The 115,343-nt window shown below is 68.2% G+C and carries 109 protein-coding genes and 1 riboswitch (2 of these 110 only partly in view); of the genes, 53 read left to right on the forward strand and 56 right to left on the reverse strand.

From position 1 onward, the window contains the following. Positions 1-129, reverse strand: partial view of a DUF4345 domain-containing protein gene (locus IU452_RS05035; RefSeq protein WP_195107711.1) — the beginning only. Its footprint begins 282 nt before the window's first position; the window shows 129 of its 411 coding nt (coding positions 1-129); its start codon is at positions 127-129; the stop codon falls past the left edge of the window. Between the two features lie 120 nt (positions 130-249). Here IU452_RS05035 and IU452_RS05040 point away from each other — a divergent pair, with 120 nt between their 5' ends. Then, a complete protein-coding gene (locus IU452_RS05040) occupies positions 250-858 on the forward strand; it encodes a TetR/AcrR family transcriptional regulator (protein ID WP_195107712.1) in 609 nt (202 codons plus the stop codon). Between the two features lie 500 nt (positions 859-1,358). Beyond that, entirely contained in the window at positions 1,359-2,282 is a 924-nt protein-coding gene (locus tag IU452_RS05045; RefSeq protein ID WP_195107713.1) for an RHS repeat-associated core domain-containing protein, read from the forward strand. Positions 2,283-2,765: 483 nt separating this feature from the next. Here IU452_RS05045 and IU452_RS05050 read toward each other — a convergent pair whose 3' ends face one another. Beyond that, complete coding sequence (locus IU452_RS05050; protein ID WP_195107714.1) at positions 2,766-2,930, reverse strand: hypothetical protein; 165 nt, start codon at positions 2,928-2,930, stop codon at positions 2,766-2,768. Positions 2,931-3,463: 533 nt separating this feature from the next. Between IU452_RS05050 and IU452_RS05055 the strand changes: the two genes are divergently transcribed. The 6 genes from IU452_RS05055 (at position 3,464) to IU452_RS05080 (ending at position 9,448) form a co-directional block, all read left to right on the forward strand. Continuing rightward, on the forward strand, positions 3,464-4,240 hold the full coding sequence (locus tag IU452_RS05055) for a class I SAM-dependent methyltransferase (RefSeq protein WP_195107715.1): 777 nt from the start codon (positions 3,464-3,466) through the stop codon (positions 4,238-4,240). Between the two features lie 42 nt (positions 4,241-4,282). After that, a complete protein-coding gene (locus IU452_RS05060; protein ID WP_228816658.1) occupies positions 4,283-5,443 on the forward strand; it encodes a DUF5925 domain-containing protein in 1,161 nt (386 codons plus the stop codon). 217 nt (positions 5,444-5,660) lie between these two features. Then, complete coding sequence (locus IU452_RS05065) at positions 5,661-6,035, forward strand: hypothetical protein (RefSeq protein WP_195107716.1); 375 nt, start codon at positions 5,661-5,663, stop codon at positions 6,033-6,035. Next, positions 6,032-7,156, forward strand: a complete 1,125-nt coding sequence (gene dnaN, locus IU452_RS05070; RefSeq protein WP_195107717.1) for a DNA polymerase III subunit beta — start codon at positions 6,032-6,034, stop codon at positions 7,154-7,156. Before IU452_RS05065 ends, dnaN begins: the two co-directional genes overlap by 4 nt. Positions 7,157-7,226: 70 nt before the next feature. Further along, on the forward strand, positions 7,227-8,615 hold the full coding sequence (locus IU452_RS05075) for a polysaccharide pyruvyl transferase family protein (protein ID WP_195107718.1): 1,389 nt from the start codon (positions 7,227-7,229) through the stop codon (positions 8,613-8,615). Further along, a complete protein-coding gene (locus tag IU452_RS05080; RefSeq protein ID WP_195107719.1) occupies positions 8,612-9,448 on the forward strand; it encodes a glycosyltransferase family 2 protein in 837 nt (278 codons plus the stop codon). Before IU452_RS05075 ends, IU452_RS05080 begins: the two co-directional genes overlap by 4 nt. 4 nt (positions 9,449-9,452) lie before the next feature. On the opposite strand, the gene IU452_RS05085 is transcribed toward IU452_RS05080, so the two are convergent. Together IU452_RS05085 and IU452_RS05090 are read right to left on the reverse strand one after the other, a co-directional pair. Continuing rightward, positions 9,453-10,076 carry an MspA family porin gene (locus IU452_RS05085; RefSeq protein WP_195107720.1) on the reverse strand — a complete coding sequence of 208 codons (624 nt, stop codon included), beginning with the start codon at positions 10,074-10,076 and terminating at the stop codon, positions 9,453-9,455. Positions 10,077-10,208: 132 nt separating this feature from the next. Further along, positions 10,209-11,333, reverse strand: coding sequence for a class I SAM-dependent methyltransferase (locus tag IU452_RS05090; protein WP_195107721.1), 1,125 nt, complete (start codon positions 11,331-11,333; stop codon positions 10,209-10,211). Positions 11,334-11,347: 14 nt separating this feature from the next. Here IU452_RS05090 and rfbC point away from each other — a divergent pair, with 14 nt between their 5' ends. Beyond that, positions 11,348-11,917 (forward strand): dTDP-4-dehydrorhamnose 3,5-epimerase, encoded by a 570-nt coding sequence (rfbC, locus tag IU452_RS05095; RefSeq protein WP_195107722.1) that lies wholly within the window; start codon positions 11,348-11,350, stop codon positions 11,915-11,917. On the opposite strand, the gene IU452_RS05100 is transcribed toward rfbC, so the two are convergent. Genes IU452_RS05100 through IU452_RS05115 form a run of 4 tightly spaced genes read right to left on the reverse strand, consistent with a single transcriptional unit; the run spans position 11,901 to position 15,594 of the window. Then, the gene (locus tag IU452_RS05100) at positions 11,901-12,929 is read right to left on the reverse strand and encodes an NAD-dependent epimerase/dehydratase family protein (RefSeq protein ID WP_195108259.1); all 1,029 of its coding nucleotides are present in this window, start codon (positions 12,927-12,929) and stop codon (positions 11,901-11,903) included. The two genes, rfbC and IU452_RS05100, sit on opposite strands and share 17 nt — an antisense overlap. Before the next feature lie 2 nt (positions 12,930-12,931). Beyond that, a complete protein-coding gene (locus IU452_RS05105; protein WP_195107723.1) occupies positions 12,932-13,579 on the reverse strand; it encodes a PIG-L deacetylase family protein in 648 nt (215 codons plus the stop codon). Beyond that, positions 13,573-14,358 (reverse strand): glucose-1-phosphate cytidylyltransferase, encoded by a 786-nt coding sequence (locus IU452_RS05110; RefSeq protein ID WP_195107724.1) that lies wholly within the window; start codon positions 14,356-14,358, stop codon positions 13,573-13,575. Before IU452_RS05110 ends, IU452_RS05105 begins: the two co-directional genes overlap by 7 nt. A gap of 3 nt (positions 14,359-14,361) precedes the next feature. After that, positions 14,362-15,594, reverse strand: a complete 1,233-nt coding sequence (locus tag IU452_RS05115) for a methyltransferase domain-containing protein (protein ID WP_195107725.1) — start codon at positions 15,592-15,594, stop codon at positions 14,362-14,364. Positions 15,595-16,098: 504 nt separating this feature from the next. Here IU452_RS05115 and IU452_RS05120 point away from each other — a divergent pair. The 3 genes from IU452_RS05120 (at position 16,099) to IU452_RS05130 (ending at position 19,818) form a co-directional block, all read left to right on the forward strand. Next, positions 16,099-17,586 (forward strand): sugar transferase, encoded by a 1,488-nt coding sequence (locus IU452_RS05120; protein WP_195107726.1) that lies wholly within the window; start codon positions 16,099-16,101, stop codon positions 17,584-17,586. A 109-nt stretch (positions 17,587-17,695) separates the two neighbouring features. Further along, positions 17,696-18,922, forward strand: coding sequence for a cytochrome P450 (locus IU452_RS05125; RefSeq protein ID WP_195107727.1), 1,227 nt, complete (start codon positions 17,696-17,698; stop codon positions 18,920-18,922). 170 nt (positions 18,923-19,092) lie between these two features. Continuing rightward, positions 19,093-19,818, forward strand: a complete 726-nt coding sequence (locus IU452_RS05130; protein ID WP_195107728.1) for a TetR/AcrR family transcriptional regulator — start codon at positions 19,093-19,095, stop codon at positions 19,816-19,818. 3 nt (positions 19,819-19,821) lie between these two features. On the opposite strand, the gene IU452_RS05135 is transcribed toward IU452_RS05130, so the two are convergent. Then, positions 19,822-21,213, reverse strand: coding sequence for a threonine/serine ThrE exporter family protein (locus IU452_RS05135; RefSeq protein WP_195108260.1), 1,392 nt, complete (start codon positions 21,211-21,213; stop codon positions 19,822-19,824). A gap of 264 nt (positions 21,214-21,477) precedes the next feature. Here IU452_RS05135 and IU452_RS05140 point away from each other — a divergent pair, with 264 nt between their 5' ends. After that, entirely contained in the window at positions 21,478-23,430 is a 1,953-nt protein-coding gene (locus IU452_RS05140; protein WP_195107729.1) for an acyl-CoA dehydrogenase, read from the forward strand. A gap of 137 nt (positions 23,431-23,567) precedes the next feature. Next, the gene (locus IU452_RS39125) at positions 23,568-24,227 is read left to right on the forward strand and encodes a phosphatase PAP2 family protein (RefSeq protein WP_195107730.1); all 660 of its coding nucleotides are present in this window, start codon (positions 23,568-23,570) and stop codon (positions 24,225-24,227) included. Here the strand turns inward: IU452_RS39125 and IU452_RS05150 are convergent. Further along, positions 24,166-25,047, reverse strand: coding sequence for a nuclease-related domain-containing protein (locus IU452_RS05150; RefSeq protein ID WP_324192445.1), 882 nt, complete (start codon positions 25,045-25,047; stop codon positions 24,166-24,168). The genes IU452_RS39125 and IU452_RS05150 overlap by 62 nt on opposite strands. A gap of 194 nt (positions 25,048-25,241) precedes the next feature. Beyond that, positions 25,242-26,936: a GMC oxidoreductase gene (locus IU452_RS05155; protein ID WP_195108261.1), complete on the reverse strand. Its 1,695-nt coding sequence runs from the start codon at positions 26,934-26,936 to the stop codon at positions 25,242-25,244. Between the two features lie 150 nt (positions 26,937-27,086). Here IU452_RS05155 and IU452_RS05160 point away from each other — a divergent pair, with 150 nt between their 5' ends. From IU452_RS05160 to IU452_RS05185, 6 genes are all read left to right on the forward strand, one after another. Continuing rightward, positions 27,087-27,716 carry a CDP-alcohol phosphatidyltransferase family protein gene (locus IU452_RS05160; protein WP_195107732.1) on the forward strand — a complete coding sequence of 210 codons (630 nt, stop codon included), beginning with the start codon at positions 27,087-27,089 and terminating at the stop codon, positions 27,714-27,716. A gap of 43 nt (positions 27,717-27,759) precedes the next feature. After that, complete coding sequence (gene gcvH / locus IU452_RS05165) at positions 27,760-28,158, forward strand: glycine cleavage system protein GcvH (RefSeq protein ID WP_195107733.1); 399 nt, start codon at positions 27,760-27,762, stop codon at positions 28,156-28,158. Between the two features lie 169 nt (positions 28,159-28,327). Then, complete coding sequence (gene garA, locus IU452_RS05170; protein ID WP_195107734.1) at positions 28,328-28,804, forward strand: glycogen accumulation regulator GarA; 477 nt, start codon at positions 28,328-28,330, stop codon at positions 28,802-28,804. A gap of 47 nt (positions 28,805-28,851) precedes the next feature. Further along, a complete protein-coding gene (locus IU452_RS05175; protein WP_195107735.1) occupies positions 28,852-29,625 on the forward strand; it encodes a MerR family transcriptional regulator in 774 nt (257 codons plus the stop codon). 53 nt (positions 29,626-29,678) lie between these two features. Then, the gene (locus IU452_RS05180) at positions 29,679-30,152 is read left to right on the forward strand and encodes a bifunctional nuclease family protein (protein ID WP_195107736.1); all 474 of its coding nucleotides are present in this window, start codon (positions 29,679-29,681) and stop codon (positions 30,150-30,152) included. Between the two features lie 142 nt (positions 30,153-30,294). Continuing rightward, positions 30,295-30,885, forward strand: a complete 591-nt coding sequence (locus IU452_RS05185; RefSeq protein WP_324192446.1) for a MerR family transcriptional regulator — start codon at positions 30,295-30,297, stop codon at positions 30,883-30,885. Positions 30,886-30,891: 6 nt separating this feature from the next. Here IU452_RS05185 and IU452_RS05190 read toward each other — a convergent pair whose 3' ends face one another. Next, positions 30,892-31,500, reverse strand: a complete 609-nt coding sequence (locus IU452_RS05190; protein WP_195107738.1) for a TetR/AcrR family transcriptional regulator — start codon at positions 31,498-31,500, stop codon at positions 30,892-30,894. A gap of 58 nt (positions 31,501-31,558) precedes the next feature. Here IU452_RS05190 and IU452_RS05195 point away from each other — a divergent pair, with 58 nt between their 5' ends. The 3 genes from IU452_RS05195 to IU452_RS05205 all read left to right on the forward strand — a co-directional run bounded on the left by IU452_RS05195 (position 31,559) and on the right by IU452_RS05205 (position 37,096). Continuing rightward, positions 31,559-32,920 carry a M14 family zinc carboxypeptidase gene (locus tag IU452_RS05195; RefSeq protein WP_195107739.1) on the forward strand — a complete coding sequence of 454 codons (1,362 nt, stop codon included), beginning with the start codon at positions 31,559-31,561 and terminating at the stop codon, positions 32,918-32,920. Between the two features lie 88 nt (positions 32,921-33,008). Then, positions 33,009-33,104: riboswitch (glycine riboswitch) on the forward strand. A gap of 173 nt (positions 33,105-33,277) precedes the next feature. Further along, complete coding sequence (gene gcvP, locus IU452_RS05200; RefSeq protein ID WP_195107740.1) at positions 33,278-36,091, forward strand: aminomethyl-transferring glycine dehydrogenase; 2,814 nt, start codon at positions 33,278-33,280, stop codon at positions 36,089-36,091. A gap of 39 nt (positions 36,092-36,130) precedes the next feature. Beyond that, positions 36,131-37,096, forward strand: coding sequence for an FAD-dependent oxidoreductase (locus tag IU452_RS05205; RefSeq protein WP_195107741.1), 966 nt, complete (start codon positions 36,131-36,133; stop codon positions 37,094-37,096). Positions 37,097-37,120: 24 nt separating this feature from the next. On the opposite strand, the gene IU452_RS05210 is transcribed toward IU452_RS05205, so the two are convergent. After that, positions 37,121-37,903, reverse strand: coding sequence for a DUF899 domain-containing protein (locus IU452_RS05210; RefSeq protein ID WP_195107742.1), 783 nt, complete (start codon positions 37,901-37,903; stop codon positions 37,121-37,123). A gap of 153 nt (positions 37,904-38,056) precedes the next feature. On the opposite strand from IU452_RS05210, the gene IU452_RS05215 reads away from it, so the two are divergent. Further along, positions 38,057-38,707 (forward strand): class I SAM-dependent methyltransferase, encoded by a 651-nt coding sequence (locus IU452_RS05215; protein WP_324192447.1) that lies wholly within the window; start codon positions 38,057-38,059, stop codon positions 38,705-38,707. Between the two features lie 89 nt (positions 38,708-38,796). Here IU452_RS05215 and IU452_RS05220 read toward each other — a convergent pair whose 3' ends face one another. After that, a complete protein-coding gene (locus tag IU452_RS05220) occupies positions 38,797-39,384 on the reverse strand; it encodes a TetR family transcriptional regulator (protein ID WP_195107743.1) in 588 nt (195 codons plus the stop codon). Between the two features lie 134 nt (positions 39,385-39,518). Here IU452_RS05220 and IU452_RS05225 point away from each other — a divergent pair, with 134 nt between their 5' ends. Then, complete coding sequence (locus IU452_RS05225; protein ID WP_195107744.1) at positions 39,519-39,896, forward strand: hypothetical protein; 378 nt, start codon at positions 39,519-39,521, stop codon at positions 39,894-39,896. Here the strand turns inward: IU452_RS05225 and IU452_RS05230 are convergent. The 8 genes from IU452_RS05230 to IU452_RS05265 all read right to left on the reverse strand — a co-directional run bounded on the left by IU452_RS05230 (position 39,893) and on the right by IU452_RS05265 (position 46,438). Next, a complete protein-coding gene (locus IU452_RS05230; protein WP_195107745.1) occupies positions 39,893-40,204 on the reverse strand; it encodes an antibiotic biosynthesis monooxygenase family protein in 312 nt (103 codons plus the stop codon). The genes IU452_RS05225 and IU452_RS05230 overlap by 4 nt on opposite strands. A gap of 33 nt (positions 40,205-40,237) precedes the next feature. Beyond that, the gene (locus IU452_RS05235; protein WP_195107746.1) at positions 40,238-40,882 is read right to left on the reverse strand and encodes an HD domain-containing protein; all 645 of its coding nucleotides are present in this window, start codon (positions 40,880-40,882) and stop codon (positions 40,238-40,240) included. 88 nt (positions 40,883-40,970) lie between these two features. Then, positions 40,971-41,933: a GlxA family transcriptional regulator gene (locus IU452_RS05240; RefSeq protein WP_195107747.1), complete on the reverse strand. Its 963-nt coding sequence runs from the start codon at positions 41,931-41,933 to the stop codon at positions 40,971-40,973. 116 nt (positions 41,934-42,049) lie between these two features. Then, on the reverse strand, positions 42,050-42,355 hold the full coding sequence (locus tag IU452_RS05245) for a GIY-YIG nuclease family protein (RefSeq protein WP_195107748.1): 306 nt from the start codon (positions 42,353-42,355) through the stop codon (positions 42,050-42,052). A gap of 30 nt (positions 42,356-42,385) precedes the next feature. Further along, a complete protein-coding gene (locus tag IU452_RS05250; RefSeq protein WP_195107749.1) occupies positions 42,386-44,059 on the reverse strand; it encodes a VWA domain-containing protein in 1,674 nt (557 codons plus the stop codon). A 155-nt stretch (positions 44,060-44,214) separates the two neighbouring features. Next, entirely contained in the window at positions 44,215-44,475 is a 261-nt protein-coding gene (locus IU452_RS05255) for a WhiB family transcriptional regulator (RefSeq protein WP_195107750.1), read from the reverse strand. 26 nt (positions 44,476-44,501) lie between these two features. Beyond that, positions 44,502-45,047, reverse strand: a complete 546-nt coding sequence (locus tag IU452_RS05260; RefSeq protein WP_195107751.1) for an HNH endonuclease — start codon at positions 45,045-45,047, stop codon at positions 44,502-44,504. Between the two features lie 410 nt (positions 45,048-45,457). Continuing rightward, positions 45,458-46,438, reverse strand: coding sequence for an alpha/beta hydrolase family esterase (locus tag IU452_RS05265; RefSeq protein ID WP_195107752.1), 981 nt, complete (start codon positions 46,436-46,438; stop codon positions 45,458-45,460). 209 nt (positions 46,439-46,647) lie between these two features. Here IU452_RS05265 and IU452_RS05270 point away from each other — a divergent pair, with 209 nt between their 5' ends. After that, complete coding sequence (locus tag IU452_RS05270; protein WP_195107753.1) at positions 46,648-46,959, forward strand: DUF3349 domain-containing protein; 312 nt, start codon at positions 46,648-46,650, stop codon at positions 46,957-46,959. 100 nt (positions 46,960-47,059) lie between these two features. Then, positions 47,060-48,394, forward strand: coding sequence for an MFS transporter (locus tag IU452_RS05275; RefSeq protein WP_195107754.1), 1,335 nt, complete (start codon positions 47,060-47,062; stop codon positions 48,392-48,394). 11 nt (positions 48,395-48,405) lie between these two features. Here the strand turns inward: IU452_RS05275 and IU452_RS05280 are convergent, their stop codons facing one another. Beyond that, complete coding sequence (locus IU452_RS05280; protein WP_195107755.1) at positions 48,406-49,473, reverse strand: alpha/beta hydrolase family esterase; 1,068 nt, start codon at positions 49,471-49,473, stop codon at positions 48,406-48,408. Between the two features lie 175 nt (positions 49,474-49,648). After that, positions 49,649-51,832, reverse strand: a complete 2,184-nt coding sequence (locus IU452_RS05285) for a malate synthase G (RefSeq protein ID WP_195107756.1) — start codon at positions 51,830-51,832, stop codon at positions 49,649-49,651. Between the two features lie 169 nt (positions 51,833-52,001). Between IU452_RS05285 and IU452_RS05290 the strand changes: the two genes are divergently transcribed. From IU452_RS05290 to IU452_RS05300, 3 genes are read left to right on the forward strand one after another with little or no spacing between them, the layout of a single operon-like run. After that, positions 52,002-52,745, forward strand: a complete 744-nt coding sequence (locus IU452_RS05290) for an SDR family NAD(P)-dependent oxidoreductase (RefSeq protein ID WP_195107757.1) — start codon at positions 52,002-52,004, stop codon at positions 52,743-52,745. Beyond that, positions 52,742-53,365 (forward strand): TetR/AcrR family transcriptional regulator, encoded by a 624-nt coding sequence (locus IU452_RS05295; protein WP_195107758.1) that lies wholly within the window; start codon positions 52,742-52,744, stop codon positions 53,363-53,365. Before IU452_RS05290 ends, IU452_RS05295 begins: the two co-directional genes overlap by 4 nt. Positions 53,366-53,367: 2 nt before the next feature. Beyond that, positions 53,368-54,657 carry an acyl-CoA dehydrogenase family protein gene (locus IU452_RS05300; RefSeq protein ID WP_195107759.1) on the forward strand — a complete coding sequence of 430 codons (1,290 nt, stop codon included), beginning with the start codon at positions 53,368-53,370 and terminating at the stop codon, positions 54,655-54,657. 282 nt (positions 54,658-54,939) lie between these two features. Here IU452_RS05300 and IU452_RS05305 read toward each other — a convergent pair whose 3' ends face one another. After that, complete coding sequence (locus IU452_RS05305) at positions 54,940-55,650, reverse strand: PaaI family thioesterase (protein ID WP_195107760.1); 711 nt, start codon at positions 55,648-55,650, stop codon at positions 54,940-54,942. 51 nt (positions 55,651-55,701) lie between these two features. Beyond that, positions 55,702-57,303, reverse strand: coding sequence for a glucose 1-dehydrogenase (locus IU452_RS05310; protein WP_195107761.1), 1,602 nt, complete (start codon positions 57,301-57,303; stop codon positions 55,702-55,704). 231 nt (positions 57,304-57,534) lie between these two features. Between IU452_RS05310 and IU452_RS05315 the strand changes: the two genes are divergently transcribed. Beyond that, a complete protein-coding gene (locus tag IU452_RS05315) occupies positions 57,535-58,722 on the forward strand; it encodes a cytochrome P450 (protein ID WP_195107762.1) in 1,188 nt (395 codons plus the stop codon). Between the two features lies 1 nt (position 58,723). Here the strand turns inward: IU452_RS05315 and IU452_RS05320 are convergent, their stop codons facing one another. From IU452_RS05320 to IU452_RS05380, 13 genes are all read right to left on the reverse strand, one after another. Continuing rightward, positions 58,724-59,395 (reverse strand): DUF305 domain-containing protein, encoded by a 672-nt coding sequence (locus IU452_RS05320; protein ID WP_324192448.1) that lies wholly within the window; start codon positions 59,393-59,395, stop codon positions 58,724-58,726. Beyond that, on the reverse strand, positions 59,395-60,972 hold the full coding sequence (locus IU452_RS05325; RefSeq protein ID WP_195107763.1) for an LVIVD repeat-containing protein: 1,578 nt from the start codon (positions 60,970-60,972) through the stop codon (positions 59,395-59,397). Before IU452_RS05325 ends, IU452_RS05320 begins: the two co-directional genes overlap by 1 nt. Before the next feature lie 348 nt (positions 60,973-61,320). Further along, positions 61,321-62,256 carry a 3-methyladenine DNA glycosylase gene (locus tag IU452_RS05330; protein ID WP_228816666.1) on the reverse strand — a complete coding sequence of 312 codons (936 nt, stop codon included), beginning with the start codon at positions 62,254-62,256 and terminating at the stop codon, positions 61,321-61,323. Beyond that, positions 62,253-63,317 (reverse strand): hemolysin family protein, encoded by a 1,065-nt coding sequence (locus tag IU452_RS05335; protein ID WP_195107764.1) that lies wholly within the window; start codon positions 63,315-63,317, stop codon positions 62,253-62,255. Before IU452_RS05335 ends, IU452_RS05330 begins: the two co-directional genes overlap by 4 nt. Then, positions 63,310-64,692, reverse strand: coding sequence for a hemolysin family protein (locus IU452_RS05340; RefSeq protein WP_195108265.1), 1,383 nt, complete (start codon positions 64,690-64,692; stop codon positions 63,310-63,312). The genes IU452_RS05335 and IU452_RS05340 overlap by 8 nt, the downstream gene beginning before the upstream one ends. 275 nt (positions 64,693-64,967) lie before the next feature. Beyond that, positions 64,968-66,404, reverse strand: a complete 1,437-nt coding sequence (locus IU452_RS05345) for a GuaB1 family IMP dehydrogenase-related protein (protein ID WP_195107765.1) — start codon at positions 66,402-66,404, stop codon at positions 64,968-64,970. 87 nt (positions 66,405-66,491) lie between these two features. Then, positions 66,492-66,989, reverse strand: a complete 498-nt coding sequence (locus IU452_RS05350) for a DUF1992 domain-containing protein (RefSeq protein WP_195107766.1) — start codon at positions 66,987-66,989, stop codon at positions 66,492-66,494. Between the two features lie 51 nt (positions 66,990-67,040). Beyond that, a complete protein-coding gene (locus tag IU452_RS05355) occupies positions 67,041-68,393 on the reverse strand; it encodes a DEAD/DEAH box helicase (protein ID WP_195107767.1) in 1,353 nt (450 codons plus the stop codon). Then, positions 68,386-69,336, reverse strand: coding sequence for a M56 family metallopeptidase (locus IU452_RS05360; protein WP_195107768.1), 951 nt, complete (start codon positions 69,334-69,336; stop codon positions 68,386-68,388). Before IU452_RS05360 ends, IU452_RS05355 begins: the two co-directional genes overlap by 8 nt. Positions 69,337-69,418: 82 nt before the next feature. Next, the gene (locus IU452_RS05365) at positions 69,419-69,835 is read right to left on the reverse strand and encodes a BlaI/MecI/CopY family transcriptional regulator (RefSeq protein WP_195107769.1); all 417 of its coding nucleotides are present in this window, start codon (positions 69,833-69,835) and stop codon (positions 69,419-69,421) included. Between the two features lie 134 nt (positions 69,836-69,969). After that, the gene (locus IU452_RS05370) at positions 69,970-70,812 is read right to left on the reverse strand and encodes an ABC transporter ATP-binding protein (RefSeq protein WP_195107770.1); all 843 of its coding nucleotides are present in this window, start codon (positions 70,810-70,812) and stop codon (positions 69,970-69,972) included. Next, positions 70,809-71,924, reverse strand: coding sequence for a FecCD family ABC transporter permease (locus IU452_RS05375; RefSeq protein WP_416382277.1), 1,116 nt, complete (start codon positions 71,922-71,924; stop codon positions 70,809-70,811). The genes IU452_RS05370 and IU452_RS05375 overlap by 4 nt, the downstream gene beginning before the upstream one ends. Before the next feature lie 76 nt (positions 71,925-72,000). Continuing rightward, complete coding sequence (locus tag IU452_RS05380) at positions 72,001-73,038, reverse strand: FecCD family ABC transporter permease (protein WP_195107771.1); 1,038 nt, start codon at positions 73,036-73,038, stop codon at positions 72,001-72,003. Positions 73,039-73,143: 105 nt separating this feature from the next. Between IU452_RS05380 and IU452_RS05385 the strand changes: the two genes are divergently transcribed. The 7 genes from IU452_RS05385 to IU452_RS05415 all read left to right on the forward strand — a co-directional run bounded on the left by IU452_RS05385 (position 73,144) and on the right by IU452_RS05415 (position 78,344). Beyond that, the gene (locus IU452_RS05385; protein WP_195107772.1) at positions 73,144-73,851 is read left to right on the forward strand and encodes a hypothetical protein; all 708 of its coding nucleotides are present in this window, start codon (positions 73,144-73,146) and stop codon (positions 73,849-73,851) included. Between the two features lie 146 nt (positions 73,852-73,997). Continuing rightward, on the forward strand, positions 73,998-74,444 hold the full coding sequence (locus IU452_RS05390) for a PaaI family thioesterase (protein ID WP_195107773.1): 447 nt from the start codon (positions 73,998-74,000) through the stop codon (positions 74,442-74,444). Between the two features lie 59 nt (positions 74,445-74,503). Further along, positions 74,504-74,806, forward strand: a complete 303-nt coding sequence (locus tag IU452_RS05395; RefSeq protein WP_195107774.1) for an urease subunit gamma — start codon at positions 74,504-74,506, stop codon at positions 74,804-74,806. A gap of 51 nt (positions 74,807-74,857) precedes the next feature. Further along, a complete protein-coding gene (locus IU452_RS05400; RefSeq protein WP_195108267.1) occupies positions 74,858-75,226 on the forward strand; it encodes an urease subunit beta in 369 nt (122 codons plus the stop codon). Further along, positions 75,223-76,944, forward strand: a complete 1,722-nt coding sequence (locus IU452_RS05405; protein ID WP_195107775.1) for an urease subunit alpha — start codon at positions 75,223-75,225, stop codon at positions 76,942-76,944. The genes IU452_RS05400 and IU452_RS05405 overlap by 4 nt, the downstream gene beginning before the upstream one ends. A 44-nt stretch (positions 76,945-76,988) precedes the next feature. Further along, positions 76,989-77,618, forward strand: coding sequence for a LysE family translocator (locus IU452_RS05410; RefSeq protein WP_195107776.1), 630 nt, complete (start codon positions 76,989-76,991; stop codon positions 77,616-77,618). 63 nt (positions 77,619-77,681) lie between these two features. Continuing rightward, the gene (locus IU452_RS05415; protein WP_195107777.1) at positions 77,682-78,344 is read left to right on the forward strand and encodes an O-methyltransferase; all 663 of its coding nucleotides are present in this window, start codon (positions 77,682-77,684) and stop codon (positions 78,342-78,344) included. Here IU452_RS05415 and IU452_RS05420 read toward each other — a convergent pair. Next, positions 78,323-78,895 (reverse strand): PadR family transcriptional regulator, encoded by a 573-nt coding sequence (locus IU452_RS05420; protein ID WP_195107778.1) that lies wholly within the window; start codon positions 78,893-78,895, stop codon positions 78,323-78,325. The genes IU452_RS05415 and IU452_RS05420 overlap by 22 nt on opposite strands. Before the next feature lie 92 nt (positions 78,896-78,987). Between IU452_RS05420 and IU452_RS05425 the strand changes: the two genes are divergently transcribed. Beyond that, on the forward strand, positions 78,988-79,398 hold the full coding sequence (locus IU452_RS05425) for a nuclear transport factor 2 family protein (RefSeq protein ID WP_195107779.1): 411 nt from the start codon (positions 78,988-78,990) through the stop codon (positions 79,396-79,398). Positions 79,399-79,408: 10 nt separating this feature from the next. Here IU452_RS05425 and IU452_RS05430 read toward each other — a convergent pair whose 3' ends face one another. Together IU452_RS05430 and IU452_RS05435 are read right to left on the reverse strand one after the other, a co-directional pair. Then, positions 79,409-80,182: a VOC family protein gene (locus IU452_RS05430; RefSeq protein ID WP_195107780.1), complete on the reverse strand. Its 774-nt coding sequence runs from the start codon at positions 80,180-80,182 to the stop codon at positions 79,409-79,411. Positions 80,183-80,272: 90 nt separating this feature from the next. Then, on the reverse strand, positions 80,273-80,929 hold the full coding sequence (locus tag IU452_RS05435) for a TetR/AcrR family transcriptional regulator (protein ID WP_195107781.1): 657 nt from the start codon (positions 80,927-80,929) through the stop codon (positions 80,273-80,275). A gap of 94 nt (positions 80,930-81,023) precedes the next feature. Between IU452_RS05435 and IU452_RS05440 the strand changes: the two genes are divergently transcribed. Further along, positions 81,024-82,535, forward strand: a complete 1,512-nt coding sequence (locus tag IU452_RS05440; RefSeq protein WP_195107782.1) for an MFS transporter — start codon at positions 81,024-81,026, stop codon at positions 82,533-82,535. A gap of 47 nt (positions 82,536-82,582) precedes the next feature. Then, complete coding sequence (locus IU452_RS05445) at positions 82,583-83,446, forward strand: SDR family NAD(P)-dependent oxidoreductase (protein WP_324192449.1); 864 nt, start codon at positions 82,583-82,585, stop codon at positions 83,444-83,446. On the opposite strand, the gene IU452_RS05450 is transcribed toward IU452_RS05445, so the two are convergent. Then, positions 83,421-84,329: an alpha/beta fold hydrolase gene (locus tag IU452_RS05450; RefSeq protein WP_195107783.1), complete on the reverse strand. Its 909-nt coding sequence runs from the start codon at positions 84,327-84,329 to the stop codon at positions 83,421-83,423. The two genes, IU452_RS05445 and IU452_RS05450, sit on opposite strands and share 26 nt — an antisense overlap. A 324-nt stretch (positions 84,330-84,653) precedes the next feature. Here IU452_RS05450 and IU452_RS05455 point away from each other — a divergent pair, with 324 nt between their 5' ends. The 3 genes from IU452_RS05455 to IU452_RS05465 are packed head-to-tail and all read left to right on the forward strand — an operon-like array spanning position 84,654 to position 86,638. Then, positions 84,654-85,286: an urease accessory protein UreF gene (locus IU452_RS05455; RefSeq protein WP_195107784.1), complete on the forward strand. Its 633-nt coding sequence runs from the start codon at positions 84,654-84,656 to the stop codon at positions 85,284-85,286. A 13-nt stretch (positions 85,287-85,299) separates the two neighbouring features. Then, entirely contained in the window at positions 85,300-86,001 is a 702-nt protein-coding gene (gene ureG / locus IU452_RS05460; RefSeq protein ID WP_195107785.1) for an urease accessory protein UreG, read from the forward strand. Beyond that, positions 85,991-86,638 carry an urease accessory protein UreD gene (locus tag IU452_RS05465; RefSeq protein WP_195107786.1) on the forward strand — a complete coding sequence of 216 codons (648 nt, stop codon included), beginning with the start codon at positions 85,991-85,993 and terminating at the stop codon, positions 86,636-86,638. Before ureG ends, IU452_RS05465 begins: the two co-directional genes overlap by 11 nt. Before the next feature lie 263 nt (positions 86,639-86,901). On the opposite strand, the gene IU452_RS05470 is transcribed toward IU452_RS05465, so the two are convergent. The 4 genes from IU452_RS05470 to IU452_RS05485 all read right to left on the reverse strand — a co-directional run bounded on the left by IU452_RS05470 (position 86,902) and on the right by IU452_RS05485 (position 91,307). After that, entirely contained in the window at positions 86,902-87,879 is a 978-nt protein-coding gene (locus IU452_RS05470) for an alpha/beta fold hydrolase (RefSeq protein ID WP_228816672.1), read from the reverse strand. Positions 87,880-88,100: 221 nt separating this feature from the next. Then, positions 88,101-88,871, reverse strand: coding sequence for a hypothetical protein (locus IU452_RS05475; protein WP_195107788.1), 771 nt, complete (start codon positions 88,869-88,871; stop codon positions 88,101-88,103). Between the two features lie 251 nt (positions 88,872-89,122). Further along, positions 89,123-90,571, reverse strand: coding sequence for an NAD(P)/FAD-dependent oxidoreductase (locus tag IU452_RS05480; RefSeq protein ID WP_195107789.1), 1,449 nt, complete (start codon positions 90,569-90,571; stop codon positions 89,123-89,125). A 58-nt stretch (positions 90,572-90,629) separates the two neighbouring features. Further along, the gene (locus IU452_RS05485; protein WP_195107790.1) at positions 90,630-91,307 is read right to left on the reverse strand and encodes a TetR/AcrR family transcriptional regulator; all 678 of its coding nucleotides are present in this window, start codon (positions 91,305-91,307) and stop codon (positions 90,630-90,632) included. 54 nt (positions 91,308-91,361) lie between these two features. Between IU452_RS05485 and IU452_RS05490 the strand changes: the two genes are divergently transcribed. After that, positions 91,362-92,807 (forward strand): cytochrome P450, encoded by a 1,446-nt coding sequence (locus IU452_RS05490; protein WP_195107791.1) that lies wholly within the window; start codon positions 91,362-91,364, stop codon positions 92,805-92,807. 1 nt (position 92,808) lies between these two features. Here the strand turns inward: IU452_RS05490 and IU452_RS05495 are convergent, their stop codons facing one another. Beyond that, positions 92,809-93,654, reverse strand: a complete 846-nt coding sequence (locus IU452_RS05495) for a tat pathway signal sequence (protein WP_195108269.1) — start codon at positions 93,652-93,654, stop codon at positions 92,809-92,811. A 148-nt stretch (positions 93,655-93,802) separates the two neighbouring features. After that, positions 93,803-94,009, reverse strand: coding sequence for a hypothetical protein (locus tag IU452_RS05500; RefSeq protein WP_195107792.1), 207 nt, complete (start codon positions 94,007-94,009; stop codon positions 93,803-93,805). A gap of 369 nt (positions 94,010-94,378) precedes the next feature. On the opposite strand from IU452_RS05500, the gene recC reads away from it, so the two are divergent. From recC to IU452_RS05525, 5 genes are all read left to right on the forward strand, one after another. After that, complete coding sequence (recC, locus tag IU452_RS05505; RefSeq protein WP_195107793.1) at positions 94,379-97,903, forward strand: exodeoxyribonuclease V subunit gamma; 3,525 nt, start codon at positions 94,379-94,381, stop codon at positions 97,901-97,903. A 671-nt stretch (positions 97,904-98,574) separates the two neighbouring features. After that, positions 98,575-101,907, forward strand: a complete 3,333-nt coding sequence (locus tag IU452_RS05510) for a UvrD-helicase domain-containing protein (RefSeq protein ID WP_416382286.1) — start codon at positions 98,575-98,577, stop codon at positions 101,905-101,907. Beyond that, positions 101,904-102,041 (forward strand): hypothetical protein, encoded by a 138-nt coding sequence (locus tag IU452_RS05515; protein ID WP_195107795.1) that lies wholly within the window; start codon positions 101,904-101,906, stop codon positions 102,039-102,041. Before IU452_RS05510 ends, IU452_RS05515 begins: the two co-directional genes overlap by 4 nt. Further along, positions 102,038-103,918, forward strand: a complete 1,881-nt coding sequence (gene recD / locus IU452_RS05520) for an exodeoxyribonuclease V subunit alpha (protein WP_195107796.1) — start codon at positions 102,038-102,040, stop codon at positions 103,916-103,918. Before IU452_RS05515 ends, recD begins: the two co-directional genes overlap by 4 nt. A 38-nt stretch (positions 103,919-103,956) precedes the next feature. Beyond that, positions 103,957-105,450: a flavin-containing monooxygenase gene (locus IU452_RS05525; protein ID WP_228816677.1), complete on the forward strand. Its 1,494-nt coding sequence runs from the start codon at positions 103,957-103,959 to the stop codon at positions 105,448-105,450. Between the two features lie 18 nt (positions 105,451-105,468). Here the strand turns inward: IU452_RS05525 and IU452_RS05530 are convergent, their stop codons facing one another. Further along, on the reverse strand, positions 105,469-106,170 hold the full coding sequence (locus IU452_RS05530) for a TetR/AcrR family transcriptional regulator (RefSeq protein ID WP_195107797.1): 702 nt from the start codon (positions 106,168-106,170) through the stop codon (positions 105,469-105,471). Between the two features lie 134 nt (positions 106,171-106,304). On the opposite strand from IU452_RS05530, the gene IU452_RS05535 reads away from it, so the two are divergent. Both IU452_RS05535 and IU452_RS05540 read left to right on the forward strand, forming a co-directional pair. Next, positions 106,305-107,876, forward strand: coding sequence for a succinic semialdehyde dehydrogenase (locus IU452_RS05535; protein ID WP_195107798.1), 1,572 nt, complete (start codon positions 106,305-106,307; stop codon positions 107,874-107,876). Positions 107,877-107,902: 26 nt separating this feature from the next. After that, a complete protein-coding gene (locus IU452_RS05540) occupies positions 107,903-108,730 on the forward strand; it encodes an SDR family NAD(P)-dependent oxidoreductase (protein WP_195107799.1) in 828 nt (275 codons plus the stop codon). Between the two features lie 4 nt (positions 108,731-108,734). On the opposite strand, the gene ligD is transcribed toward IU452_RS05540, so the two are convergent. The 6 genes from ligD to IU452_RS05570 all read right to left on the reverse strand — a co-directional run bounded on the left by ligD (position 108,735) and on the right by IU452_RS05570 (position 114,332). After that, positions 108,735-109,790, reverse strand: a complete 1,056-nt coding sequence (ligD, locus tag IU452_RS05545) for a non-homologous end-joining DNA ligase (RefSeq protein WP_195107800.1) — start codon at positions 109,788-109,790, stop codon at positions 108,735-108,737. Further along, on the reverse strand, positions 109,787-110,878 hold the full coding sequence (locus IU452_RS05550; protein ID WP_195107801.1) for an ATP-dependent DNA ligase: 1,092 nt from the start codon (positions 110,876-110,878) through the stop codon (positions 109,787-109,789). Before IU452_RS05550 ends, ligD begins: the two co-directional genes overlap by 4 nt. 96 nt (positions 110,879-110,974) lie before the next feature. Next, positions 110,975-111,358: a cold shock domain-containing protein gene (locus tag IU452_RS05555; RefSeq protein ID WP_324192451.1), complete on the reverse strand. Its 384-nt coding sequence runs from the start codon at positions 111,356-111,358 to the stop codon at positions 110,975-110,977. Between the two features lie 25 nt (positions 111,359-111,383). Then, complete coding sequence (locus IU452_RS05560; RefSeq protein ID WP_195107802.1) at positions 111,384-112,505, reverse strand: flotillin family protein; 1,122 nt, start codon at positions 112,503-112,505, stop codon at positions 111,384-111,386. A 14-nt stretch (positions 112,506-112,519) separates the two neighbouring features. Further along, positions 112,520-112,759 carry a hypothetical protein gene (locus tag IU452_RS05565; protein ID WP_195107803.1) on the reverse strand — a complete coding sequence of 80 codons (240 nt, stop codon included), beginning with the start codon at positions 112,757-112,759 and terminating at the stop codon, positions 112,520-112,522. 61 nt (positions 112,760-112,820) lie between these two features. Next, complete coding sequence (locus IU452_RS05570; RefSeq protein WP_195107804.1) at positions 112,821-114,332, reverse strand: alpha/beta hydrolase; 1,512 nt, start codon at positions 114,330-114,332, stop codon at positions 112,821-112,823. A gap of 204 nt (positions 114,333-114,536) precedes the next feature. Here IU452_RS05570 and IU452_RS05575 point away from each other — a divergent pair, with 204 nt between their 5' ends. After that, positions 114,537-115,343, forward strand: partial view of a DHA2 family efflux MFS transporter permease subunit gene (locus IU452_RS05575; protein ID WP_195108272.1) — the 5' portion only. The gene runs 711 nt beyond the window's last position; only the first 807 of its 1,518 coding nucleotides appear in the window; its start codon is at positions 114,537-114,539; the stop codon falls past the right edge of the window.

The raw sequence follows: 115,343 nt of genomic DNA on the forward strand, positions 1-115,343 counted from the left end.
GCCGTCGAGGCTGGGGTTGGGGGTGTTGGCGCCGGGAATGGTCTGCGGGCCGATGAAGATATGCGACAGCGCGATGACGCTGCAGCCGATTCCGAAGACGATCAGGATCCATCGCACTGCGGTGCGCATGAGCGCTCCTTCCTCCCGAAAGATGATTCCCCGTGGGGAATCGGCTAAGTAAACGCGTGTCTACTACCGTGCCCGTACCCTACGGCCGGTAGTAGACACGCGTCAACTAAGATCTCGGGCATGCCGCCTCGTCGTCGACTGTCGCCCGATCAGCGCCGCGCCGAACTGCTCGACGTCGGCACGCGCATGTTCGCCGAACGCCCGTACGACGAGGTGCAGATGGACGAGATCGCCGAGCGGGCCGGAATCTCGCGGGCCCTGCTGTATCGGCACTTCCCGAGTAAGCGGGCCCTGTTCGCGGCGATCTATCAGCGGGCGGCCGACGACTTGGTCGCCGAGGTCGAATTGGCTCCCGGCACGCCGCTTCCGGAGCAGGTCGCGGCCGGGCTCGAGGCGCACTTCGACTACTTCGCCGCCAACCGCAACACCGTGCTCGCCGCCAACCGGGCCCTCGCGGGCGATCCGACCATCCAGGCGATCATCTCCGGCGAACTCGCCTCGCTGCGCCTGCGCATGCTCGACACAGCCGGTTTGACCGGCGAGTCACGCGAGGTCACCGCCGCGATCCTGATGGCCTGGCTGCGCTTCGTACATTCGCTGTCGCTGGACTGGCTCGAACACGAAACTCCCACGCGAGAACAATTGCGCAACACCTGCATCGGCGCATTGTCCGGTGCGTTGTCGGCAGTTCAGGGTGCGCGGACCTATCAGCACGGTCGGTCCCCGTAGCGGCGAGAACCGAGTCTCTCAACTTGAAAATGACTCTGGAAGAATGGATCTCGACACAGCGCTCACGACACCTGTTGCCGACGTTCAGCCCGTATCTCATGTCGTTGATTTCGCCAGCTCCCGTGGGTTCGGAAGCTTCGTGGCCGTCAAATGTCCACTGTTGCAAACGCGTTCGTTCGGAATCCGCGACTCTATCCGTTCATGTCTCCCGGCCGTTGGTGGCCACAGATCGCACTCGTCGCATCCAGCGAGACTGTTCCATGGGTGTCGTTGTTACGCAAGCAACATGGTGCTCGAGCAGGGTCTCGATGATCGCGGAGCTGTGGGTTGTTCAGGTAGGGGGGCGAATCTGTTCGCTTGAATCGTCACGATCCGATCGAGTGTTCCCGTACTCTGAGAATGAAGCGTGAGTTCCCTTGTGCCAGAGCGTATTAAAAGCACAGGCGGTGATCATGCGCTGATGGGGTGAAGAGGGAGGGGACCACGTCATCCAATCATCGATGCCCGATCTGTCATTGGTGCCTTCGCTCTCGCGAGGTCCGAGGCACTTCGGTGTCGTGCTCACCAAAAACTACACCCAGAACAACACCACCAACTGGTCCTACCCCAACATCCACGGCGACATCCTGTTCACCGCCGACGCCACCGCCACCCGCACCGGCACGATCCACCTCTACGACCCCTACGGCCAGAACATCGACCCGGCCACCGGCGAATTCGCCGACATCCCCATCCCCGCCACCGCCGAAGGCGGCATGGACTTCGGATACCTCGGCCAACACACCGTCCCCGTCGAACACCTCGCCAGCCAACAAGCCCTCGAGATGGGAGCCCGCACCTACCTGCCCATCCTGGGCCGATTCCTGCAAGTCGACCCCATCCTCGGCGGATCCGCCAACAATTACGACTACGTCAACGGTGACCCCATCAACACCCTGGACCTCACCGGCAAAAGCCCCGCTGCCCTTGCCTTGGGCGCGGGCGCGGGCTTGGGCCCGGTCGGGGTGGGCCTCATGGTCGGCGGAGCCGCCGTACTGGGCGGGATCTGGGTCATCAACAAAATCACCGAAGACGACCCGGAACCATCCAAAACACCAACACCCGGCCAGTCGAGTACCGAATCGACAACAAAAGTCCATCCCAAATTCGCAGGCGAAGGAGCGGATGCCCCGCCATCTAAAGGTTCGACGGGTCGGACTACGACAGATGACAAATACGTACAAGCAGCGATGGACTGGATCAAGGAACACCCTGATCGAGGACAAGAATTAACCGCCGTGAAGATGTCGGATACGCAGCACGGATGGGTAGAGGAGGAAGGATGGGTCAAAATGGAATATGCGGAGGGCGGATACGTTATCCACTGCGTACACAACAAGGATACTGGCGTGTACGACGACTTCAAGTACGTGGACCACGAGTAGTGTAGCGTTCCTCCCCTTGGGGGACTTGTTCGCCTACTCCAATCCCAGGGCGATGTTAGAACCATGGGATAACTGAATGGTGGCGTGTACTGTGTCCTAGAATCGGGACTGGCATCGGAGTGGGAGGTGAGAGCGCTGATGAGGGTTCGGTGCGTCGGGTCATTCGGAAGCGACCTGCCGGAAGAAAGACTTCGGAACTCTGGGAATACGCCGAACACTATATTCCCGGTGGTCGTGGGTAATGAGAAAACGGTCAGGGCGATGGCGCTGTGGACCAGTGGCTTGGACGTAATGCTCGTGAGTAGATGGGGATGGCCCACATGGTTTCCGATAGAACTTTTCGTTGTTGTGGACGGCGAAATTCCTTCGGGATGGGAATTTACAATAATCGACGGGAAGGGAAGTTTGGTACGTGCGCTGTGGGGGTATCCCGCGCTCATTCGCGATCCCCATCATAATGAGGATCTCGCCAATCGGAAGAAGTCAGCTCGCGAGGCTTTCCTTCGGGAGTCCGGTGTGAAGGGATTCGACGAGGAAACCAAGAGATTTATCGAGTAATTGGGTATGATCCCGCAACTCGAGGCGAACGTCGATCTCCTGCGGAATCAGGCGGCGTGTCGACAGCCCGACCGAGTAGCTGCGGTTCATCGGAGGTTCCCTGTCGCTTGATCATGGAAGGCAGGAGGGCCATGAAGGTCCTTTGTATCGGTCCACTCGTTCCGGAAGGAGTCGGGTTTGAACCGAAATTCACGTACCCAGCGGTGGTCGGCACTGTATATCCCGTCCGGGCAATGGCGCTGATGAACAACAGCCTGACTGTGATGGTCGTGAGCAAAGACGGATGGCCGATATGGTTTCCGATAGAAATATTTACGGTTGTGGACGGTGAAATCCCTTCAGGTTGGGAATTCACAGTACGAACCGGCGCTCTCAGTGCGTTGTGGGGATATCCTACGCTCCTCCGCGACCCTAATCATATCTGTGACATTCGCCTTCGGGGCCAGGTGGCACGCGAAGCTTTCCTTCGAGAGTCCGGAGTCGGCGGGTTCGACGAGGAAACCGAAAGGTTTATCGAGTAATTCACACGAAACTGCCTGGTCGCGCGCCTGACCGGCCGTGGCGAACCGGTTCGAACTCGAAAAGAACTGTCCGAAGTTCGATCTCCTTGGTTGACTTGGCGCATGGATTGGGTGCGAGAGTTCTACTCCAAGAGCGGTGCCTGGTGGGGTGCGGCCGACGCGCGGGTCACCGATCGGGATCTGCGTCGCGTGCGGCTGTTGCGGGAGCATGGTGGCTGCGCGGGGCGGGTCCTCGAACTCGGGTCTGGTTACGGCACGACCGCGGTGGCCATGGCGCAACAGGGGTATTCGGTGACGGCGGTCGAAATCAGCGACCGCGCCGACTATACGGCGGATCTGGGCCGGGATCTGGCGCCGGAATCGCTGACCGTCCACAAAGCCGACTTCTACGAGGTCGATCTGCCCGGGCAGTTCGAGATCGTCTGCTATTGGAACGGATTCGGTGTCGGCTCGGATGCCGATCAGCGTCGGCTGCTCACCCGAATTTCGTCGCAGTGGCTGCGGCCGGGCGGGACGGCGCTGATCGACGTCTTCAACCCGTTCGTGTGGGCGAGCTGGGACGGCGACGAGGAACATCTGCTGCCCGACCCCGCCGCCGGATACGAGCACGAACTGCGCGAGCGGACCCGCTTCGACCCGATCACCTGTACCGCGATCGACACCTGGTGGGAGACCGGCCGTCCCGAGCAGAAGATCACCCAATTCCTGCGCTGCTACACGCCCGCCGATCTCATGCTGCTGCTTGCCGGAACGGGCCTGACGCTGGCCGGGCTCGTCGTGGGAGACGAAAAGTTCGCTCCGGCTCCGCATCCCGGGCTGGATACGCTGCTGCGGCAGCAGCACGAGTATGTGGCGATCCTGCACCGGTCGACCCGCTGAAAATGGTTGGACCGGCGCCGGAAATATCCGGATTATCGTCGAATGACTTCAACACAGGAACGTCTCAGGCTGGTCGGCCGCGAGGACCCCGCGGCGGCGTCGGCCGGGGCGCTCTCGTGGGTCATGAATATCGACGACGCCGATTCCGCGCGCGACGTCATCGACGCGCTCGGAATCGCGCCCTATGTCAGCGGTGAGCAGCCGCACGCGGTACAGGTGGATCTCGAGCATGTGAAACCCGATGCGCCGCTGTGCCCCGACACGGCGCGGGTACTGCGCACCAGCGACGAGGACGGCACCCGGGCCACATTGGCCGTCGGCGACGGCTGGACGCTGCGCGTGGTGCGCCGCAGTAACGGCCGGGCGGCGCTGTTCATCTGCGCCGTGACCGAGGCGCTGGCCCGGGAGGTCGCCGAGGTGTGCTCCGCCGATGCCACGGCGCCCCCCGAATCCGACGACAACCAGGTATCGATGGGCTTCTGGCACAACAGCTCGTGCGGTCCCCAGCGGAACGAGCGCACCATCACCGCCGCCGGCTGGGCGCAGATCGAGGGGAACTACGGCGCGGACGTCCGCGCGGCGATGCGGCAGCTGATGGCCGTGCGAGCCGGTGACGTCAGCGGCAGACTGCTGTTGCTGCACGGCCCGCCGGGCACCGGCAAGACGTCGGCGCTGCGGGCGCTGGCCCGCGAATGGGCCGACTGGTGCCAGGTCGACTGCGTCCTCGATCCCGAGATGCTGTTCGCCAACCCCGGCTACCTCATGGAGGTCGCCATGGGTGTGGACACCTACGACGAAACCAAACGCCGCTGGCGGCTGCTGGTGCTCGAGGACTGCGACGAACTCATTCGCGGATCGGCCAAGGAATCCACCGGCCAGGGCCTTTCGCGCCTGCTGAACCTCACCGACGGCATGCTCGGCCAGGGCCGCGACGTCCTGGTCGCGATCACGACCAACGAAAATCTGTCCCGCCTGCACCCGGCGGTGATCCGCCCCGGCCGCTGCCTGGCCCAGATGCAGGTGGGCCCCCTCTCGCCCGCCGAGGCAACCGCCTGGCTCGACCGCGAACTCGGCACCCGCCCCAAGCCCCCCGTCGGCCCCGACGGCATGACCCTCGCCGAACTGATCGAATCCCGCGACAACCACTCCCGCATCCACGCCACCCCCGCGGCCCCACCCCCGGGCACCGGCGGCTACCTGTAGCCCCGCCACCTACTGGTCGGCAGAGCCCCCGCAGCCGCACCCCTTCCCTGCAAACGCACCCCCTCCAGCACCTGCAAAGGGTGCGTTTGCACGTAAAGGGTGCGGCTGCGCTTCGGGCGTGCCGCCGGAGTGGGTGCTGTCGCAACGGATTCGCCGTCCGTGCGTCGCCTTGAGACTGCCGTCAAATATTTTTTGACGGGCCGTGTAGGGTGCAGGGGTGAGTGATGGGCGGGCGTTCGATCGTGAGGTTGTGCGGGAGTGGCTGGCGGGGACGACAGAGCCGGTGCAGGCGGGCGAGGATGAGCCCAGAGAGCTTGTGCGGGCGGTGCTTTCGCGGCTGGCCGAGGACGATCAGGCCGCGCCCACGAGTGGGTTGCTCACGGCGTGTTCGCTCCTGTTGGTGGCTGCGCGGACCGAGTTGGATCGGATGGAACTCGAGCTGATGAGCACGGCGAGCGAGCGCGGGCTGGGGTGGTCGGCGATCGCGGAGTCGTTCGGATATCGCTCGAAGCAGGCCGCGCACGCGCGGGCCAGCGCGCTGTATCACCGGCTGAAATATCGGACGGGGGAGAGCGAGGGAGAGCGGCGATGAAGCTGCGAATGGAGCGAGAAGCATTGGTGCGGGCGGTATCTGCCGTGGGGCCCTGCGTGCCGAGCAGGCCACCGGTCCCGACGCTGGCGGGCGTGCTCCTCGCCGCCGACGCGGATTCGGTGACGGTCTCGGGATTCGACTACGAGGTCTCCGCCCGCGCGATCGTCCCCGGCGCGGTGATCCACGAGCCGGGCGCGGTCCTGGTGTCGGGGCGGCTGCTCGCCGAGATCGCCAAGGCGCTACCGGCCCAGCCGGTCGAACTCGCCGACGACGGCACGCATCTGCAGATCCGCTGCGGCCAGGCGCGGTTCACGCTGCCGGTGATGAATACCGAGGACTATCCGCAGCTGCCCGAGCTCCCGGCGCTGTGTGGATCGGTCGTCCGCACCGAATTCGCCGATGCCACAGCGCAGGTGGCCGTGGCGGCCGGACGCGACGACACCATTCCGATGCTGACCGGAGTGAATATCGAATTCCACCGGACGTTCCTGCGGCTGGTCTGCACCGACCGCTTCCGCATCGCCGTCCACGAACTTGGCTGGACCCCGGACGAGGCGCATGCGACCGACGGTTCGCTGCTCGTCCCGGCCCGTGCGCTCACCGACGCCATGAAGACGGCGACGGGCGCTCGCCTCGACATCGCCGCAGGCACAGGGCAATCGATCCTGGGCCTGCGTACCGGCGGCGAGCACCACACCCTGCGCCTGCTGGACATGCCCTACGCCCCGTACCAGCGCTACCTGACCGCGCAGCCCACCACGGTCGTTCGCCTCGAGACCGCCCCCTTCGTCGACGCGATCAAACGTGTGTCGCTGCTGTCCGCGCGCGGGGCGCAGATCCGGCTGACCTTCACCGATTCGACGATCCGGCTGGCCGCGGGCGACGACAGCGGCGGCCGCGCCGACGAAGCACTCGCCGCCGATATCGACGGCGACGCACTGACCACCGCCTTCAACCCCCGCTACCTGCTCGACGGTCTCCTCGCCGCCCGTTCACCGAGAATCGAAATCGCCATGACCGACCCCACCCGTGCCGCGACCCTCCGGCCCGCCGACTCCGACTCCGCCAGTGCGGGACACCGCCGCCTGTACATCCTCATGCCGGTCCGCCTGCCCGGGTGACGAGCGGAAACCGACTGGAAGTATGTTGCTAGGGAAGGACTTTCGCGATCTTGCGTAACGGTGGACCGGCATGGTGCGATGGAATCGCAGGTGGCAGTGCTGCTTCTCCGAACCGATCAGCCGGGCGGGCCCGGACGTGCGGAAGGACGACAGAGTGGGGAAGTTCGGCGCGGCGTCGCGGGGCGGCGAAATCCGGGTGCTGATCGAAAACGGCGAATACTGGCTGCGCAATCGGGGCGATATCGCCATGATGGCGGTGACCGTGCAGCGGTTGCGCGAGCACTGGCCGGCCGCCCGGGTCGGCATCCTCACCGATCAGCCCAGGATCCTGCCCGCGCTGCTGCCGCAGGCCGAACCGGTCTGCCTCGCCGACGGCGGTCGCTGGCACCGCCCGGGTGCACCGGCCCGGCTGGCCTCCCCGGTCGCGCTGCGGTGGCGGGCCGCGACGGACGGGCCCAAAGCCGCCCTGCGCGCACTTCGCCGACGCGGCCGGGACGCGGAATACGATCTGCCGGAGCCGCCCCTGCCGGAGGCGGTCGCCGACGCCACACTCGTGCTGGCCCAGGGCGGCGGCTACCTGACCGATGTCGACCGCTACCAGGCCCACCGCGTCCTGAATCTGCTGGAGCACGCCCGCTCGCTGGGCATCCCCACGGCCATGATCGGCCAGGGCGTCGGACCCATCGAGGATCCGCGGCTGCTGGAACGGGCCGCGCAGGTGCTGCCCCGCGTGGGCTTCATCGCCCTGCGGGAGGGCCGCCGCGGTCCCAGGCTGCTCACCGGCCTGGGCGTACCGGCCGACCGCATCATGGTGACCGGCGACGACGCCGTGGAGCTGGCGTACCGCCTGCGGCGGGAAACGCTGGGCACCGACCTCGGAATCTGTTTGCGGGTCGCCGATTACGCCCGGGTCAGCGCCTCCGCCCGCACCACGCTCGGCACGATCGTGCGCACCTTCGCCGCCGAGGCCGACGCAGCCCTGGCGCCGCTGATCATCTCCGAATACGACTCCGAGGACCGCCGCTGCACGCTGCCGCTGCTGACCGGTGCGGCCCGCACCCGCCGCGCGGCAGGCCGCGGCGCCACCGCCGCCGACGTGGCCCGGCAGGTGTCACGGTGCCGAGTCGTGGTGACCAGCGCCTACCACCTGGCCGTTTTCGCGCTGTCGCAGGGCATCCCGGCCGTCGGCATCACCGTCTCCCGCTACTACGACGACAAATTCCACGGCCTGGCCGAGATGTTCGGCACCGGCCTGCACGTGGTCGACCTCGACGACCCGAAACTCGCCCACACACTCACGGCCGCGATCCGGCACCTGTGGGCCGAGGCACCCGCCTTGCGAGACCCCTTGCAGGCCAGGGCCGTCGCACAGATCGACGCCGCACGCACCGGCCTGGACCGGGTATTCCGGCTGGTCGAGGGGGAAACCACCACCGTGCCCGCCCAGGGGGACCGATGACGACTCTGTCGATATGCGTACCGGCCTACAACGCCGCCCGCACACTCGAGACCACCCTGCGCTCGATCCTCGACCAGGACGTCGACTTCGAGCTCGCCGTGCTCGACAACGCCAGCACCGACGACACCGCCGACATCGCGGCCTCGGTCGACGATCCGCGAATGCGGGTGCACCACAACGACCGCGTGCTGCCCATCGGGGAGAACTGGAACAAGACGGTCGCGGTGTCGTCCGGCGAGCTGGTGAAGGTCGTGTGCGCCGACGACATCCTGCTGCCGGGCGCGCTGAAGGCGCAGCTGGAACTCATGGGCGACACCGAGATCGCCTGCAGTTCCTCGAAATTCGAGGTGATCGACGAGTCCGGAGAGGTGGAGGAGTCCGATCTGGGGCTGCCCGGGCTGCTGGGTCCGCAGCCCGCGCAGGCGCTGATGCGCACCATCGTGCGGCGCGGCCCGGCCGATTTCGGTCCTACCGCGGCGGCGATGTTCCGGCGCGCGGACTTCGACCGCACGGGCGGCTTCCGCGGCGATCTGGTGTTTCCGATGGATGTCGACCTGTTCGCCCGCGTCTGCGAATTCGGCGTGTTCTACGGCATGCCGAATATCCTTGCCGCGTGGCGCAATTCGTCGTTCAACCTGTGCAGCCGCAGCTCCACGGTGTCCAAGCTCACCGAGATGGCGCGCTTCCACCACCGGCTCGGCCGTGAATATCCCGAACTGATACGCACGGCCGACGTGCTCGCCGGGGACCTGCGCCTGGTGCGGCAGGCGTTCGAACGCGCGCGGGTCCGGGCGGTGGCCACGGTGCGCCGTCGCCCGGATCTGCTGCGCTGACCCGTCAGAGAGTCGACAGGGGACCGTAGGTGACCACGGTGTCGCCGCCGGCGCTGACCACCTTCACATACGGCCGGATCGTGGTGGGTCCGAGCACCCCGGTCACCGTGCCGTGGAATCCCGACATCCGGATGGAGCCCTCCCGGCCGGAGACGTCCCCGCCCGCGCAGTCGACCGTCTGGATGCCGGGCCCGAACCCGACCTCCACCTCCACCCCGAGCCGCGGAATCAGGTCGAACACAGTGAGTTTCGGTTCGCTGCCGAGTTCCAGTCCGAGTCCGGGGGTGTCGTATTTGAATCTGATCTTGCCGTTGAGCGTGGCCGGATAGCCGACCATGTAGCCGATGGTGATGTGCCCGCGCCAGTCGTCCGCGCCGGGCCCGGACACCCTGAAGCTGGCCTTACCGTGGTGGAACCACTCACGGGTGAGCGGATTGCCGTCCAGCGGCGGCACGAAGTCGATCCGGGTGTCCTCCGAAATGGCTTCGACGGTGCGCTGCTGCTGGTCGACGATGCTGCTGACGCTGTCGACATCGGCGGCGGCGGTGCCGGTGCCCAGCGTGACACCGATGGTGACGGCCGCGGCGGTGGCGGCGCGCGCGACGGCGCGCCGGGTCCTGTCCCTCATATTTCCCCAACTCCTCATCAGGCGAGTCATAGTGCTGCGATGGCCGCACTCGGACGCCACCGCGGAATCTCCCCCTTTCCCGGGCGGCGAGGCGGCCCGAGGTATCGACTACTCACCCGTTCGGTATTCGTTTCAGGGCGGCTGCGGGATCTGCACCACCCATCGGCCGCGCAGCGACGGCAGCGCCGTACGGACCTCCGGAAGGAGATCGGGCAGCGTGAGCAGCACCCGGTCCGGGTGTGCGGCAACAAGATCGGCGGGTGCGATGATCGGGATGTCGGTGCCGGGCATGCGGCGGCCGCGCTTGGCCGGGGAGGCGTCGGCGACCGCGGCGAGACGGCCGCGATGCAGTCCGGCGCGGGCGAACAGGGCGACCGCGCGGGAGGCCGCACCGTAGGCGTAGATCCGATGACCGCGGGCGGCCTCGGCGTCGAGCCAGGCGCGAAGGTCGCTCGCCTGCCGGTCGGCGGCGCTCTGCAGCGCACCGAACCGGGTGGGGTCGGTGAGGCCAGTCTCGTCGGCGAGGATGCGCCGCACCCGCTCGTCGGGTGCGACCGGGCGCCGCAGCGCGGCGACCAGGACGGTGCCGCCGTAGAGATCGAACTCCCAGGCCGTGGCCGGATACAGCCCTGCGCGACCCAGCAGCCGGTGCAGGGCGGTCATCGAGTAGTAGGCGAAATGCCCGTGCCGCACCGCATTCCACTGCTCGTGCCGCAGAATGGCGCGCAGCGAATGGAATTGCAGCAGAACCGTGCCGCCGGGCCGGGCGGCCGCCGCCCGTGCCGCCACGGCGGCGCGCTGGTCGGGCTCGTGCATCAAGCCGAAGCTGTCGACCACGACATCGGCGGGCCGAGAGGGCGTCTCGGTGAAGCCGTGCGCGGTGAGCAACGGCAGCCAGGTGCCGCCGTGTGGACTGCCGAATTCCCAGGCGGTAGCGCCCCGCAGCAGCCCGGCGGCGGCCACCCGGGACACCGCCTCGGCGGCCTGATCCCGCAGCGCCTGCGGCTCCACCCCGCGCGGCTCGTCGGCGACGGTGTCGTCCTCGCCCAGCTGCGCCAGCCCGCACCGGCCGCACAGATACATGGCCAGGGCATGCACCGGGTCGGCCTCGACCGCGACGCCCATTCTCGGAAAGTAGTCCGCCGCAGGCAGTTTCCCGAGATCGAGGACGCGGGCGAGTGTGGGGTGACCACAAGCGCGGCAGGCGCGCGCTCCGGATGCCGTTTCCGGTTCCGGTGCCTGCGCGCGCCCACTCATGCCACCATGTCCTGGTGCGTATCGAACAGGCCGGACTGGCCGATGTGCTCGTGCTGACACCCCGCCCGCTGCGCGATGAGCGGGGCCTGTTCACCCGCACCTTCGACGGCGAGATATTCGATGCCCATCTCGGGGTGTCGGGGGCGGCCGCGGCCTTCGTGCAGGACTCGCAGTCGCGGTCGGTGCGCGGGGTGGTGCGGGGTATGCACGGCCGGTCCGGGCGCGGCGAGGCGAAACTGGTGCGCTGCGCGCACGGTGCGATCCACGACGTGCTGGTCGATATCCGCCCCGAGTCGCCCACCTTCGGCCGGCAACAGGCATTTCTGTTGGACGACACGGACTTTCGGCACCTGTACGTGCCGCCGGGCTTCCTGCACGGCTTCCAGGCGCTCACCGACACCGCCGACGTGTGCTACCGCATCGACCGCCCCCACGATCCCGCCGAGGATATTGCGGTGGCCTACGACGACCCCGAGCTGGCCATCGCCTGGCCGCAGCCGGTCACGATCATCTCGGTGCGTGACCGCGCGGCCGGGAGCTGGGCCGAGCTGCTGGCCGCGCTGCACGCTACGCCTCGATCCTGACCCGGCGCAGCGAATCATCCAGGGCGCCGGTCTGTTTGAGCTCCTGTAGGCGGGCCAGCCGGGTGAAGCGGTGGGCGAACGCCTCGGCGGTGAGCCCGCGCGTGACGTATTCGCGGGCCAATTCCGCCGCACCCGCGGCGATGCTCCACCGCGCCCGGAACCCCAAGTCCGCACGCGCCCTGGCGAAATCGACCCGGTAGGAGCGCGGGTCGGGGCCCGTCTCGCCGGTGATCACCAGCCGCGACCCCGGCACCGCCTCGACGACGGCCTGCGCGATCTGGGCGACCGTCTGATTGTTGGACTCGTCGCCGATGTTGTAGGCGCGCCCCGAAATCCGCTCGGCCGGTGCGGTCAGGCACGCCGCGAATGCCTGCGCGATATCGGCCGCGTGCACCAGCGGCCGCCACGGCGTGCCGTCCGACAGTACCCGCACCTCGCCGGTGAGCACCGCGAACCCGACCAGGTTGTTGAGCACGATATCGGCGCGCAACCGCGGCGAGAAGCCGAAGGCGGTGGCGTTGCGCAGGAATACCGGACAGAAATCCGGACCGGCCAGCGCCGCCACCTCGTCCTCGACGCGCACCTTGCTCTCGGCATAGGGAGTCAGCGGCCGCAGCGGCGCATCCTCACCGACGAGGCCGTCGCCCGCGGCACCGTAGACCGAGCAGGTGGAGGCGTACAGAAACCGCCGCACCCCGGCTTGTTTCGCCATCCGGGCCAGCCGCACCGAGGCGTGATAGTTGATGTCGTAGGTGATCTGCGGCGCCAGGGCGCCGACCGGATCGTTCGACAGCGCCGCCAGGTGGATCACCGCATCGAATCCGGCGAGCTGGTCGACGCGCAGGTCGCGCAGGTCGGCGGCGGGCCCGGGCGGATCCACCGGTGGGTCGCCCAGCACGCAATCGGCGAAATAGCCGATGTCCACGCCGACCACGTCGTGGCCCTCGGCCCGCAGCACCGGCGCCATGACCGTGCCGAGATATCCCTGATGCCCGGTGAGCAGTACCCGCACGGTCACACACCTCCGAAATCGACGACGGTCTTCTCGGGGACGAACGCCTCGGCATAGTCCGCGCGGCACTGCACCCCGCGCAGCCGCGCCAGGCCCAGGAAGGTGGCCTCGTCGAACCAGGTCCGATCCTTCTGGGACGGATAGTGTTTGAGCAGCAGCTCCGCCTTGCGCCGAGCGGTCTCGGTGCGCAGCGGATGAAACAGCGTCGGGTGCGGGGTGTCGGTCTCCCACTTCACGATCTCGTAGCCCAGCACCAGGTGGTCGCGGAACTCGGTCGGGACCAACTCCGCCAGCAGGCGATGATCCTGGTGCGCGTCGCCGCGGTGCGGCGCGAACACCAGATCCGGATCGCTCTCGCGGCGCAACCGCGCCACCGCCTCCTTCGCCGACTGCCAGTGCGCGGGTACGTGCCCGTCGGGCAGGTCCAGCACGGTCAGCTCCAGATCGGCTCCGGGGCAGAACGATTCGAGCGCGGCACGCTCCTCGGTGGCGCGAACGCTGCCACCCCCGCACAGCACCAGTGCCCGCACCCGCAACGCCGCGGATGCCGCGAGGGTGAGCAGCGTGCCGCCCGCGCCGATGGCCAGATCGTCACAGTGGGCGCCGAGCAGGGCGATCTCGCGTACCCCGCCGCCGCGCAGGCTCAGCATGCCCGGCTCCGCTCCCACACCATCCACGGCCGCCGCCCGGAGTGATAGGCCGCGTCGAGTTCGGCGCGCTCCTTGAAGGTGTCGGCGGGTTTCCAGAACCCCAGATGCTGATAGCCGATCAGGCGGCCCTGGGCGGCGAGGGCGCCGCACGCGTCGGCCACCAGGTCCCCGCCCGGCGGCAGCAGATCGAACACCTCGTCGGTGAGCACGAAGTAGCCGCCGTTCTCCCAGATCGGCAGGTGCGACACCGGCGTGATGCGCTCGACCTCGCCCGCGGAATTGACATCCACGCAGTGGAACGACGACTGCGGCGGCACGATCATCATGGAGGCCGCGGCGCCCGCGGCCATGCACTTGCCGATCATCTCGTCCAGCGGCGCGTCGGTGAGCACGTCGGCGTAGTTGGCCAGGAAATGCCGTTCCCCCGCCAGATGTCCGCGCACCCGGCGCAGGCGTTCGCCGATCGCCGACTCCAGACCGGTGTCGACGAAGGTGATCGTCCACTCGCTGATATCGGACGCCAGCAGTTCCACCTGCCCGCCGCGGATGACGAAGTCGTTGGACACCGACTCCTGGTAGGTGAGGAAGAAGTTCTTGATGTGGGCCGCGCCGTAGCCCAGGCACAGGATGAAATCGGTGTGCCCGAAATGCGCGTAATAGCGCATCACATGCCAGATCAACGGCCGTGGACCGACCATCTGCATCGGCTTGGGCACCGGATCATCGGCGCCGCCTCGCATGCGCATGCCGTAACCACCGCAGAACAGAACGACTTTCACAAATTACCCCTCGGAAGGATCCACCTGATGCAGAGCGGGCAGCGGGTACACCAGCTGCGCCCCCCAGTCGCCGAGATAACGCAGCTGTGCGGTGATCTCGGTCTCGAGATTCCACGGCAGCACCACCACCACATCCGGCCGGTCGGCGTCGAGCCGTTCGGGCGCGTGGATGGGGATGCGGGTGCCCGGCGTGAACCGGCCGTGCTTGTAGGGATTGCGATCCACGGTGTAGGGCAACAGATCCGGGCGGATACCGCAGTAGTTCAGCAGCGTGTTGCCCTTGCCCGGGGCGCCGTAACCGGCCGTGCGCCGACCGCTGGCCCGGCAGTCGAGCAGGAACCGCAACAGCTCGTGGCGCACCCGTTCCGCGCGCAGGCGCAGCCCGGAATATCCGCTCGGACTGTGCAATCCGGCCTCGGCCTCCTGCCGCAACACCTGTCCGACCCGTGGCCGCGGACAGGCCACCGCCTGCGGTCGCGCCCACAATCGCAGCGAGCCGCCGTGGGTGGGCAGCAGCTGCACATCGACCACGCGCAATCCCGCGGTCGCCAGGGCGTGCTGCGCCGACAGCACGGTGTAGTACTGGAAATGCTCGTGGTAGATGGTGTCGAACTGGCCCAGCCGCACCAGGTTCAGGGCGTGGTGCACCTCGATCGAGACCCAGCCGTCGTCGGCGACCAGTTCCCGCAGCGCACGGGTGAACCCGAGCAGATCGGGCACGTGGGCGTAGACGTTGTTGGCGATCACCAGATCGGCCGGGCCGTGGTCGCGCCGGATCGTGTGCGCCAGCTCCTCGGTGAGGAAGGCGGTGAGCGTCGGAACGCCTTTCTCCCGCGCGGCCGCGCCCACATTCACCGACGGTTCGATGCCGAGACAGTCGATACCGGCTGCGGTGACATGCTGTAGCAGATATCCGTCGTTGCTGGCGACCTCGACCACGAATGCGTCCGAATCCAACGACAACTCGATGATCGCCTGATCGACGAAAGTTTTCGCATGCTGCACCCAGCTATCGGAATAGGACGAGAAGTAGGCGTACTCGGTGAACGTCTCCGCCGGGGTGATCAACGCCGGAAGCTGCAGCAGTAGACACTCCGCGCATATCCGCAGATGTAGCGGATAGGTCGGTTCCGGAAGATCGAGTTCCGCTGCGGTAAGAAATTTCTCACACGGCGGAGTGGCACCCAGATCGACGACACTCACCATTCGATCGGAGTCACACAAACGGCAACGCACGGATGAATTCCCCACCTTTCGCCGGGCCGGGGTCGGCGGCGGAAGCGCCGCTACGACCTGCACGTCGGCGTCGACGGTATTTACGTTACAACACGATTCGGGGTTGCCGTGGCAAGAACGCGGACCAGGGTTGCCCTGAATTTCGGTCGGTTTCACTCCCTACCCGACCGTCAGTATTCGGGGAGCTACCCGGGAATCCTTCGGGGCAGAAGTATTATTCGGCCCCGTCCGCGCTGGGTGGGATGAGCCGGGTGCGCCGGGCAGCGATAGGGGTGGCGGGGGGAATGCAAAAGAGGACCGGTTGCTTTGTTACCGGCTAATTCGGGGAGACGCCCTCGCCGCCCGCATTCGACGGACATGATCATGATATCGGAAGTAACATTCGCCTTCTGGTCGGCGAAACATCGTCGAACCCATCGGTTGTCACGGTGTAAGCCCTTGGGGGACCGGTCAGCGGGGATCGGAGCGGAACCGAGTTCTCCCACGGGGGAGGTGCGTTCATTCATGAGTTTCGAACTCCGTGCGAGCTCCACCGCACGGATTGCGGGTGAACCGCGGTCCGAGCGCGAACGCTGGCAATCCGAGTATGTGCGGCGACTGTGGATCGGCGATCTGGCGGTGGTCGCGCTGGCCGTCGCCGCCGCCCAGGTGATCCGCTTCGGCGGGCCCGTCGATCCGCCGTTGGCGACGCGGCTGCCGCTGGCGGTCGGCTACACCGTGGTTTCGGCGTCGATCGTGGTGGCCTGGTCGGCCTTCCTGGCCGGCGCGGGCGCCCGGTCGCCGCGCGTAATCGGCAGTGGCACAGAGGAATACCGGCGGCTGGTGACGGCGACGCTGAAGCTGTTCGGTGTGATCGCGATCGGATCGCTGATCTTCCGATTCGATATCGCTCGCGGCTATCTGGCGATCGCGCTGCCCCTCGGCGTGGCCGGTCTGATCGTGCAGCGGCGGATGTGGCGGCAGTGGGTGTCCAAACGCCGTGTGTCAGGCGAGTATTCGACCCGCGTGCTGGTGGTGGGCAGTCGCGGGGCGGCCGCGGCCATGGTGGCGGCCTTCTCCCGCGATCTCGCCTCCGGATACCACGTGGTCGGGGTCTGCACGCCCGACGGCGCGGCACCGGATCTGTGCGTGGACGGACGGGCCATTCCCATTGTGGGAGATGATCGTTCGGTGCTGGATGCGGTCCGGGTCAGCGGTGCCGACACCGTGGCGGTGACCGCCACCGACAATCTGGGTCCGGCCGACTTCCGGCGCATGGCCTGGGAACTCGATCCGCTCGGCGTGGAACTCATCGTGACACCCGGCCTCGTCGACATCTCCGGCACCCGCCTCACCCACCGGCTGGTCGCCGACATGCCGATGCTGCACGTGGGCAAGCCGCGGTACGGTCGCGCCGCCTCGATGAGGAAGGCGATGTTCGACTGCTGTTTCGCGCTCGCGGCGCTGCTGGCCGTCGCGCCGGTGCTGATTGCGATCTCCGTCGCGATCAAGGCCACCAGCCCCGGGCCGGTGTTCTATCTATCGGAGCGAATCGGGCGCGACGGCAAGCCGTTTCGCATGATCAAGTTCCGCAGTATGTACGTCGACGCCGAGGCGCACGTCGGCGCGCTGATCGAGGCCCAGGGCAGCAGTCCGCTGTACTTCAAGATGAAGGACGACCCGCGGGTCACGGCCGTGGGCCGGGTGATCCGTAAGTACTCCCTCGACGAGTTGCCGCAGTTCTTCAACGTGCTGCGTGGCGAGATGAGCGTGGTCGGACCCCGCCCGCAGGTGCGCCGGGAGGTCGAGTCCTATGACGGCACGATGCGGCGGCGTCTGCTGGTCAAGCCCGGCGTGACCGGGCTGTGGCAGGTCAGCGGGCGGTCGGATCTGTCGGTCGAGGACGCCGTGCGGCTGGATCTGTCCTACGTGGAGAACTGGTCGATGGTGCTGGATCTGCTGCTCATCGCCAAGACCATCGGGGCGGTGACGCGCGGGGACGGGGCCTACTGACCGGCGTCAACGGGCCTGACAGCTTGAGTGAACAACATTTACTAATAGGTGTTCACAAAATAGCTGTGATGTGGTTCACTCCTGTGGAACGTGTTCCAAAGGAGGTACCGTGTCCGCTCCGTCCATCTCGCACGACTTCGACTTCACCGATCCCGACCTGCTGGCCACCCGACTGCCGATCGAGGAGTGGGCCGAGCTCCGCCGCACCGCGCCGGTCTGGTGGGTGGATCAGCCGGACGGGGTGAGCGGTTTCGACGACGGCGGCTACTGGGTGGTGAGCAAGCTCGACGACGTCAAGGAGATCTCCAAGAACTCCGAGGTGTTCTCCACCAACGCCAATACGGCGGTGATCCGGTTCAACGGCGAGATCACCCGCGACGAGATCGACATTCAGCGGGCGATGCTGGTCAACACCGATCCGCCCGCGCACGACAAGTTGCGCCGGATCATCTCGCGGGGTTTCACCCCGCGTGCGGTGGAGAGCCTGCGTGCCGCGCTGCACGACCGGGCCGAGCGAATCGTCCACGAGGCCAAGAAGTCCGGCAGCGGTGATTTCGTCAAGCAGGTGGCGTGTGAGCTGCCGCTGCAGGCGATAGCCGAACTGCTGGGTGTGCCGCAGTCCGATCGCGGCAAGCTGTTCGAGTGGTCGAACCAGATGATGGGATACAACGATCCCGAATACGACGGCAGCCACAAGGTCGCCACGGCCGAGATCATGGGCTACTCCTGGAATCTCGCCGAACAGCGGCGCCAGTGTCCGGCCGACGACATCGTCAGCAAGCTGGTCACCGCGGATATCGACGGTGAGTCGCTGGGGTCCGACGAATTCGCCTGGTTCGTCATCCTTTTGGCGGTCGCGGGGAACGAGACCACCCGCAATGCCACCACGCACGGGATGAAGGCGTTCGTCGACTCTCCCGAGCAGTGGGAGCTGTACAAGGCCGAGCGGCCGCGCACCGCGCCGGACGAGATCGTGCGGTGGGCCACCCCGGTGATCGCCTTCCAGCGGACCGCGCTGTCGGACACCGAACTCGGCGGGCAGCCGATCGAGAAGGGGCAGCGGGTGGGCCTGTTCTACGCCTCGGCCAACTTCGACGAGGACCATTTCGACGAGCCGTTCAAGTTCAACATCCTGCGAGATCCCAACCCGCACGTTGGTTTCGGCGGCACCGGCACCCACTACTGCGTCGGCGCCAACCTCGCCCGGCTGCAACTGGACCTGATCTTCAACGCCATCGCCGATGTCATGCCCAACCTGCGCCAGCTCTCCGAACCCGCCCGCCTGCGCTCGGGCTGGCTGAACGGCATCAAGTCCTGGCAGGTCGCCTACGAGTAATCCGCCGCACGTTCCGGTGTGCTGCTCACCCATGTCCCGGCGTGCCGCCCCCTCCTATTCCCGGCGTGCTTTTCGCCGGGATCTTGCCGGGCCTGCAACGGAATCGTATGTGATTGCCGTTAGGCTCAGGGGGGTCGGATGGATACGAGAACTGGCAGGTCGCACACGTTATGACACAAACCGCGCGTCGGGGTCGGATGCCCGCGGTGCACGATGCGGATATTCGCCGGGTGGCCAGGGCGTTGCTGGTGCAGCAGGGGCCCGAGGCGGTCACCCTGCGTGCCATCGCGCGGGAACTGGGGATCACCGCGCCCGCGCTGTACCGCTACTACGCCTCCCGCGACGATCTGGTGGGGGCGCTGCGGCACGACATCTGCGTGGATCTGGCCAAGGAGCTGGCCGCGCAGGTGGCCGAGCTGCCCGACGACGGCGTGGTGCAGCTGTTCGCCATCTGCAAGGGTTTTCGGCGGTGGGCGCTGGACCATGCCCGCGAGTTCACCCTGGTGTTCGCCTCACCGGCGGGCACGGGCACCAGCGCCATGCGGCAGTTCGACGAGCCGTTCGGCCGCATCTTCCTGGAGGCGGCGGGCCGGCTGCTGGCCACCTACGACATCGTCACCCCGCCGACGGAGGCGATTCCGGAGGCGCTGCGCGAGGATCTGGTCGGCTTCCGGGCCGAACTGCTTGCCGCCCTTGCCGACACGGAACAGAAGTTCCCGGTCGAAAAGCTGGATCTGGGCGTCACGTATCTGATGATCCAGTTCTGGGCCCGCCTGTACGGCCACGTCACCCTCGAGGTCTTCGGCAATTACCCGATGCCCGTGAGCGACCCCGACGCCCTGTTCGACGCCACCCTCGCCGAGCTGGCCGGCTCCATAGGCCTGTCGCCCGCCTGACCCTCACTGTCCCGGGCCCAGCGTCGGCCGTCGAATTCCCTGGAATCGCTGCAGGATTCGCGGGCGGCGCAGGAAGCGGGCGATCCATTCGCCGAGGGTCACACCGGCGGCCAGGGCGCAGCCGATGGCGAAGGCGGCCAGCAGCTGATTGAGGCCGAGCAGCTGCTGGTCGTTGAGCAGGGCCGTCAGGCCGCGGTACAGCTTCAGACCCGGGAGCAGCGGGGTGATTCCGGCCATCGCGACGACCAGCGGCGGGGTGAGCGAACGCCGCGCCATCAGACCACCGGCCAGGCCCACCACCGTCGCGGCCACACCCGAGGACACCACCGGCCCGAATCCGGAATGCTGTACCAGCAGATAGCAGGCGGTCGCGGCGGCACCGCTGAGCGCGGCCGCGGCCAGCGCCCGGCGTTCGGCATAGCAGGCCAGGGCGAACGCCAGCGATGCCACGGCACCGGCGGCCAACTGCACGGGCAGGTCGGTGATGCTGGTCGAGGAGGACATGTCGATCGGCGGTGACACCGCGTGCAGCATGTCGGCCAGCCGCAGCGACAGCGCCACACCGGCGATGATGCCGCCGGTCATCATGAGCAACTCGAGCATGCGCGCCGCCGCGGTGATGGGTGCGCCCGTGATCGCGTCCTCGACCGCGCCGACCAACTGCAATCCACTGAGCAGCACCGTAATTCCCGCCGCGACGATCAACGACGGATTGGCCTCGAGGCGTCCGGCGAAGGTGGCCAGCACGATCGCGGGCGCGGTCGCGATGGCACCGCCGGCCATGGCCTGGAAGAAGAACGGCAGACCGCGGCGGTTGAGCGCCCGGTTGGTGCGGTCGATGAGCGCGGTGGCGATGAAACTGACGGCGGCCACGAGAATCCCGCCGCCGAGCAGCATCCCGATGGCGGCGGCCAGCAGCGACCAGCCGAAGGTGGCCACCCACCGGTTGTAGGGGTGGGGTGCGGTGGTGATGGCGTCCAGCGCGGCGTGCGCGTCCTCCGGCGGCACCAGCTCGCGGCGGATGCGGCGCGTGAGGCGGTCGACGGCGGCCAGCCGGGTGAAGTCCAGCGACCGGTAGTTCACCACCCGCATGGTGCTGGCCGGGGGCAGCGACGGCCCACGGTCGGCGGAGATACGAATCGCGTTGTAGGTGACGTCGATATCGCACTGCGACAACCCGTAGGTGGAGGCGATGAATTCGACCTGGGTGGTGGTGTCGGTGACCGCGGTCCCCGACGCCAGCACCACCTCACCGACCCGCTCGGCCAGCTCCAGCACCTGGGTGACGCGGGCATCGTCGGTCAGGTCGATCGGCTGCAGCGGGGCCGGGGCCTCCACGACGGCGTCGACGGTCGCCTTGCGCTCGGCGACGAGCCGGTCGACGAATCGCCCCATCAGCTGGCGGACCCGCGACGCCCGGCCCGGCGGCGCCAGCACCTGGATCGGCTGCGTCTGCACCTCATCGCTCATGCGGAGCCCTCGCCGGCGCTCGATGCCGTCACGAGCGATGGCTCTACTGTCTGTCTTGTTCGCTCGCTGCGCTCCCTCATACCTCGCCAAGGTAGTGGCGATTTCGGTGATCCGTCAGCCGCGGCGCGCACGCGACACGTGAGGGTGATCACGAGGGCGTGCGGGGGTGCCGCCGTTAGGGTCGGGGTTATGGCGACCGGAGACACTTCCCCCGCGGATCATCTGCGTGCGGCACTGGACGGCCCCTGGCGCGAGGTGCGCGAGCAGGCCCGTCGGCAACTGTGTGACGACCGGTTGTTCGGCGACCCGTATCTGGACTACAAGGCCGCCCGGGCGCGGGTGCTCGAGCAGATGCGGCTGGTTTCCGAATTCGGGCTGGCCGAGCGGGGATTCCGGCTCGAGAACGGCGGCACCGGCGATCCGGGCGGCGCGGTCACGGGGCTGGAGATGCTCGCCTATGCCGATCTGTCGCTGTGGGTGAAATGCGGCGTGCAGTGGGGGTTGTTCGGGGGAGCGGTGGAGAATCTGGGCTCCGAACGGCACCGCGATGTCGTCAAGCGGCTGCTGTCGTTGGATCTGCTCGGGTGCTTCGCGATGACCGAGTCCGGGCACGGGTCCGATGTGGCCCATCTGGAGACCACCGCCACCTACGATCCGGCCACCCAGGAATTCGTGGTGCACAGCCCGACCGAATCCGCGCGCAAGGACTACATCGGCGGCGCGGCCGAGCACGCCCGGATGGCGGCGGTGTTCGCGCAGTTGATCACCGGCGGCGAGGGCCAGGGCGTGCACTGTTTCCTGGTGCCGATCCGCGACGACCACGGTAACGATTTGCCGGGGGTAACCACCTCCGACTGCGGTCTCAAGGGCGGACTGCCCGGGGTCGACAACGGCCGCATCAGTTTCGACCAGGTGCGTATCCCGCGCGAGAATCTGCTCAACCGCTACGCCGATGTCGCGCCCGACGGCACCTACAGCTCCGAGATCGAGAACCCGAGCCGCCGCTTCTTCACCACCCTCGGCACCCTGGTGCGCGGGCGTGTCAGTGTCGGCGGCGCGGCCGCGGCGGGGGCGCGGGTCGCGTTGAGCATCGCGCTGCGCTACGCCGAGAAGCGGCGTCAGTTCGCCGATCCCGACACCGGCACCGAGACGGTGCTGCTGGACTATCGCAGCCATCAGCGCCGGTTGCTGCCGCTGGTGGCGCGCTCGTTCGCGCTGTCGTTCGCGCAGAACGACCTGGTGCGCCGCATGCATCTGGTGCAGACCGGGCAGGATCTGGACCCGAGTGCGCAGCGGGCGCTCGAGAAGCGGGCCGCAGGGTTGAAGGTCGCCCAGACCCGCCACGCCACCCGCGCGATTCAGGAGTGTCGCGAATGTTGCGGTGGCGCCGGGTATCTCACGGAGAATCGTCTGGTCACGTTGAAGGCCGACACCGATGTGTTCACCACCTTCGAGGGCGACAATCTGGTGCTCACCCAGCTGGTCGCCAAGGAACTGCTGACGGCCTACTCCGATGAGGTGCGCGATCTGGACGCCATGGGCTGGGTGCGGTTCGCCGCCACCATGGCGCGCGATGTGGTGCGCGAGAGTTCCGGTGTGCGGCAGCTGATTCAGCGGCTGCGCGACCGCGGCGACGACGGTGTCGACGACGGCGATCTGTCGCGGCGCTCGGTGCAGCTGCAGTTGTTCGCCGACCGGGAGGACTATCTGGTTCGCACGGCGGCGCATCGGTTGCGCGCCCGGGCCGAGGAGACCGGCCCGTTCGAGGCGTTCAACAACGCGCAGGACCACATCCTGATCGCCGGCGAGGCGCATATCGAACGGTTGATCCTGGAGGCCTTCATCGAGGGCATCGCCGATATCGAGGACCCGCAGGCCCGCGAGCTCGCCGACACCGTCTGCGATCTGTTCGTCTACTCCACCATCGAACAGAACCAGGCCTGGTACATCATGCACCGCTTCATGTCCGTCGACCGGGCCAAGGCCGTCCGCCGTGGCGTCAACGAACTCGTCGACCGCCTCCGCCCTCGAGCCTCCGTCCTCGTCGAGGCCCTGGGCGTCCCCGAATCCATGCTCCACGCCACCATGCTCGACGACCCCAGCGTCCACCAGGGCATCGAGCCCTCGGCGTCCCCGGCCTGATACGACAGCCGCACCCCTCCTTGCGCTTCGCACCCCTTGTGACCGTCTGCAGGGGGTGCGAAGCGCAACAAAGGGTGCGGTAAAGAGCGCGCGCCGCCGGGGCACCGGTTGGTAGGCCGGGTGGTTAGGGTCGAGGGGTGGAGAGAGTGGTCGATGGTGGGGTTGGGCGGCGGGTCGCGTTCGTGGTGGCGGTGGTTGCCGGGGTGTTGGTGACGGTGTTGGTGCCGTTGGGGTTTCCGGGGGATGGCGGGGCGACGGGGTTCGATCGGGTGGTGGGGGAGTGGGTGCACGGGGCGTTGGATGCGCATCCGGGGGTGTATCGGGCGTTGGTGGTGCCCAGTAATGGCTATGTGCTGTTGCCGCTGTTGGTGGTGGGGGCGGTGTGGTATGCCGGGCGGCGGCAGTGGTGGGTTGTCGGGTTTCTGCTCGTGGCACCGGAATTCGTGGTCGCGGTCAACACGTGGGGACTGAAGCCGTTGTGGCATCGGCATTTACACGACTATCTGGCCTATCCCAGTGGGCATACCGTGCATTTCGTCGCCATCGCAACGGCTTTCGTGCTGGTGGCCGCCGAGACACGGACGCGGGTGATCGAGGTGAGCGTCGCGGTTGTCGTGCTGGCCGGGGTCGCGGTGGGCATGGTCGGGCTCGGGTACCACTATCCGACCGATGTCATGGGCGGGAGCGCGGCGGCCGTCGCCCTGATCGTGGCGATCTACGCGGTGCTGGGGGAGATCAAGGGGCGTAGGTCAGCAGCACCGCCAGCACGAACCACAGCACCCACGCGCACGCGATGAGCATGCCCAGCGCGAGGGTGATGCGCATGAACGCCCGCCCCATATCGATGCCGTCGGACTGTTTCGGATACAGCTGCCACGGGCTGTACCACGGCATGCGGATGGCGCCCAGCGGCCCGCGGCCGGACTGCTCGGCCTGCGCCAATTCCTCCATATAGGCCTCGGCTTGGGCCTGCTGCGGACCGCCGTACCAGAGCGTGGTGTCCACCGGGCCGCCGAAACCCTCGCGCACCAGATCCTGCGGAGCGGGAAGATACGGCAGGATGCCCAGCCCGCGGAACGACATCGCCACGTCGTTGACCGTCCACTGGGCGCGCCCCTGCGAGGCGAGGGTGTTCAGATAGTCGGCGAGTCGCTTCTGATCGTCGCCGATCAACACCTGGAAGCTGGGGTCGTTCCACAGCTGCCGGACCTTCAGGGTGACCCCGTGTGGCGGCACCACCAGTACCGCCCCGTGCACCACGCGCTGCCCGAGCCCACGCTCGGCCAGCCAGCTCTGCAGGGCGAAGGTGTGTTCGCGCGACTTGTCCAGCGGCGTGCGGCGGTCGCCGCCCTCGAGCGTCACCACCTGGCTGCCCACCCGCCAGGGACCGTTGAGCGGCACCTCGAGTTCCCCGCTCACCCGCTCCACCAGCGCCTCGGCCTCGAGCACCACGCAGCTGCTCGGCGTCCAGATCACCGCATCGAACTGATGCAGCCGATCGGCATAGAACAGGCTGCAGTTCACCGTGGCCACGCCGCGCGGGTCCCCCGCCCCTTTCCAGGTGCGCAACCAGTCGATCAGCACCCGCTCGGCCAGGCTGCCGGCGGCGTTCTGCACCCGCACCAGCATTGCGCACCCGCCCTTCCCATCGACACTCGCTACCCGAAAGCATAAGCGGGCGCACCGGTTCGAGCGGGTATCCGCCACCCCGGCGTGCCCGCCAAGCCTCGGCGTGACCTCGTTCCTGGTCCTGCCGGGTGCCGCTGTCACCTCATTTCCTGGTCCCGGCACGCTTTTCGCCGGGACCAGGATCATGCGGTGGGCACTGCCGGGTCGGCCGGGGTGATCGGTAGCCGGAGCGCGCCCGGGGCGTAGTCCGGGACGGTCGGGTGGTTCGGGGCGACCGGGTGGATTCGGCGGTAGGGGTGGCCGAGTTCGGGGCGGGGGTCGGGCTCGCCCTTGTTGGGCCAGAAGGCCATGGCGCGTTCGGCTTGGGCGGTGATGGTGAGGGAGGGGTTCACGCCCAGGTTGGCGGTGACCGCCGAGCCGTCGGCGATATGCAGGCCGGGGTGGCCGAATACGCGCTGATACGGGTCGACCACGCCGCTTTCCGGGCCCTCACCGATCACACAGCCACCGATGTAGTGCGCGGTCGCGGGGATATTGAACACCTCCATGATCAGGCCGTGCACATCGCCGTTGACCTTCTGCCCGAAGCGGCGCCCGACGTCGTGCGCGAGCGGAATCCACGTCGGGTTGGGCTGTCCGGTGCCCTGCCGTGTCTTCAGCTGCCCCCAGCGGCGGAACGAGGTCAGCGAGTTGTCCAGCGACTGCATCACCAGCAGGATCACCGACTTCTCCGAGGCGCGGCGGGCATTGAGGCTGCGCAGGAACACCAGCGGATGCAGCACGATGCCCAGCAGGAACCGCAGGAACCGGAACGCGCCGCCGTCCACGATCGGCGCCGACAGCGGGAACAGCGCATTCTGCCCCTTGCCGTAATGGCACACCTCGATATGGGTATCGGGCTCGGGATGAATGGAGGAGGTGATGGCGATCCCCTCGGCGAAATCGGTCCGCTCCCGGCTCATCACATTGAGAATCGCCTCGGAATTGCTGCGGGTGAGTTCCCCGAGCCGCGGCGACAGATGTGGCAGCACCTGCTCGTCGCGCATCTTGTGCAGCAGTTTCTGCGTGCCCAGCGCGGCCGCTGCGAACACCACCTGCTCGGCGGTAAAAGTCTTGCGCTGCTTGCGAACCCAGCGATCGGAGCGAACCGTCTCGATGGCGTAGCCGCCCTTGACCATGGGCCGCACCTTGGTCGCGGTGGTCAGCTCGAACACCTTCGCCCCGGCCTGTTCGGCCAGATAGAGATAGTTGGTCGGCGTGGTGTTCTTGGCATTGTGCGGGCAGCCGGTGAAGCAGCGCGCGCAGTGGATACAGCCGCTGCGCCGCGGACCCGCCCCGCCGAAGTAGGGATCGTCCACTTCCGCACCCGGATTGTCCTCATTGAAGAACACGCCCACATTGGTCGGATGGAAGGTGTCGCCGACACCCATATCGTCGGCGATGGATCGGATCACCTCGTCGGCCGGGGTCATCCGCGGATTCGGCGCCACTCCGAGCATGCGCTTGGCCTGGTCGTAATAGGGCGCCAGCTCGCTGCGCCAGTCCGTGATGTGCGCCCACTGCCGATCCCGATAGAAGTTCGGCAGCGGCTCATAGAGAGTATTGCCATAGATCAGCGAGCCCCCGCCCACCCCGGAGGCCGAGAACACCGCGCACTTGCCGAGCACGCTGATCCGCTGCGGCCCGGTCAGCCCCAGTCGCGGCGCCCAAATCGACTTGCGCACATTCCAATTCGTCTTCGGAATGGCCTCGGCGGGCCAGCGGCGGCCGGATTCGAGCACGGCCACCCGGTAGCCCTTCTCGGTCAGCCGCAGCGCGCTCACGCTCCCGCCGAATCCGGAGCCGATCACCACCACGTCGTAGTCGAAGTCGGGCATGGCCTTCCTCTCCTCCACCGCACAACACTGAAACGATTTCTGACTCATTGTGTCATCCGGGAGTGACGGCGCCCACCCCGGTGCTGAACATATCCTGCCGTCTGCGGCAGCTACGGCGTGCCCGAATGGCGGTGTCCGGTCGATTCGGGTATGCAACAGGCTGTGACCACCGAACCGGCCGACAGCCGCACCGATCGCATCCTCACCGTGCCGAATGCGCTGAGCGTGCTGCGGTTGATCGGCGTGCCGGTCTTCCTGTGGTTGCTGCTGATCGAGCGGGCCGACGGCTGGGCGTTCGCGCTGTTGATCGCCAGCGGCGTCTCCGACTTCCTGGACGGCAAACTGGCCCGCCTGCTGGACCAGTCCTCCCGGCTGGGTGCGTTGCTGGATCCGTTCGTGGACCGGCTCTACGTGATCACCACCCTGCTGGGATTCCTGGTGCGCGGCATCCTGCCGTGGCCGGTCGTCGTGATCTTGATCGCTCGTGACGCCGTCCTGACCGCCGTCCTGCCGATCTACCGCCGCCGCAACCTGCCCCCGCCGGAGGTGATCTACCTCGGCAAGGCCGCCACCTTCGCGCTGATGTCGGCGCTGCCGTGGCTGCTGGCTGGGCAGATGGACTGGGCGGCGGCAGGTTTCGGCCGGGCCTTCGGCTGGGCACTGTTGATCTGGGGTGCGACGGTCTACGTCTGGACCGGGGTGCTGTACCTCGGGAAGGCCCTGGCCGTCGCCCGCGCCATACCGGCTGTCCCGCACAACAGCAGGCAGCCGATACAGTGAGCACGTTGCGAGAGAGAAATAGCCCTGTGAAAGGACTGCGCCTGTGACCGACCTTCCGGAGGATCTGCGGTACACCGAGGAGCACGAGTGGGTGCGCCGGGTCGGTCCGACCCGCGTGCAGGTCGGCATCACCGACTATGCCCAGTCACAGCTCGGTGACGTCGTCTTTGTGCAGCTGCCCGCGGTCGATACCGAGGTCGCGGCCGGAGACGGCATCGCGGAGGTCGAATCCACCAAGAGCGTCTCCGATATCTATGCGCCGCTGAGCGCGAAAGTCGTTGCGGTGAACGAGAATCTGGATTCCGCACCGGAGACTCTCAACAGCGACCCATATGGTGAGGGCTGGATGTTCGAGCTGGAGGTCGACGACGCCGCCGCGCTGGACTCGACACTCGGTGAACTGCTCGATGCCGCAGGTTATCAAGGAGTTATCGGGGGCTGAACCCGCCTTCACAGTTCTACCTGCACGGGATCGCCCTGGCAGGGTACGGTCAATGCCAACAGATGTGCCGGCGGCCGGTGCCGGAATCTCCAAGGGCGCGACAGCCGGTCGCGTTGGGTGACGGCTTCGGATGCTTGTACGGATAATCGGTTCGAGGAGGAGAGCAAGGGTGAGCGAGAACAAAGACCCGGGTTACGGGGAGAGCGCGGCCGAGACCACATCGGTATTCCGCGCTGACTTCCTCAACGAGGTCGACGCGTCGCGCACCGGTGAGCAGACCGGCGAGCAGCCGGTGCAAGGGGTCGAGGGCCTGCCTCCAGGGGCCGCCCTGTTGGTGGTCAAGCGTGGCCCGAATGCGGGCTCGCGGTTTTTGCTGGATCAGCCCACCACCTCTGCGGGGCGCCACCCCGACAGCGACATCTTTCTCGACGATGTCACCGTCTCCCGTCGCCACGCGGAGTTCCGGCAGGACGACGACACCTTCCAGGTCGTGGACGTGGGCAGTCTGAACGGCACCTACGTCAATCGCGAGCCGGTGGATTCCTCGGAGCTGCAGAACGGTGACGAGGTGCAGATCGGCAAGTTCCGGCTGGTGTTCCTGACCGGCCCGCGACCCGCCCAGAACGACGCGGCGGGCGCTCTATAGCAGGCCGGGGCGAGATGACAGGCGCAGCGCAGTGGACCCGCGGAGGAATGTCGATCGGCTCCGTGCTGGACCTGCTGCGTCCGGACTTCCCGGACATCACCATCTCCAAGATCCGCTTCCTCGAATCGGAGGGGCTGATCAGCCCGGAGCGCACGCCCTCGGGTTATCGCCGGTTCTCGGTCGCCGACGTGGAACGGCTGCGGTTCATCCTGACCGCGCAGCGCGACCAGTACCTGCCGCTGAAGGTGATCAAGGAACAACTCGAGGCGATCGACAGTGGTGCCGCGACGCTCGGAGTGCGCGAGGCGCGCGCCCGGGCCGACGGCTCCGGTGCGGACGGATCGGGGCGTGCGCCCGAGTCCGGCCGCACCGGCAATGGGCTCACTCCGCCCCGGAGGCTCGGCGTGGTTCCCGGTGAGATCTCGCCGGACGAGCTGCGCTTCGATCACGAAATCCGTATCACCCGAACGGATCTGCTCGAGCAAGCCGGGATAGATGAGAAGTTCCTCACCGAACTGATCCGCGCCAATCTGATCACCCCTGGCGCGGCGGGGTTTTTCGATGCCGAGGCGGTCACGCTGGCGCGTACCGCCAAGGCGCTCAGTGAATTCGGTTTGGAGGCACGGCATCTACGCGCCTTCAAACTGGCCGCCGATCGTGAGGCCGCGATGGTCGCCCAGATTGCCGCCCCGATCGCCAAGGGGCGCGACGCCGACGCGCGCGCCCGGGCCGAGGAGACGGTGCGCGAGCTCGCCGCGCTGTCGTTGACGCTGCATACCAGTCTGGTGAAGACGTCGGTGCGCGCTGCCCTCGGCGGCTGAAATCATCGCCTAGACTCGGTGATACGGCCAGCGAGCGCCAGCGAGGTGGAGTCATGAGTGAGATGCGTGTGATCGGCATCCGTGTCGAGCAGCCCCAGAACCAGCCTGTGCTGCTGCTCCGCGAGGTGTCCGGGGATCGGTACCTGCCCATCTGGATAGGGCAGGCCGAGGCGACTGCGATCGTCCTGGAGCAGGAGGGTGTCACGCCCATCCGCCCGCTGACGCACGACCTGATCAAGATCCTGATCCACGAGCTCGGGCACACCCTCAAGGAGGTCCGGATCGTGGATCTGCAGGAGGGCACCTTCTACGCCGACCTGGTGTTCGAGAACGATCTGCGGATCTCGGCCCGGCCGTCGGACTCGGTAGCCATCGCCTTGCGGGTGGGTTGCCCCATCTATGCCGAGGAGCCGGTGCTCGAGGAGGCCGGGCTGGTCATGCCCGACGAGCGCGAGGACGAGGTCGAGAAGTTCAAGGAATTCCTCGAGTCGGTGTCGCCGGACGACTTCAAGGCGACGGATAGTTAGGTATTCAACCTCACGTAGAGGTCGAGAAACACGCCGCTCACGGAGTTTGGTCGCAGGGCTGTGCTGCCGAGACAATCGAGGGAGTAACCTCGATAGTTAGGCCGTTGTTGTACTTCGGCGAAGCAGTGAGGGGAGTTGTCAGGTGGGAGACCAACCACGGCAGACAGAATCTGGTGCGCGGCCCCCCGCGGTGGTGCAGCCAGGGCTGTTCCCCGATGACACCGTCCCCGACGATCTGGTGGGTTATCGGGTTCCGAGTGCGTGCCAGGTGGCGGGGATCACCTATCGCCAGCTCGACTACTGGGCCCGGACCGGCCTGGTCGTCCCGTCGATCCGCAGCGCCTCCGGATCGGGCAGCCAGCGGCTGTACTCCTTCAAGGACATCTTGGTTCTCAAGATCGTCAAGCGCCTGCTCGACGCGGGCATCTCGCTGCAGAACATCCGGATCGCCGTCGACCATCTGCGCAGCCGCGGGGTCGAGGATCTGGCGGGCATCACCCTGTTCTCCGACGGCACCACCGTCTACGAGTGCACCTCACCGGAAGAGGTCGTCGATTTACTGCAGGGCGGACAGGGCGTGTTCGGCATCGCCGTCAGCGGCGCCATGCGCGAGCTGACCGGCGCCATCGCCAACTTTCCCGCCGAGCGCGCCGAGGCCCACTCGGCCAGCGACCGCCCGGAGGACGAGCTGGCCTATCGCCGCAAGGCGCGGATGAGCCGCAAGACCGGCTGACCGACGTCAGTCGATGAGCGCGGTCAACGCGATCACGCAGTCGACCACATAGTCCCGGTCGACATTCGTGCCACCGAGGATCGCATGCTGTGCGAAGCCCTTGACGAGGGTGTCGACGGCCGGTGCCAGGCGGGCGGCCTGGTCTTTCGTCGTTCGTCGGTGCCCCGCTCCCGAACCGATGCGGTGGTCGGTGAGTAATTCGATCAGGACCGGAAGTCCTTGGGGGACTTCCGAGTCGATGTGCGCCAGCAGTTTCGGGTCGCGGATGGCGGCAGCCATCGCCGCCAGCTCGAAGGCGAACAGTTCGTGCGCACGCCCCTCGGCCGCCGAACCGAGCACCGTCGAGGTGTAGCGGCGCAGCACCTCGGTCAGGTCGAGCTGCGGATCGGACAGCGGCGTCAGCGTTTCGCGGAACTGCTCGATCAGTTGTTTCCACGCCGCGACGAGCAGATCCTTCTTTCCGCCGAAGTTGGAGTAGACCGCGCCGGTCGTCAGTCCCGCACGTTCGGCGATATCGCCCAGCTTGGCGGCCTGATAGCCGCGCTCGCCGATCTCGGCGATCGCCGCCGCGATGAGGGCTTGCCGGTTGCTCTCCCGAATCTGCGCGCGTCGCATGCCACTGATGATAATCTCGTTACGCGAATAATTTGATTATCTGAAATGAGGCAGGGCGATGAACCGCGTGGACGAGATCGACGAGATCATCGGGTCGGTAGGGCGAGTGGACGGGTTCCCGACGGTGGATGAACTCGACCACTTCGTCGACGAACTCGCCGCGGCGCATCCGGCACGGGTGATGGTCACCGAGATCGGCCGGTCCCGGGCGGGCGCCCCGATCCGCGAGGTGTGCATCGGATCGGGCGAGCGGCACATCGTGGTGCTCGGCAATCCCCATCCGAACGAACCCATCGGCATGGCCACGATCCGCCATCTCCTCGGCCGGTTCGCCGAGGACGAAACGCGAACCCTCGGTGCCGCATGGCATTTCGTGCCCTGCGTCGACCCGGACGGCACCCGGCTCAACGAAGGGTGGTTCGCCGGACCGCTGACCCGGACCGGCGTCGCGCGCGCGTTCTATCGTCCGCCGAAGGACGAGCAGCCGGAGTGGTGTTTCCCGACCACCTGGCGTGGTCTCGAGGTGGGGACCCCCATGCCGGAAACCCGGGCGCTGATGACGCTGATCGATCGCACCCGCCCCGCCCTGATCGCCTCGCTGCACAATGGCGATTTCGGCGGTGGCTTCTTCTACTGCTCCGGTGGGGATCCCGATTACTGGTCGGCCTTGATCGAGCGCCTCACCGACGCGGACGTGCCCATCCACCGCGGCGAGCCCGACGCGCCGGGCGCCCGATTGCTGACCCCGGGGGTGTTCGAACTCCCGAGTTTCGCCCAACTCGCGGACGCCATGGCCGCGGCTGGTGCGCATGATCCGGTGACGGCGGCGGTCAGCGGGGGAGGCAGCCTGGACTACGCGGCACCGTACGGCAGTGCGGGGCTGGTCTGTGAGCTGCCGCTGTGGGTCGATGCGCGAGTGCACGACGACTCGATCGGGGAACGCTCGATCGGTGAGGTCATGCGCGCGGCGGCCGCGGCGCACCGGGAACTCGCCGAGGTGATCGAGGAGGTCTTGGGGCGGATTGCCGGTCGTTCGAGTGGACGCAGCCCGTTCGAGCGCGCGGTACGGGACATGCGGGTGGGCCTCGAGGACATCGCGGCGGGCAAGGCTGCGTGGGATGTCACCGACCGTCCGGCGACCCGGGGCGAGATCTTCACCGAGGAGTACGTCTGGACCAGCATCATCCGGCTGCGGGCCGGTGGCATGCTGATACGCCTTCTCGACGACGAGATCGGCCGCGATGCGTCGCCGGAGCTGGTGGCCGAGCGGAATCGATTCGGTGCGATCTTCGATCGATGGTGTGCCGAGGTGGAACGGGACGCGCCGGGGGAGTGCGTTCCGCTGGACCGCCTGGTGTCGATCCAGGCGGCGGCCATAGCCATCGCGGCCCGCCGGCTCCGCGACGGGCTGCCCGTCTGACGGTGAGGGCCCGTGATGTGCGCGACACGGGAACCGTCGGGTCGGTAACACGCCGTTCATCGGGTACGCCTTAGACTGGCGATTGCGTCGCCGCCGTGCGGGAGAGTTCCGGGTTCCGGCCCGGGCGCCGAAGGAGCAGCACCTCCCCGTCAATCTCTCAGGCACCAGGGACCGTACGGACTTTCGGCGCCTCTGGAAAGAGGTGGCCGCACACAGTGCGGACCACCCGCCCATGGGGAAAGGGATCCCGCCCGTGCGGGACCTGAATCTCTCAGGCGCCACGACAGAGGGGGAGGGCCCGACGTCGTCGATCGTGCCGTGCGTGCGGTCGACCCGCCCGAACCCCAGGGAGCTGCCGTGACCCGTTCCTTCGCCGACCGCCACATCGGACCCGACTCCGCCGCCCTCGAGCGGATCCTCGACACCGTCGGCGTCGCGACACTGGACGATCTGGCCGAGCGTGCCGTCCCGGCGAGCATCCTCGACGATTCCGCCGTCAACGGCCTGTGCGCGCTGCCCGCGCCCGCCTCCGAGCACGAGGTGCTCAACGAGCTTGCCGCGCTGGCTCATTCGAATACCGTCGCCACCTCGATGATCGGCCTGGGCTACTACGACACGCTGACCCCGCCGGTGCTGGTGCGCAATCTGCTGGAGAATCCGGCCTGGTACACCGCCTACACCCCGTATCAGCCCGAGATCAGCCAGGGCCGCCTCGAGGCGCTGCTCAACTTCCAGACCATGGTGTCGGATCTGACCGGAATGGAGGTCGCCAACGCGTCCATGCTGGACGAGGCGACCGCGGCCGCCGAGGCGATGACGCTGCTGCAGCGCGCCAATCGGGCCTCGAAGTCGAACCGGCTGCTGATCGACACCGATCTGTTCCCGCAGACGCGCACCGTGCTGTTCACCCGGGCCGAGCCGCTGGGCATCGAGATCGTGGAGGCCGACCTCGGCTCCGGCGCCCTGCCCGCCGGTGATTTCTTCGGTGTGCTGGTGCAGGTGCCCGGCGCCTCGGGCCGGATCGTGGACTGGACCGAGCTGATTGCCGCCGCCCACGAGCGGGGCGCCCTGGTTGCCGCGGGTGCCGACCTGCTGGCGGCCACGCTCATCACGCCGCCGGGGGAGCAGGGTGCCGACGTCTGTTTCGGAACCACCCAGCGCTTCGGCGTGCCGCTCGGTTTCGGCGGCCCGCACGCCGGTTATCTGGCGGTGCGCACCGCCCATGCCCGTCAGCTGCCCGGCCGCCTGGTCGGCGTGTCGGTCGACGCCGACGGCCAGCGCGCCTACCGGCTGGCGCTGCAGACCCGCGAGCAGCACATCCGCCGCGAGAAGGCGACCTCCAACATCTGCACCGCGCAGGTGCTGCTGGCCATCGTGGCCGCCATGTACGCCAGCTATCACGGTGCCGACGGTCTGCGCGCGATCGCCCGCCGGGTGCATCGCCACGCCGAGAAGCTGGCGGCCGGGCTCGGGGAAGCTGTTGTGCACGAACGGTTCTTCGACACCGTGCTGGTGCATGTGCCCGGTGGCGCGGAGGCCGTGGTGGCCAAGGCGAAGGGCCGGGGGATCAACCTGCGGCTGGTCGACTCCGACCATGTGGCGGTGGCGTGCGACGAGGCGACCACCGACGCCCATGTGGCGATCGTGCTGGACAGCTTCGGCGCCGATGGAATTCCGGATGAGGCGAAGCTGCCTTCGATCGAGACGCGGACCTCGGAGTACCTGACCCATCCCGCCTTCACCCGCTACCACACCGAGACCGCCATGCTGCGGTATCTGCGGCAGCTGTCCGACAAGGACATCGCCTTGGACCGCAGCATGATTCCGCTCGGGTCGTGCACCATGAAGCTGAATGCGACGGCGGAGATGGAGCCCATCACCTGGCCGGGCTTCTCGCGCCTGCACCCGTACGCGCCGATCGAGGACGTGCCCGGCCTGCTGCAGGTGATCGAGGATCTCGAGGCGTGGCTGTCGGCCATCACCGGATACGACCGCGTGAGCCTGCAGCCCAATGCAGGCAGCCAGGGCGAGTACGCGGGACTGCTGGCCATCCGGCGCTATCACCTGGATCGTGGTGACACGCACCGGGATACGTGCCTGATCCCGTCCAGCGCGCACGGCACCAATGCGGCGTCGGCGGCGATGGCGGGGCTGCGGGTCGAGGTGGTCAAGTGCCGGGAGAACGGCGACGTCGACCTCGACGACCTGCGGGCCAAGATCGCCGACCACGCCGACCGGCTGGCCTGCATCATGATCACCTATCCGTCCACCCACGGTGTGTACGAGCACGAGGTCGCCGAGCTGTGCGCGCTGGTGCACGATGCCGGCGGGCAGGTGTACGTGGACGGTGCGAATCTGAATGCGCTTGTCGGACTTGCCCGTCCGGGCCGGTTCGGCGGTGACGTCTCGCATCTGAACCTGCACAAGACGTTCTGCATTCCGCACGGCGGAGGCGGTCCGGGTGTCGGGCCGGTCGCGGTGCGCGAGCATCTGGCGAAGTACCTGCCCGGCGATCCGCTGGAATCCGGCTCGCACGCGGTGTCGGCGGCGAAGTACGGTTCGGCCTCGATCCTGCCGATCACCTGGGCCTACATCCGCATGATGGGCGCCGAGGGGCTGCGCCACGCCACGCTGACGGCCATCGCATCGGCCAACTACATTGCGCGGCGGCTGGATCCGCATTTCCCGGTGCTCTACACCGGAGAGAACGCCATGGTCGCCCACGAGTGCATCCTGGATCTGCGCGAGATCACCAAGCGCACCGGCGTCACCGTCGACGATGTGGCGAAGCGGCTGGCCGACTACGGTTTCCACGCGCCGACCATGAGCTTCCCGGTCGCGGGCACCCTCATGGTGGAGCCGACCGAAAGCGAAAACCTCGAAGAGCTCGATGCTTTCATCGACGCCATGATCGCCATCAAGGCCGAGATCGACGAGGTGGCCGCGGGCACGTGGCCCGTCGAGAACAGTCCGCTGCGCGGCGCTCCCCACACCGCCGCCAGCCTCGTCGGTGAGTGGTCGCATCCCTACACGCGCGAAACCGCCGTCTACCCCTTGGGTCTCACCTCCGCGCGGCCGAAGGTCTGGCCCGCCGTGCGCCGCATCGACGGCGCATACGGCGACCGCAACCTGGTCTGCTCCTGCCCGCCGCTGGAGGCCTACGCCGACTGAGCCGTACCTGTTGGGCCGGATGACGAGGAGGGGATCACCGTGACGGATGGGTCGTCGGTTTCGGATGTTCTGGTGCTCGGTGCGGGCGTGATCGGTTTGACCACCGCGATCGCCCTCGCCGAGTCCGGTCGCAGCGTCCTCGTCTGGACCGAGAGCGATCCGGCGGAGACGACTTCGGCTGTGGCGGGGGCGATTTGGGGCCGCGGCAGTGGAGCACTCGGTCCGGTGGAGAAGGTCGGCGCATGGGCCGCGCACACCCGGACCGAACTGCTCGCCCACGCCGAGGATCCCGATACCGGCGTCCGAGTGGTGACCGGGTTGGAGGCCACTCGCGCGAGCGAGTGGACGGCGGAGACGCACCTCGGCTCGGTGCGGCGCTGCGCCGCGGCGGACCTCCCTCCCGGCTACCGCGACGGCCGGTGGCTGACCGCGCCGATAGTGGATATGCCGCGCTATCTGGCCTATCTCACCCGGCGGTGCGCTGCGGCGGGCGTTCGGTTCGAACGCCGTCGCGTCGCCGCCCTGGCCGAGACCACCGCAGTGGCCCCGATCGTGGTGAACTGCACCGGATCGGCCGCGCGCTTCCTCGTCCCGGACCCGGACCTGTCTCCGGTACGAGGACAGCACGTGGTCGTGGCCAACCCCGGCATAGACGGCTTCTTCCTCGAACAACACACCGAATCGACGTGGACGGCGTTCTTCCCCCACGGCGACCGTGTCGTCCTGGGCGGCACCGCCGAACCCGGCGTATGGGATCGGCGCCCGGACCCCACCACCGCCACCGCGATCATCACCCGATGCGCCCACATCGATCCTCGTCTGGCCGAGGCCCCCGTCCTCGCCCACCTCGTCGGCCTACGCCCCCAACGCCCTTCCGTCCGAGTAGAACTCGACCACATCAACAACCACACCATCGTCCACAACTACGGCCACGGCGGCCTGGGAGTAACCCTGTCCTGGGGCTGTGCCCGCGAGGTCACCACTCTGCTCGACAGCCGAACCTGATCCGACAGGGAAGGTTCTGGTGCGTCAGCGGTGGTGACCGTGGCGGCCCAGGGTCTGCACGGGGGGTGCGCCGGGGCGGGTCCATTGCGGGACCGGGCGGCTGGTTGGGCCCCAGGTGGCGTTGCCGTCCGCGTCCGAGCGCCAGGACCAGCATGAGCTGCCTCCCTCGGGCCAGCCCTCGGGGTTGTCCTCCCACGCCTCGCCGCGGCCGTAGGGTGTCATGTCGAGCAGGCCCAAGGAACCGTTGACGCGCTCGTTGCCACGGCTGGTCGTGGAGTAGGTGAGGAACACGCGGTCGCCGTCGCGCAGGTAGCAGGTGATGTAACCCATGTCGCCGCCGGCCGGTCCGTCCACGTCGCGCACGGAGTACCAGGGCTGGGTGTAGCCCATGAACTCGACGTAGGAGGCCACCTCGTCCCGACGACCCGTGGTCAGGATGGCGAACGAGACGCCGCGGGCGTTGAGGTAGACGGCGTCTTTCAGGTGCCAGGCCGTGGTGGTGCAGCCCTCGCACTGCCCCTGGTGCGGCGCGCCGTCGTACCACATGTGCTTGTAGACCACGAGCTCGTCGCGGCCCTGGAACAGGTCCAGGAACGGGACCCGGCCGTCGGGTCCGACGACCTCGACCGTCCCGTCGAACTCCACCATCGGCAGCCGGCGCCGCGCCGCGGCAAGGGCGTCGCCCTCGCGGGTGTGGGCCTTCTCGCGGACCAGGAGCTCGTCACGGGCGGTCTGCCAGGTGGCCAGGTCGACGATGGGTGGGCGGCCGGGCAGCACAGTGGTCGGGTCGTTCGGCGTGGTAGTCATGGTGTCCTCCGCGGTATCTCGTGCCGGGCAGCGTCCTACGACGCCCTACAACGGTCACCAGTACAGACTCCCGACCCGACCGAAACTCATCGCGGCAGGTGCGCCTCGGCCGAGCCTGTACCGAAACATCGTGCCTTGCTGCAGGATGTCGATGTGACAGTGTTCCTGGACGACGCGCGCCTGGAGCAGACCGCAGTGGTGGCGAACTCCGCAATGAACCGCGAGCGCGGATTGGCCGCCTATCGGCGCGAACTCGGCTTCGATCCGGTGGCCTGGCTGGCGGCACGCTCGACACCGCAGCGGTGGCTGGATGTCGGATGTGGTAGCGGCCGTGCGCTTTTCGAAGCGTCCGGAGTCCTGGCCGGGCAGGTCCAGATCATCGGCTTGGATCTCGTGGGCTACTTCGGCGGGCCTGCTACCGCCGGCGTCGACCTGGTCACCGGGTCGGTGTTGACGTGGGCCCCGGATGTGCCTGTGGATCTCATCACCTCCGTTCACGTCTTGCATTACGTCGGCGACAAACTCGCCGCGCTGACACGGATGGCATCCTGGCTCACCGGGGACGGGCAGTTCGTAGCCAACTTCGACGCCGCTTCGGTACGGTGGGCCGACGGCGCGCCGATCGGTAGGCGATTGACTAGCGCGCTACGCCACAATGGATTCCGCTACGACGCCAGGAACCATCGGATCACCCGTACCGGACCGGGGCTTCCCCGCTGGGAATTCCGGTATCTCGGTGCTGACGACCACGCTGGACCGAACTACACCGGACAAGACGCTGTCACCGCACATTACGACCGCTGACAACCGCGGGAACGGTCGACATTCTGTGAGATCGCCAGGGCCGAATGGGATTACAGCTGGGAGTGGCCGGCTCGGGCGGTGGCCGTCTGTCAGGAGGTGGGGCCGGAGAGGATGCGGCGGGCGGCTTCGACGGCGATGATGCGGTGATGTGCCAGGGCGGCAGCGGGATTCCGATCCTTGTCAGCGAGTTCGTGCAGTACCGGTGAGGCGTCGCGCCAGGCGTCGGCGAGGGCGTAGAGCAATGCGAGCAGATCAACAGCGGGGATGCTGTCATCCACTGTGCCCGCCCGCTGCGCGGTTTCGATGGAGGCGACGTTGCGCTGGTGTATTTCCGTGTGGACGATCGCGGCCACCCGTGCCGAGCGCTCCAACCGGTCCCACCGCAGCAGTCGCCCGTGCTCGGGGTGTGCCACATTGTGGTCGAACAGCCGGCCGACGCTGCCGGGCAGATCGTCGACATCGAGCTCGACGGCCTGCACGGTCTGGGTCAGCAGCCGATGCAGCACGGTTTCGAACAGTTTCTCCTTGTCACCGAAGTATCGGTAGATCAGCTGCTTGTTCGCACCGGCCGCCGCCGCGATCCGCTCCACGCGGGCGCCCGCGATGCCGTGGGCGGCGAACTCGGCGGTGGCGGCATCCAGCAAACGGGTGCGGGTGGCCGTCGAATCGGGTGGCATAGCTGCGAGTTTACCGTCTGTAACCAACTGGTTGTTGACAGACGCGGCGATACGGAGAAGCATCGTTAGCAACAGGTTGGCTATCCAATCCTGGTCATCCTGTTCCGGCCACTTCACCGCAGGAGGAGGACGCCATGCCGAAGGTATCCAAGAAGAGCGCGGCCGAGGTCGACGACGGCGGCGTGCTGGTCGATCGACACGAGGAGATCGAGGGCTACACGGTCGACTTCTTCCACTACCGGCAGGGAGTGGACGAATCACCCTTAATGCAGGGATTACCGGGCGATAGCTGCCCCTGTCCGCACTGGGGATACGTCCTCAAGGGCAGGATGCGCTACCGGTTTGCCGATCACGAGGAGATCTGCGAGCAAGGCGACGCGTTCTATGTGGGACCGGGCCATGTTCCCGTCTCCGATGACGACACCGAAATCCTCGTCTTCAGCCCGACCGAGGAGTTCCTGCGGGTCAAAGAGCACGCGACGAAAAAGCTGCAGCAAATGAGCGGCGCCTAACGGGCGACTTGCGCGACGATGCGGTAGAGGGCGGGATTAGCGCTCGCTGTTTTCCGGGCTTCCGCGACGGAGGCGGTGACCGTCGGGTGTCCGCCGGCGGCTTCGCAGGCCTCGGCGCTGTCCCAGTGCGCGACGTTGACGAGTTGGAACCGTGCGTTCGGCAGCAGCGCGCGGTGTAGCCGTGCGTCGCGGAAACCGGGCGCCGTGGCCATGATGGCCACCCGTGCGTGCCATTGCTCGATGAAGCCGTCGACTTCTTCGGCGGGTAGTTCGATGGCGTTGATGAAAGTGACACCGTGGTCGGTCATGAGGACTCCTGTCCGTGGTGGGGAGAGGTCGGTTCAGTCGTTCCAGCCGCTCGCGGCGATGATGTCTGCCCAGGTGGGGACCAGTTCCGGGTGACTGAGCCGCACGACCTCGCCGGTCAGCGATCCCGGCAGGGCCTTGCGTGGATTCGCCACGGCCTGTTCCTCGACGCGGCGGGTCAACGCGCGGATACCGCCCAGCCGCGGGTACGCCGCGTGCACCCGGTCGGCGTAACCGCCGGGGAGCATCTGCGCGCTGCCGCCGATATCGATGCCGATTCCGTCCACGGCGATCCAGATGGCGGCCGGACGCCGCCGCCGGTAGACAGGTGAACTGCTGAGGCCGGTCGTGTGGGCGGCGATGGCATCCCAGACGATGTCCACGCGTTCGTCGGTGATTCCCTGCGATTCCAGGAATTCCGCGGCGTAGTCGGCTCCGTCGACCTCGAACCGCTGATCGCCGTCGGCGGCGTCGGCCAGGCCGATGTCGTGTAGGGCGCAGATGAGAAACATGACCTCTTCGTCGTAGTCCGCACCGGCGTGCAGGCCCTGGGAATCCGCGAGGGCACGCGCGAACAGGAACGAGCGCAGGCTGTGATTGCGCAGCGGCGCATCCAGTTCGCTGTCGATCAGCGCGCCGGCCGCTCGTGCCAGCGGGGTGTCGGGCAGGTCCGGTGACATCGTGAATCTCCTTGTGGCGAGGGTGAACAGGCGCGTCGCTCGTTGCGGCGCGGACGGATAGGAACCGCTCAGGATCGCGAGTTGCGGACTACGCCGAAGCGGCGGTGGAGGTGGACCGGAACCGGTCCCGGTAATCGGAGGGTGCGAGTCCGAGTCGGCGGTGGAATGCGCGGCGCAGCGATTCGGCGGATCCGAAACCACACCGGCGCGCGATCGTGTCGATCGAGTCTCCCTCGGCCAGCGCGCGTTGAGCCGCTTCGACGCGGACCTGCTCGATGTAGGCGCCGGGCGGAGTGCCGAGTTCGGCGGTGAAACGGCGCTGCAGATGGCGCGGGCTCAGCCCCGACCGGGCGGCGAGATCACCGATGCTGTGCCGGGCGCCCGGGTCGGCGTGGATCGCCGCGACCGCGACACGAATCGGATCGGTGGACGGCTGCACCCGCCACAGTGCGGTGCTGAACTGCGACTGCCCGCCCGGCCGGCGCAGGAACATCACGAGGTAACGCGCGCAGGTGAGGGCGGTCTCGCGTCCCTGGTCCTCCTCGACCAGCGCCAGTGCCAGGTCGATGCCGGCGGTCACGCCGGCGGAGGACCAGACGTGGCCGTCGCGGAGGAAGATCGGTTCACGATCCACGGTGACAGCGGGGTACTCGCGCGCCAATTGGTCGGCATACGCCCAATGGGTGGCGACCCGGCGTCCATCCAATACGCCCGCCGCGGCCAGGAGAAATGCGCCGGTGCACACCGAGGCGGTCCGCCGGGCGTGCCCCGCCGCGGCGGTGAGCCAGTCCATCAGCCGCTCATCCGTCCTCGCGTCGTCGATGCCGGGGCCGCCGACGATCACCAGGGTGTCCACGGTGGCCGGGTCGACTGCGTCCACGCCGGATTCGGCCCCGATCACCAGGCCGCTGTCGCAGCGCACGACGCCCGCCCGCGTCGCCACGACCTGGCACTGATAGCCCCCGGTCCCCTGAAAGACCTCGTGTGGTCCGAGGAGGTCGAGGGCCTGGAAGCCGTCGAAGATCACGAACACGACGCGTCGCTGCTGCACGAGTCAACCCTCCAGCAGCACACCGAGCGGCGTCAACGACATACATCCCACAGATCACGCCATGCGCACCGTCGATTCCACTGCGGCCCACGGCGATCCGCTGTCGCTGGAATGTCCTACAGCAACGTCGGATAGAGGTCTTCCCACGTGGGGTTGGTGGCCTCTATCAGGTGGATCTTTCGTTCGCGGCGCCATGTTTTGAGGCGCTTCTCGTGGAGGTAGGCGGCTTCCAGCGTTCCGGCAGTCTGGTACCAGACGAGGGTGTGGACGCGGAAGCACTTGGTGAAGCTCTCCACGACGTCGTTCTTGTGCTGCCACACCCGGCCGAGGAGATTGCTCGTCGCGCCTATGTAGAGCACGCCGTGCGGGTGACTGGCCAGGATGTACACGCACGGTGGTGGCTGCCACGGTCTCCTCCCCATGCAGGCATGGTGGCACAGGGGGCCGACAGGTCAGGGTGTGGTGAGGGCCTTGTTCATGGCGGTGCCGAAGGTGAGGTTGTCGGAGCTGGCGACTCGGGTGTAGGTGCCGCCGGTCTTCTGGGCCAGGGTTTGGAGGCTGGTAGTGCCTTGGCCGCCTATGACGATGATGTCGATGCGGACGGGGTGGGCGGGGTCGGTGGCGGCGGTGATATCGGAGATGAGCTGGTCGCCGGTGATGTCGGAGTCGTCGTTGGGGCCCGCGGTGACCAAGAGGACGGAATTGGTTCGGCCCGCGGCGTATTCGTCGACCGCGCTGCGGTAGGCGGCCTCGAGGGCGGGGTAGGTGCGGTCGGTGCGGGAGCTGGTGGGGGTGACGCCGGACAGGGACTTGACCACGTCGGTGCGGTGCTGCTGGGTGAGCGCCGCGGTGGGGGCGAGGATCTTGTAGGGCTTGGTGCCGTCGAGATCGCGCGAGTAGGTCCAGACACCGAGGCCGAAATCCGGGGGCATCGTATCCATCGTGGACTGCAGCGCGCCGAGGGTGTTGCCCAGGCGGGTGAGCGGACCGTCGGTGGTGCCCATCGCCGCGGAGGTGTCGATCAGCACGGTCGCCTGCACGCCGAGCACCGGATTGGCCAGCACCGAACGCACCTGGTCGAGAACCGATTTGCTCGGCACCGCGGCCGCGGTCCCGGGTGCCGGGCCGAAACCGTTGTCGGCGAACAACTTCTGCTGATCGGGGGCGCGCAGATAGTCGGTGAACACGCCCGCGAGCAGGTTCTGGGTCTTGTCCACCCACGAGCCGGTCAGCATCGCCGCGGGGTGGTCGGCCACCGGAGCCGAACCGGCGGGGCGGTATTCGGCCACGCCGCCCTTGGCCTTCAATTGCTGTTCGGTTACCGCCACGGCGTGAATGGGCGCCTTGGCCGGATCGCCCGCGCCCGCGAGGGCATCGAGCGCCGCGGCCGTATCGCCGGCCTGCGGTGCGTCGGCGGCAAGCCGGGAAATCGCCGAGACCACCTGGCCGGAGCGGGCGGCCTCGTCGGTGAGCGGATCCGCGCTGGACAGGGATGCGCCGACGGCGGCGGCCGCGGCGAGGGTGTTGTCGCCGGTCGGCACCGCCAGGCGCAGCCCACCCCAGCCGTCCACGCCGATCTCGCTCAGCGAACCCTGTTGCAGCCGAGGCAGATCCGACCAGCCGACCTTCGCCTTCTCCAGGGCCTGGCGCAGTTGATCCGGCACCCCCAGCACGATCGGGCTGACCGCGACCGGAGCCGGGGTGCCCTCCACCAATCCGGGTACGCGCATCGCCTCGATCGATCGCGAGGAATCCGCAATCCACAGCGCCGGTTGCGGTCCCAGCTCGGGACCCCAGGAGCCGGAGGTGAATCCGGCCACCACCGCCGCCGAAGGCTGCACGGTCACCGCGACATTCGCGCAGTGATCGCGCACCTTCGGCTTCGTGGCGTTGTAGCGCTCGGCGGCGGCCCGCACGGGCGCCGCGATATCGGGATCGACGGTGACGGCGAGGGTGGCGGGCCCCTCGACGCATTCGGCGGCCGCGCTGCGGTTCTCGCTGGCGGCATGCCGACTCAGCCAGAACCAGCCGCCCACCGCCGCAACCACCAGCAGCACCGCCACCACGGATATAACCAGACCTTTGCTAACGCCCCGTGACCCGGCCGCGCTGCGATGTGTACCCACGATCTTCCAGTGTAGGTTCACGCGGGATTTGCCGCGTCGTCCAGGTCCCGGCCAAAAGCACGCCGGGACCTGGAGGGTGAGTAAGCCGGGACCTACGGGGTGGGCACGCCGGGACCTACGGGGTGGGCCCGCCGGGACGGCGAGCAGGCGCCCTGTTACTCCCGGATCATCCGGCCGCGGTCGTACTCGTGGCCGCCCCAGACGCCGGACTGGCCGGTGTTGGCGGCGAACTCGCCGCACTGGCGGCGGATCGGGCAGCCCGCGCAGACGCTGCGCGCGTACGCGAAGTCCTGCGACGGGTACGGGAACCACGCGTCGTGGTTCGGGTCGCCCTTGCAGGCGGCCTGCTCCCAGCTCTGCGAGTCCGAGAGCGGGAGCAGATCCACCAGGGTGAGCTCCTGCACTGCGTTCGTCATTCGGATCCCCTCCTTTCTCGGGTCTCTCAGGGGATGGCGGTCAGGTCCTTCCAGATCCGCCGTTGTCGCTCGGCCATGTCGTCGGGCGCCTTGGGCTCCCACAGCAGCCGCATCCCGGCCTCCTCGGGCGTGCGGTCGGCCTTGCGCGTATTGCACGGCCCGCAGGCGGCGATGAGGTTGCTCCACGTGTTCGGCCCGCCCCGGCTGCGCGGGCGGATGTGGTCGACGGTGCGTGCCCAGCCGGCGCAGTATCCGCAGCGGTGGTCGTCGCGGCGAAGCACACCCGCGAGGGTCGCCCGGCTCTCGTCGTGCACCAGCACCCTGTGTTCGAGATAGACGTATCGCCGCAGTCGAATCGTTTCCGGAAGAGCTATTTCCAGATGCTTGGACCGAATCGGGAAATGCGGCTCGCGCACGGCGACGGTTTCGGCCGCGTCGGTGATGAGCAGCACCACCGCCCGGTCCGCATCGATCTCGGTGAGCACCTCGTAGGAGGCGTTGAGCACGAGCACCGCGGTGTGTATCCAGTTGTCGGGAGTGAGGGCCGCGTCGGCGGCACGACGGGACAGCATGGGAGTCACCATGTTTCGTGAAACGGGAAAGAAGACAGGTTGCGGTCGGGTCAGACCCGGCCGAGGAGGCGGCCGGATTCCGAATTGCGGTGCTCGTCGCACGCCGCGGTCCGCATTCGCCGCCCCCGACTCGTAAGTCGCTGGCTCCCAACGTCGTTCATCGACGGGGTGAATATCGGATGCATCGGCCACCTCCTTCCTGGTGCTCGCCGTAGTGCCAGATCCCGGGTGGGATCGGACTGATCATCGCGTTCATGGTGACACAGCGTTACGCCGCTGTCGGGTCATTTTTTCGCCCCGGAAACGACGTGACATTCACAGACGAATCGGAGTATCGGTAGCTTCAACGAGGGTGGGCCGGGATTTGTTCCGGCTCAGTCGATGCCCTGATCGGTGCGGATGAGCACCGATCAGGGCATGGGGTGTGCGGTGAGGTAGTTCCAGATGTGGTTGCGCAGATCCTCGGCGCGCGGGTTGTCGGGGGAGCCGCCCGGCCATTGGTGGGCGACGCCGACCATCACCCGCCACACCTCGGTGATTCCGGCCCTGCAGGGGACGTATTCCCTCGTGGTTCCGAACTGGTCGGTGGACGTGCTGGTCGGTGCTGTCGGGCAGCCGTTGCGCGCCGTCCAGGCCCTGATGTTGTCCGGCCCGATCCCCTCGTCGGTGGAATAGGGGTCGTCCTGGCCTTGGAAGATGCCCACCGCAATGGGACGGCTCGGGGTGCAGGGCGTGGGTACCGTGCTGCCGAAGGCGGTCGGGAAGGTGGGGTCCGCACCCGCCCACGAGCCCACCGCCGCGAAGATATCGGCCGCGTCGCAGGCCATCCGCTGGGCCATGATCGAGCCTTGGGAATGGCCGGTGTTGTACACCCGCTTCGGATCGATGCAGTACTTGCCCGAGATGTCGGCGACGACGTTCTTCAGGTATGCCACGTCGATGGAGTTCTGCTCGACGTACCAGACATTGCCCAGATACGCGAGCCCCGGGACGAGCGGGCCGTCCACCAGGGTCTGGCTGTAGGCGACGATGAAATGGTGTTCGCGCGCGTACGCCGACCACCCCGATCCCCGCTCCATATTCTCGGCATTGGCCAGGAATCCGTGGTTGGCGATCAGCAGCGGAACATCGCCGGACAGTCCGGGCGGAACGTAGAGGTTGTAGGTCCGCGTGGTGGGCACCGCGATCGACCCTGTGAGCGGGCTGCTGATCGTGACGGTGACGGTGCCATCGGTCGGAGCCAACGTGCATCCGGGCTGGGCCTGCGCGGTCATGGTTCCGGCCGCACCGACCACGCCGAAGGTGAGCGCTATCGAGGCGATGGCAGCGCAGAGCCGGGCCACTGCGGCGCGACGCCCTCGTCGATGTGCGTACATGATCACGCTATTCATCTAGCCACACCGATCGGTTTGTTATCTGGATCACCGATAATGGAAATGGGTTCAGAGGTGCGACGTGCGGATATCCGTAGCTACGGCGTGTCGGTCCCGTTCGCTGGCCGGGCGCGGCCGGGTTTGCATGTGAACCGCCCAGCCGGGACGATGACACAGAACTTGGACAACGCTCGAAACCCCGCCGCCGCGAACAGAACTGGAGATCGATGCCGCTATCCGAACTCCTCACCAGGATCGTCGATTGGCTGCGTGCCGGTTATCCGCAGGGCGTGCCCGAGGCGGACTACGTGCCCCTGCTGGCGCTGCTGTCGCGGCGATTGACCCAGGAGGAGGTGCGGCAGGTGGCGTCGGCGCTCGTCGAACAGGGCGCTATTCCGGCCGAACGGGTGGATGCCGGGGTGGTCATCACCAAACTCACCGACGAGATGCCGCGGGAATCGGATCTGGCGCGGGTGCGGGAGCATCTGATCGCGGGCGGGTGGCCGGTCGAGGATGCCTGGCCGAATTCCCGGCCGTGACTTGCCGACGAGCAGGTAGTAGGTCTCCGGCGACAGCACCGTGAGCGGGATATCGGCGGCTCGGGCGCGGCGCGTGGCGTCCTCGCCTACGCTGCGCTGCATGACCGAAGCTCCTGGGCGCGCCACGATCGGGCAGGCCGCCGGTCGGGGACACGTGGTGGCGTGGGGATTGTGGGATTGGGGTTCGGCCGCATTCCATGCCGTGATCCTCACGTTCGTGTTCTCGGTGTATCTCACCGACAAGGTGGGTGACGACCTGCCCGGCGATACGTCGGCGAGCGTGTGGCTCGGCTGGGCGCTGGGTCTGTCGGGGCTCGTGGTCGCGCTCACCGCGCCGATCAGCGGCCAGTGGTTCGACGCCACCGCCCGGCGCAAACTCTCGCTGGGGATGCTGACCGGATTCACCGTCCTGGCGATGGCCGCGATGTTCTTCGTGCACGACGACCACCGCGATCTGTGGCTGGGCCTGCTGCTGCTCGGACTCGGTTCGGCGGCTTTCGAATTGGCGAACGTCCCGTACAACGCGATGCTGCGGCAAGTCTCCACTCCCGCGACGATCGGCCGGGTGTCCGGATTCGGTTGGGCGCTGGGATATTTCGGCGGCATTCTGCTGCTGTTGCTCTGCTATGTCGGATTCATCGTCGGCGACGGCGACGTGCGCGGAGTGCTGGATGTGCCGACCGAGGACGGGCTCAATATCCGGCTCGTCGCGGTGCTCGCGGCGGTCTGGTTCGCCGCCTTCGCCCTACCGGTGCTGATGGTCGTGCCCGAAATACCCCGCACCGATGCCGATCCGGGCGCGGCGCGCGCCGGATTCTTCGCGTCGTACGGGGTCCTGTGGCGCGATCTGCGCGAGCTGTGGGCCGCGGATCGGCGGACCGTCGGATTCCTGGTGGCCAGCGCCGTATTTCGGGATGGCTTGGCCGGGGTGTTCACCTTCGGCGCGGTACTCGCCGTGCGGGTGTACGGAATCGACGACGATGACGTGCTGCTGTTCGGCATTGCGGCGAATGTGGTTGCGGCGCTGGGAGCCCTCGTCGCCGGACGATTCGACGACTCGATCGGCCCCAAGGCGGTCATCGTCACCTCGCTGGCCGCGATGCTGGTGTGCGGCACCGCCCTGCTCATCGTCTCCGGCCCCGCGATGTTCTGGGTGTTCGGCCTGCTGCTCACGATTTTCGTCGGGCCCGCCCAGGCCGCCGCGCGCAGCTTTCTCGCCCGCCTCGCCCCGCCGGGACGCGAGGGCCAGCTGTTCGGCCTCTACACCACGACCGGCCGCGCGGTGTCGTTCCTGGCTCCTACCATGTTCGGCCTGTTCGCCTGGGCCTTCGGCGCCGACCGCGCGGGGATTGTGGGATTGCTGCTCGTGCTGGGCCTCGGCCTGATCGCGCTGCTGCCCGTGCGGTCGCCGGAGCGAGCGCACGGGCAGCAGTGACCGCGGCCTGGTCAGGGCCGGGTGTAGCGGGACAGGTAGGTCCACTGAGTGTTGCGGAGGTCCTCGGCCTTCTGCGGATCCGATGGCCAGCCGTGGGGTTCACCGGTCATGGACTGCCATACCTCGGTGATTCGCGGGTCCTTGGAGCAAGGTCCGTACTCGTTGATGAACGACCAGAAGCCGACATTGGTCTGCGATTTGGTCGAAGCGGTCGGGCACCCATTGCGAATGTTCCACTGCTCGACGTTCTGCCGGCCGACCGGCTCCTGTGAGTACAGGTCGGCGGTGCCTTGATAGATGCCGACGGCTATCGGAAGTTTCGGCCTGCATGGCGAGGCCGGGACCGGCTTTCGATAGATGTATTCGGTCAGTTCGGTCAGGCCGAGAACGGGGCCGAGGCCGAGCCGGAGTGCCGCGTCGAGGCTGCTGGCACTCGGCGCTGTCGCATCCGAACCCTGCCACGACGAGACCGCCGCGAAGACATCGGACGCATCGCAGGCCATCCGCTGGGCCATGATCGCCCCTTCGGAGAAGCCCCAGTTGTACACGCGCCCGGCATCGACGCAGTAGGAATTCTTGATGTCGGCGACGACGTTCTTCAGGTAGGCCACGTCGAACGAGCCCTCGTTGAAGAACCAGACATTGCCCGGATAGATGATCTGCGGCAGCGGGACGCCGATGACCGGTAGCGGCCTGTCGGTCCGGACCAGGGTCTGGGTGTAGGCCGTGATGAACCCGTGCTGGGCCGCGAACTGATCCCAGCCGGTGTTCTGCTGGATGTTCTCCGCACTGGCATTTGCCCCGTGATTGAGCACCAGCAGCGGAGCCGATTTTTTCAGACCCGGTGGAACGGTGAGGAGGTAGGTCCGCTCCACGTCTATCACGCCGCCGTTCTCCAAGGGGAACGGGCTTTTGATGGTGTGGGTGACGGGTCCGTTGGTGGGGGCCAGCGTGCATGAGAGGTCCTTGGCCTGGGCTGTCGGCCCCACTGCCGCGGTAACCCCCAGTCCGAGCGCGAGTGACACGATCGCGACGCCGATGCGCCGGAACCGCGCCGCGAGATTGAAAGGTTGACTCATGCCCTACTTATATCCACACCGATTGGTTTGTTACCTGAGTCACAGTCGGAGTGTCGGTGGGTGAAAAGAAATCCCCCGGCCGCTTCGCGACCGGGGGACGAAAAGGGTGAGGCGACCGGGGCCGAATAGGTGGGCGACCGGGGCCGAATAGGTCGGCGACCGGGGCCGCAGGCCGTCAGTTCTTGGCGGCCAGGGCCTTGGCCTCGCGGCGGCGGCGGTGCAGGATCGGCTCGGTGTAGCCGTTGGGCTGCTTGGTGCCTTCGAGGATCAGGTCCTTGGCGGCCTGGAAGGCGACGCTGCCGTTGAAGTCGGGGGCCATCGGCTTGTAGCTCGGATCGCCCGCGTTCTGGCGGTCCACGACGGGGGCCATGCGCTCGAGGCTTTCCACCACCTGCTCGGCGGTGACGATGCCGTGGCGCAACCAGTTCGCCATCAGCTGGCTCGAAATGCGCAGGGTCGCACGGTCTTCCATGAGCGCGACATCGTTGATGTCGGGCACCTTGGAGCAGCCGACGCCCTGGTCGATCCAGCGCACCACATAGCCGAGGATGGACTGGGAGTTGTTGTCCAGCTCGTTGCGGATCTCCTCCGGCGTCCAGTTCGGCTGCGCCGCAAGCGGAATCTCCAGCAGCTGGTCGACGGTGGCGCGCACGCCGCCCTTGGCGATCTCACCCTGCCGCTTGAACACGTCCACCAGGTGGTAGTGCGTGGCGTGCAGGGTGGCGGCGGTCGGCGAGGGCACCCACGCGGTGGTGGCGCCCGCGCGCGGGTGGCCGATCTTCTGCTCGAGCATGTCCTTCATCAGATCCGGCATGGCCCACATGCCCTTACCGATCTGCGCCTTGTGCGGCAGGCCGGTCGCCAGGCCGGTGTCGACGTTCCAGTCCTCGTAGGCCAGGATCCACTGCTGCTTCTTCATATCGGCCTTGCGGACCATCGGCCCGGCCTCCATGGAGGTGTGGATCTCGTCGCCGGTGCGGTCCAGGAAGCCGGTGTTGATGAACACCACTCGGTCCTTGGCGGCGGCGATACACGCCTTGAGGTTCACCGTGGTGCGGCGCTCCTCGTCCATGATGCCGACCTTGAGGGTGTTGCGGGGCAGGCCCAGCACATCCTCGATGCGGCCGAACAGCTCATTGGTGAACGCCACCTCGTCCGGGCCGTGCATCTTCGGCTTCACGATGTACACCGATCCCGTGCGGGAGTTGGTGAGCTTCACGTCCTCGCGCAGCGAATGCTTGGCGATGAGCGAGGTGATCAGGCCGTCCAGGATGCCCTCGGGCACCTCGTTGCCCTCGGCGTCGAGAATCGCATCGCTGGTCATCAGGTGACCCACGTTGCGGACGAACAGCAGCGAACGGCCGTGCAGCACCAGATCCGAGCCGTCGAGAGCCTTGTAGACCCGGTCCGGATTCATGGTGCGGGTGAAGGTCTTACCGCCCTTGGTGACCTCTTCGGCCAGATCGCCCTTCATCAGGCCCAGCCAGTTGTGGTAGCAGAGCACCTTGTCCTCGGCGTCGACCGCCGCGACCGAATCCTCGAAGTCCATGATCGTGGTGACCGCCGACTCCAGCACCACATCCTTGACGCCCGCGGTGTCGGTCTTGCCGATCGGGGACTGCGGATCAATCTGGATGTCGATGTGCAGGCCATTGTGCTTCAGCAGCACCGAGGTCGGGTTCTGCGGCTCACCGAGGTAGCCGACCAGCGCCGAGGCGTCGGCCAAACCGATGGTGGTGCCGTCCTCGAGGGTGACCTCCAGCTCGCCGTCGACGATCTTGTAGGCCCGAGAGCCGACGTGCGAGCCGGTGATCAGCGGCACCGCATCGTCGAGGAAGTTGCGCGCCCACTCGATGACCTTGTCGCCGCGGACCCGGTTGTAGCCGGTGCCCTTCTCCGCGCCGCCGGTCTCCGGGATGGCGTCGGTGCCGTAGAGCGCGTCGTAGAGCGAACCCCAGCGCGCATTCGCGGCATTGATCGCAAAGCGGGCGTTCATCACCGGCACGACCAGCTGCGGACCCGCGGTGGTGGCGATCTCGTCGTCGACGTTGCGGGTGTCGATCGTGAAATCGGCCGGCTCCTCGCGCAGGTAGCCGATCTCGGTGAGGAACTTCTTGTATGCGGCCTTGTCGTACCCGGCGCCGGGGTTCTCGGCGTGCCAGGCATCGAGCTTGCCCTGGATCTCGTCGCGCTCGGCCAGCAGGGCACGGTTGCGCGGGGCGAGGTCGTTGATGACCCGCTCGGCACCCGACCAGAACGCGGCGGAGTCGATGCCGGTGCCGGGGAGCGCCTCGTTCTCGACGAACTCGTGGAGAACCCTCGCCACCTGCAGTCCGCCGACCTGAATCCGCTCTGTCATCTACTGCCTCATTTCGAGATAGCCGGATGGAAAAAGTACGCCTGTCATGTTACTCGGCGGTAGAAAACGGGGGGTTGTGCCCCTCTGGCAGCTCAGTGCCCCTTGATTGTATCGCTCGGTACATTTAATGTACTGAGTGGAACATTTCAGCCCGAGGGAAGGTCCGCCGATGGGGTTGTCGGGCAAGGTCGTTGTGGTGACCGGTGGCAGTCGCGGGCTGGGGCGGGAGATGGTGCTGGCCTTCGCCGCCGCCGGGGCGGACGTGGTGATCGCCAGCCGCAAATTCGAGGCGTGCGCGGCGCTGGCCGAGCAGGTGGGGGAGAAGTACGGGCGGCGCGCAGTTCCGGTGGCGTGCAACGTCAGCGACTGGGCGCAGTGCGATGCGCTGGTCGAGGCCTGTTACGGCGAATTCGGCCGGGTCGACGTGCTGGTCAACAATGCGGGCCTGTCACCGCTGTATCCGAGCCTGGACCAGGTGAGTGAGGCGCTGTTCGACAAGGTCATCGGCGTGAATCTGAAAGGGCCGTTCCGGCTTTCGGCGCTCATCGGGGCGCGGATGGCCGCCGGGGACGGCGGGGCGATCATCAACATCTCCTCGCTGGAGGCCGTGCGGCCCGAACCCTATGCGGTGCCGTATGCGGCGGCGAAGGCAGGATTGAATGCCCTCACCGTGGGTTTGGCGCAGACCTACGGCCCGTCGGTGCGGGTCAACACGATTCAGTGCGGCCCGTTCGCCACCGACATCTCGACGGCCTGGCCGGAGGAGACCCGCATCGAACTGGGCAGGCACACCGCCGCCGGGCGCATCGGCGAGCCGCACGAGATCGTCGGCGCCGCCCTGTATTTCGCCGATCCCGCGGCCTCGGGCTACTGTTCCGGGGCGACCCTGGCCCTCGACGGCGGGTGGCGATGACGACCGCGCCCGTCCGCCGGCGCGGGCGGCCACCGGCGGCGGTCGCGGGGGAGACCCGCGAACGCATCGTGCGCGCGGCCGCGGAGCTGTTCGCGGAGAAGGGGTTTCACGGCACCGGCGTCGCCGAGATCGGGGACCGCGCGGATGTGCAGCGCGGTGCGCTGTACTACCACATCGGGTCCAAGGAGGAACTGCTGTTCCAGATCCTGCGGGACTACACCGCGGTGATGTACGCCGAGGCCGGTGAGATCGCGGCGAGTGCGGACGATCCGATCACCAAGGTGCGCAGATTGATCCGCAGCCACATCCGGCTGATCATCGAGCACCGGCTCGAGGTCGCCATTCAACTGCGTGACGTCTCCGCACTGACCGGAGACCGCGCCGCCGACCTACAGGAACTGCGCGATCGGGTGCAGCGCTGCTGGCAGGATGTCATCGACGCCGGATACGCGGCAGGAGTCCTGCGTACGGCCGACCATGTCGTCACCAACGGCGTTCTGGGGATGTTGAATTCGGTGACGCTGTGGTACCGGCCGCGGGGCGGGCATACGCCGGACGAGATCGCCGACATCATCGCCACCACGGTATTGGACGGAATGACAAAGCAGACGAAAGGCTGATCATGGCTTGGGATTTCGAGACCGACCCGGAGTACCAGAAGAAGTTGGACTGGGTCGCCGAATTCGTCAGGACGGAGGTGGAGCCGCTCGATCTGATCGGGCTCAACCCCTACAACCGGGCCGACCCGCAAGTACGTGCGCTGCTCGAGCCGCTGCAGGAGCAGGTGAAGGAACAGGGCCTGTGGGCCTGCCACCTCGGCCCGGAGCTCGGCGGACCCGGCTACGGACAGCTGAAGCTCGCCCTGCTCAACGAGGTTCTGGGCACCTCGATGTGGGCGCCGCTGGTCTTCGGCTGCCAGGCACCCGATTCGGGGAACGCCGAGATCCTGGCCCACTTCGGCACTCCGGAGCAGAAGGCGAAGTACCTGCAGCCGCTGCTCGACGGTGAGATCGGCTCCTGTTATGTGATGACCGAGCCGACCGGCGGTTCGGATCCCACCTCCTTCCGGAGCCGCGCGGTGCGCGACGGCGCGGACTGGGTCATCAACGGCGAGAAGTGGTTCAACACCGCCGCCGAATACGCAACCTTCCACATCGTGATGGCGGTGACCGACCCGGACGCCCCGCCGCATCAGCGGCTGTCGATGTTCATCGTGCCCGCCGAGACCCCCGGTCTCGAGATCGTGAAGAACTTCCACGTCCACGGCTTCAGCGAGCACGAGGCGCATCTGCGGTTCACCGATGTGCGCATTCCGGCCGACCATCTGCTGGGCGCCGAGGGGCAGGGCTTCATCGTCGCCCAGACCCGGCTGGGCGGCGGGCGCGTGCATCACGCCATGCGCACGGTCGCCATGGTGCGCAAGGCCTTCGACATGATGTGCGAGCGCGCGGTATCGCGCCCGATGGGCAAGGGCGTGCTCGGCGGTAAGCAGATGACCCAGGAGCGCATCGCCGACAGCTGGATCGAGATGGAACAGTTCCGGCTGCTGGTCCTGCGCACCGCGTGGCGCATCGACAAGGAACAGGATTATCTGAAGGTGCGCAAGGACATTGCCGCCATCAAGGTCGCCATGCCGAAGGTGATGCACGATATCGCCCGTCGCGCCATGCATCTGCACGGTGCGCTCGGCGTCAGCGAGGATCTGCCGTTCGTGGACATGGTGAACTACGCCGAGGTGATGGCCATCGCCGACGGTCCCACCGAGGTCCACAAGATCACCCTCGCCAAGGAGGTTCTCAAGCAGTACGTGCCCGCGGATCCGGTGTATCCCAGCGGTTACCGACCCGTGCTGCGGGAGAAGGCGCGAGAACTGGTGGCACGCAAACTGGAGCACGCCGTCGGCAATTTCTGAGCGGGACGCGATCGTCAAAACCCATCGTCGCCGTTATGGCTCCGTTACCCTGGGCGCTGCAAGTCCGATGCCTGATGTGAGGAATCTCGATGGGTAGTACCTTGATCGACGTTGCCAACGTGCTCCTTGCCCACGCCGCCGCGTTCTGGAACTGGCTGGCCACCGGCTCGGCCGGGGCCCCACCACTGTGACGCGCTGAGCGTGGGTTCGCCCTCTCTTCGTCATCCCGGCGAAAAGCATGCCGGGATGACGAAGAAGGGCAGGTGCACCAAGGGGGATCGGTCAGGGGCGCGGTTCGATCCACAGCATTTCGGCGAGGACGCAGAGGGTGCCGTCGGGGGCTGTAAGTGCTACTCCGACAGTGTATTTGCGGCCATCCGCGGTGACGGGCCATGCATAGGACAGGTACTTCTCTCCGGCGTATACCGGCTGGCGGCAGGTGACTCGCATGGCCGCGGTGACGCCCCCGGAGCGCATGCCGGCGACTTGGACGGCCGCCCAGGCGCCCGGGCAATCCATGGCCGCCCAGACGTTCTCCGGTCCCAGCGCGCCGTCGTGGCCCGCCAGCTCGCGGTCCGGAATCCACGCGGCGACAATGAGATTGCGTGCGCGTATTCCCCAGGGAAACAACCGGAGGCCGCGTCCCGGCGGGCGGGTGACGCCGCAGCCGTAGCAATTGGTGTCCCAGCGGTTCGCCGCGGCCGACTTCGCCGACGCGGCCTCTGCCTCGGCCCACGACGGCGGGCTCGGGATGAGCAGCTCGGGTGGCTCGTCCGAGCGCGCCTGCGCCAGCAATGTCCCGTCGACCGAGGTCAGCGTGCCCGCCTCGGCCATGACGACGGGCGTGTCCACCGGAACCGTGCGGCGAAAGTCGACGCGCAGCGAATCCCCACCCACGCGACCGGCCAGCAGGCCCGCGACATATCCGCCGAACGCCACCCCCGGATAGCCGTGCACATGGCCGGGAATCGTGATCGTGTCAGCCCGCCTCATCGCGTCCCCCGTTTCTCTTGCCTCTTCGACCATACCGTCCCGGACGTGCGCTCAGCCCAGGGTGAGACCGCCGCCGTCGACGTACACCTTCTGCCCGCTGATGTACTCGGCGCGATCGGAGACCAGGAAGCGCACCATATTCGCCACATCCTCGGGTCGGCACACGCGACCGAACGGCGCTGCGCCGTCGAGCCGGTGGATATCGTCCAGGTCGGCGACGGCCTTCACCAGCCGCCGCCCCATCTCGGTGTCGACCAGCCCCGGCGCCACCACATTGACCCGAATTCCGTTGCGCCGCTCCTCGTTCGCCAGCGTGAACGCCAACGCCTCCAGGGCGGCCTTACCCATCGCGTACGGGGCCCCGCCCGCCCCGTAGTCGGCGGTGGCCACGCTGGACACCATCACGATGTCACCGCGCGGACGAGTCCGCATCGACGGCAGCACCAGCCGGGACACGTGATGGGCGCCCAGCGCGTGGGTGGCCACGACCCGCTGCAATTCGGCGGGATCGGTGTCGGCGACGAATCTGCCGCGGCTGGCGATCCCGGCGTTGTTGACCAGGATGTCGACGTGGCCGAACTCTTCGAGCACGCGGGCCACCATGCGCTCGTCGTCCTCGATCGAATCCACGCTCGCCTGCACCGCGATCGCCCGGCGTCCCTGCGCCGCGATCGCGGCGGCGACCTGCGCCGCCGCGTCCGCATCGGCGCGATAGTTCACCGCCACATCGGCGCCGTCCTCGGCGAGCGCGAGCGCGATCGCCCGGCCGATGCCCCGACCCGCACCGGTGACCAGCGCTACTCGTCCTTGCAAACTCATGGCGCCGACGATACCGACCGTCCCGCGGTCGCACCCGCTCGTTCCTCCGTCCCCGTGCTCTTGCCGTCCAGAAAGTGCCTGAGGGACAGCGGGGTTCCGCATTCGGGGCAGGAGAACGAGTGGGCTTCCGGTACCGGCGACGAATTGCTCTGGGCCGACCAATCGTTCGGCGCCGTGCGCGTCGTAGTGGAAGATGGCCTCGAAACACCATGCCATATCCGCCAGCCGCGCTCCGGCTCGCGAGTCGGTGCCGAGCAGTTCGGCCCCGCGCCGGGCGGTTTCGCCGGTAATCCTGTTCATTTCGGCGCTGACGACGGCCGTGCGGGCCCATACGTCGGGTCCGATGCTGTAGCGCTCGCGTCGGCCGTCGCGTTCGCGCCGCACCAGGGCGACTTCGGTGAGATAGCCCACCGCCTTCGAGATCGATGCCGGGCTGACCCGCAGCTCGGCCACCAATTCGGCGGCGGTGAAACTGTCGGCCTCGCTGAGGAACATGCGGGCGAAGACGCGGCATGCCATGCGGGGCAGGCCCATTCGCTCGAACAGCATGATCAGCTTGTCGCTCAGCACATCGATGACCTCCGAATCGCGGGGGGACTCGGCGGCGGTCGGTGGCAGCTGCGAGGCCGGCGGACGACGCCGTGCGCGCTGCTGCGTCGCGCGTTGCGCGGGTTCGGCACGATAGCTCGCCGGTCCGCCGTTGCGCATCACCTCCCGGGTGATCGTGGACGTGGGACGCTCGAGACGACGCGCGATTTCGGCAAAGGTGAGTCCCGCGGCCAGACCCGCGGTGATCTGTCGGCGCTCCGGATAGGCCAGTCGGCGTCCCGGCATGGGTTGCTCCTGAAAGTCGGTCGGGGACATGCATTTCGGGCGATTCCCCCCAAGAGTGGCATTCGTCCGCATCTCATTGCAACGTTTTTCCTCATAAGTTGCATTACCAGTCACCGCTATTGCAACGCGTCGGCAGATTTGACCGCGTTGTCCTGGGATTTTTCGAATTGCTTTCTTGCTGTCGATGTGAACGGTCTCTAGCGTGGTGGCACATTCACCAGGAGGAACAGCATGACCGAAACTCCCACCGAGGCAATCACCTTGCCGATCCTGCGTGACCCGGACCGCCCCTTCGACCCTGCCCCGGGGCTGGCCGAGCTGTGCGCCGAGCGGCCGCTCACCCGCATGAGATTCCCGGACGGCCACCTGGGCTGGCTGGCCACGAGTCACGAACTGGTCCGAGCGGTCCATGCCGACCCCCGTTTCAGCGTCCGCTATGAACTGCTGCACGACCCACTCCACGATGTGGACCTGACGCAGGCTCCGGCCCCACCCGGAGACCTCAGTGGCGTGGACGGACCCGAGCACACGCGGCTACGGCGCACGCTGACAGGCAAATTCACCGTCCGCAGAATAGCCCTGCTCACCTCGCGCATCGAGCAGATCAGCGCCGACCATCTCGATGCCATGGCCGAGCAGGGACCCCCGGTCGACCTGGTGACTGCCTACGCGCAACCTGTTCCGGCGCTGACGATCTGCGAACTGCTGGGCGTGCCCTACGACGATCGCGAGTTCTTCCAGCGGCAGGTGTCGACGATCATGGCGCCGGAGTCCTTCGAGGAGATGGGCGCCGCGTGGAACCGTATCGCCGAATACATCCACCGCCTGGCCGTCGCCAAGCGCGCCGAGCCGACCGACGACGTGCTCAGCGAGCTCACCCGCAGCGATATGCCCGACGACGAAGTCGCCGGGCTCGGCACGTTCCTGCTCGGCGCCGGATTGGAGACCACGCGAAACATGATCGCGCTGGGCGTCTTCGCGCTGCTGCGGCATCCCGAGCAGCTGGCGGCGCTGCGCGCCGACCCGGATCTGGCCGAACCCGCGGTGGAGGAGTTACTGCGCTATCTGTCGATCGTGCACACCAGCGCCCGGGCGGCTCTGGAAGATGTGGAGCTGGGCGGGCAGCTGATCAAGGCAGGGGAGACGGTGGCGGTGTCGATCAACGGGGCCAATCGTGATCCGCGCCGATTCGACGATCCGGACACCCTCGACGTGCGGCGGCGGGCCACGGGGCACATCGCGTTCGGTCACGGTGTGCACCAGTGCCTGGGTCAGCAGCTGGCCCGGGTGGAGATGCGGGTGGCCATTCCGGCTCTGCTGAACCGATTCTCCACTTTGCGCCTGGCGGTCCCTGCGGAGGAAATCCAGTTCCGTTACGGCAACATTCTCGGCGTGCAGCAGTTGCCGGTCGCCTGGTGAGCTACGGAAGCGGCTGGGCGCCACGCTGATTCAACATGACCGCCATCAGGCCGAGTTCCTGGCTCTGACCGGTAATCATGCCGCGCGCGGCTTCCTTCACAGGCCCGGAGGGCAGCGCGCGATCGGCGGCCCGGGCCATGGTGAGTCCGCCCTGATGGTGACGGTACATCAGTTGCAGGAACAGGATTTCCGCGTCGCGGCCGCGGACGGCGGAGAGGCGGTCGAGTTCGGCCATCGAGGCCATACCCGGCATGGTGGCCGGTGCGGCAGGCGTAGTGGTCGGCGAATGGTGATGTGCGGCAGCGGTATCGGGTCCGTCGCGCATCCAGGCCATCGGGTGGCGGGAGGTGGGAGCGGCATTGGCCAGCCGCAGCCAGCCGAGCATGGTGCCGATCTCGACTCGTTGCGTGTCGTCGATCTGCTGGGCCAGCTGCCGCACCGCCGGATCCACACCCGGGTCCAGTCGCTGCACCATCTGGATCGCCTGCTGGTGATGGGCCGTCATGTCCTGGGCGAATCCGATCTCCGTGCCGTCCAGAACCCGTGCGGGGGCGGCATTGTCGGGGAGAATCAGGGGGCGCAGTGCGGCACCGAGCACGAGCAGGATGACGGTGGCGGCGGCGTAGGCCGCGGGCCGCAGCCACCGGTCTGCGCGGTTCGGCGGGCCCGGCACTACGACCCCACGGTCGACTGCTGGTCCGGCGGTGGCGAATACACGTCGTTGTCGAGCTGCAGCACCATGAATCCGTTGTCGCTGCAGGTGGTCCACAGCTGGTTGCCGTGCCACTCGGGTGGTGCGAAGCACCAGTCGGAGGAGACGTCGCCGAAGGCCAGCATGAGGCTGCGCTGCGAGAATGCCTGGGCAGGGTCGAACTGGCCGTTGAGAATGGCCCGCGCGACCGAGAAGCCCTCCATCACCGGCGGCCCGATCAGCGAACCCAGCGCGTGCGGGGAATTCCACAGCTGCATGTTCTGACCCGTGCGGGCGGGCGGGTTGTAGTAGGCGATCTCGCGCACGCTGAACGGATCGCGCACATCGAATACCCGGATGCCCGAGGACTCCCAGCCGCAGGCCAGCGCGGTCGGGTCGTTGGGGCGGTCGGCGGCGCAGTAGTGGGCGTCGTAGGAGAACACCGAACCGCCCATGGCCGAAGCGATCAGGCTGTCCTGGTGGACAGGCATATTGATCTCGAGTTTGAGCTTGGCCGCGACCTCGGGGTTGGTGTCGTCGGAGACGTCGATGAGTTTGACACCGCCGGAACCGGCCTCGTCGACGGTGAACAGATACGGATTGCCGTCGTAGGTGACCGGGATGCTGTGCTGGGTGGCCCAGCCGTCGGTCCAGAACACCCGGCCGATGTGATGGACCTGCGGATTCGGATCCCGCCGTTGGACGGCGCTGATGTCCAGCACGGTGAAACCGCCGAGCGCCGACAGATACATGCGGTTGCCGTCGGCGCTGATCCCGAAGCCGTGCGCCTCGATCCCGGTCAAACCCTGCCAGATGACGTGGGGATTGGTGGGATCGGTGAGATCGACCGCGCTGACGAAACCGGGGGCGATGCCGGAGGCCCAATAGGTCCTGCCGTCGGGGGAGAATCCGCCCTCGTGGGTCGTGATCGGCAGCGGCATGGCCAGATTCGTGCCGGGGCCCGGATTGAGCAGCCGCGGATGCGCGCAGTCGGAGATGTCGTACACCGACAGATAGCCGATCCCCGTGCCGATGGGAACGCCGGTGCCCACCAGCAGTTTCCGGGCCTGGTTCACCTTCAGGCTCTCCCAGGTGCCCGCCAGCATCGCGGGCTCGGTGAGCGAACCGGTCAGCACCGGATGGGCCGGATCGGAGACGTCGAGCACCTGGACGCCCTGTGCGGGGTTGAGGAGATTGCCGGGGAAGAACGAACCGGTGTAGGAGCAGTGGTCGTAGGTGGTGGAGGTGATTCCGCCGCCGTGGCCGGCGTAGCCGCCCACCAGCGACATATTGCAGGTGTAGCCGCGGGTGCTGCGACCGCTGTTGCGATCGGCGGCCGGAACATCGCCCTGCAGACCGGGTTCCGGGGCCGAGCCGGGACCACAATCCGCGCGCGGCACCGAAACCTGTCCCACATCGAGGAATTCCCGCACCTGATTGGCGATATCGGAGTGCAGATCGGCCGACGCCCCGCCGAGCGGCAGCACCGCCGCCCCCAACAACGCCGCCACCAGCACGACCAACGGCCTGGATCGTCGAAAACCCGTGAACCGCCCCATCGCGGCACCCCCAACTTCCGAACCGAAAACGCTACCCGCCTAGGCGAAACCCCCGGTATCCACTACCGCAAGTCACGCCAACAAGTCGAAACGGTAACGCATTCATCGCCTCATCACACCGGTTTTCAAGAACCTGTTCCAGTTCCGTTGCGGGCCGCGCCTCTGCTCATCTGCTGTAGGGCTGTGCCTGTGCTTGCCCGTGGTAGGGCTGTGCCTGTGCTTACCTGCTGTAGGGCTGTGCCTGTGCTTACCCGCTGTAGGGCCGTGCCTGTGCTTACCCGCTGTAGGGCCGTGCCTTTGCTTACCCGCTGTAGGGCCGTGCCTTTGCTTACCCGCTGTCCCGGCCCCCTAGGGCCGGGACAGCGGGTTCATCGTTTCGCCCCCGGCGGCGAGGAGGGCTTCGGACGTAACCCGAAGGCGCTCACGCAGATCCACGGCTCGATCCGCCAGCTCTGCTTGTTCACGAACGTATTCCGCCCGGCCTGCGGGGGTTTCGATGCGGACCGGGGTGTAGCCGAATTCCGACAGGTCGTAGGGGCTGGCGCGCATGTCGAGTTCGCGGGCGGTGCAGGCGAGTTCGAAGCAGTCGAGCAGGAGGTCGGAATCGATCAGGGGGACCAGTTTGAACGCCCATTTGTAGAGGTCCATGTTGGCGTGTAGGCAGCCGGGCTGTTCGCGGCGGATCTGGTCGTCGCGGGTCAGGGGTTCGGCGTTGCGGGGGGCCGCCTGGGGGGTGAAGAAGCGGAAGGCGTCGAAGTGGGTGCAGCGCAGCGACATCGACTCCACCACCCGGTCGGTTCCGGCGTGCCCGAGGCGCAGCGGGACCTGACGGTGGCGCACCTCGTCGGTGCGGTACACCATCGCCCATTCGTGCAGGCCGAAACACGACAGCTGGGCGGGACGGGCCGCCGTGGCGCGCAACAGGTTCGCGATGAATTCGATGGTGTCGTGGCGGCGGGCGAGAAAGGCGGGGTCGGCGGTCCAGGCGGGCGCACCCGTTGATCCGGCATGCTGTCGGCCGGAATCCACCTCGTGGTAGCCGCGAGCATTCGCATACTCGGTCGCATTCTCCAGTGCCACACCGTATCCGGGATGCCAGCGCCGCAGCTGCGCGGGCTTGTGCCCGTAATAGGTGAACAGGAAGTCGATCACCGGATGTTTCGCGCCCGCCGCGCGGTGCTCCAGATACGGCCGGATCAACTCGTCCACTCTCACCCGATGCGCCGCCGACCGGACACGCCAGTCATGCTCGGGCACCGTGACAACGGCGGTGGTCTCGGTCATTCCGCAACCCGGTGGGTCGCGTCGCGCACCGTGCCCACGAACTCCTCGACCAGATCCTCGAGCGCCACGATGCCCACGGTGTTGCCGCGGCTGTCGACCACCCGGCCGAGATGGCTGTTGGTGCGCCGCAGCCGGGCCAGCGCCTCGTAGAGCGTGGTGCCCATGCTGACGGTCGGCAGCGGGCGGATATCGGTGCGCGGGATCGGGGTCGACGGGCCCGCCGAATCGTCGGCCACCTTGTCCAGCACATCCTTCACATGCAGGTAGCCGACCAGCGACCCGTCGGTGGTGCGGACCGGGTAGCGGGAGAATCCGGTCTCGGCGACCGCGGTCTCGATATCGCCGAGGGTGGTGCCGTCGCCGCGCAGCGGCACGCAGCGCGTCTTGGCCAGCGGCACCATCACATCGGCGACGATGCGGTCGGTGGTGCCCAGCGCCTGGGTGAGCCGGCGGTGCTCCTCCTCGTCGAGCAGTCCCTCCGAGCGGGATTCGCCGATCATCTCCGCCAGCTCCACCGTCGACACGGTGGCATCGAGTTCGTCCTTCGGCTCGATCCGCAGTGCCCGCAGCGTCAGATTGGCCGCCACGTTGTACAGCGTGATCAGCGGCCGGGCCAGTCGCAACCACAGCAACAGCACCGGAACCAGCAGCAGCGCACCGCGTTCCGGCCCGGCGAGGGCGATATTCTTCGGAATCATCTCGCCCAGCAGCATGTGCAGCATCACCACGACCGCAAGCGCCAGCGCGAACGCCAGCGGATGCAGCAACTCCTGCGGGACCCCGAACAGATCGAACGGCCGCTCCAGCAGATGCGCCACCGCGGGTTCGCCGATGCGGCCCAGCAGCAGCGAGCAGATCGTGACACCCAGCTGCGCGGCGGCCAGCATCATCGACAGGTGCTCCCCGGCGCGGATGACCGTGTTGGCGCGGCGTTTACCCTGGGCCGCAAGGGCTTCCAGGCGGTCGCGGCGGGCGGTGATGAGCGCGAATTCGGCGCCGACGAAGAAGGCGTTGCCGCCCAGCAGCAACAGCGTCAGCAGCAGTCCCACCAGATCACCCATGGCTGCGCTCCCAGGTCCGCAGCGCGTCGGCGTCCACCGGCCGCAGCAGGATGCGGTCGATGCGCCGCCCGTCCATCCGCTCCACCCGGGCCAGCCAGCCGCCGGAGGTGTGCGGTTCCATCGAACGCTCCTGTCCGGAACCCGAATCGGGGAGCAGTACCTCGTCACCGGCCACCGGGATCCGGCCGAGCCGGGTCAGCACCAGGCCGCCGAGGGTTTCGTATTCGCCTTCGGGCGCGGTGTAACCGGTGGCCCTGGTCACCTCGTCGATGCGCAGCAGACCCGAGCAGTTCCACCCGGCCGCGGTGCGGCGGACGTCGAGTTCCTCCTCGTCGTGTTCGTCGCGGACGTCGCCGAGGATCTCCTCGATGATGTCCTCCATCGTGACCAGCCCTGCGGTGCCACCGTATTCGTCGACGACCAGCGCCACCTGCATACCGTCGGCGCGCACCCGCTCGAGCACCGTGTCACCGTCGAGGCTGGCCGGGACGATCGGCACCGGATGGGCGATCGAGCGCAGCTTCACCCGGCCGCGCTGCGACACCGGATGCAGGAACGCCTGTTTGATATGCACGATGCCGAGGGTGTTGTCCAGGTCGCCGTCGATGACCGGGAAGCGGGAGAAGCCCGTCCGCCCGGCCGCGGCGATCAGATCGGCGATGGTGTCGTCCTGGTCCAGTGATTCGATCTTCACGCGGGGGGTCATGAGCTCCTCGGCGCTGCGGTCGCCGAACTCCAGGGACCGGTCCACCACCTGCGCGGTGCGCTGATCGAGGACGCCGCGCTTGGCGGAGGTGCGCACCAGCGAGCCCAACTCCTCCGGCGATCGGGCCGAGCGCAGCTCCTCGGCGGGTTCGATACCGAATCCGCGCACCACCGCATTGGCGCTGCCGTTGAGGAATCTGATCAACCACTTGAACGTCGCGGAGAAGGCGATCATCGGCCCGGCGGTCCAGCGGGCGGTGGTCAGCGGCGCGGAGATGGCGATGTTCTTGGGCACCAGCTCGCCGTAGGTCATCGACAGCGAGGTCGCCAGCACCAGCGCGAGCACCAGCGAAATGCCGTGTGCGGCACCGGCACTCGCGCCCAGTGCGGTACACAGCGGTTCGATCAGCCGGGCGAGCACCGGTTCGGCGATGTAACCGGTGACCAGGGTGGTGATGGTGATGCCGAGTTGAGCGCCCGACAGCTGGAACGACAGCGTGCGATGGGCCTGGCGGACCTGCCGGGCGCGCAGATCTCCCTCGCGAGCATGCGCTTCGACTGTGCTGCGTTCCAGCGCGGTCAGGGAGAATTCCGCGGCAACGAACAACGCGGTGCCCGCGGTGAGCGCGACGAAGCCCACCAGGCTGAGCACCGTGAGCACGACCGACACTGTCAGCACCACCCCGAACGGATGGGAGGAACTGGGGTAATGGGGGCGCCGGGTATGTCACCCGGCTCGGTAGAGGACCCCTCCTGTGTGGCGCCCTCGGACGCGGGTGACAACTGATTCCTTTCGCAGGTGGGAGCGGATGGACGTGCTCGGTTGTTCGAGCCACGGGATCACGGATCCCGTGGCTCGGCTACGTCTATGCTACCGGGTCCCCGACCCCCGCTCCGCACCGAGCCACGCCGACCCGGCCCACCTATTCAGGCCTGTGACCTGGCTTACCAGCCGGAGGGGAGCGGACGGCCCTCGGCGAAGCCCGCGGCGGACTGGACGCCGAGGACGGCCTTGTCGTGGAGGTCGGCCAGGCTGCGGGCACCCGCGTAGGTGCAGGCGCTGCGCACACCGGAACAGATGTGGTCGATGAGGTCTTCCACGCCGGGGCGCTCGGGGTCCAGGCGCATGCGCGAGGAGGAGATGCCCTCCTCGAACAACGCCTTGCGGGCGCGGTCGAAGGCGCCGTCGGAGGCCGTGCGGGCGGCGACGGCGCGCTTGGACGCCATGCCGAAGCTCTCCTTGTAGGCGTTGCCGTCGCGGTCCAGGCGCAGGTCGCCGGGGGACTCGTAGGTCCCGGCGAACCAGGAGCCGATCATGACGTTCGACGCACCGGCGGCCAGCGCCAACGCCACGTCGCGGGGGTGGCGCACACCGCCGTCGGCCCAGATGTGCACGCCCAGTTCCTTTGCCGCGGCGGCACATTCGGCGACCGCGGAGAACTGCGGGCGGCCCACCCCGGTCATCATGCGGGTGGTGCACATCGCGCCCGGGCCCACGCCGACCTTGACGATGTCGGCACCGGCCTCGGCGAGGTCACGGGTGCCCGCGGCGGAGACCACGTTGCCCGCGACCAGCGGCACACCGAGCTTCAGATCGGCGACGGCACGCAGCGCCTCGAGCATCTTCACCTGGTGGCCGTGCGCGGTATCGATCACCAGCACGTCGGCACCGGCGTCGACCAGGGCCTTGGCCTTGGCGGGAACGTCGCCGTTGATGCCGACCGCGGCGGCGACGCGCAGCTTGCCGTGGGCGTCGACGGCCGGGTCGTAGATGCCGGCCCGGACCGCGCCCTTGCGGGTCATCACGCCCGCGAGGGCGCCGTCGGCGTCGGTCAGCACGACCAGCGCGGCGTGCTGGCTGTCGAGCAGTTCGAACAGCGCGCGCGGCTCGGTATCGGCGGGGGCGGTGAGGAAATCGGTGGCGGCCACGGTGTGCAGGCGCGCGAACCGGTCCACATCCGTGCAGGACTCCTCGGTGACCACACCGACCGGCTTGCCGTCCTGAACGACCACGACCGCGCGGTGGGCGCGCTTGTGAATCAGCGCCAGCGCCTCGGACACCGAGTGATCCGGGCCGAGGGTGACCGGGGTTTCGGCGGTCAGCGAGCGGCTCTTGACGTAGGAGATGGTCTTGGTGACCGCGCTCATCGGCAGATCCTGCGGCAGCACCACGATGCCGCCGCGTCGGGCGACGGTCTCGGCCATCCGCTTACCGGCGACGGCGGTCATATTCGCGACCACGATCGGGATGGTGGTGCCGGTCCCGTCGTTGGTCGACAGGTCGACGTCGAAACGCGACGCGACATCGGTCCGATTGGGGACGAGGAAGATGTCGTCGTAGGTCAGGTCGTACGGCGGCGTATGGCCGGGAAGAAACTGCACTTTGGCCATTGTAGGGGAATGCCCGATGTGTGCGGAAAACCCGGGGTGCCTCGCGCTGTGCCTGGTCACGGCCCGGTCGCGCGATCGCTACGAGTGCGCCTCGTGGCGGCGGGTGAGCCGCTGCCACCATCGGGTCCGCGGCGGCGTGGTCCGCGGCTCCGTGGCGGCGGCCGGGGCGGGCCGTCGCCTGTCCTCGCGCCACTGCCGCACGATCTCGTCCACCTCGACCGGAGCGACCTGCACGTACGGACCGTGCGGCAATCGCAGCCAGTTCGTGATGCGCTCGTTGAGTTTGGTGACGTATTCGCGCACCTGATGTTCGGCGCTCATCCGGGCGACGGTCCGCGGTAAGCGTTCCAGGTCGCGCCGCAGCAGCAGGGAGGTCGGCAGCATGCCCTCGCCCCCCACGTTCTCGCGGCGCAAATAGTCCTTCAGCCACCAGTTTTCGTCGTAGGGCAGGCCCGCATCGGGCAAAGGTTTACCCGCACCCGGCAGGTTATCGAAATCGCCGCGCTCGGTGGCTTCGCGAATCTGCTTGTCCAGCCACGATTCATAGCTCATGCCCACGGGCTTGCGCTCGGTCATCTCATCCCCCTTGATGATCTACCCGGTCCCACCAGCCTATCGTGTCCTCGATCAGGCAGAGTGTCGGCGGCGGCGGGGATTGCGGGCGTGGTCGCGCGGTGCCGTGCGGCGGCGGTCCGCGGGGCGCGCGGGCTTGGTCTCCGGCACCGGGGGAGCGGCGGGATCGGGAATGGGAGCACCAGAGGGTGGGCGGGCGCCCGTAACGGAGGCGATCTCGTTGGGCGGCAACGTGATTGCGGTGACCCCTGCGTCGGCCATGAGTTTTTCGGTGTCGGTGCGGTCGTCGGGGGTGACGAGTGTGACCACGGTGCCGGTGGCGCCCGCTCGGGCGGTGCGGCCGGCGCGGTGCAGGTAGGACTTGGGGTCGGTGGGTGGGTCGACGTGGACGACCAGGGAGATGGCGTCGACGTGGATGCCGCGGGCGGCGACGTCGGTGGCGACCAGGACGGGGGCGGTGCCGTCGGTGAAGGCCGCCAAGGCGCGGCTGCGTTGGTTCTGGGCCTTGCCGCCATGGAGCGCGACCGCCGCGACGCCGGCTTCGCGGAGTTGGCGGGCTAGTTTGTCGGCGGCGTATTGGGTGCGGACGAACAGCAGCGTACGGCCTTCGCGGGCGGCGATTTCGGAGACGGTCCTGCGTTTGTGTGGCTTGCGGATGTGCAGCAGGTAGTGCGTCATTGGCGAAGGCGGCTGCGCGGCAGCGTCATTCGGCTCCAACATGGTCTCGCGTCCCGAATCGGGCACGGCCGCAGGAGGAGTCGCCGAATCCGCGGTATCCACCGAATGTCGCACCGGCTCACGCAGATACCGCCGCACCAGCGTGTCCACGGCCTCGTCGAGAGTGGCCGAGAACAACAGATGCTGAGCCTCGGCCGGTATGTGATCGAGCAGCGTGGTCACCTGCTCGAGGAAGCCGAGTTCGGCCATGTGATCGGCCTCGTCGACCGCGACCACCCGCACCGCGTCGAGCGCGATGGCGTCCCGGTCGATCAGGTCGGTCAGACGGCCGGGGGTGGCGATGAGCAGATCCACGCCGCGTGCGAGGCGGTCGGTCTGGCGTTTGATCGGGACGCCACCGACCGCGGTGCCCAGCCGCAGGCCGAGGGCGAGCGCCGGATCATCCAGCGCCTGCTCGATCTGCAGGGCCAGCTCCCGGGTCGGCGCCAAAACAAGACCTCGTGGTTTCTTTGGGGCCGAGGCGCCTCGCGTGAGCCGCACCAGCATCGGAAGCCCGAAGGCCAGCGTCTTCCCGGAACCCGTTGCGGCCCGGCCGAGGACGTCGCGCCCGGCGAGAATGTCCGGGATCACGGCCGCCTGGATCGGGAAGGGGGTCTCGAGACCGTTGCGGCGCAGCGACTGCACCAGAACCGCGGGCAGGCCCAGGTCGGCGAATCGGGGGTCAGGCACTGAACAACCGGCTCAGCTCGACCAGCCACGGAATCGCCACCGCCAAGGTGGGCACCACGAGAATGGCCGCGGCCGCCAGGTAGGCCGCGGTCGCGATGCGCAGATCGCCGAGCGGTCCGGCGAGTCGTTGAATCCTGATCAGGGTGGTCGGACCGCCGACGGCCATCGCCCCCTGCGGCGCCGTGGAATTCGAGCAGGCCACCAGCGCGCGGGCCAGGGGAGTGGGGCCGGTGACCTTCACCGCGGAGTCGTCGGCGAGCAGTTCGATCAGCAGCTTCACCGAATCCAGCGCCGACTTGCTGCGGACGAACCGGGGGAAGGCCTCGTGGGCCGCGGTGAACGCCTCGAGGACCAGGTCGTGGCGGGCCCGCAGATGCGAGCGCTCATGGCTGACGATCGCGGTGAGCTCGGCATCGGTCAGATTGGCGAAGGTGCCCTGGCTCAGCACCACCCGTCGGCGCAGCCCGGGCAGGCAGTAGGCGATCGGTTCGGACGCGGCCAGCACCCGGATATCGCCCGCCTTGCGCTCGGCATGCCGGTAGTCGCCGCCCTGATCGAGCAGATCCACCAGCATGCGATGGCGGGCGCGGCGCCGCCGGGTATGGACGCCCACCCGGACCACCGCATAGATCAGTCGCGCACCGACCAGCAGGGTCAGCGCGAACACGATCACGTACGCCAGCCACAGCGGCAGGCCCAGGACGTCGATCTCCCGCGTGGGCGAGGTGGTGGGACGGCCGTCCGGTCCGGGCACCAGCAGCAGGCTCGCGATCGCCAGACCGGATCCGAAGGCGCTCAGGACCGCCGCCAGCGCTACCGCCTGCCACAGGACCAGTGCCGCGCGCGGTGTCCGGTACGGCCAGGTGGCTCGAGCGAGCAACGACGGGACCGGTCCCGCGAGAAGCAAAGCGAGACCGGCGAATACCGGCGCGGTTGCGTTCATGCTCAGCTCACTGCGTTGTGGGGCCAGGGGCCCGAGATCGCGGCGCTCTGCAGTTGTCCGTGACGGGAGGAGCACCGCAGAACTACTGCGGCGGGGCGACTCCTTCGTCATCGGACGCGTTGCGCGCGGCCTCGGCATCTTCGAGCTTAGCGAGTGCCTCGCGCAGTGCGGCAGCCTCGTCCTTCCCGACGGCCTCGACGAAGTGCACCAGGGCGGCCCGGCGGCTGCCGACCTCGTCGGCCTGCTGCAGGGCGTCCACCATCAGACTCGCGACGAGTTCGTCGCGGGTGTGCACGGGTGCGTAGCGGTGCGCGCGGTCGTCGCGCTGCTGCACGACTAGGTTCTTTTTCGCCAGCCGCTGCAGCACGGTCATCACCGTGGTGTACGCGAGTTCGCGGCGCGCCGCGAGGGCCTCGTGGACCTGCCGGACCGTCTGGGGTTCATCGGCCGACCACAACTGGTCCATAACCGCTTTCTCGAGTTCACCAAGACCTGCCATTCCACAAGTTTACGGAGGCAACGACACAAATGCGTACTACTTGTTGTCGTAACCCGCCGGTTGCTGTGTGGGATTTTTCATAGCCCAGGTCGGGCACGTATTACCGTGCCCGAACATCTCGCCGGCGTGGCGCGTCAGGCGGGCTGTCCCGGTTCCGCACCGGGGACGTGCACCGGCAGGACGTGGCGGGTGCCGATCGGGACGATCATCGGTCGGCCGGACACCGGGTCCCGGTGTACCTCGGCGCGCAGGCCGAACACCTCCCGCAACAGCTCGGCATCGATCACCTCGGCGGGTGAGCCCTGGGCGAGGACACGCCCGGAGCGCATGACGATGAGCCGGTCGCTGTAGCGGATGGCCAGGTTCAGATCGTGCAGCACCATGACCACGGTGCGCCCGAGGTCGTCGTGCAGCCGGTCGACCAGGTCGAGCACCTCGAGCGAATGGGCGAGATCGAGGTAGGTGGTGGGCTCGTCGAGCAGCAGGATGTCGGTGCCCTGGGCCAGGGCCATCGAGATCCAGGCGCGCTGGCGCTGGCCGCCGGACAGTTCGTCGAGGGTGCGGTCGGCGAGCTCGGCGATGCCGGTCTGCGCCAGCGCGGCGGCCACCTCGGTCTCGTCCTCGGCCGACCACTGCCGCAGCCAGGACTGGTGCGGGTGCCGGCCGCGGGCCACCAGATCGGCGACGGTGAGGCCCTCGGGTGCGATCGGAGTCTGCGGCAGCATGCCGACGATGCGGGCCACGTCGCGGGTCTTGCGGGTGGCGATCGCCTTGCCGTCCAGGAGGACCCGGCCCGCCTGCGGGCGCAGCAGTCGGCCGAGCGCGCGCAGCAGCGTCGACTTGCCGCAGCCGTTGGGGCCGATGATCGTGGTGATCAGCCCGGGTTCGACGGTGAGCGACAGGCCGTCGACGACGGTGCGGCTGCCGTAGCCGAGGGTGAGGTCATCGGCGGCGAGTCGATGCGGGGTGGCGGTCATGAGAGGGTCGCCTTCCGGTTCACGCGCATGAGCAGCAACAGCAGGAACGGTCCGCCGAGGGCGGCGGTGACGATGCCGACGGGCAGGTCGACGGGAAAGACCGTGCGGGAGAGCACGTCCGCACCGACCACGATCAGCGCGCCGGTGAGAGCCGAGCCGATCAGCGGTTCGCCCGGTGTGCGCAGCACTCGCCGCGCGAGCTGCGGTGCGGCCAGCCCCACGAACGACAGCGGACCCACGGCGGCGGTGGCGAGTCCGGCGGCGGCCACGCTCGCGCCGAGCAGCAGCGCCTGCTGGGTCTGCACGCGCACGCCCAGGGCACGGGTGGTGTCGCTGCCGAAACGCAGGGCCGCCAGCGTGCGGGCCGAGGCGGCGGTGACGGCCAGCACCAGGGCGAGCCCGATCGCGGCCGGGACCGCCCGGGTCCAATCGGCACCGTTGAGCGAGCCGGTCAGCCACAGCTGCGCGCGGGAGGCGTCGGCCAGGCTGGCGCGAGTGAGCAGCCAGCTGATGCCCGCCATCAGGATGGCGTTCACGCCGATGCCGATGAGCACCAACCGGATTCCGGTGATGCCCAGATCGCCGGTGTGGGTGCGGCCCCAGGCGAGTAGGTAGATGGCGGCGGCGGTGAGCAGCGCACCGGCCAGGGCGGCCAGCGGAACTCCGAACGCCGCGGCGAATCCCGTGGTGGCGCCGCCGGTTCCGGCGAGCACCGCGACCGCGGCGAATCCGGCCCCCGAGGTGATACCGAGAACGTCCGGGCTGGCCAGCGGATTGTGCAGGATCGACTGGGTGACCGCACCCGCGATGCCGAGCGCGGCCCCGGCGACGACCGCGGTCACCGCCCGCGGCAGCCGCGAATCGAGAATGATGAATCGCTGCGCCCGGCTGCCGCCGCCGCTGAGCACATCCAGCACCCGCCCGATCGGAATGCGGTACTCCCCGATCGAGATGTCCACGGCGAACAGCACGAGCAGACCGACGGCCAGCGCAACGACGGTGAGCACCATCGTGATGCGCAACACCGTCGAGAACCGGCCCACGCGGACCGCGGGTCGTACCCGGGCCGTCTCGTGCTGCGAAGCCGGTTGCGTCGAAAGACTCACGACCACACCGCCTTCCTACGCTTCACCGGTCGATCGGCCTGCCGTCCACGGTATCTCCCGGTAGTGGGCGGGGCGGACGTGGTCATAGCGCGGCAACCTTGCGCCGCCGGATGAGCAGGATGAAATACGGCGCGCCCACGACCGACAGGACGATGCCGGTCTGGAGTTCGCCCGGGAGTGCGACCACCCTGCCCGCAATGTCGGCGAGTAGGAGGACAAGGGCGCCGAGCAGGCCCGAATAGGGCAGCAGCCAGCGGTGATCCGGGCCGGTGACGGTGCGGGCGAGGTGCGGGGCGATCAGTCCCAGGAACGCGATCGGCCCGACCGCGGCCGTGGCGGCGCCGGTCAGCAGCACGACGGCCGCCAAGCCCAGGGCGCGATTGCGGGCGATGTTCACCCCGAGGCCGCGGGCCACCTCCTCGCCGAGGCCCAGGGCGTTCAAGCCCGGCGTGGCGGCCAGCGCGAGGACGACACCGACCGCGATGAACGGCAGGACCTCGCGAAACACCGTCATATCGTGTCCGGCGACCGAACCGACCACCCAGTAGCGGTAGGTGTCCATGGCCGCGGGGTCCAGCAGCACAACGGCATTGGTCAGCGCCTGCAGCAGTGCGGTCACCGCCGCACCCGCAAGGATCAGGCTCAGGGGACTGGCCTTACCGCCACCGGCCGCCGACGCCGCGAAGACGACCACACCCGCGATCAGCGCGCCCGCGAAGGCCGGCCCGATGTGCTGCGGCAGCCGGGTCAGCCCGAACAGATGGATCCCCAGCGCCGCCAGGAAGCCCGCACCGGCATTGATTCCGAGCAGCCCGGAGTCGGCCAGCGGGTTGCGGGTGTAGCCCTGCATCAGCGCGCCCGCCATCCCCAGGGCCAGGCCGGTGAGCACGGCCAGAGCCGTGCGCGGCAGTCGCAGCTCCCGCACGATCTGGTCCGCGGGCGTGGCGGCCGGGCAGCTCAGCGGCCAGCCTCCCGGGCAGGCCACGGCGTCGTACACCGCGGTCAGCGGCAGCGAGCGCGCGCCCACGGCGAGTCCGGCGGCCACCGTGACCAGCAGCAATGCGGTCAGGAGCAGCAGGCCCGCCGCGCGGTGCCGTTTGAAGGTGACTGCAGCGGGCACGGCGACGAATAACTCCTGACGTGATTTCTTCCATTGCTCGGTAAGTCTGGTAAGCCTAACCTATCTTCCGTTTCGGCCCGCAATGCCAATCGACGAGGAGGTTCGATGTCCGAACCGATGACCGCCTGCCCAGCACGCCGCTCCGAGGTGGCCTTCGGACAGGCCTGTGCCCGCCTGCGCGCCCTACAGCCGGAACATCCGCGCGTGTATGCCGTGGCCGCCATGGCCGAGCAGGGACGGCGGCGCTGGTGGCGGCTGGCCGACGGGATGCGCGAGGGCCGCATCGAACTCATGTACCGCCGCCACGCCGCCGAGATGATCAGCTCCGATATCGCCGCGGAAGTCGTTGCGACAGCGCTCGTTCACGCCGTGATCGGCCGGGTGGTAGCGCTGCTGGTGTCCGAGGGACGCGCCTGGGATCCCGGCCTCGAGAACCTGTGGGTGCACACCGACAACGATGGCGGTATCGACTGGGCGGGCCTGTCCGACACCACGATTCGGGTGATCGATGGCGACCCGCTGGCGGGTGAGCCCGGTGTGGTGGCGCTGCCGTGCGAGCGTGCGATGTCGGTGTGGCTCGCCCATCGCTGCGAGGCCGCGCTGACGCTCGTGCAGCAGAGCATGTCGCGCTGTGCGGCGTTGAGCGCCCGGCGATTCTGGCCGCTGGTGACCGAAACCGTTGTCGGCGCGGCCACTTACGTCCCCGATCTGGCGGGCACCTCCTCGACGCTGGGTGCCGAACGCGGGCAGGGTCTGCTCGCGGCGATGCAGGATCGCGGAATGCCCGTGCGTCGCCCTTGCCTTGTTAGGTAAGCCTGCCCTACACTCAATCTCGGCGTTCGGATCGCGCGGAGTCCCGAGGGCTGCGGTCGACTCCCGATCCTGTGCCGCGGCGGGCCCCACCCTCCAAGTGGGGCCCGCCGCTTCGTTCGATGATTGCCTTGTGTAACTGTTTTCCTATGACACAGCATGATCAGCCCGAGATTCGTTCGCTGGCGGACGTGACTCCCGAGGTCATGACGCGAATCAGCGAAGGCACCTTCTCCGATCTGATCGGCCTGAAATTCACCGAGCTGCGGCCGGATCGGGTCGTGGGGGAGTGGGCGGTGTCTCCGCAGCTGTATCAGCCCGCCGGGATCGTCAACGGCGGGGTGTACTGCACGGTGATCGAGACCCTGGCCAGTGTCGGCGGCGGCGTCTGGTACGGCACCCGGGGCAAGGTCGTCGGCGTCAACAACAACACCGACTTCCTGCGCGCGGTGCGCGAGGGCATGCTGCGCGGTGTCGCGACGCCGATCCATCAGGGCCGGTCGCAGCAGCTGTGGCAGGTGGTGATCACCGACGAACAGGACCGGGTGGTCGCCCGAGGACAGGTGCGGCTGCAGAATCTGCCCGCCACCGCCTGACCCCGGGGCGCGTGCCAGAATATTCGCCCACATGACATTCGATTCGCCGAGGAGCACGCATGCGATTGTCGCCGCATGAGCAGGAACGACTGATGCTCAGCTACGCGGCCGAGCTGGCTCGGCGCCGAAAGGCCCGCGGGCTCAGGCTCAATCACCCCGAGGCGGTCGCGATCATCACCGACCACGTGCTCGAGGGCGCGCGCGACGGCCGCACCGTGGCCGAGCTGATGGCATCGGGCCGCACGGTGCTCACCCGCGCCGACGTCATGGACGGTGTGCCGGAGATGATCGAGGACGTGCAGGTCGAGGCGACCTTTCCGGATGGCACCAAACTCGTCACCGTGCACCACCCGATCGGCTGAGGCGAGATCATGGTAGCGGACAATTCCGGCGAAAAGGACGGCCGGGCGGGGATCGTGCCCGGCGAATTCCTTTATGCCACAGACCCGGTCGAGATCAACGCCGGGGCCGATCGCATCGAACTGGAGGTCGTGAACACCGGCGACCGCCCGGTGCAGGTCGGCAGCCACGTGCACTTCCCGCAGGCCAATGCCGCGCTGGAGTTCGATCGCGAGGCCGCGCACGGCCGGCGGCTCGATATCCCCGCCGGAACCGCCGTGCGCTTCGAACCCGGTCTGCCCCAGCGGGTTTCGCTGGTGCCACTGCGCGGCACGCGCGAGGTGTACGGCATCAGCCGCACCGCTCCCGGGCCGCTGGACATTCCACCGCCGCCCGGTCGGTCGGCATCCACCGAACGCGGAATCCTGGACGGAACGCTATGAGTGAACTGAGCCGTGCCCGCTACGCCGAGCTGTTCGGGCCGACCACCGGGGATCGAATTCGCCTGGCGGACACCGACCTTCTCATCGAGATCACCGAGGATCGCAGCGGGGGACCGGGTCTGGCCGGTGACGAGGCGGTCTTCGGCGGCGGCAAGGTGCTGCGCGAATCGATGGGCCAGGCCCGCGCCACCCGTGCCGAAGGCACCCCCGACACCGTCATCACCGGTGTGGTGATCGTCGACCACTGGGGAATCATCAAGGCCGACATCGGCATTCGCGACGGGCGCATCTGTGCCATCGGCAAGGCCGGTAATCCGGACATCATGGACGGAGTCCATCCGGATCTGGTGGTGGGACCGTCGACCGAGATCATCTCCGGTAACGGCCGCATCGTCACCGCGGGCGGCATCGACTGCCATGTGCACTTCATCTGCCCGCAGATCCTCGGTGAGGCGTTGACCGGCGGCATCACCACCATGATCGGCGGCGGTACCGGACCCGCCGAGGGCAGTAAGGCCACCACCGTGACGCCGGGTTCCTGGCATCTGGGCCGGATGCTGGAGGCGACCGACGGCTGGCCGGTGAACATCCTGCTGCTCGGCAAGGGCAACACCGTACGGCCCGAGGCGCTGTGGGAGCAATTGCGCGGCGGCGCGGGCGGTTTCAAGCTGCACGAGGACTGGGGCACCACCCCGGCTGCCATCGATGCGTGCCTCACCGTCGCGGATGCGGCGGGGGTGCAGGTGGCGCTGCATTCGGACACGCTCAACGAGGCCGGATTCGTCGAGGACACCCTGGCCGCCATCGCGGGCCGGGCGATTCACTCGTATCACACCGAGGGCGCCGGGGGCGGGCACGCACCCGACATCATCACCGTCGCAGCGCATCCCAATGTGATGCCCTCCTCCACCAATCCGACCCGGCCGCACACCGTCAACACCCTCGATGAGCATCTGGACATGCTCATGGTGTGCCACCACCTGAATCCGGCCATCCCGGAGGATCTGGCCTTCGCCGAGAGCCGGATCCGGCCCTCGACCATCGCGGCGGAGGATCTGCTGCACGATCTGGGGGCGATCTCGATGATCGGCTCGGATGCGCAGGCGATGGGCCGCATCGGCGAGGTGGTGATGCGCACCTGGCAGACCGCGCACGTGATGAAGCGCCGCCGCGGCGCACTGCCCGGCGACGGTGCCGCCGACAATCGGCGGGTGCAGCGCTACGTCGCGAAATACACCATCTGCCCGGCGATCACCCACGGCCTCGACCACGAGATCGGCTCGGTCGAGGTGGGCAAGCTGGCCGATCTGGTGCTGTGGGAACCGGCGTTCTTCGGGGTTCGCCCGCACGCCGTGCTCAAGGGCGGCACGATCGCCTGGGCGGCCATGGGCGACGCGAACGCCTCCATCCCCACCCCGCAGCCGGTCCTGCCGCGCCCCATGTTCGGTGCGTCACCGACGGTCGCCGCGGGCACCTCCCTGCACTTCGTCTCCGAACAGGCGATCGAAGCCGGACTGCCGGACCGCCTGCGCGTGCACCGAAAGCTGGTCCCCGTCGCCAACGTTCGCACCCGTACCAAATCCGACCTCCCCCTCAACGACGCCATGCCCCGTATCGAGGTCGACCCCGACACCTTCACCGTCCGCATCGACGGCGAGGTCTGGGCCGAGGACCCCGCCACCGAACTCCCCATGGCGCAGCGGTACTTCCTGTTCTGACAAGCCCCCTGGCGACGCGGCGGTTGGTGTGTTGTCATGACGCGATGACTTCTGGCGCGCTGCTCGGTTTCTTCGTGATCACCTCGCTCGCTGTGATGACCCCCGGGCTGGACACGATGCTGGTGTTGCGAAACGCGGTGCTGGGTGGGCGTAAACGAGGGATGGCGGCCATTGCGGGGATCAGCGTCGGGTGCCTGGTGTGGGGGACGGCGAGCGTCCTCGGGTTGACCGCGCTGTTGACCGCGTCGCGGTTCGCCTACGAGGTCGTTCGGATTCTGGGTGCGGCGTATCTGCTGTGGCTCGGCGGGTCGGCGCTGTGGAAGAGCGTGCGCCGCAATCGGTCCGGGGATGCGGCAGAGCCCGAGGTGATCGCCGCGCCGAGCGGCTGGGCGGCATTGCGGGCGGGGCTGCTGACCAATCTGCTCAATCCGAAGGTCGGCGTGTTCGCGATGAGTCTGCTGCCGCAGTTCCTGCCCGCCGGTGCGCCCGTGTGGGGCGCGCTGCTGGTGACGCTGCACGTCGCCATCGGGGTCGTGTGGTACTCCGCGTTGGTCATGGTGGCGACGCGTGCGAAGCGACTGCTCACCCGGGCCGCCGTGAAGCGGTGGCTGGACCGGGTGACGGCGACGATCCTCATCGGGTTCGGTGTGAAGCTGGCCGTGGACGGCGTGTGAGCCTCGCGGATGTGACGAGATAGACCGGCGAAATCCTCCCCTCTCGGTGGCAGACTGCCGGGTATGACGAATGCCGAATGGAACAAGGTCGACGACTACCTCGTGGACACGCTGGTCGGACGCGCGGATTCGGATGTGTTCGAGGCGAATTCGGCAGCCGGGTTGCCCCCCATCGATGTCTCGGCACCGCAGGGCAAGTTCCTGTCTCTGATCGCGCGGTCGATTCGGGCGCGGCGGGTGCTCGAGATCGGCACGCTCGGCGGGTACAGCACGCTCTGGCTGGCGCGGGCCGTCGGGGAGCAGGGGCGGGTCGTCACGCTGGAGTTCGAGCCTCATCACGCGAAGGTGGCGCGAGAGAACCTGGACCGCAAGGGTGTTGGTGAGCGCGTCGACATCCGTGTCGGCGCGGCCCTGGACAGCCTGCCGGTGCTGGCCGAGGAGAACCCGGAGCCCTTCGATCTGGTGTTCATCGACGCCGACAAGGTGAACAACCCGAATTACGTGCGCTGGGCGTTGACACTGACCCGGCCGGGCTCGGTGATCATCGTCGACAATGTCGTCCGCCACGGCGCCATCGCCGACGCGGACTCCGCCGATGCCGCCGTGCGGGCCAGCCGCGAGGTCCTCGAACTGCTGGCCGCCGAGCCTCGCCTCGACGCCACCGCCCTGCAGACCGTCGGCGGCAAGGGCTGGGACGGCTTCGCCTACGCCCTGGTCACCGACTGACCGTCACGCGCGGGGGAACGGTTCGGTCGCTGCGCCAGACCCTCCCAGAAGTCCACATACGCCTGCTCGTGCCCGATGCCGAGCTCGAGAATGCGGGCGCGGGACTCGGCCCGGACGCTGTCGTCCAGGTCGATCTCGGACTGCAACCGCTGATACAACTCCAGCCAGCGGCGGTGTTCGGCCGCCTGCGCATGCGCCAGCGCCACCACATCGCCCGGCTCGCCGAGGTCGGCGAAGAACAATTTCAGCTGTGCCGGATCGCGGGTCTCCGGCGGCGGGCACGCCGGGTCGGACAGCCAGTGCCGCAACGCTTTCCGTCCGGCGTCGGTGAGATGGAACACCCGCCGCCTGCGACCGGTCTCCTCCGCTTCCTCCCGTAGCAGTCCCTGTTCGGCCAGTCGCACGGGAACCCGGTACAGCTGTGCGTGTGGGATGGGCCAGAAGTAGTCGACGCTTTCTTCCAGTCTCGTCTTCAATTCGTAGGGCGTGAGCGGTCCGTGCCGGGCGATCAGACCCAGCACGATGTGATCCTGCGGTCCGAGCTCCGGCACCCGCGCCTCCTCGATTCCGTTGACACAGTCTCACTGAGACTATAAGTTAGTCTCGTCGAGACCGTATCATTGATACTATTGAGGAGACGAGGATGACCGATTTCGGTGTCGCGCTGTTCGACCGCTGGACCGCCCTGTGGAACGGTGACCTGGCGTTGGCCGAGCAGATCATCGCCCCGGAGGTCACGCTGCGCTACGCCCAGCCGGGCGCCGATGCCTTCGATGCAATTCGCGATCCGCAGGGGCTGGCGGCGCGAATCGAGCAATTCCGCGCCGAGCGGCCGGGGCTGCGATACGAGGCGCAGGGGGTGCCGGTGGTCCGCGTCGACGGCGAGCGTTCGGGAATCGTGGCACGTCCTTACGGCGTGCGTCGTTCGACGCCCGACGGTGAGGTGAGCATCAGCGGAACCGACATCCTGCGCTTCGTCGACGGAAAGATCGTCGAGGTGTGGTCGGTCTCGGGCGGGGTGAACGGCCGCAGTTTCTATCCCGCGGCCGCCTGAGCCGAACTCGTCAGCCGCCGAAGGCCATGAGCGCCACGGTCGCTCCGGCGGGGTCGGCGATGACGGCCAAGCGGGAGGGGCCAGGGAAGTCCTGGGGCTTCTGCACGATCGTTCCGCCCAACTCGACGGCGCGCGACGCGGTGGCGTCGCAGTCGAGGACGTGGATCGTCATGGCCCAGCACGGTGCGGGCTCGCCGGGTTGTGCCGCCGCCGCACCGCCGAATTCGCGGCCGCCCGCGGCGGTGGTGATGGCCTGGTACGGCTTGTCGGTCGCGGTCTCCCAGGCGGCGGTGCGGTAGATCCAGCCGAGGACCTTCGCGTAGTGGGCCAGGGCGTCGGCGGGTGCGCGGGTGGCAGTGTATTCCACCCATACCGGGTTGTTCGGCGCCCCGAAGCGCTCGGTCCCCGGATGTCCGGTCAGGTGGGCGATTCCGTACGTCGCGCCGTCGGGATCGGTGAGGACGGCGAATTCCAGCTGTCCGGGCACCTCGGCCGGCTCGACGAGAACCGTTGCGCCGTCGGCGGCAGCGGCGGCGACAGCCTGCCCGACATCGGCGACCGCGAAATACGGCAGCCACGACCCGGGCTGGAGTGCGCCGCCGGGTGTGGGCTCTCCGATCCCGGCGACCTGCGCCCCGTCCCGGGACAGCAGGATGTAGTGCTCATCCTCTGAGCTCATATCCTCGGCGGTCCAGCCGAACAGCGCGCTGTAGAACCCGGCAACGGCAGCGCTGTCGGCTGCGATCACCTCGAACCAGCAGGGGGCGCCCGTCTGCATACTCATCTCCTCTATGTCGTGGCCGACCGTGCACTCGTGCGATGGGCGCGCGAATGCACTCGGTGCATCGGTGCAGACGATGCGCCGCAGGCGAATTCATCGGCCGCAGGCGAATCCGTCGCACAGCGCGTCCAGCCCGGACCACAGGAGCTGTTCGGGATCGAGCAGATCACCGCGCCCGGTGCCCTCGAGCGGCACCAGCGCCGGCGGGGTGGGCCAGCGCGGCGTGCCGTCCAGCAGCACGCGGAACGCCGATTCCTCCTGCTCGCCGTCGCGCTTGGCCAGCATGGCGGCACTGACCTCCTGCAGGGCGATACCGGCGATATAACTCCACACCGCCAGCGACATGCGAGTGGCCTCGCGGACATCGCCGGTCAGCTCCCCGAAGCCCTCCACCAGCCAGGCCAGACAGGCCAGACTCGACGGGCCGAAGTTGTAGCGCGGCACCGCGAAGGTGAACAGCACCCACGGATGCTGCTGATACAGCCGCCAATCGATCTCGCCGGCGATGCGCACCCGGTCGCGCCAGGTCCAGCCCGGCTGCGGATCCGGATACGGATTGCGCCGCGCCACCTCGTCGGTCATCTCCGCCAGCATCGCGTCCTTGTTCGGCACGTGCCGATACAGCGACATCGCGCCCACCCCCATCCGCTCGGCGATGCGCCGCATCGACAGCGCATCCAGCCCGGCCTCGTCGGCCAGGGCGATCGCCGTGTCGACGATGGCGGATCGGGTGAGCTTCGGCTCGGTCATCGAAACAACTCGCTTTCGTTTTCGGGCCAGGGTGCGTACGCTGTACCCAGCTCTGACGCGTACGTTGTACGCGCGACTGGGAAAAGGATAGGTGATGACTGGCATCGATACCCGTGAGATCGCGGCCCCTCGGCGTGCCTGGCTGGGCTTGGCGGTACTGATCCTGCCGGTACTGCTGGTGTCGATGGATATGTCGGTGCTGTATCTGGCGATGCCGACGTTGACCGAGGCGCTGAGCCCGTCGGCGACCCAGCAGCTGTGGATCCTCGACATCTATGGGTTCCTGATCGCCGGGCTGCTCATCACCATGGGTAACCTCGGCGACCGGATCGGCCGGCGCAATATCCTGCTGGTCGGTGCCAGCGTGTTCGGCGTGGCGTCGGTGCTGGCGGCGTTCGCGCCCAGTGCGGGTGTGCTGATCGCGGCGCGGGCGCTGATGGGCCTGGGCGGGGCGACGCTGTTGCCGTCGAGCCTGGCGTTGATCTCGGGTCTGTTCCCGGATCCGCGCACGCGCGGCACGGCGATCGGAATCTGGACGGCGTTCTTCGCCGGTGGGTCGGCGGTCGGGCCGATCCTCGGGGGTGTGCTCCTGCACCAGTTCTTCTGGGGCACGGTGTTCTTGATCAACATTCCGGTGCTGCTGGTGCTGCTGGCCCTGGGGCCGTTCGTGCTGCCGGAGCATCGGGAGACCGGGCGCGGGCCACTGGATCTGGTGAGCGTGGTCATGTCGATCGCGGGCATCCTGCCCGCGGTGTACGCGGTGAAGCACGTTGCGGCCGAGGGGATCGATATCGAGGCCGTCGCGGTGGGCGTGTTCGGCGTGGCGGTGCTGGTGCTGTTCGTGCGGCGGCAGCGGCAGCTGGCCGAGCCGCTGCTGGATCTGTCGCTGTTCCGGCGCGGGCTGTTCTCCGTGGCCGTCGGCTCGTCGACGATCGGCATGATGTCGCTGGCCGGGATGAGCTATCTGACCAGTGTGTATCTGCAGTCGGTGACCGGGCGGGACGCGCTCGGCGCGGCGCTGCTGGGCATTCCGCAGGCCGTGGTGGTGTTCGTGTTCTCGATGAGCGGTGCGCGGGTGGCGCAGTGGCTGGGGGCGCGGGCCGCGTTCGTGGTGTCCCTCGGAGCGGCCGCGGTCGGCAATCTGATGCTGTTCGGCGTCGGCGTGGACGGCGGGGTCGGGTGGTATGTGGCCGGTTCGGTCGTTGCCGGGCTGGGATACGGCATCGTCTTCACGGTCGTCTCGGAGGTGTCGGTGGCGTCGGTGCCGCCGGAGCGGGCCGGGTCCGCGGTCGGGATCTCCGAGACCAGTTTCGAACTGGGCAACGCGCTCGGCCTGTCGCTGCTGGGTTCGCTTGCGGCCCTGATCTTCCGGCACGGCGGTGACTACGCGTCCACACTCGGGGAGACGATCGACCGGGCCGCGGGAGACGCCGGCCTGATCCACGCCGCCCGCAGCTCGTTCGTCACAGGTATGCACGCCGCGACCACCGCGGGTGCGGTACTGCTGGTGGTGATGGCGGTGATCGCGCTGGTGGCGGGCCGCTCCCGCAATCAGGTTGCGGCAGAGGCGGAACCGGTGCGGGAGGGCTGCGCGGCGGGGCACTGACCGCGCACCCCCTCGCGAAGATCAACGGGGGCGCATACAGTCGAGGTGTGAACGACACCACTCGGAACGGGCGGCCGCTGGCCGAACGGGTGGCGACGCGGCTGCTGTACCCCACCGCGCGGCCGCGCGAAAAGGCGCTGCGCGAGGCGGTTTCGGGGCGAGTGGTCCTCGTGACCGGCGCCTCGCACGGCATCGGCAAGGCCACGGTGCGCAAACTCGGGGCCGCCGGGGCCGAGGTGCTGCTGGTGGCGCGCTCGCTCGAGGACCTCGAGCAGGTGGCCGGTGAGATCACTGCCGCCGGTGGCACAGCGCACGTGTACCCCGCCGATCTGACCGATATGGACGCCACCGATCGGCTGGGTCGCGAGCTGCTCGGCACTCACGGACATGTCGATGTGCTGATCAACAACGCGGGCAAGTCGATTCGCCGCACGCTCGACAAGTCCTACGACCGTTTCCACGATTACACCCGCACCATCGACGTCAACTACCTCGGCCCGGTCCGCTTGCTGCTCACCCTGCTGCCCAGCATGCGCGAGCGCCGCGAGGGACATATCGTCAACCTCTCCACGTGGGGCCTGCGCATGCCGCCCGCCCCGGGCTGGTCGGCCTACGGCGCCTCGAAGGCGGCCTTCGACATGTGGCTGCGCACGGTCGCCACCGAGATCGCCGCCGACAACGTCACCACCACCTCGATCTATATGCCGCTGGTGCACACCCGCATGAGCGCACCCACCGACTTCGGCAACATGCCGGGTCTCACCGCCGAGGAAGCCGCGGATGTGGTGTGCCACGCGGTGGTCGCCAAACCGCTGGAGATCTCGCCGTGGTGGACCGGCCCGCTCCAGGCCTGGACCGACCTCACCCGCGGCCCGGCCCACCGCTTCATGGCCCGCAGCTTCCGCCGCTGATCTCGGCGCGGCGGACCAGGGCGGCGATTCGATCGGCGAAGGTGGGCCACAGTTCGCGCGGGAGGCTGTGACCCATGCCGTCGATGAGCAGTAGTTCGGCGCCCGGAATGGCCCGGGCGGTGGCGCGGCCGCCGCTGGGGTCGAAACACAGGTCGTCGGTGCCGTGGATGACCAGGGTCGGTATCCGCAGCTTCCGCAGCAGGTCGGTGCGGTCGCCGGAGGCCAGGACCGCCACGGCTTGGCGCAGCATCGCGCCCCTGTCGTGATCGCGGTCCCCGGAGCGGGCGGCGATGTCGGCCACGAGCTCCGCGTCGTAGGCGAAACCAGGGGAGCCCATGGTGCGGCGTATGCGTACCGACCAGTCGATATAGCCCTGCCGATCCTCGGGCGGAGACCCTTCCGACTCGAAGGCCCGCGTATCGGTTCTGCCGACATCCGGACTGCCGGTCGTGGACATCATCGACGTCAAAGACCGGACTCGCTCGGGATATTCGATCGCCATCGTCTGGGCGATCATCCCGCCCTGGGAGGCGCCGACGAGGTGGACGCTGTCGAGTCCGAGCGCATCCAGCAGGCCCACGGTGTCGGCGGCCATATCCGACAGCGTGTATGAGACGGTCGAGAAGTCCCCGGCCATCGCGGCGGGGAAATCGGGCACGGGCGCCTCCGGGAAGTGCGTAGACAGCCCGGCATCGCGGTTGTCGAAACGGATCACGTGCAGTCCGCGATCGACCAGTTCCGCGCACAGGCCGTCGGGCCAGTTGATCATCTGCGCGCCGCCGCCCATGATCAGCAGCACCGGCGGAGCGTCGGCCTCGCCGAGTCGTTCGTAGGCCCCCTCGATCCCCGCCGGGCCCACGTTCAACGCTGTGTATTCGGTCATCCGTCCCCCACCCTTTCCGGCTCGGACCTGCGATTATGGTACCTCGACCGGGCCTTGCCGCAAGACCCCCGGTGCGATATACATTCCAGTGGGGGAATTGAGCGCCTCTCTTTCTCCAGTTCTCCAGCCTCCCGCCCGATCGGACGTCGCCGACACCGGCTCGAGCCGCACCCGGCCCGCCGCATAGGATCGAGGAGTGCAGGACCCGGAAGTGCGGCTTCATGACTGAGCGCGGCGAGGCGCGGGCGTGAGCGTGCTTGCGAGTGAACCATCAACGCAGCTCGCTAGGTGCACGGCGGCACCGAGCGTCAGCGGGGTGACGTCATGAGTCTGGCGATGCTGTTGACGCTGGCCGATTCGCGCCTGCCGATCGGCGGGCACGTGCACTCCGGTGGGGTCGAAGAGGCCGTGGCGTCCGGATTGGTCCGGGACGTGCGGTCGGTGGAAGTGTATTTGCGGCGACGGATCCGGAACTCCGGATTGGTGGCGGCATCGCTCGCGGCGGCGGTGTGCGCGGGGGAGTTGGAGCCGCGGCGCGCCGAGGCCGAGGCCGATGCGCGCACACCCGCGCCCGCGGCCCGCACCGCCTCCCGCGCGCAGGGCAGGGGACTGGTGCGGCTCGCGAAACAAGTTTGGCCACATCACGATTGGGCCGCGCTCGGCAACCGACCGCACCTGTCGACCGTCTTCGGCGTCGTCGGCCGGGTGGCCGGTGCGACACCGGAGCAGATCGCCGGAATCGTCGTCTACACCACCATGACCGGTGCGGCGACGGCCGCCCAGCGCCTGCTGGCCCTGGACCCCGCCGCCGTGGCCGCGTGCACCGTCCGGCTCGCCGACAGCTGCGACAGGACCGCCGCCGAGGCGGTGAAAGGCCTTGCGGCCCTGTCCGATCCGCTGCAGGACGTGCTTGCCCAGCGGCATGTCGACCGGGACATGCCGCTGTTCGCTTCGTAGAAAGGAATCACGTATGCCCCCACATCTGATCGACGGCGAACCGCACGACCACAGCCATGACCGCCCCAAGCGGGAACGCACCCCGGGCGAGCCGTTGCGGATCGGTATCGGCGGCCCGGTCGGATCGGGCAAGACCGCGCTGGTCGCCGCGCTGTGCCGGCAGCTGCGCGAGGAACTGTCGCTGGCGGTGCTGACCAACGACATCTACACCACCGAGGACGCCGACTTCCTGCGCCGCCACGCCGTGCTGCCGGATGAGCGCATCACCGCCGTGCAGACCGGCGGCTGCCCGCACACCGCCATTCGCGACGACATCACCGCCAACCTCGACGCCATCGACGACCTGATCGAGGCCAATCCGCCGCTGGATCTGATCCTGGTGGAATCCGGCGGCGACAACCTCACCGCCACCTTCTCCTCCGGCCTGATCGACGTGCAGATCTTCGTCGTGGATGTGGCCGGCGGTGACAAGGTGCCGCGCAAGGGCGGTCCGGGCGTGACGTTCTCGGACCTGCTGGTGATCAACAAGACCGATCTGGCGCCGTTGGTCGGCGCGGATCTCGGTGTGATGGACCGGGATTCGACCGCCGTGCGGGAGGGCCGGCCGTTCGTATTCACCTCGCTCACCGAGGATCCGGCCGCCACACCGGTGCTGACCTGGGTGCGCGAGCAGTTGCGGCTGATCGCCGAGCACGACGCGGCACTTGCGCACTGAGCTCCACATCCACGCGCGGGCCGGTGCGCTGCCGCACATTCACGCCACCGGCGGGTTGGCGGCACGGCGCACCGGCCCCGGCATCGTGCACCTGATCGGCACGGCCGCAACGCCATTGGGCGGCGATGAACTCGACATCACGATCGTGGTCGAGCCCGGCGCTCGCCTGGCGGTGCGGTCGGTCGCGGCGACCATCGCCCTGCCGGGACGATTGACCCGGAAGTCCGTGGCGCACTGGAACTTCCACGTCGGTGGTGAACTGGAGTTCGACCCGGAGCCGACGGTCGTGGCGGGCGGCGCGGAACACGAGACACACACCGCCGTGCACCTCGCCGAGGGTGCCCGGCTGCGCCTGCGCGAGCGCGTACAGATCGGCCGCACCGGCGAGGACATCGGTTGGTGGAGCGGCGACCTCACCGCCGACCTCGCCGACCTCCCGCTCCTGCGCCACCGCCTGGACCTGGGCGCCGACACCACCACCGACGACACCTTGTCGGCCCCGCGCGCCTTGGAAAGCGAACTCCGCTATCCCGACGACCGCCCAGCGGAGACCCGCGGCCTCGATGCGGCGTTACTGCCCTTGGCCGCGGGCGGCACCCTGTACACCCGCACCGCCTCCGTGCTGGTCCCAGCCTGACCATCGATCCCCGGCGGCTTCGCCGCCGGGGAAGTGGTGTGTGGTCCGGCCGGGGAAGTGGTGTGTGGTCCGGCCGGGGAAGTGGTGTGTGGTCCGGCCGGGGAGGTAGTGGGTGTTCGGCCGGGGAAGTGGTGGGTGGTCCGGCCGGGGAGGTAGTGGGTGTTCGGCCGGGGAGGTAGTGGGTGGTCCGCCGGGAAGCAGCGGGTGGTCCTCCGGGGACGGGGTGGGCTGTCCCCACAGGAGCGGTGGGTGGTCCGCCGGGGTCAGTCGGTGGCGCGGATGGTTTCCTCGGTGGCCGTGAGGATTTGGCGGGCGTTGTCGCCGGAGAAGACCGAGTAGTGGTTGCCCGGCAGGTAGCGCAGGTCGAGGTGGGGGGTGCGGGTTTCCAGGCCCTCGATCAGGACCGGGGTCTCGAGGAAGTCGTCGGTGGCGTAGAAGACCTGCAGCCGTGGGATGTCGATGTAGTCGTAGCGGGGTTGGGTGAGGTGGGGCCACATGGCCTGGCGGTATCGCTCCAGGCCGTCGGCGTCCTCCTCGGGATCTTGTGGCCCGCTTCCACCCGGCAGGTCGGGGGCCATGACCTTGGCCATGGCCATCAGCACCTGGACCGGAATTCCGGTGCGTACCGCGGCATCCGGCAGCAGCGGAATCTCGATTCCGACCAGATAGCTCAGCGCCGCGAGTTGCAGCGCCCACTGCCCGGTCATCTCCGGCTTCTCCTGCGGCACGCGGCGCAGCGCATTGCCGGCCAGGTCGGCCGACGGGAATCCGATCGAGGATATCGACGCGATCCGGCCCGGGACTTCCGTGTTGTATTGACTGCCGATGAACGGGCCCCACCCGTCGCCGAAGATGTGGACATGATGACCACCGGCCGTCTTGTCCATGACCGCACCGAATTCACCGGCGAGGCCCTCCATCGAGTAGGCGCCGGGCCGCCGGTCGCGGCTGGTCTTACCCGCCCCGTGCATATCCCAGCGCACGACGTGGAAGCCGTCGGCGGCCAACTGCTCGGCAAACGGGATCATCCCACTGGAATTACCCGGCCAGCCGCCGGTCACCATCACGGTCGGCGCTTGCTCGGGCCCGGGCCCGTATTCGAAATATGACACCGGATAACCCTGATAGTCGGCAAATCCGGGGCGCCCGGTATCGACGGTCTCGCCCCGCGCGATAGCTGCGAAACTCGACACCACCAGCGCGGCCGTCACCAGGACTGTCGCCTTACCGATCAGCTTCATCTGAAATACCGCCTTCCATGTAGGCGAATCTCGCGTCATCTGCTCAGAAGGAGAGCAAGTTCTCAGCTATTCAAAACAAGGATGGCATGGAGGTATTTCGCGGAGTAAGGAAACTGTGGCGCGCGTCGCTGTCCATTCGGTCACGAAGTAGTCGGAACACACGATCGGGGCGGAAGCGGACATCGTCGGCCGTTCCGCCCCGGCAGGAGGAACCGTGTGCTTCAGTCACCGACCACGCGCGGGGGCGCGTTGAGAGAGCCGACCGCGCCGACCACGGCACCGGCGGCCGCACCCACCGCGGCGGCGGGCACGGTGATCACACCCGCGCCCATGGCCGCGCCCAGCGCGGGCCCGGCGATGACGCCCACCGGCACGAACGGCAGCCCGATGGCCAGGCCGATCACGCCGCCCAGCAAACCGCCGGTGAGCGCGAACGGCGACGCCATGGCCGCACCGGCGACCGCGCCCATGGCGGCGGTGCCGACGGTCTGCCCGGCAATGCGATCGGAGCGGCTGCGCTCCATCCCGATCGAGTCCAGGAACGTCGCCAGATTCGCCTCGGCCTGGGCGGACTGGTCGTTGATGACGATGGCCTGTTCGCGGTCCATCCCCGGGGGCACATCCACCTGTACGTCGCCGAAGCGGAACTTGTTCGGCGGCGGCGCGATCGGCGGCACCGGTGGGACCGGCGCCGGTGGGTGCAGCACGCCGACGGGAGCGAGGTAGCTGCGGTCCGGCATGGCCCGGGCCGACTGCATCGAGCTGTAGGTGTTGTCGGGAATGTTCAGGCCCTCGTAGGGCTGGACGTTCGGCGCCTCGACGGCCGGCCACTGGGGCGCCTCACCCTGCGCCGCCACGTTCGGCTCGGCAGGGGTGGCATCGGCCGTGCCGCTGCCGACGATCGCCAGCACCAACGGGACCGCACTCGCCGCCACGACGTTGCCGACGCGTTGGCGGTGCGGATTCGGGGCTCTGTGCTTACCTGCGGCCATAGATGACCTTTCTTCCGGAGTTGTCGACGCCTCACATTCGGACCCGCGGCGCACCTGGATGGGTGGAAATTTCTCGCCATCGAAAGAGGTGGCGTTGCGCATGATTAGCTGAAATTCGGGCGAATCACCAAGCGGGACAAAGATAAAGGCCGGAACCGCTGATCGCGATTCCGGCCTCGGTGAACTGCCGATCACTCTCCGGTTGCTGCCTCCAAGGTTTCGCCTCGTCGTCCCGGCCTGCTTTTGGGGGGTCAGATGGCCCGGCGACCCGCGGACGGACTGGGCGTCTGGTTCGCCGCGGATGTGCTCGTGGCCTCGCCGGATTCGCCCAGCTCGCCTCGGACCTCGCGGGCGTCGCCCTCGTTTCCGTTCATCGCCTCGAGCGCCAGGCGCGCGAACACCCACTGTTCGGTGGCGGCCATCTGGCCCCGGTTGCGGCCGAGGAATGCGACGAACCACTGGAACACCGTGATCACCCGGCTGCGGTAGCCGATCAGGTAGTACAGGTGCAGGACCAGCCAGATGAGCCAGGCGATGAAGCCGCCGAACTCCAGCTTGCCGATCTGGCACACCGCGGAGAATCGCGACACCGTGGCCATGCTGCCCTTGTTGAAGTACTTGAAGGGCTTGCGCTGCTCGGGTGTCTGCTTCTCGGCCACCTCGGCCTTGATCTGCTTGGCGGCGTAGGTGGCGCCCTGAATCGCGCCCTGCGCCTGGCCGGGCACGCCGGGTACCGACATCAGGTCGCCGACGACGAAGACGTTCGGATGGCCCTTGATGGTGAGATCCGGTTCGACGATCACGCGCCCGGCCCGGTCGACCTCGGTGCCCTTGGACTGCTCGGCCAGCAGCTTGCCCAGCTCGCTGGCCTGCACACCCGCCGACCAGACCTTGCACGCCGCCTCGATGCGCCGCAGGCTGCCGTCCTTGTCCTTGACCGTCACCCCGCGCGCGTCGACATCGGTCACCATGGCGTTGAGCTGAATCTCCACGCCCATCTTCTCCAGTCGGCGCTGCGCGACACCGCCCAGCTTGGGCCCCATCGGCGCGAGGACCGCACCCGCACCCTCCAACAGGACGACCCGGGCGTCGCGCGGATCGATATTGCGGAAGCAGCCGACCAGGGTGCGGTCGGCGAGTTCGGCGATCTGCCCGGCCAATTCGACACCGGTGGGCCCCGCGCCCACGACCACGAAGGTCATGAACCGGTCGCGCTCCTCCTGCGTCTTGGCGAGTTCGGCCTCCTCGAACGAGCCGAGGATGCGCGCACGCAGCTCGAGTGCGTCATCGATGGTCTTCATCCCCGGCGCGTAGGTGGCGAACTGGTCGTTGCCGAAATAGGACTGCTGGGCGCCGGTGGCCACGATCAGGCTGTCGAAGGAGGTGACGGTGTCCTCGTTGAGCAGCCGAGAGGTGACCGTGCGATTGACCAGATCGATATCGTGCACCTCGCCGAGGATGACCTGGGTGTTGCGGTGCTTGCGCAGCACGATGCGGGTGGCGGGCGCGATCTCGCCGGTGGACAGGATGCCCGTGGCCACCTGGTAGAGCAGCGGCTGGAACAGGTGGGTGGAGGTCTTGGAAATCAGCACGACGTCGACATCGGCCTTTCGCAGGTGCTTGCATGCGAACAAGCCGCCGAAGCCGGACCCGATCACCACCACCCGGTGGCGCCGGTTCTCGACAATCTGTGTGGCCATCTTCGCTCCTCGCCCCATTCGATCGACAACAGGTTCAACGGTAGACGGCTACCCGATTTCAGTCACGATGACCTCCGGTTGTCGGCGCGTCCTCGGGCAGTGGTAGCGGGCCGACGAATCGGTCGGCCCCGGCACCCTGCAGCGGCGGCCACAGGAACGCCATCAGCCGATCGACGAATTCGGCGCGGTCGCGGTCCGGATCGCGCCCCCAGTCCTCGGCCGACATGAGGATGGCACCGACGATCGCGGTCGCCCACACCCGCGCCGGGGCGGGGTCGGCGCCCACCGCGCGCAGCAGGGCGTCGATGACCTCCGCCGCCCAGTCGGCGGCGCGGGTGAAGAACGGGCGGTGGTGGCCGTCGTCGGACTGCAGCCGCTGCATGAGCAGGTGGTGCAGATTCGGATCGGCGTCGACGAAATCGCACATCAGCCGGACCAGCGCACGCAGCAGCTGATATCCGGGAAGCGGCTGGGCCAGGATCGCATCGGACGCGGCGATGATCCCTTCCATATGGCGTTCGGCCAGGGCGTCGACCAGCGCGGGCAGATCGGGGAAGACCGCGTAGACGGCGGTGCGCGCATAACCCGCCTCGGCGGCGACCTCGGCGATCGTGATCGGTGTGCCGGTGCGGGCGACCACGCGCTCGGCGGCATCGAGGATTTCGGTGCGGCGCACCGCCGGATCGCGCGACGGGCCGGGCGGACGGCCGCGCGGGCGAGCTGTGTCCCTTGTCACAGGCATCACTCTACCGGTAATGTACAAGGTGTACTTTTTAGGGAAGGTGTGGTCATGGTCGACCGGCTCGAGCGGGAAAATCGCGCATTCCTGGAGATCCCGGACCGGCATCCGATCGACCGGATCCTGCGTCTGCTTCCGGCCCGCGATCAGACCCTGGCCACGCCGCGGCCCGGCAGCGGGCATCGGGCGGTCCGAGGCGACTGCGGGCTGCCGTATCTGGGCCGCTCGCTGCAGTACCTGCGCTGGGGACCGGCCGAAATGCTGGCTCGGTATCACCGCTACGGGCCGGTCAGCTACCACCGCTCGCTCGGTGTGGACCACGTCGTCGTGGCCGGGCCGCAGGCCATCGAGGAGGTAGTGGGCAAGCGCCGGAACGACTTCGGGCAGGGCTGGGACTATTTCATCGGCCCGTTCTTCCGCCGCGGACTGCTGCTGCTCGAGTTCTCCGAGCACATGTTCCATCGGCGGATCATGCAGCAGGCATTCACGCGCGAGCGGCTGGAAACGCATCTGGCGCAGCTCGCGCCGGTGGTGGATGCGGCCATCGATCGCTGGGTTCCCAACGCCGAGCGGCGGGTGCGGCTGTATCCGACGGTCAAGGATCTGACCCTCGAGATCGCCGCGGAAACCTTCATGGGAATCGAGGCCGGTGCGCAGCGGCAGCGCCTCGGCGCGGCCTTCCTGGACTGCACGCATGCCGGGCTGGCGGTGGTGCGCTATCCGGTGCCCGGCGGTGCGTGGCGGGCGGGTCTGCGCGGCCGGAAGGTGCTCGAGAACTACTTCGCGCACATGCTGCCGGCCAAACGCCGTTCGGACGCAGCGGATTTCTTCTCCGCGCTGTGCCATGCCCGCACCGAGGACGGCGATATGTTCTCCGACGCCGACGTGATCAACCACATGATCTTCCTGATCATGGCCGCGCACGACACCACGACCACCACCGCGACCGCCGTCGCCTACTACCTGGGCCGTCATCCGGACTGGCAGCGGCGGGTGCGGACCGAGGCGCTGGCATTGCGCGAGGCCACCGGCGGGGCGCCCCCGACGATCGCCGATCTGGACACCCTGACCGACCTGGATCTGGTGATCAAGGAGAGTCTGCGGCTGGTGCCGCCGGTGCCGGGGCTGGTGCGGCGGGCGGTGCGCGACACCGAGATCGCCGGTCACTACATTCCGGCCGGGACGCAGATCGACGTCGCGTACGGGATCAATCACCTACTGCCGGAACTGTGGTCGCATCCCGCGCGCTTCGACCCGGAGCGATTCGCCGAACCGCGCCGCGAGGACCATTCCCATCGCCTGGCCTGGATGCCGTTCGGCGCGGGCGCGCACAAATGCATCGGCATGCACTTCGGAGTGCTCGAGGTGAAGGTGATCATCGCCGCAATGGTGCGCGACTACGAATGGCGAATCCCCGACGACTATCTCCTGCCGTGGGGATTCACCACGATCCCGTTCCCGCGCGACGGCGCACCGATGCTCCTGCGGCGCAGGTGATTTATCCCCGGCCCGAGAACAGCAACTGGGCGACGTGGGTGGTGGTCTCCTCGCCGTCGGTGTAGCCGCCCTGATCGCCGAGGTCGTTCATGATCGCAAGGGTGTAGCGCTCGCCCGGCCCGGCGAAGCCCACCGAGTTGACCACCCAGCCGCCCTGCTCGTCGGACCAGCCGTTCTTCAGGCCCGGATGCATGGCCGGGCCCGCACCCCACACGCCCCAATGCTGGTTGGTGTCCACATTGCGCATGCGGTCCAGCAGGTAGGCGCGGTCGTCGGGGTGCATGTGGTCGAGCACGTTGTTCATCAGCCGGTCCAGGTCGGCCGGGGTGCACTGCTGGAAACCCCAGTCAGGGAAGGCGCGGCCGTTGGCGGGCGGGTGCGGGGTGAGGGTGTTCATGCCGTTGGCTCGGAAGGCGTTGTTGAAGGCCATGCGGTCGAACCCGGCGTATTTGGTCCACAGCACGTCGGCGGCGTTGTCGTTGGAGGTGGCCAGCATCGACTCCATCAGCCTGCGGTCCTCCGGCGTCAGCACGATCGCGCCGACCCGGGCGCGGTTGAGCAGATCCTCGGCGATGGCCAGCTTGATGGTGGAGGCGGTCCAGAACTGGGTTTCGGCCTGATCGTTGCTGTACACCCCGCCGGTGACCCGGTCACGCACGACGTAGCCGGTGACGCCGGGCCGGCCCGCCAGATAGGCGTCGACGGCGGCGATGCGGCTGCTCATCTCGCAGTCGAAGCCGCCGATGCAGCCTTGGACGCGGATCGGCAACGCGGTGGCCGGGGCGGGCTGCAGGGCGGGGGCGCCTGCGATCAGGGCGGCGGCGACCACGCAGGCCCCAGCGGCCATGCGGGTCGGACGAGTGGCGCGCGCGGCGCTGCGGGGATAACGCACGGTGGAACACAATAGCAAAGGATGCGACCTCGTAGCGCCTATCACGGAGGCCGCCGTCCGCTGCGTGCGTCCTTGCGGCGCAGCGGTTTTCGGACATGCTCGGTCAATGGAAGGCGGCCTGCAGTTCCTCGACGCTGCGGCCGTTGAGCCGATAGCAGTGCTCGAACGCCTCGGCGTGGCGATCTCGGGGCCAGGAGTGTAGGACGACGGTGCGACCGTAGTGGCGGGAGTTGACCAGCTCCCACCGGTCACCGACTCGGCGGACCGTGAACCCGGATCTGGGCACGAGGGGACTCACCGTCGCTGTCATGAACCGAACCAGCCTTTCGATACTGCTTCTCCCGTCCCTCCCCGCCGAGCACTGTGGCACATTGCACGGCGGCAGCCGGGGTGACACGCGGGGGCGAATTGCGGCCAAGATTTCCGGCGCGCCGGGGGGAGTGGATTCGGTTGTGTTGCTAGAAATTTGGTGATCTCCCAAATCTGACCATGAATAGTGTGGTTGACGCCTCGCGCGGGGTGGTTGCCGGTCTCGGACCGCAGGGTATGTGCGGCGATGTCCGAGTCGTGACGCGGGATACGGTCGGCGAGTTTGTAGGATCGGCCGACGACAGGCAACCACGGGGCATCCGGCGGGCGGATCAGGGACGGCACGAGAGCGAGCGCAGAGAGGCGGCCGATGGCGCTGCACATCCACCGAGCCGAGCGGGCGGATACACTCGCCGACGCGCTCGCGGCGCTACTGGCGAAGCCGCTGGACGATCCGTTCGCCGCCGAGGTGGTGGCCGTGCCCGCCAATGGGATCGAACGCTGGCTGAACCAGCGGCTGGCCGGTGCGCTGGGGGCCGTCGCCGGTGACGGAGTGTCGGCGAACATCACCTTCCCGACACCTTCGGCGCTGGCCGCGACCGTGCTCGCCGATGCCACCGGGGTGCCCGCGGAGGACGATCCGTGGGCACCCGAACGCCTCGTGTGGTCGGTGCTGCGCGTGATCGACGCCTCGATCGGCGAGCCGTGGTGCGCGGTGCTGGCCCGACATCTGGGCGCCGGCGACCCGTCCGGCCGCACCCACCGCACGGGCCGGCGCTACGCCACCGCCGCCCGGATCGCGGCCCTGTTCGACGGCTACGCAACCCAGCGCCCGACCCTGATCACCGACTGGGCCGCGGGCGCCGACACCGACGGCTGCGGCAACGACCTCCCCGCCGACCTGTACTGGCAGCCCCACCTGTGGCGCCGCCTGCGCACCGAACTCGCCACCCCCAGCCCCGCCGAACGCCTCGCCCCCGCCTGCACCCGCCTGCGCACCGACCCCACCAGCGTCGACCTCCCCCAACGCATTTCGCTGTTCGGCCTCACCCGCCCCACCACCGACCAACTGGCCGTCCTCTCGGCCCTGAGCCCCCACCGCGACGTCCACCTCTGGCTCCCCCACCCCAGCCCAACCCTCTGGACCACGCTCAACACCCACCCGACGGCTGCTCATCCCGTCCCCGAGGCAGCCCCTTCGGCTCCCCTCGCCGACGTGACCTCTCGTGCGCCCGCAGCCCGGCCGCACCCTGTCGACCCTCCTGCCCGGCCGCAGTCTCTAGATTCCCCTGCTCGGGCGCAGTCTCTCGATTCCCCTGCTCGGGCGCAGTCCGGGCCGGGGGCTGTCGTGCGGCGGGTGGATGATCGCAGTGTGCTGTGCACCGCGCACCCCTTGCTGGCGGCGTTGGGGCGGGATGCGCGGGAGTTGCAGCAGCGGTTGCGGGCTTTGGGGCCGGTGATCGATACCTATCATGCCGACGGGAATGGATCCTCCTCGCGCACATTGCTTTCCGAATTGCAGGCCGGGATTGCCGGGGACGCGTGGCCGCCGGAACCCGATCCGGGGCTGGCCGATGGCAGCGTGCAGGTGCACTCGTGTCATGGCCCGGCGCGGCAGGTGGAGGTGTTGCGCGACGTCCTGCTGGGGATCTTTGCCGCCGATCCGACGCTGGAGCCGCGCGACGTGGTCGTGCTGTGTCCCGACGTGGAAACCTACGGGCCGCTGGTGCGGGCGGCGTTCGGGCAGTGGCAGGCCGACGGGCCGACGCATCCGGCGCACGGGCTGCGCGTGCGGCTGGCCGATCGATCACCCGGGGCGACCAATCCGGTGCTGACGGTGCTCGAGGACGTGCTCGGCCTGGCCGACGGGCGGGTGACGATCACGCAGGTGCTGGACCTGGCCACCGCCGAACCGGTGCGGCTGCGCTGCGGATTCGACGACGACGACATCGAGCGGTTGCGCGAGTGGGCCGCCGAGACCGGGGCCCGCTGGGGAATCGGGCTGCGGCAGCGGCAGGCGTACGGGCTCGGTGATTTCGCGCAGAACACGCTCAACGCCGCCGTCGACCGGATCCTTCTCGGTGTGGCGGCCGGGGAATCCTCCGAGGACTGGCTGGATCTGGCGTTACCGCTCGAGGACGTGGACTCCGCCGATGTGGACCTGGCGGGCCGCTTCGCCGAATTCACCGATCGGCTCGCCGTCTGTGTCCGCGATCTGCGAGGACCCACGCCCGCCGAACCGTCGGGATCGGCCCGGCCCGCCCGGGAGTGGGCGCAGGTGCTCGGCCGCATCCTGGATCTGCTCACCGATACCACCTACGCGCAGTCGTGGCAGGCGGTGGAGGCGCGGCGAGAATTGTCGGCGGCGCTCGACCACGCCGGAGACGTCCCGCTGCGGCTGCCCGATATCGCGGCGCTGCTGCAGGCGCGGCTCGCGGGACGGGCGGCCCGGGCCAACTTCCGCACCGGCGAGCTCACCGTGTGCACGCTGACGCCGCTGCGGTCGGTGCCGCACCGGGTGGTGGTGCTGCTGGGACTCGACGACGAGGTGCTCCCGCGCGCGGGCGGGGTGGACGGCGACGATGCGCTGGCACGTGAACCGCTTGTCGGAGAACGTGATCCGCGCAGCGAGGACCGCCAGATGCTGCTGGATGCGCTGCTGGCCGCGCGGGAGAAGCTGGTGGTGCTGCACACCGGCGCCGATCCGGTGACCGGTGCGCACCGCCCGCCCGCGATCCCGCTGGCCGAATTGCTCGATGCGCTGCGCGCCCTGGTGGGCTCGCTGGAGGGGGTGGTGACGCGGCATCCGTTGCAGGCCTTCGACAGTCGCAACTTCGAGGCGGCGCGTCCGTTCAGCTTCGACACCGTCGCGCTGGCCGGGGCTCGCGCCGCCGCCCGGCCCGTCCAGGAGCGCCCGTCGTTCCTGCCCGGGCCGCTGCCCGCCGCCGTGTGCACCGATGTCGAACTGGCCGAACTGGTTTCGTTCGCCGAGCATCCGGTGCGGGCCTTTCTGTGGCAGCGGCTGGGAATCCGGGTCCCCGAGGAAGAGGAGGAGATCGACGAGCGGCTGCCGATCGAACTGGACGGGCTGACGAAATGGAATATGGGCGAACGCATGCTGGCGGCCCGGCTGAACGGCGCCGAGCCCGCTGCGCTGCGGGCGGCCGAGTGGCGCCGCGGCACGCTGCCACCGTTCGGTCTGGGCGCGGCCGTGCTGAACGAGGTGGAGGACACGGTCGACAGGCTGGTGCGGGTGGCGCTGCCGATCCACGAACTACCCTCGCGGACAATCGATATCGCCGTTGATCTCGGTGACGGTCGGCTGTTGAGCGGTACGGTTGCCGATGTGCACGACGACGCCCTGGTGCGCACCACCTTCTCCCGGCTCGCCCCCAAACATCGCATCGCCGCCTGGGTGCGGCTGCTGGCCTTGGCCGCCACCGAGCGGCATCAGGGCTGGCGCGCCGTCACCATCGGCCGCGGCCGCTTCGGCCGCCCCGCCTGGCGTTCCACCCTGACCGCCCCGAACGGCGCCGCCGCCCAGTCGATCCTGCGCGATCTGGCCGATCTGAGGGATGCGGGCCTGGCCGAACCCCTGCCCATCGCACCGACCGCCTCGGCCGTCTACGCCGAACGTCGTTGCCGGGGCGCGAGTCTCGACGACGCCCGCCTGGCCGCCGATCAGGAATTCCTGGGCGGCCCGAACGGCCCCAAGGCCTTCGGCGACCACACCGACCGCTACCTGCGCTACGTCTGGGGCCCGGCCCCCCGCCTGGAACACCTGGAGACCCCGCTGCCCACCCCCGACCCCACCGGCGAAACCACCCGTTTCGGCGCCCTGTCCCGCCGCCTGTGGAACCCGCTGCTCGCCAACGAGTCCCAGGGCCAGCCATGACCGACGAACTGTTCTCCCTCACAGACCTCGGGCCCCCCACCCACAACCCACGCCCCCGCCGCCGCTCCACCGACCCTTCCGTCCGCCACAGCACCCCACCCCCATCCGAAACCCCCGACCTGTTCGCCCTACCGGAACTGGACACCGAAACACCAGCGACGGACGAGACCACCCACGGGGAATCGACAGCCACCAACGAAGTCCCTGCCCCAGCCGAGGACCCCGCTACCACCGACGACCCGCCAGCACTGGGGAAGGAACCCGACATCGCCGAGGCAGTGGACACCACCCAACCCGTGGTCGATCCCGACGTCGACACCGCTCCGGCAGAGGGTCCTGCTACCGCGGGCAACCCGCAAGCATCCGGGAAGGAACCTGGTATCGCCGAGGCCGTGGACACCACCCGGCCCGTGGTCGATCCCGACCTCGAAACGGTTTCGGCAGAGGGTCCCGCTACCGCGGGCAACCGGCCGATACACGGGGAAGGAACCGATATCGCCGAGTCCTCGAGCGCCACGCAACCTGTAGTCGGTCCCGGCGTCGAAACAGCCCCCGCCGATCCACTGCCACTTGCGGATATCGCTGATACCGGCGCACCGGATGCCGGCACCGCCGCTTCGCCTGCCGCGGACACTGCTGCCGACGAGACGTCACTGCCGGGGGAAGAAGCCGTGCGGGGTGGCGGGTACCGCGTCGACGCGGGCGGGAGTGATTCCGCTGATCAGCGGTTCGAGCTGCGCGGGCCGTTGCCGCGGGGGACGACGGTGTTGGAGGCCAGCGCGGGGACGGGGAAGACCTATGCCATTGTGGGGCTTGCGGTGCGGTTCGTGGCCGAGGCGGGGGTGGGTATTTCGGAGCTGCTGCTGGTGACGTTCAGTCGGGCGGCGACGCAGGAGTTGCGGGAGCGGACACGGGAGCGGTTCGTCGCGGTCGTGGCCGGGTTGGCCGATCTGGAGGGGGCTCGGGACAGTGACGACGAGCTGATTCGGCATCTGGCGCAGGCGGATTCGGCGGAGGTCGGGCGGCGGCGGGCGCGGCTGGTGGCGGCGCTGTCGGATTTCGATTCCGGCACCATCGTCACCACACACAGTTTTTGTCAGCGCATGCTCGACGAACTGGGGCTGGCCGGGGAACAGGATCCGGGCGTGCGGCTGGTCGAAGGTATCGAGGACCTGGTGGCGACCGTGGCCGACGATCTGTTCCTGGCCCGATATGCGCGCAGCGGACCGCCGTTCTCGCTGAAGGAAGCACACCAACTGGCCGCGGCCGCGGTGCAGGATCGGCACGCCCGGCTGGTGCCCGACGAGGAGATCGGCGATCACCCGGCCGCCGAGCGGGTGGCCTTCGCGCTCGCGGTGCGAGCGGAAACCGAACGGCGCAAACGGCTTTCGGCCATTCGGGATTTCGACGATCTGCTGGTCCTGCTGCACGAGGTGCTGGCCGACCCGATCCACGGCGAACGCGCCTGCGGGCGCATCCGGGAACGCTACCGGGTGGCGCTGGTCGACGAATTCCAGGACACCGATCCACTGCAGTGGGACATTCTGCGGCGCTCGTTCCACGGCCACGCCACGCTGGTCCTGGTCGGCGATCCGAAACAGGCCATCTACGCCTTCCGCGGTGCCGAGGTGCTCAGCTACCTCGATGCGGTGGCGCACGCCGACACCCGCCGTGAACTGACCACGAACCGGCGCAGCGACGCCGGGCTGCTGGCGGCGCTCGAACACCTGATGGGCGGAGCGGCCCTGGGGCACAAGCAGATCACCGTGCACCCGGTGGCGGCCGTGCGACCGCACACCCGGCTGGGTGGCACGGTCGAATCCCCGATCCCCTTGCGGCTGCGGTGTTTCCCGCGAACCGGTGCGGGCCCGCTGAACGGAGCCGGATTCCCCGCGGTCGGACGGCAGCGGTCCCGGGTCGCCGAGGATCTGGCCGCCGACATCGTGCGCCTGCTGGAATCGGGTGTGCAGCTGAGTGAACGCCCGCTGGGCCCCGGCGATATCGCGGTCCTGGTACGCACCCGCGCCCAGATCGATCCGGTGCGCGCGGCCCTGGACCGGGTGGGCGTGGCCTCGGTGCTCGCGGGTGGTGCCAGCGTGTTCGCCACCCAGAGCGCCACCGACTGGCTGTGGCTGCTGCGCGCCCTGGAGCAGCCGCACCGCGCCGACCGGGTGCGGCTGGCGGCCGGAACCCCGCTGCTGGGGCTGTCGGCGGCCGACATCGACGCCGGCGGTGCGGATCTGGTCGGCCGGATCGGCGCCCAACTACGCGAGGCGGCCCGGCTGTTCGCCCGCGCGGGTTTCGCTGCCGTCTTCGAAAAGATTTCCGCCGAAACACAATTGGCGCCGCGGCTGCTCGCGGTGGCGGGCGGGGAACGTCAGCTCACCGACCTGCGGCACATCGCGCAGCTGCTGGACCAGGTGGCGCTGCGGGAATCGCTGGGCCTGACCGCCCTGACCCGCTGGCTGGCCGACCGCGTCCGAGATCCGGCCTCGGGCACGGTCGCCGACCGCAGCCGCCGCCTGGACCGGGACGCGGCCGCCGTGCAGATCGCCACCGTGCACGCCAGCAAGGGCCTGGAATTCCCGGTGGTGTATCTGCCGTTCGCCTGGGACAGCGCCAAGAACCCGAACCCGGCGACGCTGCTGTTCCACGACGGCCCCGACCGCGTCCTGGATGTCGGCGGCCCGGAGGCGCCGGGCTACGCCGAACGCAAACGCCGCAGCGAGGCGGAGGAAGCGGGGGAGGAGCTGCGGCTGCTGTATGTGGCACTGACCCGCGCCCAGAGTCAGGTGGTGGCCTGGTGGGCGCCCGCCTACGGCACCACGTTCGCGCCGCTGCATCGGATGATCCTGGGCCGTATGCCCGGCAGCGCGGAGGTTCCCGCCCGCAGCGAGGTGCCGGTGGACGGCGTTGTCCTGGAACAGCTTTCGGCCTGGGCCGCCGCTGCCCCCGGCGTTGTCGCGGTGGAACCGGTCACAACGATTCCGAAGGTGCGGCCGCGGTGGGAGCGCACCGAATCCGCGATCGGAGCGCTGGCCGCCGCGCGGTTCGAGCGCAGCGTGGATCACGACTGGCGGCGCACCTCCTATTCCGCGCTCACCGCCGCCGCTCACGACGTGCACACCCACGAACCCGACGAGGCGCCGGGCAGTTCGGACGAACCGGCGGCCCCCGCCGCGGTGCTGGTCGACCAGAGCGAATTCGACGGTGCGGCACCGTCGTTGATGAACGAGCTGCCCTACGGCGCGGAATTCGGCACCCTGGTGCACGGCGTGCTGGAACGGGTGGATACCGACGCCGCGGATCTGGCCGCCGAGGTCCGCGCCCGCTGTACCCGGGCGATCGAGGAACTGCTGGCCGATATCGACCCGGACGTGCTGGCCGCCGCCCTGCTGGCGGTCTTGCGCACCCCGATGGGCATCGGCTGCCTGGCCGATATCTCCAGCCGGGACCGCCTCAACGAACTCGACTTCGAACTGCCGCTGGCCGGTGGCGACACGCCCGTCGCGGAGCGCGTGACCGTGCGCCGCATCGCCGGGCTGCTGCGGGCCCACCTGCCGGTCGACGACCCGTTCGCCGAGTACGCCGACCAGCTCGAAACCCTCGACGACACCCCGCTGCGCGGCTACCTGACCGGCAGTATCGACGCGGTGCTGCGCATCCGCGGCCCGCGCTTCGTCGTCGTGGACTACAAGACCAACCGGCTCGGCACCGGCGATCTCACCGTCGCCCACTACACCCGCGACCGGATGGCCGCGGAGATGATGCGCTCACACTATCCACTGCAGGCGATCCTGTATTCGGTTGCCCTGCACCGCTACCTGCGCTGGCGCCTGCCGGACTACGAACCGTCCCACCACCTCGGCGGCATCCGCTACCTGTTCGTGCGCGGCATGATCGGCCCCGAAACCCCGCCCGGCTGCGGCGTTTTCGACTGGAACCCGCCGGTCGCCCTGATCGAGGACCTGTCGCAACTGCTGGCCGGGCAGGAGGACCGATGAGCACAATTCAGTTGGCGCGGAGGGCAACCGGGCAGTTGCGCACCAGTGCGTCGGGAATTCTGTCTGCCGCAGAACCGCATGGGGCGCTGCCGTGGGGCCGTGACGAGCGCTTGGCCGGGCAGGAGGTCCGGTGACCGCAATCCAGCTGGCGCAGCGGGCAACCGGGCTGCTGCGGACCTTCAATGCGGCGGGGATTCTCTCGGCCGCCGATGTGCATGTGGCGGTGCGACTGGGGCGGTTGGGGCGGGAGGACGCCGAGGACGTGCTGTTTGCCGCGGCGTTGGCGGTGCGTGCGGTGCGGTCGGGGTCGGTGTGCCTGGAACTCGAGCGCATGCACGACATCGGTGTGGACGGGGAAGGGTTCGATGCCGACGATCCGGAGGCGATCGATCCGGCCACGCTGCCGTGGCCCGAGGTGGAGGCGGTGCTGGCGGCGCTGCGGGTCAGCCCGCTGGTGCAGGGCAGCGACGCGGGTCCGCTGCGGCCGCTGCGGCTGATCGAGCCGGAGGGTGCGAGCCCGCTGCTGTATCTGGACCGGTACTACCGGCAGGAGCAGACCATCCGCGAGGTGCTGACCGAGCGGGCCGCCACTCACCCGATGGTCGACCCCGACAGCGTCCGTCGCCACCTGGACCGCTTGTTCCCGGATTCGCATCGGCCCGGTGAGCCGCCGGACCGGCAGCGGGTCGCGGCGGCGCTGGCCGCCACCCACTGGACCACCGTGGTCGCCGGAGGACCGGGCACCGGCAAGACCCACACCATCGCCCGCATCATCGCGCTGCTGGTGGCGATGCAGCGCGAGATTCCGGGCGCGCCCGCGCTGCGGATCGCGCTGGCCGCCCCCACCGGAAAGGCGGCCGCCCGGCTGCAGGAATCGGTGCGCGAACAGGCGGTCGATCTGGATCTGCCCGAGCTGACCGCCGCCACCCTGCATCGACTGCTGGGCTGGCAGCGTGGCGGCGCCACCCGTTTCCGCCACCACGAATTCAACCGCCTGCCCTACGACATCATCGTCGTCGACGAAACCTCGATGGTCTCGCTGACCATGATGAGCCGCCTGCTGCCCGCCGTGCGCCCCGACACCCGCCTGGTGCTGGTCGGCGATCCGGACCAGCTCGCCTCCGTCGACGCCGGCGCCGTCCTCGCCGATCTGGTCGCCGGACCCGTAGTGGCCCTACCCAATCCGCTGCTCGACCGCATTCTCGACGGCGAGTCGGTTGCCGGTCATCCCGATGCGCTGACCTCGCGGGAGCGAGAGCGGCTGCGGGGCGGCATCATTCGGCTCACCAGGGGTCGGCGGTTCGGTGGGTGCATCGCCGAGCTGGCGGTGGCGGTGCGCGCGGGTGATGCCGATGCCGCCCTCGCGCTGCTGGCCGGCGGCGGTGACGAACTGACGCTGTGCGAGCCGGAGGAGGTGGCCACGGTGCGGGCCGATGTCGTGCGCGCGGCCCGCGAATCGACAGACGCGGCCGAACGCGGCGACGCCGCCGCGGCCCTCACGGCCATGGAATCGCATCGCCTGCTCTGCGCGCACCGCCAGGGCCAGTTCGGCGTCGAACGCTGGGACCGGCTGGCCGCCGGATGGGTGGCCGCGGCCGGGATCGGCTCGGACGCCGGTGCGGGCCATTGGTTCCCGGGCCAGCCGCTGCTGGTCACCGCCAACGATCACGAGGCCCGCATCTACAACGGCGACACCGGCGTGATCGTGCGCGCCCCCGACGGCACCCTGCGGGCGGCCCTGCAGCGCGGCAGCGAACCCTACCTCGTCCACCCCACCCAGTTCCCGGGGGTCACCACGGTCTACGCGATGACCATCCACCGCAGCCAGGGCAGCCAGTACGCCACCGTCTCCATCGTGCTCCCCGGACCGGAATCCACCCTGCTCACCCGCGAACTGCTCTACACCGCCATCACCCGAGCCCGCCACCACGTCCGCATCATCGGCACCGAGGACGCCATCCGCGCCGCCGTCGCCCGCCGCGTCCTGCGCGCCAGCGGCCTGCGCGCCTGACGCGGTATCCGGCCGCGGGTGTGGCTAGGCTGGACGGCATGGCGAGCGGGATGGAGCACGTCGATGTGCTGATCGTCGGGGCCGGGCTGTCGGGGATCGGGGCCGCGCATCATCTGCAGCGGGCGTTCCCGCATCGGAGGTACGCGATCCTGGAGGCCCGCGACGCCATCGGGGGTACGTGGGATCTGTTCCGGTATCCGGGCATTCGATCCGATTCGGATATGTTCACCCTGGGTTATCGGTTCCGGCCGTGGCTGGGAGACAAGTCCATCGCCGATGGTGAGTCGATCCTGCGGTACGTGCGCGACACCGCGGCCGAGGACGGGATCGATCGGCACATCCGGTTCGGGCATCGCGTAGAACGGGCCGAATGGTCGTCGGAGGACCAGCGCTGGACCGTCACGGCCCGGCGCACCGATACCGATGAGACCGTCACGCTCACCGCGAACTTCCTGTTCTGCTGTTCCGGCTACTACCGATACGACCAGGGCTACACGCCCGAGTTCCCCGGCCGGGACCGGTTCACCGGCACGATCGTGCACCCGCAGCACTGGCCGGAGGATCTCGAGGTCGCCGGGAAGCGCGTGGTGATCATCGGCTCCGGCTCCACCGCGGTGACGCTCGGACCCGCACTGGCCGATCTGGGCGCACACGTGACCCTGCTACAGCGTTCACCGTCCTACATCCTGTCCTTGCCCGCTCGCGATCATTTCGCCGACCGGGTGCGCCAACTGCTGCCCGCCCGCGCCGCCTACGCCCTGACGCGCGCCAAGAACATCATCCGCGGCACCGCCATCTACCAACTGAGCCAACGCTATCCGCATCGCGTTCGGGCCTGGATCCGCGGCCTGCAGGAACGCTGGCTGCCGGAGGGCTACGACATCGACACCCACTTCAATCCTCGCTACAACCCCTGGGATCAGCGCATGTGCCTGGCGCCCAACGGGGATCTGTTCCGAGCCATTCGCAACGGCGAGCTGGAGATGGTCACCGGCGGCATCGACACCTTCACCGAAACCGGCGTGCGCCTGGAGTCGGGAGCCGAGCTGGATGCCGATATCATCGTCACCGCAACGGGTTTGGATCTGCTCATCTTCGGCGGCATGGACCTCGTGGTCGACGGGGCGCCGGTGGACGTGCCGAAAACCATGGCCTACAAGGCGATGATGCTCTCAGACGTGCCGAACTTCGCCTATATCATCGGCTACGCCAACGCCTCCTGGACGCTGAAGGCGGATCTGGTGTGCGAGTACGTAGTGCGGCTGCTGCGGCACATGGACGCCCACGGCTACGGTGCGGTGACACCGGTGCGCGATTCGTCGGTGGGCACCCAGCCGTTCGTGCCCAGGTTCAACCCGGGATACATACTGCGTGCCGCGGACCGGTTCCCGGCCGCCGGCGATCGCAAGCCGTGGCAGCCGCACATGAATTACCTGCGCGATCTGGCCCTCCTCCGCTACGGCCGTATCGCCGACCGTGCCCTGCGCTTCACCCCGGCCGCCGACCGCCAGCCCGCGCGGGCCGCCAACTAGTCGGCTCGATGTCGCGAATCAGCCTGCGCTATCGAAGATTCCGGGAATCGTCAACGCCAACTCGACATCCTCGCGACGGCCGAGGGTGACCAGTACGCTGCGGATCATGGTCGACCGCGCCTCGGCCACCTCCCGCGGATCCGGCTCCGTGCCCGGCGCGGCGGCCGCCGACACCCGGTAGCCCACGAATTCGCAGACCTGCAGGGCGGTGTCCAGATCCAACGGCGTCGGCGACGGTCGCCCCAACTCGGCGAACTTGTCCCGTACCAGGGCGCGAATATCGTCGAAGGCGTCCTCCCGGTAGGCCGACACCGGCGAGGCCGGATCGTGCAGTTCGGCGAACAACGGCCGCAGCATCGCCCCGTGCCCGCGCGCCCAATCCAGATAGGCGTCGATGATCCCGATGCCCAGTTGCACCGGCTCGTCGGACCGGTCCAGTGCGGCCCGGATACCCCCGACCAGCCCCTCGTTGGACGTGGTCAGCAGCGCGTGCAGCGGTTGCTCGGCATTGCCGAAATACCGGTAGAAGGTCGGCCGCGAGATTCCGGCGCGCTCGATGATGCGCGCGACGCTGAGCCCGCGCGATCCGTGCTCGGTGAAAACCGCCGCGGTGGCCAGCACGATGCGCGCACGGACCTCGTCGGCCTGCTCCTGCGTCTGCGGCGGGCGGCCGCGGCGGCCACCGCCGTTGTGAGATGCGACCACCGCATCGCCCGGCATATGTGGGTCCTCCCTGATCGGTGGGACAGCGCTTGACAGAACGCGCGGGACGGATATTAATCTAACATCAGTGTTAACCTAACACTGGTGTTCAATAAAATGGTGGACGCGTTCCCCGGACGAGAGGGCCGACTATGACGACCGCCCCGCAACTGGCCGCCGCCGACGCATTGCCTTCCCCGCTGGTACAGACTCTGCTGGCGCATGCCACCGCGGGCGGCGCCGGCTCGGTCGAGGTCTTCGCCCCGGCGACGGGCCGCAAGATCGCCGATCTGCCGCAGTCCTCGCCCGCCGATATCGACCGGGCCTTCGACACCGCGCGCCGCGCCCAGCGCGAGTGGGCGGATGTGCCGATCCGCGAGCGCGCCGCGATTCTGCGGCGCTTCCACGATCTGGTGCTGGCCGAACAGGACACCATCCTCGATATCGTGCAGACCGAGACCGGCAAGTCCCGCGTCCACGCCTTCGACGAGGTGGGTGACGTCGCGGTCAACGCCCGCTACTACGCGGCCGTGGCCGAGCGGCTGCTCGCCCCGCGCCGCCCGCGCGGAGTGCTGCCGGTTCTGACTCGGGTCGAGGTGCGCCACCGGCCGAAGGGCGTCGTCGCGGTCATCTCGCCGTGGAACTATCCGCTGGCCCTGGCCGCCTCCGACGCGCTGCCCGCGCTGATCGCCGGGAATGCGGTGGTGGCGCGGCCGGACAATCAGACGGCTCTGACCGCGCTGTGGGCGATCGATGCCGCCGAACGTGCGGGTCTGCCGAAGGGGCTGTGGCAGGCGGTGCTCGGGCGCGGATCGGTGATCGGTGGCGAGGTGATCGGCCGCGCCGACTACGTCGACTACACCGGTTCGAGCGCCACCGGCCGCACCATCGCCCGGCAGGCGGGGGAGCGGCTGATCGGCTACTCCCTCGAATTGGGCGGTAAGAACCCGCTGCTGGTGCTGGCGGACGCCGATGTCGATGCGGCGGCACGCATCGCGGTGCGGGCGTGCTTCGCCTCGGCCGGGCAGCTGTGCGAGTCGATCGAGCGAATCTACGTGCACGACACGGTGTACGACCGGTTCGTCGGCGAATTCGTCTCCCGGACGAAGAAACTGCGGCTGGGGTCGGCGCTGGACTATTCCTACGAGATGGGGTCGCTGACCTTTCCGCGCCAGATCGACACCGTCGCCGCCCATGTGGACGACGCGGTCGCCAAGGGTGCGACCGTGCTGGCCGGTGGTCGTGCCCGGCCCGACCTCGGGCCCTACTTCTACGAGCCGACCATCCTCGAGGGCGTGCGGCCCGGGATGACCGTCCACCGGGAGGAGACCTTCGGCCCGGTGGTGTCGGTCTATCGCGTGGACAGCGACGACGAGGCCGTCGCGCAGGCCAACGACACCGCCTACGGCCTCAATGCCAGTGTGTGGAGCCGGGATACGGTCCGCGCCCGCGAGATCGCCGCGCGCATCCATGCCGGATCGGTCAATGTGAACGAGGGCTTCATCGCCGCATGGGGCAGTGTGGCCGCGCCGTCCGGCGGCCTGGGCATCTCCGGAGGAGGCCGCCGCCACGGCCCGGAGGGCCTGTCGAAATACGTCGACACCCAGACCATCGCCGTGCAGCGGGCGGTGCCGATCGCGCCGCTGCCGGGTATGTCGGAGGCCCTGTGGGCCAAGACGTTGACACTGTATTTCGGTGCGATGAAGGCGCTGCGGCAAAAATGATGTCGCACAACGGGAAAGGGACGGGTATGGAAACGGTAGCCGGTCGCAAGGTGCTGATCACCGGTGCCGCCATGGGTTTGGGCAAGTCGTTCGCCGAACGCGCGGTGCGGGAGAGGGCGACCGATGTGGTGCTGTGGGATATCAACGACAACGCGCTGAAGGAGACCGCCGCCGAACTGTCGAAGCTGGGCGCGGCCCGGATTCACCAGTACGTCGTCGATGTCTCGGACCGCCGGGCCATCACCGACGCGGGCACAGCCGTGCGCGCCGAGGTCGGCGATATCGACATCCTGGTCAACAACGCCGGGATCGTGCGGGGCAACGGGTACTTCTGGGAGACCCCCGACCGCGGTGACATCGAGAAGACGATGGCGATCAATTCCCTTGCGCCCATGTACATCACGCTCGAATTCCTGCCCGCCATGGTGCGGCGCGGGACACCGGCGCGGGTGCTGAACATCTCCTCCTCGGCGGGTCTGGTCTCCAATCCGCGGATGAGCGTCTACGCCGCCTCCAAGTGGGCCGCGCTGGGCTGGTCGGATTCGGTGCGCCTCGAGCTCGAGCAGTCCGGCAACGAGCACGTCAAGGTCACCACCTTCTGCCCGACCTACATCAACACCGGAATGTTCGCCGGCGCCAAGGGTTTCCTGTTCACCCCGATCATCGAGCAGGACCACGCCGTCGACACCGCGTGGAACGAGATGAAGAAGGGCTCGGCCCTGGTGGTGATGCCGTGGACCTCGCGGCTCAACCGCGCCATCTCCGGGCTGCTGCCGCTGAAGGTGCGCGACTTCTACCTCAATGCCGTGGGCGTATACCACTCCATGGACGAATTCACCGGCCGCGCAGGATAGTTCGCTACTCCTTACGGGCGCGGCTGGGTTGTACGCGCGGTGGTTCGTTGGGCATCTTCGGATATACCGGCGGCCACGGCGCGTCCATCAACCCGGACTCCATATCCCGCTGTGACATCTCGAGCAGCGGTTCGATCGACTGCGGGCCGCGGTCGGCCCAGGGGTCACCCAGGTCGGCGACGCGGGCGGGGACGGTGGCGAGGGTGAGCTCGTCGGGAACGACGGTGTCCAGGTCCTCCCAGGCGAGGGGGGTGGAGACCTGGGCGTTGACCTTGGGCCGCACCGACCAGGCGCCGAACACCGTCTTGTGCGGGGCGTTCTGGTTGTAGTCGAGGAAAACGCGTTGTCCGCGTTCCTCTTTCCACCAGTGGGCGGTGATCAGGTCCGGGTGGCGGCGTTCCAGCTCCCGGGCCAGGGCCACGGCGGCGGCGCGCACCTGGTAGCCGTCCCAGCGGGGTTCGAGCAGCACGTAGATGTGCAGGCCGCGGGAGCCGGATGTCTTGATCCGCGAGTCGATTCCGAGTTCGTGGCACAGGTCGCGGGTAAGGACTGCGGCCTTGCGCAGGTCGTCGAAGCCGATTCCGGGGGAGGGGTCGAGGTCCACGCGCAGTTCGTCGGTGACACCGGTGGGTGGCAGCAGATTGCCGTCCGCGTCGTACACCGGTGCCGCGCCGGTGAGTTCCGGATAGTCGACGCGGGTCGGCCAGACGTGAAAACCCAAGCAGCCCAGGTTGACCGCCCACAGAATGTGGGCGAGGTCCGCGGCGACCAGGGCATCACCGGTGGTGCCGTTCGGCGTGGTCACCTGCGTGGTCTGCAACCAGTCCGGCGCGGAGGCCGGAACCCGTTTCTGGAACCAGGATTTGCCGCCCGCGCCGTCCGGATAGCGTTCCAGCATGAGCGGCCGGTTGCCGATGGCGCGCAGCAGCGGCTCGGCCACGGCCTGGTAGTAGCGGACCAGATCGAGTTTGGTTTCCCCGCGCTTGGAGAAGTAGATCTTGTCCGGATTGCTGATCGCTACCGACCGGCCGTCGGCCTCGACGTCGATGGATTTACTCACTTCGCCCCCTGTTTGGCCTCGGCGAAGATGTCGGCCAGCTCCGCCGGGGCGACCTCGTCGAGCTGAGCGTAGGTGCACGATTCGGGCGTGCGGTCGTCCCGGAAGCGGACCAGTCGCCCGCCGTGGCGCAGCCGCCCGGCCATGACGTGTTCGTAGCGGACCTCGGCGACCAGCTCCGGTCGCAGCGCCTCCCACGACAGATCCTTACCGCCGGTCCAGCGGCTGATCCCGCCGGGCATCTTGCCCTCGGCCCTGGCCTGTGCCGCGGCGTCGGCCCACTGCCGCCACGGGTGGTTGTCCAGGGCGTTGTCCCGCAGCGGGGCGAGTTCGTCGACCAGTTCCTTGCGGCGGGCGGCGGTGAAACTGCTGGCCACCCCGACGTGATGGAGATTGCCCTCGTCGTCGTAGAGCCCCAGCAGCAGCGAGCCCACGCCCTGTCCGTCCTTGTGCCAGCGGAACCCGGCCACCACACAGTCGGCGGTGCGCTCGTGTTTGACCTTGACCATCACCCGCTTGTCCTGCAGATACGGCAGGTCCCTGGCCTTCACCATGACCCCGTCGAAGCCCGCGCCCTCGAACCGGGTGAACCAGTCCTGCGCCGTGGCCGGATCGGAGGTGAGCGGGGTCAGATGCAGGCGCTGCACGGAATTGTCGACGATCGTCTCGAGGATGCGCCGCCGCTCGGCGAACGGCAGCTCGGTCAGGTCCTGGTCGCCCAGGGCCAGCAGGTCGAAGGCGACGAAACTGGCCGGGGTCTCCACGGCCAGCTTGTTCACCCGCGACGCAGCCGGATGCAGACGTTGCTGCAGCGTGTCGAAGTCCAGGCCGTGCTCGGTCACGACCACGATCTCGCCGTCGACCACGCATTTATCCGGCAACGCACCGGCCAGCAACTCCACCAGCTCCGGGAAGTAGCGGGTCAGCGGCCGGTCGTTGCGCGAACCCAGCTCCACCTCGGCACCGTCGCGGAAGACGATGCAGCGGAAACCGTCCCACTTGGGTTCGTAATACAGATCCGGATCACGCGGCAGCTCCGATGCCGATTTCGCCAGCATCGGTTTCACGGGCGGCATGACGGGCAGGTCCACACGATCCTCCTCGAGTTCTCACCCATGTGGACGGTACGGGCGAGGAAAAATCATCGCCCGCCCTTTCACCAAGATCGTATGCCCGGCTACAGACCCTTAAGGCTCGAGCCATCCGTGTTGCTCGGCGAAGGCCGTCAGCCGCTCGCGGATGGTGAGAATTTCCCCGGCGGTCAGCGCCGGACTCGCGTCGAGCAGCAGTTCGGTGATCAGCCGCTTGTGTTCGGCGGGGGTGAGCTGACCGGAGTTGCGATTGCGATGCCGCGCCGGCGCGGGCTGACCGCCGACGGCCGTCAGATTCACCGCCTTGGGGCCGCGGTCACCCTCGGTCACCTCGAATTCGAACACCCGCCCCTGCCGCAGTTCGTCCTCGTCCAATCCGATGTCGTTCACATGGACGAATACGTCGGGGCCACCGTCTTCCGGGCGGATGAAGCCGAACCCCCGAGAACTATCGAAGGACACCAATTTCCCGATGGACACCTACACCCGCTCCTCGTCGCCGTCCCTATTCCTGCACTCTATCGAGCGTGCTCGGGTTGTGTTCGTTGTTGGGCGAAAGTGCCTTCTGCAGCGAATTGAACACCGTCAGACCCTGACCCACCATGCCGTTGACCAGCTCACTTACTCCGTCGGGGCCGTTGAGAACGGTGAGATTCGCATCGGCCAGCCCCTTCGCAGCCTGGGCGACGATTTCCGGTAGCTGTTCGATCAGCAGCTGATCCAGGGCGATGCGGTTGTGGGAGGCGGCGGCCTCGGCCTGGATGCGGGTGCGGTCGGCCTCGGCCTGAGCCAGGATGCGCACCCGTTCGGCGTCGGCCAGGGCCGGTTTGACCACTTCGGCCTGCAGCTGCTGTTCGCGCAGCTCGGCCTCTTTGCGCGCCTGTTCGGCCTGGGCGGTCAGTACCTCCTGCAGCGCATGCGCCTGGGCGAGCGGACCGGCCTGCGCGGCTTCGGCATTGGCCTTATCGATATCGCGCTGATACTGGGCGCGCAGAATAGCCGTCTCGCGCTGATATTCGGCTTGCCTGCGTAGCGATTCCTGTTCGGCCTTCGCGGCCTCCTGCGCTGCATGCGATTGAGCGATCTGCGCATCGCGGTGCACGGCGGCATTGTGTGGTGCGGCCAAGGCGGTGATGTAGCCGAGATCGCCGTCGTCGATGGATTGGATCTGGAACGAATCCACCCACAGCCCGATATTGCTCATCTCCACCTTCGAGGCCATCAGCACCTCGTCGGCGAGCCGCTGGCGCTCGCGGATGATCTCCTCCACCGTCATCGAGCCCACGATCGAGCGCAGATGTCCGGAGAAAATCCGTCCGGTCAGGACAGACATCTCCTGCTCCTGTTCGGACAGAAACCGTTGCGCCGCATTGACGATCGACTGGGTGTCGTTGGCGACCTTGAACGCGATCACCGCGCGCACATCCAGCTGAATGCCCTGTTTCGTGACGCACCGCTCGCTGATTTCGGCCTCGAACATGGCCAGCGACAGATAGCGGACCTTGCGGAACAGCGGAATCACGAAGGCGCCGTGTCCGATCACCACCCGAAACGGCGCATTGTCCTTGGTGCGGCCACCGCTGACCAGCATGGCCTCATCGGGGTCGGGCACGTGGTACCCCAGCACAGTTGTCTCCCTTGTTATTTCGTCATATCCCCACCCGGCCCCAAGTCGAGCGGTATCCACGCAACCACATCCACGATCCGGCCCGGATGCACGCCGACGATGAGCACGGTGGTGCCCGCGTCCAGCGGCTCGGTGGATCGAGCGATGTAGATTTCGGTTCCCCCTCGGATCGCGACCAGGACCTCCCCGAGCATGCCTGCGCCTCGGATCGGCGATGTGAGCGTACCGGTCAAACCCTGCACCGGATCGGTCATCGCGTCGAACTCCTTGCCGGACAATGGTGAAGCGGGTGAAGCCCCAGCGTACTCACCGATCTCAGCACGGCCGGTCGCGGCTGGGCAGGGTCAGATCCGTCAGGTAGGCGAGCACCTGGTCGTCGACGCAGGGGGAGATGCCGTGCAGCGTGATGGTGTGCCGGGTGCCCTCGTAGGTAATGAGTTTCGCGCGCAGCTGTGCGGCCAGTTCGACACCGGCTTCATGCGGCGTGGCGGGGTCGTGGGTGGTGGACACCACCACGACGGTCGGCAGATCCTCGATTGCCAGCCGATGCGGGGCGCTGGTCGGCGGCACGGGCCAGAACGCGCACGTGCTCAGGGGCGCACGGCCCGTGGAGCGCCCGTCGTCGGCATACGGTACGGCAGCGCGTATTTCGGCGTCGAGCCGGTCGTTGCGGGCGCGGTCGGTGAGGGGCGGATAGTCCACGCAGGTGATCGCCACGAGGGCGTCGTCGGTGGGGGCGGCGGGATCGGGAGCACTGCCGTTCCCGAGGGGCAACTCGAGCATCGGGTCCGGGTCGCCCGTCCGCAGCGCCTCGAGCGCACCGATCAGCGGATCCCATCGCGTCGGTGAGTACAACGCATGGTCGGTGCGTTCGATCGTGTCGTCGTAGTAGAGCGTTCGGCCGGTGCGCGGCGAGGTCAGGGGATGGTCGATGAGCGGCAGGACCAGCTCCCGGTACCGTGCGACGGCCTGTGCCGGATCCTGGCCGAGGGGGCAGTCGGTGCGGCGCGCGCACTCGGCGGCAAGTGAATCGAACGCATCCTGAAATCCCTTGGCCTGGCGCAACTGTCGGGTATAGGCGTCCTCGTCCGGGAGTACGGCCCCGTCGAGGACGAGGGCGCGGACCCGGTGAGGATAGCGTTCGGCATAGGCCCAGCCGAGCCGGGTGCCGTAGGAATAACCGACGTAGGTGAGTGTGCGCTCGCCCAGTACGGCACGAATGATGTCCATATCGCGCACGGTTTCGCGGGTGCCTACGTGGGCGAGCAGGTCGGTGCCGCTGATCTGTGCGCACCGCTCGGCGCGCATCCGGCGATAGTGCTCCCTCGCGGCGGACAGATCGTCGTCGGGGCCGATCTCGATGATGCCGTCGCCGGGTTCGCCGCAGGAGATGCGGGGCGTCGAGGCGCCGACGCCGCGCGGATCGAATCCGACCCGGTCGAAACGTTCGGCGAGTGCGGGGCTGTCGGCCTGCTCGACCGTGGTCAACCCCGGCTCGCCGGGGCCGCCCGGGTTGAACAGCACCGATCCGATGCGCTCGCCGGTGGCCGGTTTGTGCGACAGCGCGAGTTGTATCATCCGGCCGTTGGGGAGGTCGTAATCCAGCGGAACGTCGATCCGGGCGCACCTCGTCACGGCGCTGACGCTCTCGCCGGGCGGGATCATGTCGTCGCACGAACCCCACCGCACCTGTTGGGTGTAGTAGCGGGCCAATTCCGCCGGATAGAAATCCGCCGGTTGCCGCCCGGGAACCAGGCCGCAAGCACCGAGTGTGAAGGCGAGTGCGGCGCAGACGGCCGCGAGCTTGCGCGCATTCGGAAGTGCCACGCGCGTTCCCCCCTAGATCCAGCAGGTCATTGAAGTGTAAGTCGAAAGACCGGCCGCGCAGAATCTTTCGGACCGTCTCGTGCCGAGCGGCTTCCCGTGATCGGCTCTGGTGACCATTAACAGGGCGAGAACAATCCCTGAAAAGTGGTGGTGGTGATTCGGCCGGACCTTTGGCAGGCTGAAACGGTGACATCCCCTCCGGATATCCCGTCTCCCTCTTCGGGCCCGGCCTCGGACAAACTCGATGCCGGGGTGCTCAAGGTCGCCGGTGTGGTCGTGCTCGGCGCGATCATGTCGATTCTCGACATCACCGTCGTGATCAATGCCCTGCCGAAGTTCCAGGACGAGTTCGACGTCAGCTATGCGATCGCGGCCTGGTCGATGACCGGGTACACGCTGGCCCTGGCCACGGTCATCCCCGTGACCGGTTGGGCCGCCGACCGATTCGGCACCAAACGGCTCTACATGGCGGCGCTGACGTTCTTCGTGCTCGGCTCGGCGCTGTGCGCCACGGCCTGGAATATCGAGACGCTCATCGCCTTTCGCGTGATCCAGGGCATCGGCGGCGGCATGCTGATGCCGCTGGGCATGACAATCATGACGCATGCGGCCGGTCCGCAGCGGGTGGGCCGGGTGATGGCGGTGCTCGGCGTGCCGATGCTGCTGGGCCCGATCCTCGGGCCGATCCTCGGCGGCTGGCTGATCGGGTTCCGCTGGGAGTGGATCTTCCTGATCAACGTGCCGATCGGGGTGATCGCGCTGGTGCTGGCCTTCGTGATGTTCCCGGCGGATCGTCCGGAGCCGTCGCAGAACTTCGACTTCCTGGGCATGCTGCTGGCCTCGCCGGGGCTGGCGCTGTTCCTCTACGGTGTGTCCTCGATTCCGGAGGAGCACACGGTGGCCGCGACCAAGGTGCTGCTCCCGGCCGCGATCGGACTGGTGCTGATGGCAGCCTTCGTCGTCCACGCGCTGCGCGCCGATCATCCGCTGATCGATCTGCATCTGTTCCGC

Source organism: Nocardia transvalensis (assembly GCF_015477765.1).
Taxonomy (GTDB): domain Bacteria; phylum Actinomycetota; class Actinomycetes; order Mycobacteriales; family Mycobacteriaceae; genus Nocardia; species Nocardia transvalensis_A.

Excerpts from the sequence above, each read along its gene's own strand:
- IU452_RS05225 (WP_195107744.1), top strand. The coding sequence starts at position 39,519 with ATGCCGAAGGTATCCAAGAAGAGCGCGGCCGAGGTCGACGACGGCGGC.
- IU452_RS05305 (WP_195107760.1), bottom strand. The coding sequence starts at position 55,650 with ATGAGGCGGGCTGACACGATCACGATTCCCGGCCATGTGCACGGCTAT.
- IU452_RS05495 (WP_195108269.1), bottom strand. The coding sequence starts at position 93,654 with ATGGCCGCTGGGGCCTGCGTGGTCGCCGCCGCCCTGATCGCAGGCGCC.
- IU452_RS05055 (WP_195107715.1), top strand. The coding sequence starts at position 3,464 with ATGGATTGGGTGCGAGAGTTCTACTCCAAGAGCGGTGCCTGGTGGGGT.
- IU452_RS05390 (WP_195107773.1), top strand. The coding sequence starts at position 73,998 with ATGACACAGCATGATCAGCCCGAGATTCGTTCGCTGGCGGACGTGACT.
- IU452_RS05195 (WP_195107739.1), top strand. The coding sequence starts at position 31,559 with ATGAACCGCGTGGACGAGATCGACGAGATCATCGGGTCGGTAGGGCGA.
- IU452_RS05210 (WP_195107742.1), bottom strand. The coding sequence starts at position 37,903 with ATGACTACCACGCCGAACGACCCGACCACTGTGCTGCCCGGCCGCCCA.
- IU452_RS05360 (WP_195107768.1), bottom strand. The coding sequence starts at position 69,336 with ATGAACGCAACCGCGCCGGTATTCGCCGGTCTCGCTTTGCTTCTCGCG.
- IU452_RS05290 (WP_195107757.1), top strand. The coding sequence starts at position 52,002 with ATGGGGTTGTCGGGCAAGGTCGTTGTGGTGACCGGTGGCAGTCGCGGG.
- IU452_RS05530 (WP_195107797.1), bottom strand. The coding sequence starts at position 106,170 with ATGCCGGGCGATGCGGTGGTCGCATCTCACAACGGCGGTGGCCGCCGC.
- IU452_RS05135 (WP_195108260.1), bottom strand. The coding sequence starts at position 21,213 with ATGGGGCGATTCGTCGACCGGCTCGTCGCCGAGCGCAAGGCGACCGTC.
- IU452_RS05175 (WP_195107735.1), top strand. The coding sequence starts at position 28,852 with ATGTCGATCGGCTCCGTGCTGGACCTGCTGCGTCCGGACTTCCCGGAC.
- IU452_RS05050 (WP_195107714.1), bottom strand. The coding sequence starts at position 2,930 with ATGAACCGCAGCTACTCGGTCGGGCTGTCGACACGCCGCCTGATTCCG.
- IU452_RS05450 (WP_195107783.1), bottom strand. The coding sequence starts at position 84,329 with ATGACCGAATACACAGCGTTGAACGTGGGCCCGGCGGGGATCGAGGGG.
- IU452_RS05245 (WP_195107748.1), bottom strand. The coding sequence starts at position 42,355 with ATGGGGAGGAGACCGTGGCAGCCACCACCGTGCGTGTACATCCTGGCC.
- recC (WP_195107793.1), top strand. The coding sequence starts at position 94,379 with ATGGCGCTGCACATCCACCGAGCCGAGCGGGCGGATACACTCGCCGAC.
- IU452_RS05440 (WP_195107782.1), top strand. The coding sequence starts at position 81,024 with ATGACTGGCATCGATACCCGTGAGATCGCGGCCCCTCGGCGTGCCTGG.
- IU452_RS05325 (WP_195107763.1), bottom strand. The coding sequence starts at position 60,972 with ATGGGGCGGTTCACGGGTTTTCGACGATCCAGGCCGTTGGTCGTGCTG.
- IU452_RS05045 (WP_195107713.1), top strand. The coding sequence starts at position 1,359 with ATGCCCGATCTGTCATTGGTGCCTTCGCTCTCGCGAGGTCCGAGGCAC.
- IU452_RS05130 (WP_195107728.1), top strand. The coding sequence starts at position 19,093 with ATGACACAAACCGCGCGTCGGGGTCGGATGCCCGCGGTGCACGATGCG.
- IU452_RS05280 (WP_195107755.1), bottom strand. The coding sequence starts at position 49,473 with ATGAGTCAACCTTTCAATCTCGCGGCGCGGTTCCGGCGCATCGGCGTC.
- IU452_RS05525 (WP_228816677.1), top strand. The coding sequence starts at position 103,957 with ATGGCGAGCGGGATGGAGCACGTCGATGTGCTGATCGTCGGGGCCGGG.
- IU452_RS05260 (WP_195107751.1), bottom strand. The coding sequence starts at position 45,047 with ATGCTGTCCCGTCGTGCCGCCGACGCGGCCCTCACTCCCGACAACTGG.
- IU452_RS05275 (WP_195107754.1), top strand. The coding sequence starts at position 47,060 with ATGACCGAAGCTCCTGGGCGCGCCACGATCGGGCAGGCCGCCGGTCGG.
- IU452_RS05405 (WP_195107775.1), top strand. The coding sequence starts at position 75,223 with ATGAGTGAACTGAGCCGTGCCCGCTACGCCGAGCTGTTCGGGCCGACC.
- IU452_RS05235 (WP_195107746.1), bottom strand. The coding sequence starts at position 40,882 with ATGTCACCGGACCTGCCCGACACCCCGCTGGCACGAGCGGCCGGCGCG.
- IU452_RS05120 (WP_195107726.1), top strand. The coding sequence starts at position 16,099 with ATGAGTTTCGAACTCCGTGCGAGCTCCACCGCACGGATTGCGGGTGAA.
- IU452_RS05335 (WP_195107764.1), bottom strand. The coding sequence starts at position 63,317 with ATGGGTGATCTGGTGGGACTGCTGCTGACGCTGTTGCTGCTGGGCGGC.
- IU452_RS05470 (WP_228816672.1), bottom strand. The coding sequence starts at position 87,879 with ATGAAGCTGATCGGTAAGGCGACAGTCCTGGTGACGGCCGCGCTGGTG.
- IU452_RS05155 (WP_195108261.1), bottom strand. The coding sequence starts at position 26,936 with ATGCCCGACTTCGACTACGACGTGGTGGTGATCGGCTCCGGATTCGGC.
- IU452_RS05410 (WP_195107776.1), top strand. The coding sequence starts at position 76,989 with ATGACTTCTGGCGCGCTGCTCGGTTTCTTCGTGATCACCTCGCTCGCT.
- IU452_RS05415 (WP_195107777.1), top strand. The coding sequence starts at position 77,682 with ATGACGAATGCCGAATGGAACAAGGTCGACGACTACCTCGTGGACACG.
- IU452_RS05255 (WP_195107750.1), bottom strand. The coding sequence starts at position 44,475 with ATGACGAACGCAGTGCAGGAGCTCACCCTGGTGGATCTGCTCCCGCTC.
- IU452_RS05480 (WP_195107789.1), bottom strand. The coding sequence starts at position 90,571 with ATGGCCACACAGATTGTCGAGAACCGGCGCCACCGGGTGGTGGTGATC.
- IU452_RS05535 (WP_195107798.1), top strand. The coding sequence starts at position 106,305 with ATGACGACCGCCCCGCAACTGGCCGCCGCCGACGCATTGCCTTCCCCG.
- IU452_RS05500 (WP_195107792.1), bottom strand. The coding sequence starts at position 94,009 with ATGACAGCGACGGTGAGTCCCCTCGTGCCCAGATCCGGGTTCACGGTC.
- IU452_RS05475 (WP_195107788.1), bottom strand. The coding sequence starts at position 88,871 with ATGGCCGCAGGTAAGCACAGAGCCCCGAATCCGCACCGCCAACGCGTC.
- IU452_RS05285 (WP_195107756.1), bottom strand. The coding sequence starts at position 51,832 with ATGACAGAGCGGATTCAGGTCGGCGGACTGCAGGTGGCGAGGGTTCTC.
- IU452_RS05105 (WP_195107723.1), bottom strand. The coding sequence starts at position 13,579 with ATGCTGAGCCTGCGCGGCGGCGGGGTACGCGAGATCGCCCTGCTCGGC.
- IU452_RS05565 (WP_195107803.1), bottom strand. The coding sequence starts at position 112,759 with ATGACCGATCCGGTGCAGGGTTTGACCGGTACGCTCACATCGCCGATC.
- IU452_RS05365 (WP_195107769.1), bottom strand. The coding sequence starts at position 69,835 with ATGGCAGGTCTTGGTGAACTCGAGAAAGCGGTTATGGACCAGTTGTGG.
- IU452_RS05265 (WP_195107752.1), bottom strand. The coding sequence starts at position 46,438 with ATGAATAGCGTGATCATGTACGCACATCGACGAGGGCGTCGCGCCGCA.
- IU452_RS05190 (WP_195107738.1), bottom strand. The coding sequence starts at position 31,500 with ATGCGACGCGCGCAGATTCGGGAGAGCAACCGGCAAGCCCTCATCGCG.
- IU452_RS05060 (WP_228816658.1), top strand. The coding sequence starts at position 4,283 with ATGACTTCAACACAGGAACGTCTCAGGCTGGTCGGCCGCGAGGACCCC.
- IU452_RS05395 (WP_195107774.1), top strand. The coding sequence starts at position 74,504 with ATGCGATTGTCGCCGCATGAGCAGGAACGACTGATGCTCAGCTACGCG.
- IU452_RS05430 (WP_195107780.1), bottom strand. The coding sequence starts at position 80,182 with ATGAGTATGCAGACGGGCGCCCCCTGCTGGTTCGAGGTGATCGCAGCC.
- IU452_RS05490 (WP_195107791.1), top strand. The coding sequence starts at position 91,362 with ATGGTCGACCGGCTCGAGCGGGAAAATCGCGCATTCCTGGAGATCCCG.
- IU452_RS05040 (WP_195107712.1), top strand. The coding sequence starts at position 250 with ATGCCGCCTCGTCGTCGACTGTCGCCCGATCAGCGCCGCGCCGAACTG.
- IU452_RS05435 (WP_195107781.1), bottom strand. The coding sequence starts at position 80,929 with ATGACCGAGCCGAAGCTCACCCGATCCGCCATCGTCGACACGGCGATC.
- IU452_RS05270 (WP_195107753.1), top strand. The coding sequence starts at position 46,648 with ATGCCGCTATCCGAACTCCTCACCAGGATCGTCGATTGGCTGCGTGCC.
- IU452_RS05385 (WP_195107772.1), top strand. The coding sequence starts at position 73,144 with ATGTCCGAACCGATGACCGCCTGCCCAGCACGCCGCTCCGAGGTGGCC.
- IU452_RS05140 (WP_195107729.1), top strand. The coding sequence starts at position 21,478 with ATGGCGACCGGAGACACTTCCCCCGCGGATCATCTGCGTGCGGCACTG.
- IU452_RS05090 (WP_195107721.1), bottom strand. The coding sequence starts at position 11,333 with ATGAGTGGGCGCGCGCAGGCACCGGAACCGGAAACGGCATCCGGAGCG.
- IU452_RS05350 (WP_195107766.1), bottom strand. The coding sequence starts at position 66,989 with ATGACCGAGCGCAAGCCCGTGGGCATGAGCTATGAATCGTGGCTGGAC.
- IU452_RS05220 (WP_195107743.1), bottom strand. The coding sequence starts at position 39,384 with ATGCCACCCGATTCGACGGCCACCCGCACCCGTTTGCTGGATGCCGCC.
- IU452_RS05310 (WP_195107761.1), bottom strand. The coding sequence starts at position 57,303 with ATGCCGGGACGCCGACTGGCCTATCCGGAGCGCCGACAGATCACCGCG.
- IU452_RS05330 (WP_228816666.1), bottom strand. The coding sequence starts at position 62,256 with ATGACCGAGACCACCGCCGTTGTCACGGTGCCCGAGCATGACTGGCGT.
- IU452_RS05295 (WP_195107758.1), top strand. The coding sequence starts at position 52,742 with ATGACGACCGCGCCCGTCCGCCGGCGCGGGCGGCCACCGGCGGCGGTC.
- IU452_RS05075 (WP_195107718.1), top strand. The coding sequence starts at position 7,227 with ATGGTGCGATGGAATCGCAGGTGGCAGTGCTGCTTCTCCGAACCGATC.
- ureG (WP_195107785.1), top strand. The coding sequence starts at position 85,300 with ATGCCCCCACATCTGATCGACGGCGAACCGCACGACCACAGCCATGAC.
- IU452_RS05540 (WP_195107799.1), top strand. The coding sequence starts at position 107,903 with ATGGAAACGGTAGCCGGTCGCAAGGTGCTGATCACCGGTGCCGCCATG.
- IU452_RS05080 (WP_195107719.1), top strand. The coding sequence starts at position 8,612 with ATGACGACTCTGTCGATATGCGTACCGGCCTACAACGCCGCCCGCACA.
- IU452_RS05515 (WP_195107795.1), top strand. The coding sequence starts at position 101,904 with ATGAGCACAATTCAGTTGGCGCGGAGGGCAACCGGGCAGTTGCGCACC.
- IU452_RS05230 (WP_195107745.1), bottom strand. The coding sequence starts at position 40,204 with ATGACCGACCACGGTGTCACTTTCATCAACGCCATCGAACTACCCGCC.
- IU452_RS05180 (WP_195107736.1), top strand. The coding sequence starts at position 29,679 with ATGAGTGAGATGCGTGTGATCGGCATCCGTGTCGAGCAGCCCCAGAAC.
- dnaN (WP_195107717.1), top strand. The coding sequence starts at position 6,032 with ATGAAGCTGCGAATGGAGCGAGAAGCATTGGTGCGGGCGGTATCTGCC.
- IU452_RS05425 (WP_195107779.1), top strand. The coding sequence starts at position 78,988 with ATGACCGATTTCGGTGTCGCGCTGTTCGACCGCTGGACCGCCCTGTGG.
- IU452_RS05085 (WP_195107720.1), bottom strand. The coding sequence starts at position 10,076 with ATGAGGGACAGGACCCGGCGCGCCGTCGCGCGCGCCGCCACCGCCGCG.
- IU452_RS05370 (WP_195107770.1), bottom strand. The coding sequence starts at position 70,812 with ATGACCGCCACCCCGCATCGACTCGCCGCCGATGACCTCACCCTCGGC.
- IU452_RS05300 (WP_195107759.1), top strand. The coding sequence starts at position 53,368 with ATGGCTTGGGATTTCGAGACCGACCCGGAGTACCAGAAGAAGTTGGAC.
- IU452_RS05160 (WP_195107732.1), top strand. The coding sequence starts at position 27,087 with ATGCAACAGGCTGTGACCACCGAACCGGCCGACAGCCGCACCGATCGC.
- IU452_RS05455 (WP_195107784.1), top strand. The coding sequence starts at position 84,654 with ATGAGTCTGGCGATGCTGTTGACGCTGGCCGATTCGCGCCTGCCGATC.
- IU452_RS05315 (WP_195107762.1), top strand. The coding sequence starts at position 57,535 with ATGACCGAAACTCCCACCGAGGCAATCACCTTGCCGATCCTGCGTGAC.